This is a genomic window from Haemophilus pittmaniae (assembly GCF_900186995.1).
Taxonomy (GTDB): domain Bacteria; phylum Pseudomonadota; class Gammaproteobacteria; order Enterobacterales; family Pasteurellaceae; genus Haemophilus_D; species Haemophilus_D pittmaniae.
Window position 1 is genome coordinate 173015 of the sequence record NZ_LT906463.1, and the last position, 115343, is coordinate 288357.

A 115343-nucleotide genomic window follows, 5' to 3' on the forward strand; every position below is an offset into this window, starting at 1 on the left:
ACCAGTGAAACCTGCTGCTGTACCAGCTGCTTTTTTCGGTGCAAGTTCAAGAGCATGCAAGCCGATTAACATTACTGGACCGTAGATTAAGAAGCCGATTAAGGTCATTAAGATGAAGTCAGTTAATTGATATGGGTTTTCATACCAAGCTGCATAGTTTGCAAGTTCTGCTTCTGGTGTAGCTGGGTTCATCCAGTATGCTGCTACTGCTGCAGTAGTTAAGATCATGAAGATGAAACCAGTTAAACCACGTTTACCTTTGAATACATGGTCAGACACCCAACCGCAAAGTAAGGTACCTGGAACCGCTGCTAATTCATAAATAGTATATGCCCATGCGGTACCTTTGATGTTGAAGTGTTTTACTTCACTTAAGTAAACCGGAGACCATTTTAATACGCCGTAGCGGATTAAGTATACGAATACGTTAGCAATCGCGATGTACCATAACAATTTGTTTTTCAATACATAAGTTACGAAGATTTCTTTTGTGCTTAAATCGTTTTCGTAAGTTTTTTCGTTATAGTCATCTGGGTAGTCATTACGCCATTTTTCGATTGATGGTAAACCACAAGATTGTGGAGTATCACGCATCACGAAGTAAACTGGAATTGCACAGATCATTGCCGCAATACCCGGATAGTAGAGGGATTGTTGCCAAATGTCTTTTGCTTGTGCTTCGATACCATGAGTGCTGAAGAAGACCGCACTTGCTAATAGCACCATTGCACCCGGCATCATACCACCGATGTTGTGTGCGGTATTCCAGATAGATACGATAGTACCGCGTTCTGATTTAGACCACCAGTGTACCATTGTACGACCACATGGAGGCCAACCCATACCTTGGAACCAACCATTTAAGAAGATCATTACCCACATGATGGCAATGCCTGAAGTTGCCCATGGGAATAAACCCATTAGGGTCATACAAAGACCCGAAAGCAATAAACCAAATGGTAAGAATACGCGAGGGTTCGAACGGTCAGACATACCGGCCATTACGAACTTAGATAAGCCATAGGCAAGACCGGCCGCTGAGCCAATAACACCTAGTTCCGCTTTTGTGTATAAGCCGGCTTGAATTAAACCGGGTTGTGCCAAGTCAAAGTTTGCACGCACAAAATAGTAAGCGGCATAACCAAAGAAGATCCCTGCAAACACTTGCCAACGTAAGCGTCTATACGTGGAATCAATTTTTTCCGCTGGTAGTTCCGCGATGTGCGGAGCGGGTTTAAATGGTCCAAACATAATTTTTCTCCAACATAATTATTATGGTTTCTCCTTTATTTACAATGAAAGGAGCAGGCGAGCATCATAGAAGAAAACATGAAATAGGAAAGTGTCATTATTGAAATATGTGAGTTTGCTCACAAAATTTTTTTCACACTTTGAGCGAATACGAAAATTTTGTGACAGATATCACAATTCAATTTTCTTTTTCGCTCAAAATGTTGTTAATTTGACCATTTCTCAATAGAATGCCCCTGCTTTAATTGTATCTATTTTTTCTTTTCTTTGTGGAATGGGGTAACTATGAGTTTATCGCCTCAAATGTATAAAGATGTAGGAGATTTCTCACCTATATCAACGGATGTGATTATCATCGGCGGCGGCGCAACCGGTGCGGGAATAGCCCGTGACTGTGCACTCCGTGGGATCAATTGCATACTATTGGAACGTCGAGATATCGCAACTGGGGCCACCGGCCGTAACCACGGTTTATTGCATAGTGGTGCACGTTATGCGGTAAACGACCAAGAATCAGCAGAAGAATGTATTAAAGAAAACCAAATTCTGCGTAAGATTGCACGTCACTGTGTGGATGAAACAGAAGGCTTATTTATCACCCTTCCGGAAGATTCCCTCGATTATCAAAAAACCTTCATTGAGAGCTGTACCAAATCAGGTATTGAAGCTGTTCCAATCGAGCCTGAACTGGCCAAAATTATGGAACCCTCCGTCAACCCTCATTTAGTTGGCGCAGTAGTTGTACCGGATGGCTCAATTGACCCATTCCGCTTAACTGCGTCCAATATGATGGATGCTACCGAAAACGGTGCCAAAATGTTTACTTATTGCGAAGTAAAAAATTTAATTCGCGAAGGTGGCAAAGTGATCGGTGTGGATGTTTACGATCACAAAAATCGTGTAAACCGTAAATTCTTTGCGCCATTAGTCGTCAATGCCGGTGGTATCTGGGGACAAGGCATCGCAGAATATGCGGATCTCAAAATTAAAATGTTCCCGGCAAAAGGCGCATTACTTGTCATGGGACACCGAATTAACAAATTAGTAATCAATCGTTGCCGTAAACCAGCGGATGCGGACATTCTCGTACCGGGTGATACTATTTGCGTTATCGGTACAACCTCTAGCCGTATTCCTTACGATCAAATTGACAATATGGAAGTCACTCCGGAAGAAGTGGATATCTTATTCCGCGAAGGGGAAAAATTGGCGCCAAGCTTACGCCATACCCGCGTATTACGTGCGTATGCCGGTGTTCGTCCATTAGTTGCGACCGATGATGACCCATCCGGCCGTAATGTGAGTCGTGGTATAGTGTTGCTTGACCACGCAGAACGTGATGGTTTGGACGGTTTTATTACCATTACTGGCGGTAAATTAATGACTTATCGCCTAATGGCCGAATGGGCAACCGATCTTGTGTGTAAAAAACTCAACAAGACAGCCCGTTGTACCACTGCTGATCGCCCATTACCGGGATCCACTGAAAGCCGGGCTGAAACCAATCAAAAAATTATTTCCTTACCAAGTACCATCCGCTACTCCGCCGTTTATCGTCATGGTGCACGCGCAACCCGATTATTGGACAAAGATCGTTTAGATCGCTCCATGGTTTGCGAATGTGAGGCAGTCACTGCCGGAGAAGTACGCTATGCGGTAGATGAACTCAGTGTTAACAACCTAGTCGATTTACGCCGCCGCACTCGGGTTGGTATGGGAACCTGTCAAGCTGAGTTATGTGCATGTCGCGCAGCCGGATTAATGCACCGTTTTAATGTAGCAGACGCCCGTCAGGCTACGACCCAACTCAACTCATTTATGGAAGAACGTTGGCGCGGTATTGAGCCAATTGCTTGGGGAGACGCGATCCGCGAAGCGGAATTCACTTCTTGGATTTACGGTAGCCTATTAGGGCTAAATGATGTACCAGCATTAGCAAACGAAAAACAACAAGGGACGGATAGCAATGAATTTTGATGTAGTGATTATTGGCGGCGGATTAGCCGGCCTTACCTGCGGGATCGCTTTACAGCAAAGTGGCAAACGCTGTGCCATCATCAATAATGGTCAAGCCGCTATTGATTTCGCTTCCGGTTCTTTCGATTTATTAAGCCGTTTACCGGATGGGCATGCAGTATCCGATTTAGCTGATGGACTAGCTCAATTAGCGCAACAGCTCCCAAACCACCCTTACAGTATTCTTGGTGCATCAACTGTGTTAGCCAAAGCTGAAGAGTTTAGCCGTTTGAGCGAACAATTAAATTTAGATTTAGTCGGTTCAAACCAACAAAACCATTGGCGGGTTACTGCACTTGGTAGCTTACGTGGCGCCTGGTTATCGCCAAATAGTGTACCAACAACCAACCAAGATACGGCATTCCCTTACCATAAAATTACGGTATTAGGTATTGAGGGATATCACGATTTCCAACCGGAATTATTGGCCGCAAATTTGGTATTAAATTCACAATTTGCCCACTGCGAAATCACTTCCGATTTCTTGAAAATTCCGGAATTAGATCAATTACGCGCCAACTCCCGTGAGTTCCGTAGCGTAAATATCGCTCAGGTATTGGAATATAAATTAAATTTCGCCGACTTAGTTGAAGAAGTCAAAACTGCTGCTAAAGGGGCTGATGCTGTTTTCCTGCCGGCTTGTTTCGGTTTAGAAAACCAAGAGTTCATGAATTCCCTTTGCAAAGCTACCGGTTTGCCATTATTTGAATTGCCAACACTACCGCCTTCATTACTCGGTATGCGTCAACGTATTCAATTACGTCGTCAGTTTGAGCAATTAGGCGGACTAATGATGAATGGGGATAGCGCAGTTAAAGCCCACTTCTCAGGCAATCAGGTACGTGCCATCGAAACCCGCATCCATGAGAAAGAAGAAATCACCGCAGATGCTTTTGTCTTAGCCTCTGGTAGTTTCTTCAGTAAAGGTTTGGTTTCGGAATTCGATAAAATCTTTGAACCGGTATTCTACAGCGATATTCAAGGAGATCAGGGATTTAATCCAACCGATCGCTTTAGTTGGACAAATTCCCGTTTTTCAAATCCACAACCATATCAAAGCGCTGGCGTGATTATTAATGAACAATGTCAGGTACAAAAAGATGGTGAGTTCTTAAGCAACCTCTACGCCATTGGTAACGTCATCGGCGGATTTAATGCCTTAGAATTAGGTTGTGGTTCCGGCGTGGCCGTAGTCAGTGCGCTAACGGTAGCTGAGCAAATTAGGGGGTAACATGAATATTCAACAACTTATTGAAAATGCCAAACAATCCCTTAATGCACCACAGCATCACCACGCATTTGATGAAAGTTTTGAAAATTGCATTAAATGTACTGCTTGTACTGCAGTTTGTCCGGTATCTCGCAATAACCCGGCTTATCCAGGACCTAAACAATCAGGTCCGGATGGCGAACGTTTACGTTTAAAATCCGCAGAGTTGTATGACGAAGCCCTCAAATACTGTACCAACTGTAAACGTTGTGAAATTGCCTGCCCGTCTGATGTGAAAATCGGTGACATTATTGTGCGCGCAAGAAATAAACATATTCCACAGCAGCACAAAACAATGTCGCAAAAATTACGTGATGCGATTTTAAGTAATACCGATATTATGGGTTCTCTCAACACACCACTTGCACCGATTGTGAACACTATCACCGGGTTAAGCGCAACTAAATTCGTGTTGGAGAAAACCTTAAAAATCAGTCGCCATCGCACTTTGCCAAAATACTCTTTCGGTACATTCCGCAATTGGTATATGAAGAAAATGTTGGCAAGCCAACAAAAATTCGAACGCAAAGTGGCTTACTATCACGGCTGCTATGTGAACTATAACAACCCGCAATTAGGTAAAGAATTCATCCAGGTATTCAATGCCATGGATATCGGCGTAGTGTTATTGGAAAAAGAAAAATGCTGCGGCCTACCCTTAAGCGTAAACCAATTCCCAGAACGTGCGAAAAAAATCGCACAGTTCAACACCGATTACATCGGTAAAATGGTGGATGAAAACGGCTTGGATGTGATTAGTGAAGCCTCGAGTTGTGCCTTAAATTTACGTGATGAATATCATCATATTTTAGGCATCGACAACGCCAAGGTTCGCCCACATATTCATATGGTAACCCCATTTTTATATCAACTCTTTAAAGAGGGCAAAACCTTACCGCTTAAACCATTAAAATTGCGTGTAGCCTACCACACCGCTTGTCACGTGGAAAAAGCCGGTTGGGCGCCATACACCTTGGAAGTATTAAAACAAATTCCAGGATTGGAAGTAGTTATGTTACCGTCACAATGTTGTGGTATTGCCGGTACCTATGGCTTTAAAGCAGAAAACTACGAGGTTTCCCAATCCATCGGTAAAAACTTATTCGATAACATCAATGAAGGTGGATTCGATTATGTGATTTCCGAATGCCAAACCTGTAAATGGCAGATCGATATGTCCTCTAAGGTGACCTGTATTCACCCTCTCACACTCTTGTGCATGTCGATGAATCAATAAAACGCCCCTGCGAAAATAAAAGTTTTTGCAAAATTCAACCCTAAGTCATTGATTTTATTAGGGTTGAATAAAAAAAACAAAAAAGCGGACATTTTGTCCGCTTTTCTTTTCGCAATCGTAAATGGATTAAAGAATATGTTGATATTGTTCTAACATTTCTTTTGGCCATACACTTGATTGCACTTCACCAATGTGTTTTTTGTGAAGTAAAAGCATTGCCATACGAGATTGACCGATACCACCACCGATGGTGAGAGGTAATTTGCCGTTTAATAAATCTTGGTGCCAATCCATTTTTAAGCGATCTTCATCACCGGTTAAACCAACTTGTAAACGTAATGCGGATTCATCCACACGAATACCCATTGAAGAAAGCTCAAACGCTTTACCTAACTCAGCGTTCCACACCAAAATATCGCCGTTTAAGCCTTTGTAGCCGTTTTCAGATTCAGTTGTCCAGTCATCGTAGTCCGGTGCACGACCATCATGAGGTTTACCATCGGATAATTTGCCACCAATACCGATTAAGAATACGGCGCCATATTCTTTACAAATCGCGTTTTCACGCTCTTTGCTTGAAAGATCCGGGTAGCGTTTCACTAAATCTTCACTATGTACGAAAGTGATTTCTTTTGGCAAGCTTGATGGAATGTCAAAGCGAGCTTCTACCGCTAATTCAGTTAAGCGGATTGCACGATAAATGGAACGTACAGTTTCTTTTAAATAAGCAAAGTTACGACGACCTTCAGGAATCACTTTTTCCCAGTCCCATTGGTCCACATAAACAGAGTGAGTTTGATCCAATGAATCTTCATCCGGACGTAATGCTTTCATGTGAACAAATAAGCCTTCACCTTCTTTGAAGTGGAAACGAGCAAGAGTGTGACGTTTCCATTTTGCTAAGGAGTGAACCACTTCATAAACCGCATTTGGGATACATTTCACATTTACTTGAACAGCTTTCTCAATGCCTGATAAGTTATCTTGCATACCATTACCTACTTGGCTAAGAATCGGGCCTTGCACTTCGATGATGCCAAGTTGTTCAATCAGGTTTTGAGTAAAGGTGTTCTTCACAAAGCTAATTTCCTGTTGTTGCAAAATAAACGTCTTTTTCATTGTTTTATCCTTGTTTCTTCTAATAAGGGATTAAATTTCTTGAGCATTATTTAATGAAATCACAAATTTACCCAAGTATTTTATTTACTTTATTTTAAACATTGAATATCATTCATTTTAACCAGTATTTTTTAGACAAGATCTAACGGAGGCGATTTTATGCACAATATTGATGCACTGGATCAGCAAATTTTACGTGTTTTAACTAAAGATGCCCGCACACCTTATGCAGAAATGGCGAAAAGTTTCGGCGTGAGTCCCGGCACTATCCACGTACGGGTAGAAAAAATGCGCCAATCAGGCATTATTGAAGGTACAAAAGCCATTATTAATGAACGCAAACTCGGCTATGACGTGTGTTGTTTTATTGGCATCATCCTAAAAAGTGCTAAGGATTATGATAAAGTGATCAAACAGTTAGAGGCGTTTGATGAAGTGGTAGAAGCCTATTACACCACTGGCAACTATTCGATTTTTATTAAAGTGATGACCCATACCATCGCCGAATTGCACTCTGTATTAGCAACTAAAATCCAGCTTATTGACGAAATCCAATCAACGGAAACCTTAATTTCCATGCAAAATCCAATTTTGCGGGATATTAAGCCATAAAAAAACGCGGTCTGCTTTTTTGGGGTTTAGTCTAAAATCGATGCTAAGTCATTGATTTTATTAGACCTCTATTGCAAACCGCATTTTTACTTAGCAATTAGTCACATATCACTTTAACCGCAAGACCACCGGTGGAGGTTTCGCGATATTTCGCATTCATGTCTTTACCGGTTTCATACATGGTTTCAATGACCTTATCCAAGCTAACTCGTGGATTAGAAGTACGACGCAATGCCATACGGCTAGCGTTAATCGCCTTCACCGCCGCAATTGCATTACGCTCAATACAAGGCACCTGCACCTGCCCACCAACGGGATCGCAAGTCAATCCTAAATTGTGCTCCATGGCGATTTCTGCGGCATTACACACTTGCAATGGCGTACCACCTAAAATTTCCGCTAATCCGGCAGCGGCCATCGAGCAAGCCACCCCGACTTCGCCTTGACAACCAACTTCCGCACCGGAGATGGAAGCATTCATTTTGTACAAGGAACCAATAATTCCTGCCGTTAATAAATAACGTCCTACAATTTCCGCTGATAGTGGCGCAATAAATTTACCATAATAGGACAAGACGGCAGGAATAATGCCGCAAGCACCATTAGTCGGTGCGGTAACAACTCGTCCTCCGGCCGCATTCTCTTCATTCACCGCCAAGGCATACATGTTAACCCAATCAATGACTTGCATTGGATCGTTAGTCAGATTGCTATTGGCATTTAGTAAACGATAAAGGGTTGCTGCACGACGCGGTACCTTCAATGGCCCAGGTAAGATACCTTCTGTACGGACACCATGCTTAATACAGGCTTCCATGGTTTCCCACACTTTCGCTAAATGCTCTTCCACCGCGGGACGACCATGCAATGCCAACTCATTTTCCCACATAATAGTGGAAATCATTTTACCGGTGTCATTGCAATGCTTCAGAATATCTTCTGCCGTTTGATAAGGATAAGGCACCTCTTCCTGTGTTTCTTGCTGTTGATTGAAATGGGCTTCATCCACAATAAAGCCGCCACCAATTGAATAATAGGTTTGTTGGTAAAGCACTTGATGCGATTCATCTAATGCGGTAATGCGCATTCCATTCTCGTGTAGCGATAAGAAAGAACTGTGAAAGATCATATTGTTGTCAAAATCAAATTTGACCGTTTTTGCTCCTTTATCAATAGCTAAACGACCGCTCGTCCGTAATTCTTCAATAAACTTCGGAATGAGATCGATATCCACATCATGTGGTAAATACCCCGCCAATCCCATAATAATGGCGGTATCGGTGGCGTGGCCATGGCCGGTCATCGATAACGAACCATACACATCCACCACAATTTCTGCGGTTGTAGCAAAACAGCCCTGCGCATGCAGATCATCAATAAACTGCTTGCCCGCTTTCATCGGCCCAACCGTATGAGAGCTGGATGGACCGATGCCGATTTTAAACATATCGAAAACGCTTATCATAACTTTCCTATAATTTCATAATGCCTTTTAAAAAAGGTCAGAATAATAATCCATATAAGAGTGCAGAGATAGCAATTAATCCCATCACCACCACAAATATATTGCTAAAGCGTCCTTGATAACGAGCCATTGCCGGCACTTTGCGAATCGCATACATTGGCATGATGAACAAAATCATTGCAATGATTGGGCCACCAAGAGATTCGATCAAACCTAAAATGCTCGGATTAATGATTGCTACACCCCATAGCGTAATTAGGAAGAATACCGCAGCATAGATATTCAATTTTCTACGATTAACCTGTTTACCACTCAATTTAATGTATAAGCCTTCCAAACCTTCACGAGCCCCCAGGTAATGGCCAAAGAAGGAACTAGTAATTGCAAAGAATGCCACCGCAGGACCAAAGTAAGTGATTACCGGATTATCAAATTTATTCGCCAAGAACGATAAAATCGGAATATTTTGCTCTTTCGCAGCCATTAATTCTGCTGGAGTTAAAGTCAAAACACAGCTAAATACAAAGAGCATCACGAAAGCCAATAACATTGTCGATGCGCCTTTTTCGGTACGGCCAATATGATATTCTGTTTTTTCAAATTCCTGATATTCACGTTGCTGGGAAAGAGTAAAAGAAGAAATCGCCGGTGAATGGTTAAAGGAGAATACCAACACAGGGATCGTCAACCATAAGGTCACAAAAAAACCTTGTACTGTTGGCAATTCTTGTACGATTGCGAGATTCCAGTTTGGAATGAGGTAGATTGAAAGGCCCAATAAAATCAAGACTAATGGATAAACCAACCACTCGGTAATTTTTAACATCACGCGTTCATTGAATAACATTACTGAAATCAGTGCAGCAATTAAAACTAAAGACAATACGGCGCGATTCGGTTCCGCAAAGTGTAATTGGTTCACAATAAAGGAATTCACTGTATTGGTAATGCCATTACCATAAATCAGCAAAATTGGAAAAATCGCAAAGAAATAAAGTAATGTGATCAATTTCCCTGCTGTTTTACCAAAATGCTCTTCGACTACTTCGGTAATATCGCTACCTGGTTTTTTAGATGAAAGCACAAAATACGCCAAAGCACGGTGGGCAAAATAAGTCATAGGCCCAACGATCACGGCCATAAATACTAACGGCCAAAAGCCGCCCATTCCGGCGGTAATCGGTAAAAACAAGATGCCTGCGCCTACCGCGGTGCCAAACAAATTGATAACCCAGGCAAAATCAAATTTATTCCATCTTGCACGATACGAATGATGCATAAATCACCTCAGATAAAAGTTAAAAAATAAAAATCTTTCCTATGGAAGTAGCTTCCGTTTAAATGGATGCGCATCATAAGGAATCCTCGTTTGAGCACAATGCGCGATACATAGGAATGTGATCTATTTAACACTTTTGGGTGACTTAATTACCGAAAACAGTATCTAGATCAAATGATTCAAAAAAAGCCTCTGAAATTAAATAAATTCAAAAGCATCTGTGCAATTTTTGGCAAAAAAACAACTTTCAAATCATTATCAATAAAATCAATGAGTTACATTGTATTTTTGGGAGAACTTATGTTTTCTAAGGGGCGTTTGGTGGAACAATAAAAAACGAATTTATGAAACAAAAAAGGCATGCTAAATGCATGCCTCTATTTTGTAGTATCAACACTAATTACGCATTTTCAATCCCGAAGGAAATGACTTGGCTAATATCATTCAACCCCAATGCCAGCATAATCAGTCTATCCAGTCCCAAAGCTACGCCTGAGGTATTCGGAATACCGGCTTGTAAAGCAGCTAAAAAACGATGATCAATAGCACGGGTTGGCAAGCCATTTTTCTCACGTAACCGATTGTCCAATTCAAAACGGCGTTGTTGCTCGGCGGCATCCGTCAATTCGTGGAAACCATTCGCCAATTCCAGCCCCTGATAATAGAATTCAAAACGCTCAGCCACCCGGTAATCCTCCGGGCTGAGCTGGGCTAATGCCGCTTGCGAAGAAGGGAAATGATAAACCGCCACCGGTGCCTCACGCCCGATTTGCGGCTCAATCACGCTAGAAAATAGGAATTGCAATAAGGTATCGCGATCTTCATCGTCATCGGCAATAAATTGATGTTTGCGCGCGACTTCGATTAATTCGGCTCGGCTTGCAGAAAGCGGATCTAAGCCTAAATATTCTTGAAAAACAAATTGATAACTTAGGCTTTCAGCCGGTTTGCAATCTAAAATTTGTTGCAATAAGTCATCCACTTCATTAATCAAGCGATACATATCGAAATGCGGCCGATACCATTCCAACATCGTAAATTCAGGATTATGGCGAGAACCGGCTTCTTCGTTGCGGAACACTTTGCAAATTTGAAAAATCGGTCCACTCCCGGCAGCCAACAAGCGCTTCATATGATATTCAGGGCTGGTGGAAAGCCACAGCGTTTTTGATTTTGCATCGAAAGGAGCAATAAATTCGGTACTAAAAGTGGAAAGATGTAAGTCAGTAACACCAAACTCACTTAAGGTTGGTGTCTCAACTTCCAATAAACCGCGCTCACTAAAAAAACGACGGATTTCATTCAATATTTTGGCTCGAGCCAACAAGGTTTCGATGCTGGCGGAGGGCATCCATTGGGAGGATTTGGTCATCTTTAAGATTCTTTTCAATTTAGGTGTCGGCATTGTAAACGAGCATATTCGACAACTCAATCAATGAATTTGAAGAACCTAAAAATGAGAACCTTTTTCATTAAGTGTAACATTTTTTTAACTTTTTTGAGGTAGATCACAAAATGACAAGTTTCCTTTTGTAAAGCCTAAAAAAGGTTATTCAAGCCCACTCAAAAATGGCAGAATGGGCCGGTTCCCCCTATTCGGGGTATTTTTCTACTTTATATTGATTGGAGGATATCGTGCAAACGGTTAATGTCGATATTGCGATTGTTGGTGCCGGTGGTGGCGGATTACGTGCAGCCATTGCAGCCGCAGAAGCAAACCCAAACCTCAAGGTTGCTTTGGTTTCCAAAGTTTATCCAATGCGTAGCCATACGGTTGCAGCAGAAGGCGGTGCTGCCGCAGTTATTAAAGAAGAAGATTCTTACGATAAACACTTCCACGATACCGTTGCCGGTGGTGACTGGTTATGTGAACAAGACGTTGTGGAATATTTTGTTGAACATTCCCCGGTTGAAATGACCCAATTAGAACGTTGGGGTTGCCCTTGGAGTCGTAAAACAGATGGCGATGTTAACGTACGTCGTTTCGGTGGGATGAAAATCGAACGGACTTGGTTTGCTGCCGATAAAACCGGTTTCCACCTGTTACATACCCTTTTCCAAACATCTATTCAATATCCACAAATCATCCGTTTTGATGAGCATTTCGTGCTTGATATCTTAGTTGATGATGGCCATGCTCGCGGTATGGTTGCCATGAATATGATGGAAGGCACACTTGTGCAAATCAACGCAAATGCAGTCGTTATCGCAACCGGTGGTGGTTGTCGTGCATTTAAATTCAACACCAACGGTGGCATTGTAACCGGCGACGGTTTATCTATGGCTTATCGTCACGGTGTCCCACTGCGTGATATGGAATTTGTTCAATATCACCCTACCGGCTTACCGAACACCGGTATTTTAATGACCGAAGGTTGTCGTGGTGAAGGCGGTATTTTAGTGAATAAAGACGGCTACCGTTATCTACAAGATTACGGTTTGGGACCGGAAACCCCAATCGGTAAACCACAAAACAAATATATGGAATTAGGTCCTCGCGATAAAGTTTCACAAGCCTTCTGGCAAGAATGGAAAAAAGGTAACACATTAAAAACTGCTAAAGGTGTTGATGTGGTGCATTTGGATCTTCGCCACCTTGGTGAAAAATATCTGCATGAGCGTCTACCGTTTATTTGTGAATTGGCTAGCGCTTATGAAGGCGTTAATCCTGTGGAACAACCGATTCCAGTACGTCCAGTAGTACACTACACCATGGGCGGTATCGAAGTTGATTACAATAGTGAAACCCGCGTGAAAGGTTTATTTGCAGTAGGCGAATGTGCCTCTTCCGGTTTACATGGTGCAAATCGTTTAGGTTCCAACTCCTTAGCTGAATTAGTTGTGCTTGGCCGTGTAGCCGGTGAATATGCAGCGCAACGCGCAGTTGAAAACCACGCGGTAAATCAAGCGGCTGTTGATGCTCAGGCCAAAGATGTTGTTGCTCGCTTAGAGGCATTGCATAAACAAGAAGGCAATGAATCCTGGTCGGTCATCCGTGATGAAATGGGTACCGTAATGGAAGAAGGTTGTGGTATTTATCGTGACCAAGAAAGTATGCAAAAAGCAGTGGATAAAATCGCCGAATTAAAAGAACGTTATAAACGAATTCGAGTTGCCGATAACTCCAGCGTGTTTAATACCGATGTACTATATACCGTAGAACTTGGTTATATTCTTGACGTAGCCCAAGCAATTGCTAACTCCGCTATTGAACGTAAAGAGTCCCGTGGTGCCCATCAACGTCTGGATTACACAGAACGTGATGATGTGAATTACTTAAAACACACCTTGGCTTACTACAATGAAAACGGCTCACCGCGCATTGAATATAGCCCAGTGAAAATCACCAAATCCCAACCTGCAAAACGTGTTTATGGTGCAGAAGCAGAAGCTGCCGAAGCTGCTGCAAAAGCTAAGGAGAATGCAAATGGCTAATTCCCCGGTAATGAATGTTGAAATCTTGCGTTACAATCCTGAGGTTGATCAAGAGCCGCATCTTACGGCTTACCAAGTGCCTTATGACAATCAAACCTCATTATTGGATGCGTTAGGTTATATCAAAGATAAATTAGAGCCATCTCTCTCCTATCGTTGGTCATGCCGTATGGCAATCTGCGGTTCTTGTGGGATGATGGTAAACAATAAACCTAAATTGGCCTGTAAAACCTTTTTACGTGATTACAGTGGCTATATGCGTATTGAGCCGCTTGCTAATTTCCCAATTGAACGCGATTTAGTCGTTGATTTAAGCCACTTTATCGAAAGTTTAGAGGCAATTAAACCTTATATCATTGGCAACGAAGCTCCGGCATTAGATGGCAAACCTCACCCATCCAAAGAGTTACAAGTTAGCCGTACCAAACAAACTCCGGCACAACTTGAAAAATATCGTCAATTCTCGATGTGTATCAACTGTGGTTTATGCTATGCCGCTTGTCCACAATTTGGTCTAAATCCGGAATTTATCGGTCCGGCAGCCATCACAATGGCGCACCGTTATAATCTGGATAACCGCGATCATGGTAAACAATCACGGATGCCGATTCTTAACGGTAAAAATGGGGTTTGGTCTTGTACCTTTGTAGGTTATTGCTCTGAAGTTTGTCCTAAACACGTGGATCCAGCTGCAGCTATTAACCAAGGCAAAGTGGAAAGTGCCAAAGATTATGTCATCTCAATGCTCAAACCAAAAGGTTAAGGGGAAAGGATATGTCAGTAACTGTGAGTAAACGTAAAAAATACACACGCCCGGTCACCTCAACCTGGTGGAATAAATTGGATTTCTACAAAGCCTATATGCTTCGTGAAGCCACTTCTATTTTTGCTGTTTGGTTTTGCATCGTATTACTTTATGGCGTGTTGTGCCTCGCTAGTAATCCAATGCCGGGCATGGGCATTTTCGACTTCATCGGTTTCCTAAAAAATCCGATTGTAGTCTTCCTTAATATCATTACTTTAGTGGCAACCTTATACCACACCGTCACTTACTTCCTGATGACACCAAAAGTAATGAACATCATTGTAAAAAATGAACGTCTACCGCACTATGTAGTACGCAATCTACTTTGGGCGGTTACTGCCTTAGTCAGCGTTGTGGCGTTAGTATTGGCTTATATCTAGGGGGAAAGCATGGTTGATCAAAATCCAAAACGTTCCGGTGAACCACCGGTCTGGTTGATGTTCGGTGCCGGCGGTACGGTAAGTGCCATTTTCTTCCCGGTTGTCATTTTAATTATCGGTTTATTATTGCCTTTCGGTTTGGTCGATCCGGCCAACCTGGTCATTTTTGCCTATTCTTGGATTGGTAAAATCGTATTGTTAGTACTCACCATTTTCCCAATGTGGTGTGGCCTACACCGTATTCATCACGGTATGCACGATTTAAAAATCCATGTTCCGGCTGGCGGTTTTATTTTCTACGGTTTAGCGACGATTTATACCGTTTGGGTATTATTCGCAGTGTTAAGTCTATAAATCAGCTATGAATTAACCGATAAAAAACGCACCCTTGGGTGCGTTTTTTTACTTTGTTTAATCATTATTAAAAGTATCACATCGTGCAGGATCACCACTTTGTAACCCTTTTCTAAACCAGCTCAAACGTTGTGCCGAAGTACCATGCGTAAAACTATCCGGCACCACATAACCCTGGCTGCGTTTTTGCAAACGATCATCACCTACGGCTTCCGCTGCTTTAAAGGCTTTTTCCTCATCGCCTAGTTCAAATAATCCACTCTTCACCGCACTCCTTGCCCAAACACCGGCAAAGCAGTCTGCTTGTAATTCTAATTTAACTGAAAGCTGATTAGCCGTTTTGCTGTCAGATTTCTGCCGTAATCGATTTACCTGTGGCAAAATACCTAACAGATTCTGCACATGATGACCAACTTCGTGAGCAATCACATAAGCAAACGCCGAATCCCCCGCTGCGCCCAATTTATTTTTCATTTCCTGATAAAAAGACAAATCCAAATAAACCTGATTGTCATTCGGGCAATAAAATGGCCCCATTGCAGCCTGTCCGGTACCACAAGCTGTGGAAGTATAACCGCTATAAAGCACTAAGGTTGGATTGGCATAACGTTTACCCATTCTCTGAAAATACCCTTGCCAACTGTCCTCTGTGCTAGCCAACACAGTACGGGAAAGATCCTCTAAGTGAATTTCCTCGCTTGAGCTTTGTCTGCTTTCTGTGGGTTGATTTAAACCGCCAACATCCACTAAACCGGTTAAATCGACACCATAATAGGCTCCGACCAATACAATAATCAGTCCGATAATACCGCCTTTTCCGCCGCCAAAATTACCTCCGCTGCCACGTCGGTCATCAACATTATCACTCCGGCGATGTCCCTCTAAACGCATAATTACCTCGTAGTATTCAATTGAGGGGCGCATTCTATCAAAATCCGTTGGGATTTCCTCAAACAATTCAACACTCATTCCTAAAAAGAACTAACCCATTGATTTTAGTAGTGTTATAAACGCCTCTCCGATTTTAAAAGTTTTGCAAAAACAGCACATAAGTCATTGATTTTATTATAATTGATTTCAAATTCACAATTTTGCATTTTTTTCGTGCTGAATGTTGAACTATTTGCCGTTTTACCTGACCAAAAGTCGCCGTTGTCAAATGATAAAACGTCACGGCAGAAATTATTTTCAACCAACAAAAAGGAACAAATTATGGGTTTATTCGATTTTGTCAGCGATATCGGTAAAAAAGTATTTTCTAAAGAAGAAGATGCATCAAAAGCCGTCACCGACCACATCAATGCCGACAATCCAGGGATTGAAAATCTTAATGTGAGCGTACAAAACGGTACTGCAACCATTCATGGCGTAGCTTCGACTGCTGCTGCGTTAGAAAAAGCCGTTCTCATGGCTGGCAACATCCAAGGTATCAGCAATGTAACCATTAATGCCGATATCGGTAACGGGGAATCCTTGGCGGGTGACGATGCCTTTTATGTTATTCAAAAAGGTGACACCCTTTGGAAAATTGCCGAAACCCACTACGGTAATGGTGCCAAATATACTGCAATCGTAGATGCCAACAGAGAAGTTATCAAAGATGCGGATAAGATCTTCCCTGGTCAAAAAATCCGTTTACCAAAATCGCTTTAATCATTAACAAAATATGAAAGTGCAGCCTTAGAGCTGCACTTTTTTATGTGCGATATTGCCGATAAAATACCCAAAACCGACTGAATGTCGGGGATTTTTGCGGTTTCTATCGACTGTTCGATTTTCTTTCGCTATAATTCGGCGGTTTTTTATTTCTTAACAACGTGTTCGGTGTGGTTTTTACCGAGTGCAACATTAATTGAGGTTACAAATGTCATTAAATATTGAAACAACTCAAGGTTTAGAGCGTCGTGTGACGATCACCGTTCCGGCTGAAACCGTAGAAAAAGCGATCCGTGAAGAATTCAAACGCGCAGCTAAAAATGTGCGCGTAGACGGTTTCCGTAAAGGCCACGTTCCGGCTCACATTATTGAACAACGTTTTGGCGCATCTATCCGTCAAGATGTACTAAATGATCTATTACCTCGTCATTTCTTTGACGCGGTTATTGCAGAAAAAATCAACATTGCAGGTCGTCCGACTTTTGCAATCGAAACCTTTGAAGCTGGTAAAGATTTAGCTTTCACTGCAACTTTTGAAGTATATCCAGAAGTGGAATTAAAAGGTTTAGAAAACATTAAAGTTGAAAAACCAACCGTAGAAATCAACGAAACCGATGTCGACAATATGATCGATGTATTACGTAAACAACAAGCTACTTGGGCTGAAAGCAACGATGCAGCGAAAGCGGATTCCCGTGTAACTATCGATTTCGTCGGTTCTGTTGACGGTGAAGAATTCGATGGTGGCAAAGCTTCCGACTTCGTATTATTCATGGGCCAAGGTCGTATGATTCCAGGATTCGAAGATGGCATCGTTGGTCACAAAGCAGGCGAACAATTCGATATCAATGTGACTTTCCCAGCGGAATATCATGCTGAAAACTTAAAAGGTAAAGACGCGAAATTTGCGATCACCTTGAAAAAAGTAGAAGAAATGGAATTACCGGAACTTACCGATGAATTCGTTGCTAAATTTGGTCCTAACACCAAAACTGTTGCCGATTTACGTGCAGAAATCCGTAAAAACATGGAACGTGAATTAAAAAATGCATTGGTTTCCCGCGTTAAACAACAAGTGATCAATGGCTTAATCGAACAAAACCCTATTGATGTTCCAGCTTCAGCGATTGAAGAGGAAATCAATGTGTTACGTAACCAAGCTGCACAACGTTTTGGTGGTAATGCACAACAAGCAGCACAATTACCACGTGAATTATTTGAAGCTGATGCAAAACGTCGCGTGCAAGTCGGTTTATTGTTCTCTGAAGTGATCAAATCAAACGAATTAAAAGTTGATGATGAACGCGCGAAAGCAATGATTGCCGATATCGCATCAGCTTATGAACAACCGGCTGAAGTGATCGAATACTACAGCAAAAACGAAGAATTGATGAACAATATTCGTAATGTAGTGTTGGAAGAACAAGCCGTTGATGCAGTATTAGCAAAAGCGCAAGTTACTGAAAAACCATCTAGCTTCAATGAAATTATGAATCCACAAGCATAATTTTTTCACTTTACGCATAGAAATGCGGTTGATTTTTTAAAGTTTCGAAAACTGCAAAAAATCACCGCATTTTTGTTTTTAGCGTATTTCGGATAGAATATGCGCGTTTTTTTATACTGAATTTCGAGGAACAAATGAGTGTAATTCCTATGGTCGTCGAGCAAACCTCCCGCGGTGAGCGCTCTTACGATATTTATTCGCGTCTATTAAAAGAACGCGTTATCTTTTTAAGCGGCGAAGTTGAAGACCACATGGCCAACCTAATTGTGGCACAACTGCTTTTCTTAGAATCTGAAGATCCCGATAAAGATATTAATATCTACATCAATTCGCCTGGTGGCTCTGTTACAGCGGGAATGGCAATCTACGACACCATGCAATTTATCAAGCCCGATGTGCGAACATTGTGTATTGGTCAAGCTTGCTCAATGGGGGCATTTTTATTAGCCGGGGGGACTGCAGGCAAACGCGCGGCATTACCTAATGCCCGTGTGATGATTCACCAACCATTGGGTGGTTTCCGCGGACAAGCCTCGGATATTCAAATTCATGCACAAGAAATCTTAAAGATCAAGCAAACCTTAAATGATCGTTTAGCATTCCATACCGGGCAAAGCATCGAACGCATTGAAAAAGACACCGACCGAGATAATTTTATGTCGGCACAAGAAGCCAAAGATTACGGTCTCGTTGATGCTGTTTTGCTAAAACGTGAAGGATAAAATCATGACAACTGAAGATAAAGATAAAAACCTCCACTGCTCTTTTTGTGGCAAACCTAAAAATGAAGTGAATAAACTCATCGCTGGTACCGAAGGATATATTTGTAACGAATGTATCGATCTGTGCCATGGAATGCTGCTTAATGAATCAGATAGCGTTAGTAGCCCAGAAAAAGCAGCGGAAAATGAACCTTTACCAACCCCTCATCAGATCCGTCAACATCTAGATGATTATGTTATCGGTCAGGACTATGCCAAAAAGGTATTGTCCGTTGCGGTCTATAATCATTACAAAAGATTGCGTTCAAACCATCAAACCAATGATGTGGAATTAGGCAAAAGCAATATTTTACTTATTGGCCCTACCGGTAGTGGTAAAACCCTACTTGCCCAAACCTTGGCTCGTCGCCTGAACGTACCTTTTGCTATGGCTGATGCAACAACATTAACCGAGGCCGGCTACGTAGGCGAAGATGTAGAAAATGTCTTGCAAAAACTGCTGCAAAATAGTGAATACGACGTCAAGAAAGCTGAACAAGGTATTATTTACATTGATGAAATCGATAAGATCAGCCGCAAATCTGAAAGCGCCTCCATCACGCGAGATGTTTCTGGTGAAGGCGTACAACAAGCCTTGTTAAAACTGATCGAAGGGACTATTTCTAATATTCCGCCACAAGGAGGAAGAAAACACCCGCAGCAGGAAATGACTCAATTAGATACTTCCAAGATCCTATTTATTTGCGGCGGCGCGTTTGCCGGCTTGGATAAAATCATAGCCAAACGAAGCCAAAACCATACCGGTATCGGTTTTGATGCAAAAGTAGAAAAAGAGTCAGAAAAAGCCTCTCTTTCCGAACTATTCCGTCAAGTTGAACCGGGTGATTTAATGAAATTCGGTTTAATCCCCGAGTTTATCGGTCGTTTACCAATGATTGCACCGTTAAGCGAATTGGATGAAGCGGCATTAATCAGCATTCTTACCCAACCCAAAAACGCCTTGGTAAAACAATATCAAGCGTTATTCGGTTTAGAGAATGTGGAATTAGAATTTACCACAGATGCATTACAAGCCATTGCTGAAAAAGCATTGCAGCGAAAAACTGGGGCTCGAGGTCTACGTTCCATCGTTGAGGCGATTCTGTTGGATACAATGTACGATTTACCATCCATTGAAAATCTACGGAAAGTCATCGTCACTAAGGAAACGGTTACCGAGGATCAAAAACCGCTTTTAGAATATAAAAATTAACCTCTGTCGCGATTGTTTTACCGATTTTCCATAGGAAAAGCCAAAAGAAAATGATACAATCGCGGCTCTTTTACTATTGACTATTTTATTTAATAAACGGATTCCATCATGGCAACTGAAATTGTTGAGAAAAAGAAAAACGCTGCCGAACCTTCTTTTGAAGGAAAATCTAAAAAATTAAACATCTTCTTGTGGGTTTTGGTTGTTATCTTTTTTACAGCCGCCGCAGTCGGTAATATTTATTTCGAAAAACGTTTTTCATTACCGATTCGCGTAATCGGCGTTACTGTCGCAGTCCTTATCGCGTTAGGTTTAGCGGCGATCACTAATCAAGGAAACAAATTCCTTACTTTCTTTAAAGAAGCGAAAGTAGAAGCACGTAAAGTCGTTTGGCCTAATCGTCAAGAAGCCCGTCAAACTACCTTAATCGTGGTTGCGGTAACTGTAATTACCTCACTTTTCTTCTGGGCTATCGATTCAATTATCGTGTCCGTAATTAATTTTTTAACTGATTTGAGATTCTAATAATGACTGAAACAACCGTATCGAAAAAACGCTGGTATGTGTTACAGGCATTCTCCGGTTTTGAAGGCCGTGTTGCTGCTACTTTGCGTGAATACATCAAACAATACCAAATGGAAGATCAGTTTGGCGAAGTGTTAGTACCGACCGAAGAAGTAGTTGAGAATGTCGCAGGTAAACGTCGCAAAAGCGAACGTAAATTCTTCCCGGGTTATGTGTTAGTAGAAATGGAAATGAATGACGACACATGGCACTTGGTAAAAAGTATTCCACGCGTAATGGGCTTTATCGGTGGAACACCAGATAAACCGGCACCGATTTCTAAACGCGAAGCGGATATGATTTTAAATCGTTTAGAACAAACCTCCGATAAGCCACGCCATCGTAATGAATATCATCCTGGTGAGGAAATTCGCGTAACTGAAGGACCGTTTGCCGACTTCAATGGTACCGTGGAAGAAGTTGATTACGAAAAAGGCCGCTTAAAAGTATCCGTATCTATCTTTGGTCGAGCAACTCCAGTTGAATTGGAATTTAGCCAAGTAGAAAAACAAAACGGTTAATCCCATTATAGGAAAAAGAGGAGAAATCATTTTCTCCTCTTTTTTTTGTGCATATCATTAAAGAGTAATGATTAACCATCGTAAAACAACATAAACTGACTAAAAACGCTTGAAAAATGTGCGAGTTTTTTATAAAATCCGCGCTCTCAATGTGGGCCATTTATTGGCTCACATTTTTGTGTAGCACATCGTGCTTTTTATCATCGGGGAGCTAGTAATAGCGCTATCACCCACTTAGAGGAAACTTAAAAATGGCAAAAAAAGTCCAAGCATACGTTAAGTTGCAAGTTGCAGCTGGTATGGCTAACCCATCACCGCCAGTTGGTCCTGCATTAGGTCAACAAGGTGTGAACATCATGGAATTCTGTAAAGCATTCAACGCTCGTACTGAGAGCTTAGAGAAAGGTTTACCAATTCCAGTTGTTATCACTGTATATGCAGACCGTTCATTCACTTTCATCACTAAAACTCCACCGGCAGCTGTATTATTGAAAAAAGCCGCAGGTATCAAATCTGGTTCCGGTAAACCGAACAAAGATAAAGTGGGTAAAGTGACTTTAGATCAAATCCGTCAAATCGCTGAAACTAAAGCAGCAGATATGACTGGTGCGACTATCGAAACTAAAATGAAATCAATTGCTGGTACTGCTCGCTCTATGGGCTTAGTGGTGGAGGAATAATACGATGGCTAAATTGACTAAAAAAATGAAAGCAATCAAAGCTGGCGTAGATTCTACTAAAGCATACGAAATCAACGAAGCAATCGCGGTATTAAAACAATTCGCAACTGCTAAATTCGTTGAAAGTGTTGACGTTGCAGTAAACTTAGGTATCGATCCTCGTAAATCTGACCAAAACGTTCGTGGTGCAACTGTATTACCACACGGTACTGGTCGTGAAGTACGCGTAGCTGTGTTCACTCAAGGTGCTAACGCAGATGCTGCTAAAGAAGCTGGTGCTGATTTAGTAGGTATGGAAGATTTAGCAGAGCAAATCAAAAAAGGCGAAATGAACTTTGATGTTGTTATCGCTTCTCCTGATGCAATGCGTGTTGTTGGTCAATTAGGTCAAGTATTAGGCCCACGTGGTTTAATGCCAAACCCTAAAGTTGGTACCGTAACACCAAACGTTGCTGAAGCGGTGAAAAATGCTAAATCTGGTCAGATCCGTTATCGTAACGATAAAAACGGTATCATCCACACAACTATTGGTAAAGCGAACTTCTCTGAAGTTCAATTAAAAGAAAACCTTCAAGCATTATTGGCTGCTTTAAACAAAGCTAAACCAACCACTGCAAAAGGTATCTTTATCAAGAAAGTAAGCATCTCTACTACTATGGGTGCTGGTGTGGCTGTTGATCAAGCTTCACTTTAAGCTTAACTAAGTACAAAAAACCGCATTTTTCAATGCGGTTTTTTTATTTTTATAGCATTTATAATAAAATCAATGACTTAGCATTGATTTTTCCCAAAACTCTGAAAAACAAGATGGCGTTTTGCAGCCTATGCTTTCTTTTGACAATGTGGACATACAAAGCTATTGCGTTGCCCGATAATCAAACTTTCAATCACGTGACCACAAACTGGACAAGGTTTTCCTGCTTTACCGTAAATTTGCAACTCTTGTGCAAAGTATCCAGGACGCCCATCCGGTTGCAAAAAGTCTTTTAAGGTCGTGCCTCCTTGCTCAATAGCTCGGGTTAATTCAGCTTTAATGACCAAAACTAAGCGTTCACATTGTTTATGGGTAAGATTAGCGGCTAGTTTTTGCGGATGCAGGCGACAGTAAAATAAGCTTTCATTCGCATAAATATTGCCTACCCCAACAACCACGGCATTGTCCATTAAAAAGGATTTTACTGGAATTCGCCGCCCACGGGACTTTTTAAATAAATACTCCGCATTAAATTCATCGGCAAGTGGCTCCGGTCCAAGCTTAGCAAATAAATGAAAATTAGCTAAGTTATTCGTCCATAACCATGCACCGAAACGACGTGGATCGTTATAGCGCATCACTTTGCCATTATTCATTACAATATCTAAATGATCGTGCTTATCCGGTGGACTATCCTGCGACACAATACGCACAGAGCCCGACATGCCTAAATGACCGATGATATACCCCTGCTCCGTATGAATGACAAGATATTTAGCGCGCCGCGTCAGCGCTAAAATCTTCACATGCTTAAGTTGAGCCAATTCAGCTGACACTGGCCAGCGTAGATTCGCCTGACGAATCACTATATTTTCAATCGTAAAGCCTTTTAAGTAAGGACTGACTCCGCGTAGGGCCGTTTCAACTTCTGGAAGTTCTGGCATATTCGATATTCTTTGAAAAACCTAGATTAACTTTATTTCCTCAACAAATTAGCCACAGCGAGCAGAAGGAAATAAAAGATATAAAAAAACCCGAACAATGTCGGGCTTTTCAATTCTACAAAAATTATTTAATTTTTGCTTCTTTATAGATAACGTGTTTACGTACTACCGGATCAAATTTTTTGATTTCCATTTTTTCAGGCATGTTACGTTTATTTTTATCAGTTGTGTAGAAGTGACCGGTCTCTGCAGTAGAAACTAAACGGATTTTCTCACGAGCGCCTTTCGCTGCCATGTTTTAGCTCCTTAGATTTTTTCGCCACGAGCACGGATTTCAGCTAACACTGCATCAATGCCTTTTTTATCGATAATACGCATACCTTTCGCAGTTAAACGTAAGGTTACGAAACGGTTTTCACTTTCAACCCAGAAACGGTGAGTGTGAAGGTTTGGAAGAAAACGACGACGTGTCGCATTTAATGCGTGGGAGCGGTTATTACCCACTGCCGGACGCTTGCCTGTTACTTGACAGACTCTAGACATAATAATCTCCAATAAATAAATATAAGCTCGAGCTTACGGTTCGGATTGCAAGTTGTAAACTTGACGCCTCGTCAGGTCGCCAAATCCGACCCGCCAACTATATTAAAGGTCGCCGATTATACTGACTTTGTTTTAATTTCTCAAGTATAAACTTTTCTAAGCGGCAAAAAAATCACCAGCTAGATTAGGCCATTTTCTGCAAATGAAAAGCAACGATTTTTCCCTACAATAAAATGATCAAGTATCCGCATTTCCATTAATTCAGCGGCTTCTACTATCTTGCGAGTGATCATTTTGTCTGAATCGCTGGGTAAAATCTCCCCTGAAGGGTGATTATGTGCCAAAATCAAAGCAGATGAATTGCAGTATAGCGCCGCCTTAATAATCTCTCGGGGATAAACCGCCGCAGCATTTATCGTCCCAGAAAACAACTGATCTTTTTTTATCAACTTATGCTGATTATCCAGAAACAGTACTAAAAAAACCTCCCGCTCTTCACCACTCAATTCTGCCTGTAAAAATAATCTTACGGTTTCAGGATCTGTAAAAGTCGGCTGAAACATTAGATTTTCCAACAAATAACGCTTGGCCATCTCCATCACTGCATTAAGCTGAATAAATTGGGTTTTCCCTAATCCTTTTATCGCACAAAATTGTTTTTCATCTGCAGACAGCAGTCCCCGTAATGAACCAAATTCCTTGAGTACTAGTTCTGATAATTGTAAAACATTACAACCTTTTATTCCTGTTCGTAGAAATATCGCCAGTAATTCATGATCCGAAAGGCTTTTGGCTCCATGCAATGACAATTTTTCACGGGGCATCAACAATTCCATATGCTCTCTCCTTCTAATTCCATTGAAATATCTGAATATAACGATGCATTCTCCTCAAGTATTTTAGTTGTACATAAAAAGAGATCTGTTCTTACAATTAGGATCACAAAATCAATTTTTTATTCTTTATAAATTACAGTAGAATAGCGCGCATTGTTGATAACCACTAACAAACATCAAACGGTAATAACATGATTAATGGCAAGCATATTGTTGTCGGCATTACAGGCGGAATCGCTGCCTATAAAACAATTGAGCTAATTCGCCTATTGCGCAAAAGTGATAATGAAGTACGTGTTGTATTAACACCGGCTGCAGCTGAATTTGTGACGCCTTTAACACTCCAAGCCATCTCGGGCAATGCTGTGGCACAATCCCTACTCGATCCTCAAGCTGAATTGGCAATGGGACATATAGAACTGGCCAAATGGGCTGATGCCGTTGTCATAGCTCCTGCTAGCGCAGATTTTATGGCTCGCTTAACAGTGGGGATGGCTAATGACCTATTAAGCACTATATGCCTTGCTACCGACGCACCAATCTTGCTTGCGCCAGCGATGAACCAGCAAATGTATCGTCAAACAATTACTCAACAAAATGTGGCTACACTTGCCAAGCGTGGAATTCATTTTATTGGTCCCAATAACGGTTTTCAGGCCTGTGGCGATGTGGGGGCTGGAAGAATGTCTGAACCTGCAGAAATTTTTGAGGCAACTCAGTCACTCTTCGCAATAAAACAAGATTTAGCTAATTTAAGCATCGCTATCACAGCAGGTCCAACCCGTGAAGCTATCGATCCTGTTCGTTATATTTCTAACCACAGCTCAGGCAAAATGGGTTTTGCTATTGCCGAGGCTTTTGCCAAACGTGGGGCAAATGTTACCTTAATTGCTGGTCCCGTAAATCTTGCTACACCGAAGAATGTTCATCGTATTGATGTGACAACCGCTCATGAAATGTGGCAAGTCTCCCTTGAAAGAGCGGTCAAAAATCATATTTTTATTGGCTGTGCAGCTGTAGCAGATTATCGTGTAGCAGAAGTCGCAGATCAAAAAATTAAAAAAACTAATGATAACGATGAGCTTTCCCTTAAATTAGTGAAAAATCCAGACATTATCGCGAGTGTTGCATATTTAGAACAAAATAGGCCATTCGTGGTAGGCTTTGCTGCCGAAACACAAAATGTTGCAGGTTACGCTAAAGATAAACTACAACGTAAAAATTTAGACATGATTTGTGCTAATGATGTTTCTGGCGGGCAAGTGTTTGGGCAAGATCAAAATGCCTTACATGTTTTTTGGAAAACAGGTGAAAAAGCTTTGCCATTAACTGATAAAAATAAATTGGCAGAAATATTAGTGAGTGAAATTGTGGAGCATTACCACAAATAAAATACGCTAAATTCGGTTTTGCTTTCGTATAAAAATGACAAATTTCTTCAAAGGATAAAATTACAATGAAAAAAATTGATGTAAAAATTTTAGATAACCGTATTGGTAATGAATTTCCTTTACCAACTTACGCAACCGAAGGCTCTGCCGGTTTAGATTTACGTGCATTGCTTGAAGAAAGCACTGAGATTTTACCAGGTGAGACCAAACTCATTCCTACAGGGCTTTCAATTTACATCGCGGATCCGAATTTAGCTGCAGTCATTTTACCTCGTTCCGGTTTAGGTCATAAACACGGTATTGTATTAGGTAACTTAGTTGGATTAATTGACTCAGATTACCAAGGGCCATTAATGGTTTCTGTCTGGAATCGTGGTAGTGAACCATTCAAAATCGAAATAGGCGATCGTATTGCGCAACTAGTATTTGTTCCGGTAGTACAAGCTGCATTCAATATTGTGAATGAGTTTACTGAAACCGAACGCGGTGAAGGTGGTTTTGGCCATTCAGGTAAAAAATAAAATATGATAGAACAATTGTCTTTAGTTGAAGTTGATGAGATTGACGCGGAAGTCAAAACGCCGAAAATCGAAAAACGTACGGTAAAAGAGCGTCGTCAACAAGTTTTAACAGTACTTACGCATATGCTCCATTCAGAACGGGGGATGGAACGTATGACAACAGCCCGCCTTGCAGAAGCGGTCGGAGTCTCAGAAGCTGCGCTCTATCGGTATTTTCCAAGTAAAACCAAGATGTTTGAAGCTCTCATTGAAAACATCGAAGCTAACTTGTTTAGTCGAATCAATGCATCCATTCGTAATGAAACCAATACCATGAATCGTGTTCATGATATTTTGCAGATGATCCTTGACTTCGCCCGAAAAAATCCTGGTCTAACACGTATTCTCACCGGACATGCATTAATGTTTGAGGATGCTCAATTACAAGCCAGGGTAGCGCAATTTTTTGATCGTTTAGAAATGCAATTTGTGAATATTTTACAAATGCGTAAACTGCGTGAAGGACGAGGCTTCAATGTCGATGAACGAATTATTGCTGCGCATTTGGTTACCCTATGCGAAGGACAGTTTATGCGTTATGTCCGCACTAACTTCCGACTTACTGCTAATCAAGGATTTCAACAGCAATGGCGCTTTCTTGAACCCCTTTTTGTTTAATTGACTTTAATTAGTAAATATATGATTATTCCGTGGCAATCCCTACCAGAAGACACTCTAGAAAACATTGTTGAAAGTGTGATTTTACGTGAAGGTACAGATTATGGTTGTCACGAATTAACGTTCGAGCAAAAAAAACAAAATCTACTCAGCCAGATTCGCCAAGGAAAGGCCATAATCGAATGGTCGGAATTACACGAATCCATCGACATAAAAAATAAAATGGAATTTAAATAAACATTTATAAAGGAGCCAATATGTCAAATGAATTACTCACAAAAGGCCTAGAAGGTCAAATAAAACAGGATGAACACTCCATGCGCGATCCTGCACTAGATTGGTTCCTTACCCACTGCCATCTACATAAATATCCCGCAAAATCTACATTAATTCACGCCGGTGAAGAAGCTAATACCCTTTATTATTTAATTAAGGGCTCCGTAATGGTTTCTTCAAAAGATGAGGATGGTAAAGAGATGATCCTCACTTATTTGGGCTCAGGTCAATTTTTTGGTGAAGCAGGATTATTTGATGACAATGCCAAACGTTCCGCTTGGGTAAAAACCAAGACCCCTTGTGAGATCGCCGAAATCTCCTACAAAAAATATCGTCAATTAATTCAGGTAAATCCAGAAATATTAATGTTTTTAACGGCTCAATTATCCCATCGGCTACAAAATACTTCACGTCAAGTGAGCAATCTAGCATTTTTGGATGTTGCTGGTCGAATTGCACAAACCCTTATTAACTTGGCAAAACAACCAGATGCGATGACCCATCCTGACGGCATGCAAATCAAAATTACCCGTCAAGAGATTGGCCAGATGGTCGGTTGCTCACGTGAAACCGTAGGGCGCATCATTAAAATGCTAGAAGATCAAAATTTGATCTCGGCTCACGGTAAAACTATCGTTGTATACGGCACTCGCTAATTTCAAATACATATAAAAAACGCTTTGTAATTAAAGCGTTTTTTCGTTTCTAAGTATTAATTGCCAATATTTTATGCTAAATAAGAATAAAAATAGAGCGGTTATTTACTTATGCTAATTGACAAACTTTATAAATCCAATGATAATACAGGTCGCCTTCTAACGAGGTCTGTTAGAAGTCAGGATTGGTCTCCTGAAATATAAGTGGCTTTTAAGAAGATGTTGAGTCTTTTTAATTATATCGCAAACTGGTAAACCAGAGATGCAACTCTATGGTGAGCTAAGTGGAAATCCCGCAGGGATGCGATGCAGTAAGCCACTTGCTGTTAAGACCAATTCTGCTTAGTCTCACCACCCTCTTTTCATTTTCCCAATATTTTTGTCTTTCATAAAAACGCCCTTTGTATTTTTAGCGTTTTCCATAGAATATAAGATAACCCATTGATTTTACTACAATCATTTTAAAAACTGGAACAAAAGACATTAATAACTGAATTGTAAAAATAAAAAACCCCGCTCACGCGGGGTTATTCATTTTATTACGATTTTTTCTTCACCGGGCGTTGCCAGCCTTGAATATGCCGTTGTGGCACACGAGTAATCACTAATTCATCTTTTTCTACATTACGGGTAATCGTTGAGCCTGCACCAATTGTCGCCCCATCGGCTACACTCACTGGCGCAACCAACTGAGTATCAGAGCCCACAAAAACATCATTACCGATAATTGTTTTGAATTTATTGGCACCATCATAATTACAAGTGATCACACCTGCACCGATATTACAATTTGAACCAATTTCTGCATCGCCCACATAGGTTAAATGATTAACTTTAGAGCCCTTACCAACAACAGCTTTTTTAATTTCCACAAAGTTTCCTACATGGGTTTCAGCGGCTAATTCTGCGCCTGGGCGTAAACGTGAGAATGGTCCAATCGCTGCTTTTTCACCGACGGATGCCTCTTCCAATACGGAATAAGGTTTGATTTCCACATCATCCGCGATAGTCACATTCTTCAATACACAACCGGCACCGATCTTCACTCGTGAGCCCAAACGTACATTGCCTTCAATAATTACATTGACATCAATCTCAACATCTTTACCGTGCTCCAAAGAACCACGTAAATCAAAGCGTTCCGGATCAATTAAAGTTACACCGGCTAATAACAAACGTTCCGCCTGTTTACGTTGATAATAACGTTCTAACGCAGCTAATTGTAGACGATTATTAGCACCTTCTACTTCCATATACTCAGTTGCCTGTACCGCAGCAACCCGACAGCCATCCTGATTAGCCAAAGCAATTACATCAGTCAAATAAAATTCACCCTGAGCATTATTATTGCTGACACGGGATAACCATTTTTTCAAATTAGCACCATCCGCTACCAACACGCCGGTATTCACTTCTTGAATCTTGAGCTGTTCTGCATTGGCATCTTTTTGTTCCACGATAGCTACCACATTGCCATCTTTACGAATAATACGACCATAACCGGTTGGATTATCCAAATTAACCGTTAGTAAAGCGATACCATTATCCGGTTTAGCGGCAATTAATTGATTTAAGGTCGCTTGGCTAACTAGCGGCGCATCACCGTATAAAATAACGATATTTTCATCATCCTTAAAGAAAGGTGCCGCTTGTTGTACCGCATGTGCGGTACCTAATTGCTCGGCTTGGAACACCCAATTAACCGGCTCATCAGCCAAACGTTCGCGCATCAATTCGCCGCCATGGCCATAAATCAAATGCACCTGCTCCGCACCTAATTGCAATGCGGTATCAATCACATGTTTCACCATCGGTTTGCCGGCTACTTTGTGTAATACCTTCGGTAAATCGGAATACATACGGGTTCCTTTGCCCGCGGCTAAAATTACTGCGCTTAATGCTTTCTGAGTCATAAATTCATCCTTTTTGGAAAAAACGCCCGCCATTCTAGCCTAGAACCGCCGGAATAGTAAGTAATTTAGCTTTTCTCGCCGATCCCCAGCCCCATAAAGTTGGCAAAAATGGCTTTCTTTTATTTATATGAACGCTATCTTGTTTTCCGGAGTTTTTCAAAAAACACAATGTAACCAATTGATTTTATTAGAGGTTCATCAAAAACAAGATAAACATCAGATTTTGCCACAAAAAAAAGCCCGCTAAATAGCGGGCCTTATGGTTTAACACATTAAGCGTAGTACATTTCAAACTCAATTGGATGCGGAGTCATATTTAAACGCTCGACTTCTTTGCGTTTGATACCGATGAAAGCATCAATAAAGTCTTTAGCAAATACACCACCTTGGGTTAAGAATTCATAATCTTTTTCTAATGAATTCAACGCTTCCTCTAATGAACTTGCTACAGCAGGAATATCTTTTAATTCTTCCGGTGGCAAGTCGTAAAGGTTTTTATCCATTGCATCACCCGGATGAATTTTATTGATAACGCCATCAAGGCCGGCCATCAATAATGCTGCAAAAGCCAAGTATGGGTTTGCTGTTGGATCCGGGAAGCGTGCTTCAACACGAATGGCTTTCGGGCTAGTGACCGCTGGAATACGGATAGAAGCGGAACGGTTACTTGCCGAGTAAGCCAATAATACCGGGGCTTCAAAGCCTGGCACCAAACGTTTATAAGAGTTAGTACTTGGGTTGGTGAAGGCATTTAAAGCTTTCGCATGCTTAATAATACCACCGATGTAATAAAGTGCAGTTTCAGAAAGACCGGCATATTTATCACCTTGGAAAATGTTCTTACCGTCTTTGCTCAAGGACATATTACAGTGCATCCCTGAACCATTATCGCCAGTGATTGGTTTCGGCATAAAGCAGGCCGTTTTACCATGTTCAAGCGCCACATTTTGTACCACATATTTATAAATTTGGGTTTCATCGGCTTTTAGGGTCAATGTATTAAATTTAGTCGCAATTTCATTTTGACCCGCTGTCGCCACTTCATGGTGATGTGCTTCGATAACCAAACCCAGTTCTTCTAAAATCAAACACATTTCAGAACGAATATCATGGGCGCTATCAACCGGTGCCACGGCGCAATAACCGCCTTTGGTTAACGGACGATAAGCATTATTGCCGCCTTCATACACTTTATTAGTATTCCAGCTGGCTTCAACATCATCTACTTGATAACCATTGCCATTCATGGCGACATTGAAACGCACATCATCGAATAAGAAAAATTCCGGTTCTGGGCCAAAAAGCGCAGCATCAGCAATACCGGTTGAACGCATATAATTTTCAGCACGAATCGCAATTGAGCGAGGATCACGATCGTAGCTTTGCATCGTTGTCGGTTCATACACACTACAACGAATAGAGAGGGTTGGAATCTGGGCAAACGGGTCAACCACCGCAGTTTCAGCGATTGGCATTAATAACATATCGGCTTTATTAATGGTTTTCCAGCCTTCTACTGACGAACCATCGAACATTTTACCGTCTTCAAACATATCTTCATCCACTAAGCTCACCGGAATAGAAACACCGTGTTCCTTACCTTTAATATCAGTAAAGCGAAGTAGTGCGAACTTAATATCGTTCTCTTCGATTAGTTTAAATACGTTGGCGATTGCATTTGCGTTTGACATAAAAATTCCTCTATTGGGTTTTGTTATCAAGAAATAAGGCTGCATTATACTGTAATTACCCAGTATTTTCATTGGATTTATTTTAGTCAATCCGCCTATTTTGCATAGCCGAGAAATAAAAAAGCGTGTATACTTTCCGCCCTTTCGCGCCACCCCAGGCGCGTTCAAGTCTCAATGTTTTAACTCTCTTACTCGGCTGTGTGGAACATTGTTGCACGCACCTCGATATGCCGTGCGTGATTAACCGCTCACACGGCCCACAAACAAAGAACGCAATAATGAAAAACGAAATTGATATTAACAAATTGCGCAACATCGCAATTATCGCCCACGTTGACCACGGTAAAACAACCTTAGTTGACAAACTCCTTCAACAATCCGGTACTTTTGAAACAACTCGCGGTGATGCAGATGAACGCGTGATGGACTCAAACGATCTCGAAAAAGAACGTGGTATTACTATCCTTGCAAAAAATACTGCAATCAACTGGAATGATTATCGCATTAATATCGTCGACACTCCGGGACATGCGGACTTCGGTGGTGAAGTTGAACGTGTACTTTCTATGGTAGATTCGGTACTTTTAGTCGTTGATGCCTTTGACGGCCCTATGCCACAAACTCGTTTTGTAACCCAAAAAGCATTCGCACACGGTTTGAAACCAATTGTAGTGATCAACAAAGTTGACCGTCCGGGAGCGCGTCCGGATTGGGTTGTGGATCAAGTCTTCGATTTATTCGTGAATCTTGGAGCAACCGATGAACAATTAGATTTCCCAATTATCTACGCGTCCGCATTAAATGGTGTTGCCGGCCTGGAGCACGAAGAATTAGCAGAGGATATGACCCCGTTATTCGAGGCTATCGTGCAACATGTTGAACCGCCAAAAGTTGAATTGGATGCACCGTTCCAAATGCAAATATCCCAATTGGACTACAATAGCTATGTCGGTGTTATCGGTATTGGTCGAATCAAACGTGGCTGCCTAAAACCAAACCAACCGGTCACTATTATTAATAGTGAAGGAAATACTCGCCAAGGCCGTGTCGGTCAAGTATTAGGTCATCTCGGTTTACAACGTTATGAAGAAGATGTGGCTTACGCTGGCGACATCATTGCAATTACCGGCTTAGGTGAATTAAATATTTCCGATACTATTTGCGATATCAATGCTGTTGAAGCCTTACCTTCATTAAGCGTTGATGAACCAACCGTAACCATGTTCTTTTGTGTAAATACCTCACCATTTGCCGGCCAAGAAGGAAAATACGTTACTTCCCGTCAAATTCTTGAGCGTTTAAACAAAGAGTTGGTACATAACGTTGCACTACGTGTAGAAGAAACACCAAACCCGGATGAATTCCGTGTTTCTGGCCGTGGTGAATTACACCTTTCTGTATTAATTGAAAATATGCGTCGTGAAGGTTATGAACTTGCGGTTTCTCGCCCTAAAGTAATCTACCGTGAAATCAACGGCAAAAAACAAGAGCCTTACGAGCAAGTCACCATCGACGTAGAAGAACAGCACCAAGGTTCTGTCATGGAAGCATTAGGTATCCGTAAAGGTGAAGTGCGCGATATGATGCCGGATGGTAAAGGCCGTGTTCGTTTGGAATACATTATTCCAAGCCGTGGCTTAATTGGTTTCCGTGGTGAATTTATGACTATGACTTCCGGTACAGGTTTACTTTACTCCAGTTTCGATCACTACGATGACATTAAACCGGGTGAAATTGGTCAACGTAAAAATGGTGTGTTAATTTCTAATGCTACCGGTAAAGCTTTGGCTTATGCCCTATTTGGCTTGCAGGAACGTGGTAAATTGATGATCGATGCCAACGTAGAAGTTTATGAAGGTCAAATCATCGGTATTCACAGCCGTACAAACGACTTAACGGTAAACTGTTTACAAGGTAAAAAGCTCACCAATATGCGTGCATCCGGTAAAGACGATGCTATTGTATTAACTACACCGGTGAAATTCACACTTGAACAAGCTATCGAATTTATCGATGATGACGAGTTAGTAGAAGTCACCCCAGAATCGATTCGTATCCGTAAAAAACTCTTAACCGAAAACGATCGTAAACGTGCTAACCGTACAACAACCAGTACCAGCACTCACTAATTCTTAATAAAGAAAACATAAAAAAGGCGAACCAAGGTTCGCCTTTTTATTTGTATAAATTTAGGATTTCCAAATCGTGCGATTCAAACCTAAATCCTTCACAATATCCACAAAGCTCTTAACCCCGACGATATAATTCCTAATCGTTTCATCCTCTAACAGGGATCTTTGAGCATTAGGTTCAAAACTATCTATTTTTAAATTAATTGCCATACGCATCTCTTGACGTTGAAACACCAAAGAGATCGGACAATTAAACTTACGCTTCAATATACAAAGAGTTTCCATCAAAAGCGGTGATAATGCGTATCTAGCCATAATTTGATCATCAGAAAACACCTCAAAGTAGCGATTGAACTCGTTATTGTCCATAAGAGCCTTTTCTCCAGCTCTTCTAACACCGAAATCGTCTTTATCGCAAACATAAACATCATGGGTCAGCTCTTTTGGGAATGTTGCTTTAAGCAGAATACCGGAGAACTCTTTTAGCAACATCTGTTTAATTTTGATCTTGCTATGTTTCCCTATATTTCTGACATTCATATCCGCTATTTCCAACTTGATTCCATCAAGTTCACCGTAAATCAAATCCTCACTGCGCCAACTTTCACAACTCACATCATAGATATGATCAAAATCTAATTTGCTCAATCCGGAGGTTGGGGAATAAGATAAATTAAAATGCTGAACAATCGAATTAATTACATTTGATTTAAAGTGAGCAACAAAGGCATTCTTATTTTCCATCAACCGTTTTATTAGATAGGCCATCAGGCCGATAATAAAAATAGTGAAAAGATAGTGTCCTCCACCTAAAGCTCCAAGTAAGAAAATAAAAGCCACACATAAGCCAATAGCTAACCTTGTGGAAAATTTCAGGAGTGCAATTCGTTCTTTCTCTAAATTTTCCAACTGTGGAAAGCGAATTCCCTCAATTTCTTTCCCCTGCTGCATAACTGGCTCCATTATTTACCGCTAAACAATGTTTTCATATTCGGTGCTTCAGCTTCATTTTGCGGAATATCGAAGAAACTCGCCTGAGTAAAACCAAACTGTCTAGCAATCAAATTAGAAGGGAACATTTCAATTGCATTGTTATAAACCTCAACCGCACCATTATATGCCCGTCTAGCTGCAGAAATTTGTTCTTCCACATCGGTTAAAGCTTGCTGTACATGCAAAATATTTTGGTTCGATTTCAAATCCGGATAATTTTCCATACGAATGCGTAATCCACTCAACACGCTGGAAAGCTGATTGTTTAACGCAAATTTTTCCGCTGTAGAATTTGTGGCCTGGGCTTTTTCCCGTAAGCTAACGATGTTTTGTAGTAATTCTGCTTCATGGGTCATATAAGCCTTTGCTGTTGCCACTAAATTAGGTAATAAATCATAACGACGTTTCAATTGGGTATCGACCCCCGCCTCAATACTCTTCACCTGATTTCTTTTAGCAATCAAAGAGTTATAAGTTAAAACGACAAATCCAGCCACTCCAATGACAAGAATAATTAAAATGGTTGTAATGCTCATAACAGCCTCCATTGGTAAATTTGCGGCAAGTATAATAAAAATGCCTAAAATCACAGCCTTTTATCAATAAACTCTTGATCAGAGTCAAAAATTCTCGGGCTAATTAAAAAATAGAATGAAAATCACTTAGTAAAAATAGGCAAAAAAATACGGCGACCACATTGGCCGCCGTTATTGGGATTATTCGAAGGAATCTTTCAAACGTTCATCTGCTCGTTTAGATTCACCTTTATGCTGTAACTTATTGAGTTGCCGTTCTAATTTTTCTTCTACTTCATTGATAGCTTTATACATATCATCTGATGTGGCACTAGCCAGCAAATTACCTAACGGGGTACCGATTGATGCCTCCACCGTAAAGCCGTTAGGAACCTTATTCAATACGAAATGGGGGTTAATCAGTTGAGTGTGCCATTTCTCTAATTTTGCAAGTCTGCCTTCAACATGTTCACGAATTGCAGGGGTAATATCCATTTGTTTACTTGTGATATTGAGTGTCATAGCATTTACCTCATTTGCTTAAATGAAAGCCTTTCGGCTTTGGTTGATTTACTAGTAACATATCGACCCCGCCCCTATTTTTCAAGTAAAAAAGGCAAATAAAAAAACAAATATTAAAAAATATGATCTAGCTCGCATTTCAATATATCGGGCTATTTTCTTTCTGGCTAAAGCTGTTATCCTGTTAGGCTGTAAACGTAAGGGAGGCCTAAGCCTCCCTTATGTTTTTTAACACTCCAATCAAGATGGAATTTCATCCAAATCACGCTGATTATTTTTCAAACGCTCAAAGTAATCCTTGGTTTCCGAAATAATCACTTTACGTAACCCAATCAATGCCACTAGGTTAGGAAATGCCATCAAGCCATTGACTATATCGGCTAGAATCCAAATTACATCTAACGTTAAGAAAGAGCCTGTGCCGACTAAAATAATAAAGATCCAACGGTATAATCGAATACCACGAATACCAACCAAATAAACAAAACAACGCTCACCGTAATAGCACCAACCCAAAATAGTGGTAAATGCAAAAAATAATAATCCAATAGTCACTACAGTCGCACCAAAAGATGTCCCTAATCCCTGTGCGAAAGCATAGTTTGTCACACTAGCGCCAGCAAGTTCCGGATTACTCCAAGCACCTGTAATAACTAACACTAAGCCAGTCATCGTACAAACAATAATAGTGTCTAAGAATGTCCCGGTCATGGAAATCAAACCTTGACGTACTGGCTCTTTGGTTTGTGCTGCAGCCGCCGCAATGGGTGCACTACCTAAACCGGATTCATTGGAGAAAATCCCTCTCGCAACCCCCGATTGAATCGCTTTCATCACCGTAAAGCCAACTGCCCCGCCTAACGCTGCCTGTGGCTCAAAAGCACTATGAATAACCAGTTCGATGGCCGCCGGTAATTTGTCATAATTAATCGCCAAGATCACAATAGATACCGACACATAAAAAATCGCCATGAAAGGAACGATTAAGGATGATGCGGTAGCGATGCGTTTTACCCCGCCTAAAATAATCAGTGCAACCAGCAAAGTCACCACCGCTGCCGTAATAATGATCGGAATATTAAAGGTATCCTGCATAGCATGGGTAATCGCATTCACTTGAGGAAAGGTACCGATACCAAAGAAAGCCACCAACACGCCAAACACCGCAAATAATCTTGCCAACCATTTCAGCCCCAATCCGCGTTCAATGTAATACATCGGACCTCCGGCCATAAAGCCATTACGATCCCGCACGCGATATTTCACCGCCAACAAACATTCAGCATATTTGGTCGCCATCCCTAATAAAGCCACCAACCACATCCAAAAAATTGCGCCAGGGCCACCGGCTTGAACTGCGGTCGCCACCCCCACAATATTCCCCGTACCGATCGTAGCAGCAAGCGCAGTACACAATGCAGCAAAGGATGAGACATCGCCCTTGCCCTTATTAGCATCCCGTTGAAATAAATAGCGCAATGCCCGCGGCAAATAGCGAATTTGCAAAAAACCTAAACGTAAAGTGAGATAAAGTCCGGTTCCCACCAATAAAATCAATAATGGAGGGCCCCAAATAAAGCTATCGATAGCTGATAAAATTGTCGTAATTGACATTGTGATTCCTCGTCGTCTAAAAACAATAAACGCGACAAGGAGACGAAAAGTATCCGTGAAAAGAAATAAAAATACAGAATATCTTTTTGCCCCTGTCCTTTTGCCTGAGCGTTTGAGGTGAAACAATTATTTCACTTTTGCGCCTTCGGCGTCCGTGCGCATAAGCCACGGATCTCTCCAAGGGTTCGTCCGGTAACAGTCCTCGCCATTGCGCCTGAAAGATTTACCTCGTCGGCGTAGGGTCAATTCCCTACTCTCCAGCTACCTTCATCCGAACTCGCTTTAATAAAAAGCGCGCGCATTCTAACAAAATCACGCTAGCATCTCAATTAAGCCAATCACAACGCTCCCATGAAAACATAAGCTTTCGCAAAAACAACACCTAAGTCATTGATTTTATTATAGTTGTTTTAAAAAAGAAAAAACGGTTGTTTGGAAACTCCAAACAACCGTTTATAGCTATCGAATCAGATTATAAAATCTCTTTTGCGGTTGCCACCACATTATCCACGGTGAAACCAAAGAGTTTAAATAATTGATCCGCCGGTGCAGATTCACCGAAACCATGCATGCCCACTACGCGACCTTCAAAGCCAACGTATTTATACCAGAAGTCCGCAATACCCGCTTCAATCGCAACACGTTTGGTTACAGCTGCAGGTAATACGCTTTCACGGTACGCTGCATCTTGTTTATCGAAACGGTTAGTACTTGGCATAGAGACGACACGTACTTTTTTACCTTCAGCACTCAATACATCTGCTGCTTTCACTACTAATTCTACTTCAGAACCTGTCGCAATGAAGATTAACTCAGGTGTACCATCACAGTCTTTTAACACATAGGCACCACGTTTAACCATATCTAATTGTGCAGAAGTGCGGTCCATTTGGGCTAAGTTTTGACGGGTAAAGATCAACGCACTTGGACCATCTTGACGTTCAACCGCTTGTTGCCATGCGATAGCTGATTCCACTTGATCACATGGACGCCATGTTTCAAGATTTGGAATTAAGCGTAATGAGGTGGTTTGCTCAACTGGTTGGTGAGTTGGACCATCTTCGCCCAAACCGATAGAGTCATGGGTATACACGAATAAAGAGCGTTGTTTCATTAATGCCGCCATACGCACTGCATTGTGTGCATATTCGTAGAACATTAAGAAGGTTGCGCCGTAAGGAATGAAACCGCCGTGTAAAGCAATACCATTCATGATCGCAGACATACCGAACTCACGTACACCATAGTTGATATAGTTACCACCTACGTTTTCCTGTGCACGAATTGGTTTAGAACCGCTCCATAACGTTAAGTTAGAGCTTGCTAAGTCTGCAGAGCCACCTAAGAATTCAGGTAATACGTGGGCATATGCCTCAATTGCATTTTGTGATGCTTTACGGCTTGCAATGCTCGCAGGGTTGGCTTGTAATTTTTCGATGAAGGCTTTAGATTCCACTGCCCAATTTGCTGGTAATTCACCATTTACACGACGAGTAAATTCTGCTGCAAGTTCAGGATATGCTTTTGCATAAGCAGCAAATTTTTCTTCCCAAGATTTTTCTGCTGCTGCGCCTTTTTCTTTCGCAGACCATTCAGCATAGTACTCAGCCGGAATTTCAAATGGGCCATATTCCCAGCCTAGTGCTTTACGGGTTAATGCGATTTCTTCATCACCTAATGGTGCACCGTGACAATCGTGAGAGCCAGATTTATTTGGTGAACCAAAACCAATGATCGTTTTACAAATAATCAACGTTGGTTTTTCTTTTTCTGCTTGAGCAAGAATGGTTGCGGCACGAATTTGTTCAGCATCGTGACCATCTACATTGCGGATCACTTGCCAGCCGTAAGCTTCAAAACGGGCAGCTGTATCATCGCTAAACCAACCATCAACATGACCATCAATCGAAATGTTGTTGTCATCGTAGAATGCGATTAATTTACCTAAGCCTAATGTGCCGGCTAAAGAGCAAGCTTCGTGAGAAATCCCTTCCATTAAACAGCCATCACCTAAGAACACATAAGTGTGGTGATCGACGATTTCATGACCTTCACGGTTAAATTGACCCGCTAAGGTTTTCTCCGCAATCGCCATCCCCACTGCATTGGTGATACCTTGACCTAACGGACCAGTTGTGGTTTCAACACCTGGTGCATAACCATATTCTGGGTGGCCTGGGGTTTTAGAATGTAATTGACGGAATTGTTTTAAATCGTCGATGGAAAGATCATAGCCGGTTAAATGTAATAAGCTATAAATCAACATTGAACCATGGCCATTAGAAAGCACAAAACGGTCTCGGTCAGCCCATTTAGGGTTGTTTGGATTGTGTTTTAAGAAATCGCGCCATAAGACTTCTGCGATATCCGCCATCCCCATCGGGGCACCTGGGTGACCTGATTTTGCTTTCTGAACTGCATCCATTGATAGCGCACGAATTGCGTTGGCGAGTTGTCTACGAGTTGCCATTTTGTTCTCCTATAAAAAAATCTAACTCCATTCTACTCTATTTAGAGGTAGATTCGGTAATTAATCAAAGATATTTCAATTGCGTCGACGTCGGCTATGAAATCGTTGAGATGGTTTTTTATCCACTAGCACAGGCAATCTCTTCGCCTCCGAGCCCTTATTTCGATAGGCCCGCCGATAATGATAAATAAAATAATAGATAGAGCCACTCAATAAAGCGCCCAATAAGAAAACCAATAAAATTTCACCATATAATCGATGGAATACCCGATCGATTTGGTTTTGGGTCGTTTGCGCATATTGCGCATCAAAGGTCACCCGTAAAAAACCACGAACCCCACCATTTGCATAAATGGGTTCAACAATTTGTTGAGTCGGTATCTTTTGCTGACTAGGAGCCAAGCCTAGTTGTTCACGTAAATTGCCCGAATAGCGACTTTGCGCCAATTGTTTGCCATTATTATCATAAATGGTAGCATCCAAGATAAACTGCTGTTTCAACAAATCATCTAAACTTTCTGCTAGCTGTTCGCTATTACTGTTATTGATCAGCAACACCGACAAGAGATTTGCCTGCTGACGCACTAATACGTGCGACAAATTAGCAACCTGATTTACACTGGCTAATTGCGAGCCAATTTTAAACTGCTGCACACCAAACAAAATCACGGCCAATGCGGCAATAATAGCAGCCACAATCACCAATAGCATGGAGGACTTCGTCAGTTTTTCCTTTACCAATTGCACGTTTTTCCCTCTCCTTTTCCAATCTTGCTGGAAATTCGCTAGAATAGCGCGGCTTCTCAATTTACAGGATTTTCTATGCAAACACAAAAACCGACCAATCTCCTGAGCAAAAACACGGCCAAACCTATTGCTTTATTACCCGAACTAGCAGTTCCCCCGACAAACGATCCCTTTATCATTTACGGTACGACTCTCGATGAAACCAAATTACTCGCTTTCGCCCAGCAATGCGGACAAAATTTGCTATTGGTGGATAGCTGGCAGATTGGCGGAAATCAAGTAGCCCTACTAAAAGGCCAATGGCACCCCGAATTACTCTCAGTTGCCCATCAAGCAGGCTTGGATATTGCACCACTAAATTTTGGTGCAACCTTGCAAACACCGGGCTTATTAGTCATGGATATGGATTCGACAGCCATTCAAATCGAATGTATTGATGAAATCGCCAAACTGGCCGGCACCGGTGAACTAGTATCAGCGATCACTGAAAGTGCCATGCGTGGTGAGCTGGATTTTGAGCAAAGTTTGCGTCGTCGGGTTGGCACGCTCAAAGGAGCACCGGAAACTATCTTACAACAGGTGCGGGAAAAATTACCGCTTATGCCGGGCTTAGTCGAAACCATTCAAACCTTACAACAGCATGGTTGGAAAACAGCCATCGCCTCTGGCGGCTTCACCTACTTTGCCGATCATTTAAAAGAACGGCTTAAACTGGATTTTGCGGCATCGAATCAGTTCGAAATTATCGATGGTCTGCTCACCGGCAATGTGCAAGGTGCGGTAGTCGATGCCCAATATAAAGCCAACACCTTATTGCAACTGGCTGAACAATTTCATATTGAACGTTGTAATACCCTCGCCATTGGTGATGGCGCTAACGATTTAGCGATGATGCAGGTAGCCGGCGTAGGCGTTGCTTTCCATGCAAAACCCAAAGTGCAACAACAAGCCCAGATCGTGGTAAACTTTGCCGACTTAACCGCACTTTTATGTATTTTAAGTGCAAATGATCGAATTTCATCTAACTAGAAAATAGTTCGTCCATTATTATTTATTATGATGAGCTTAACCGCTCATCCCAAGCATGAGGAAAAAATTATGCCATCTTTTGACATTGTCTCCGAAATCACTATGCACGAAGTACGCAATGCCGTAGAAAATGCTAATCGCGTATTAAGCACACGCTATGATTTCCGAGGTGTAGAAGCGGTAATCGAATTAAATGAAAAAAGTGAAACGGTGAAAGTCACCACCGAATCCGATTTCCAATTGGAACAATTAATTGAGATCCTGATTGGCGCTTTTGTAAAGCGCGGCATTGAACATAGTTCATTGGATATTCCAACGGAAAGCGAACATCACGGCAAACTGTACACCAAAGAAATCAAATTAAAACAAGGTATTGAAGCCGACATGGCGAAGAAAATTAGCAAATTGGTGAAGGATTCAAAAATCAAAGTTCAAACTCAAATTCAAGGCGAGCAAGTACGTGTCACTGGTAAATCTCGCGACGACTTGCAGGCAGTGATTCAATTGGTAAAAAGCGCAGAATTGGGCCAGCCGTTCCAATTCAATAACTTCCGCGACTAAACACGCCTTCCCTATCCATAAAAAGCCCGCCATTGCGGGCTTTTTATTGCATACCTAATAAAATCAATGACTTAGAATAAGTTTTTAGAAAAACTCTGATTTTCAAGGGGGCGTTTAATCTGATCGATTGCAAAGAAGCGCTGAAAATGAGGAAGGCAAGAAATAAAAAACGACCGCAAATTGCAGTCGTTTAGAATTGGATGGCGGTGAGAGGGGGATTCGAACCCCCGATGCACTTTCGCACATACACGCTTTCCAGGCGTGCTCCTTCAACCACTCGGACATCTCACCGTGTTAAGGTGTGCGCACTATAAGGATTTCGATTACTAGAGTCAAGTTTTTTGCGCTAGAACATAAAAAATTCTCGGACTTTTGATTAGAATGTAGTCTTTTCTTTTCTACTTTGTAGGTTTTTTATGCAACTTAAGGCTCTTTTTTCGAAAAATGTGTTTCTTGCGGTAAAACCGTTTAGTGCATTAAAGGATGCGTTTCGGGCAGGCTATGGCAAACAACAATTGCTCAAAGATATTATCGCCGGCCTCACCGTTGGAATTATCGCAATCCCACTATCCATGGCTCTCGCTATTGCCTCCGGGGTGCCACCACAACATGGCCTATACACGGCAATCGTGGCCGGGATTGCCATTGCCTTATTAGGTGGCTCTCGTTTTAACATCTCCGGTCCAACTGCCGCCTTCGTGGTAATCCTCTATCCGATTACCCAACAATTTGGCATCAGCGGACTCTTTATGGCTACCCTGCTATCAGGGGTAATTTTGCTGTTAATGGCATTGTTCCGTTTAGGACGATTAATTGAATATATTCCGCTTCCCGTCACCCTTGGTTTTACTTGCGGGATCGGAATCACCATCGGTACGCTACAAATTAAGGATTTCTTGGGCTTAAGCATTGAACATATGCCAAGCCATTATATTGGCAAGGTTTCCGCCATCGTACAGGCGTTGCCGACCATCAACTTAGCCGATAGCGCCGTAGGCATACTCACGCTGATAGTTCTCACCCAATGGCATAAATTACGCTTAGCGATCCCCGGTCATCTACCGGCAGTTATTATCGGAACCCTCGCAGCATTGCTGTTAGGACATTTTGGTTTTTCCGTTGCTACTATTGGTTCGGCTTTCCAATACACACTCTCCGATGGCACCATCGGTAATGGTATTCCGAATGTCCTACCGGAATTTGTCTTACCTTGGAATATCCCAAATGCCCAAGGGGAAACCATTCACTGGACCTTTGACCGAATTCAGGCCTTATTGCCAGCCGCCTTTTCGATGGCGGTATTAGGTGCCATCGAGTCCCTGTTATGTGCCGTAGTATTGGATAACATGACCGATACCAAACATCACTCCAATAATGAATTATTGGCACAAGGGTTAGGTAATATTCTCTCGCCATTTTTAGGCGGTATTACGGCTACGGCAGCAATTGCCCGCTCCGCCGCCAATGTCAAATCCGGTGCATTTTCGCCAATTGCCAGTGTAGTGCATGCCTTACTGGTATTATTTGCCCTATTATTCTTTGCCAAAGCACTTTCCTATTTACCACTCTCCTCCATGGCGGCCCTGCTCTTAATGGTCGCTTGGAACATGGCAAACGTGGGGGAAATCATTCGCTTGGCTCGCCGCTCTTCACGTAATGAAATTGCGGTTCTCTTTACCTGTACCATACTTACGGTTATCTTCGATATGGTCATTGCCATTTCCGTTGGTGTGTTATTGGCTAGCTTATTATTTATTCGTTCCATTGCGGAAATGACTAAATCCATTGAGCAAAGCGTACCAGATGATCTGCAGGATGTGTTGGCTTATCGTATTAGTGGCCCGCTCTTCTTTGCCGCAGCAGATAAAGTTTTTGCCGAATTACACGATAAAACCGTACATACTGATCACGAAATCAGACATATTGTCTTACAGTGTGATGCAGTTACCGTTTTGGATACCGGGGGAATTCATGCCTTGACCCACTTCGTGCAACACATGCTGCCACATCAACAACTTTATTTATGTAATATGCAATTCCAGCCTTTACGTATGCTGGTGAAATCCAATAGTGTGAGTGCGCTGCAAAAAATAAACTATGCGACAGATTTAGCGGAAACCTTTGAGAAAATTCGCGAATTCGAACGTATCACTGAATAACATAAAATCAAAAAGTAAAATAGTAAAAGCGTGTTAGAATAAGCACGCTTTTTTTGACTCAAAAACAAGGAATTTCTATGCGTCCAAATAATCGGGCCAATCATCAACCCCGCGAAATTAAAATTACCCGTCACTACACCAAACATGCTGAAGGTTCCGTATTAGTCGAATTTGGTGAAACCAAAGTTTTATGTACTGCCTCCGTAGAAGAAAGCGTGCCACGTTTCTTAAAAGGCCAAAATCAAGGTTGGATTACCGCTGAATATGGCATGTTGCCACGTTCCACCCATAGCCGTATGCAACGTGAAGCCGCCAAAGGTAAACAAGGCGGAAGAACCATGGAAATCCAGCGACTGATCGCCCGCTCATTGCGTGCCATGGTTGATTTAACAGCCCTCGGTGAACGTTCTATCACCCTAGACTGTGATGTTATCCAAGCCGATGGGGGTACCCGTACCGCCTCCATCAGCGGCGCAGCTGTCGCATTAAGCGATGCAATTAACACACTCATCGCCAACGGTAGCTTAAAAGAAAACCCAATTAAGGGATTGGTTTCTGCGATTTCCGTCGGCATCGTTGATGGCGAAGCAGTATGCGATTTGGAGTATGTGGAAGATTCTGCAGCTGAAACCGATATGAACGTAGTAATGATGGAAGATGGCCGTTTTATTGAGGTGCAGGGTACCGCTGAAGGCGAACCATTTGCCCAAGAGGAATTACTACGCTTGTTGGAATTAGCTAAAGGCGGCTGCCAACAAATCTTTGCAGCCCAACACGCCGCATTAGCCGAATAAGGACACACAATGGAAAGTTATAAACACGACTTTATCGAATTTGCCCTCAGCCGCAATGTGCTGAAATTCGGTGAATTCATCTTAAAATCCGGCCGCAAAAGCCCCTATTTTTTCAACGCAGGATTATTTAACCAAGGTGAAGATCTCGCCAAGTTAGGCGAATTTTACGCGGCAGCCGCACAACAAAGCGGACTACAATTTGATGTAATTTTTGGTCCGGCCTATAAAGGCATCCCTATTGCGACAGCCTTTTCCATTGCACTATTTAATCAATTTGGTATCAATAAACCGGTGTGCTTTAACCGCAAAGAAGCCAAGGATCACGGTGAGGGGGGTAACCTTATCGGTAGTCCATTAAAAGGACGCGTGTTATTAGTTGATGATGTAATTACCGCAGGTACTGCGATTCGCGAATCTATGACCTTAATCGAGCAAAATCAGGCTGAACTGGCCGCAGTATTAATCGCCCTCAATCGTCAAGAAAAGGGCAAGGGGGAGTTATCTGCGATTCAAGAGGTCGAACGGGATTATCAATGCCATGTATTGTCTATCGTGGATTTAGATGATTTGTTGCAGTTCATTGAAAATGCCCCACAATATGCTGAACATTTAGCGGCAATGCGCGATTACCGAACAAAATATGGTGTGAATGCTTGATAAATTCCGATTTGTCACCATTTAAAACACTCTCGCTTGGCTAACGGGCATTACGCCCCACAGAGGAAATCAATGCATTTTATCGGAAAAATTTTAGGCGTCTTCATTGGTGCCAAATTCGGCGGTTTTTGGGGTGCCATTATCGGCCTGATTTTAGGTGCCATCGCCGATAAAAAACTGTATGAACTGGGTTCGGTCAATTCTAGTTTTTTCAAACGCAAAACCACCCGTCAGGATCTGTTTCGACAAACAACCTTCGCGGTATTGGGCCATTTGAGTAAATCTAAAGGACATGTTACCGAAGAGGATATTCAACTTGCCAACCAATTAATGGCACAAATGAAACTCGATGATGCTGCCCGCCAATTAGCTCAGGATGCGTTTTGTCGCGGTAAAGAAAGCAATTTTCCAATCCGCCAAGTAATCCGTGAATTTCGTATTGGTTGTGCCCAACGGGCCGATTTGTTACGAATGTTCCTGCATATTCAAGTACAAGCAGCATTTGCCGACTCCCAATTGCATGAAGGCGAAAAGGAAGTACTATTTGTGATCGCCGAAGAGCTTGGGCTTTCGCGTTTTCAGTTCGAACAAATGCTGGCTATGGAGATGGCAGCACGCCAATTTGCCCAAGGCGGTTTCTATCAACAATATCAGCAATATCAGCAACAAGGCGGCTATCAACAATATCAAGGACAATATCAACAAGGTGGTTATCAGCCCCATTCTGGGCCAAGCTTAGACGATGCTTACAAAGTCCTCGGGGTATCAGCAAATGACGACCAAACCGTCGTCAAACGTGCTTATCGTCGCCTGATGAACGAACATCATCCGGATAAGCTGGTAGCGAAAGGATTACCTCCAGAAATGATGGCAATGGCTAAAGAAAAAGCGCAACAAATTCAAGCCGCTTATGACTTAATTTGTAAAGCCAAGGGCTGGAAATAATCCATGCGGGTCATTCTTGCGCCAATGCAGGGCGTGCTCGATCCTTTCGTGCGCGCCCTTTTAACGTCCGTTAATCAATATGATTTGTGTATTAGCGAATTTGTCCGCGTCGTTGATCAACTACTGCCCGATAAGGTGTTTTATCGCCTTTGCCCTGAATTATACAATCAAGGCCACACACCAAGCGGCACCCCGGTACGAGTTCAATTATTGGGCCAGCATCCAGCCTGGTTAGCAGAAAATGCCCTGCGCGCAATTGCGCTAGGATCCCCTGGGATTGATCTGAATTGTGGTTGTCCATCCAAAACCGTAAATGGCAGTGATGGCGGAGCCGCCTTACTCAAACAACCGGAACTCATTTATCGCGCGACTAAAGCCTTACGCGAGGCCGTCCCAGCTGATTTACCGGTGAGTGTCAAAGTGCGCTTAGGTTGGGATTGCGCTTCACAGGCTTTAGAAATTGCCGATGCTGTTGCACAAGGAGGCGCGACAGAAATCGCAGTACATGGCCGCACCAAAACCGATGGTTATCGCGCTGAACGCATTAATTGGCAGAAAATAGGAGAGATCCGGCAACGGCTTCGCATTCCGGTAATTGCCAACGGCGAAATCTGGCATTGGGCTGATGGCCAACGTTGCCAAACCATTAGCGGTTGTGAGGATCTGATGGTGGGGCGCGGTGCGCTTAATATTCCCAATTTAAGCTATGTCTTAAAAGAAAATGCCAGCAAACTACCTTGGCCACAAGTACTACAATTACTCAAACGCTATGCCGCAGTGGAAAATCAATTTGATAGCGGCTTCTATCACATTGCCCGTTGCAAACAATGGTTACGTTATTTGCAAAACGAATACCCGGAAGCGACTGCCCTGTTTGAGCGTATCAAAACCTGCCAAAGCGCTGAACAGTTACGCTTGAAACTGGCAAGCGAATAACAAAAAAGACGGCCAAACCGTCTTTTTTCTATTTTTATCATCTTTATAATAAAATCAATGGCTTAGCATCAATTTTCCGAAAAACTCTGATTTTCAAAGGGGCGTTTAAGCAAAACGCTGTTTGGCTTCGGCAATCGCTTCAGCCACTCTCAATGGTGAGACACCGCCTTTCGCACAGCGTTTGTCCAAACAGGATTGAAGGGAAAGAATATCGTACACATCATCGGAAACCGTTTCGCTAAATTGACGGAATTCCGGAATGGTGAGTTCTTCCAATGCCTTACCTTTACTGATCGCGTATACCACGGTCTCCCCTACGATGTGGTGAGAATCGCGGAATGGTACACCTTTGGCCACCAGATAATCGGCCAATTCGGTCGCGTTGGAATAGCCTTTCAAGGCAGATTCACGGGTACGCTCAACGTTGACTTTTAATTCATCCAACACGAAAGTGGCCATATCAACACAATCCTGCCAGGTATCCAAAGCATCAAAAATACCTTCTTTATCTTCCTGCATATCTTTGTTGTAAGCCAATGGTAAACCTTTTAAGGTCATCAACATGCCGGTTAAAGCGCCCATCACTCGTCCGGCTTTACCACGAATCAATTCGCAAGCATCCGGATTTTTCTTTTGTGGCATTAAGGATGAACCGGAAGTGACGCGATCGGATAACTCCACAAAATTGGCTTCACCGCTGTTAAAAATAATCATATCTTCGGCAAAACGGGAGAGGTGCGCCATACTTAAAGAGGCAGCGGATAGTAGTTCAACAATATGATCGCGATCGGATACGCTATCCAAACTGTTGCGGGTGGCAAAAGCAAAGCCGAGGTCGGCAGCCAATTGTTCACGATCCACCGCATAGGCAGTACCGGCCAATGCTCCGCTACCCAAAGGACAAGTATTCATTCGTTTATAAGCATCACTCAAACGGGAATAATCACGATCCAACATTTCCACATAGGCCATGCACCAATGGGCAAAGGTAATCGGCTGTGCCCGTTGTAAATGGGTATAACCCGGCATCACCGCATCTTGGGTATTTTCTGCGGTTTGCACTAAATGGCGTTGCAAGTTACGGATAGAATCCTGCAACTCTTCCACCCGCTGCTTACACCACATTTTGATATCTAATGCGACTTGGTCGTTACGGCTACGACCGGTATGCAGTTTTTTACCTAAATTGCCGACCTTATCGATCAATTTACTTTCCACCCAACTGTGGATATCTTCGGCATCATCCTGCAAAATGGCCTGTGGATTGGAATGGACTTCGATCAACAATTCATTCAGCGCATGTTCCAGCTGTTCCTGTTCATCAACGCTTAACACGCCGACTTTCACCAAGGCTTTTGACCAGCCAATGGAACCTTCAATATCCTGTTCTGCTAAACGATAATCGAAGCGCAGAGAATCATTAAAATCTTTAAAACGTTTGTCCGCCGCCTGTGTAAAACGGCCTCCCCAAAGAGCCATAAATGTATCCTTAAAATCAATAAATGCGATTATTTAAACAAATATTCTGCATAAATATTCATTTAATGCAAGAGATTTTTTGCTGGCGGCTATTTTACCCGCATTTTTACAACAAAAACTAGACAGTCAAAAAATTTAGTGCTAATTTACGCGCCAATTTTCGGGCTCAGCCCGCCAGTCTCAGTACTCAAGTCTTTTTATATCCCAACAAATATTCATTTATTATGCATTTAACAGAACTTAAAAATACGCCTGTTTCCGATCTCGTGAAACTAGGTGAAGAACAAATGGGTCTTGAAAATTTAGCCCGTCTCCGCAAACAGGACATTGTTTTTGCTATTCTGAAACAACACGCGAAAAGCGGCGAAGATATTTTCGGTGGTGGCGTGTTGGAAATTTTACCGGACGGTTTCGGTTTTTTACGTTCCGCCGATAGCTCCTATTTGGCCGGTCCTGATGATATTTATGTTTCACCAAGCCAAATTCGTCGTTTCAACCTGCAAACCGGGGATAAGATCGAAGGTAAGATTCGCCCACCAAAAGAAGGTGAACGTTATTTTGCCCTATTGAAAGTCGACCAAGTCAATGATGACCGCCCTGAAGTCTCCCGCAGTAAAATCCTTTTTGAAAACCTCACTCCGCTACATGCCAACTCCCGTTTACGGATGGAACGCGGCAACGGCTCAACCGAAGATTTAACCGCCCGTATTTTGGACTTAGCCTCACCTATCGGTAAAGGCCAACGGGGTCTTATCGTGGCACCGCCGAAAGCCGGTAAAACCATGTTGCTACAAAATATTGCACAAAGCATTACTCACAACTACCCGGAATGCGAGCTGATCGTCCTATTGATCGACGAACGTCCGGAAGAAGTGACTGAAATGCAACGTTCGGTAAAAGGCGAAGTGATTGCTTCCACCTTTGATGAACCGGCAACCCGCCACGTACAAGTAGCCGAAATGGTAATCGAAAAAGCCAAACGTTCGGTAGAACACAAAAAAGATGTGGTGATTTTACTCGACTCCATCACCCGCTTAGCGCGCGCCTACAATACAGTAACCCCAGCTTCCGGAAAAATTCTTTCCGGTGGTGTGGATGCCAATGCTCTACACCGTCCAAAACGCTTCTTTGGTGCAGCGCGTAATGTGGAAGAAGGCGGCAGCCTCACCATCATCGCTACCGCATTGGTGGACACTGGCTCTAAAATGGATGAAGTAATTTTCGAAGAATTTAAGGGAACCGGTAATATGGAATTACATCTTTCCCGCAAAATTGCGGAAAAACGTGTCTTCCCGGCAATTGATTTCAATCGTTCCGGTACGCGTAAAGAAGATCTTCTCACCACCCCGGATGAATTACAAAAAATGTGGATCCTCCGCAAAATTCTTAATCCTATGGGTGAAGTGGAAGCCATGGAATTCCTTATCGACAAACTGGCCGTGGCCAAAACCAACGACGAGTTTTTCGAAATTATGAAACGTTCCTAAACATAAACGACTCTCAGCAACGCCGACAGAACCTCACTTTCTGCCGGCGTTTTTTATGAAGCCAGCCAGTAAATTCCATTTTTCTTACACCTCTAATAAAATCAATGACTTAGCCATCATTTTAAGAAAAACCTCTTAAATCGAGGGGGCGTTTTGATAGTAAAAATATAAATTCATTGGCTTTTTTGTGCTAAATCATAGACTCGGCAATTTTCGCAAGACAAGCTGCATAAATTGCTTTATCATAGCGCCGTTTTAGGTTCGCCTAACTAATTTTAATTAACTTTAAACAGAGGAAAACAAAATGGCAAAAATCGTAAAAGTCATTGGTCGTGAAATCATCGACTCTCGTGGTAACCCAACTGTAGAAGCTGAAGTTCATCTTGAAGGTGGCTTCGTTGGTCTTGCAGCTGCTCCATCAGGTGCATCTACCGGTTCTCGTGAAGCATTAGAATTACGTGACGGCGACAAATCCCGTTTCTTAGGTAAAGGTGTATTAAAAGCCGTTGCTGCAGTAAATGGCCCTATCGCTGATGCATTAGTCGGTAAAGAAGCTTCTAACCAAGCTGAAATCGACCAAATCATGATCGATTTAGACGGTACTGAAAACAAATCTAACTTCGGTGCAAACGCAATCTTAGCGGTATCTTTAGCGACAGCAAAAGCAGCTGCAGCATCTAAAGGTTTACCACTTTACGCTTACATCGCTGAACTTAACGGTACTCCAGGCGTTTACTCTATGCCATTACCAATGATGAACATCATCAACGGTGGTGAACACGCAGATAACAACGTTGATATCCAAGAATTCATGATTCAACCAGTTGGTGCGAAAACTTTACGTGAAGCACTTCGTATCGGTGCAGAAGTATTCCACAACCTTGCAAAAGTATTAAAAGCTAAAGGTATGAGCACAGCTGTAGGTGATGAAGGTGGTTTCGCGCCAAACTTAGCCTCTAACGCTGACGCTTTAGCATGTATCAAAGAAGCTGTAGAAAAAGCTGGTTATGTATTAGGTAAAGACGTCACCTTAGCAATGGACTGCGCATCATCTGAGTTCTACAACAAAGAATCCGGCAAATACGAAATGAAAGGCGAAGGCCGTTCATTCACTTCTCAAGAGTTCACTCACTATCTTGAAGAATTAACTAAACAATACCCAATCGTGTCTATCGAAGATGGTCAAGATGAATCTGACTGGGATGGTTTCGCATACCAAACTAAAGTGTTAGGCGATCGCGTTCAATTAGTGGGCGATGACTTATTCGTAACTAACACCAAAATCTTAAAAGAAGGTATCGAAAAAGGTATCGCAAACTCTATCTTAATCAAATTCAACCAAATCGGTTCTTTAACTGAAACTTTAGCGGCAATCAAAATGGCTAAAGATGCAGGTTACACCGCTGTGATCTCTCACCGTTCAGGTGAAACCGAAGATGCGACTATCGCTGATTTAGCGGTTGGTACAGCAGCAGGTCAAATCAAAACTGGTTCTATGAGCCGTTCTGACCGTATTGCGAAATACAACCAATTAATCCGTATCGAAGAAGCATTAGAACGTGCAGGCACACCGGCTCCGTTCTTAGGTTTAAAAGCGGTTAAAGGTCAAGCATAATTCTTGCTTAATTTAATGTAGAATAACACCGCACTTTGCAAAAAGTGCGGTGTTTTTTTAAGGAGTTTTTATGCAGACACAGTCGGACTCACTTCTCACCGAACCTTGGCTATCTTGGGCCATCGAAATTCAAAGCATTGCTCAAAATGGGCTAGCTTATTGCAAAAATATCTATGATATTGAACGCTACGAACGCTTACGCGATCTATCTGCCGAAATGCTCGCTTATAAAACGGCAATACCAAAAGAAACCGTCAAATCACTTTTCTGCAATGAGGCTGGTTATCAACCCCCTAAAATAGACTCGAGAGCGGCCATTTTTCAAGATGATAAAATTTTATTAGTACAAGAAAATGATGGACTTTGGTCACTGCCTGGCGGCTGGATAGATGTACTAGAAACCATTCACAGTAATACGATTAAAGAAGTACGTGAAGAAGCAGGGCTTGATGTTAAGCCTACTTTTATTATTGCTATTCACGAACAGCGTAAACGTAATTTACCACCTTTTGCACATCCTGTACTCAAAACTTTCGTCATGTGCGAACCATTAGGTGGCAAATTTCAACCAAATAGTGAAACCGTTCAATCTGCCTATTTTGCATTGAATGAACTGCCCCCAATGAATAAAGAAAAAAACACCCCTGCACAGATTGAACTTTGCTTTCAAGCACACCATAGTAGTCAATGGACTACACAATTTGATTAGGAAATACCATGTTACATTTAACCCTCGAAGACCAACTTTTTCTCGGTCAACCAAAGCAAGTCGGCACGCACTCCACTGTTCATGATTATCTGGCGGTAATGTTTGAAGATGACGGCGAAACCGGCTATTTTTATGCGTTAGATATGCGCCAAAATGCACAACCGATTGTCGATTGCTTACATGTGTATAATGTCGATAGTACGCGCAACCATCATGAGGCCCGCAAACTGGAAATCTGTTGGGATGAAAGTGGTTATTTAGCCTTATTGCTCATTAACGGCTATCCGCATGCAGTCTTTGATTTTGCTCACTTAATCGGTTACAACACTAATAAACAACCTATGCCGGAATTAATGAGCATGTGGACACACGAAGAAATCAATAATTCATTAGCCGAAAAATGGTTGGGTGTTCCCACCTTATAGGATTCACGTATGAAATTTTATCGCGCGCTTAGCCCTTTTAAAGTCATTAGCTTTGATTTGGATGATACCCTGTACGACAACCGCGATACGATTCGTAACGCAGAAAATCACTTCTTGGATTGCTTACGGAAACAGGCGCTGCTACCGGATTTCTCCAATGAAAATTGGTATGCCCGCAAACAACAGTTTGCCGAAAAACATCCCCTCATTGCAGAAGATGTCTTGGCCTGGCGTGAGCAAACCCTGCAGCAATGGCTGAGCGAGTACAATATCATGCAAGCCGATGTCATTATCTCCGGCCTAATGGCAGAGTTTATTGAATGGCGCCATAAAATTGATGTACCAATGCAAACCTTTCGGGTGTTAGATGTATTGCAACAACGTTATCCCTTAAGCATTATCAGTAACGGCAATGTCATCGCCAAAAGATTAGGGCTCAACCACTTCCAATTAAGCCTGCGAGGTGGCGAGCAAGGGCGCGCGAAACCTCACCGGGAGCTATTTCAGCAAACCGCCGATTACTTCGGCGTAAAACCCCACGAAATTTTACATGTAGGTGATAACCTGTTGACCGATGTGCAAGGGGCTATTGCCGCCGATGCACAAGCGGTATGGATCAACTTGTCGGGCAAAGGGATACAAGCCTTTCCTGAAGCGCGCTTATTACCAACATTAGAAATCAATAACTTAACCGAATTATTACAACTTTAATCCTATGTTTAAAAAGAAAAATCAAATCTTAGTCAGTCTTTCTATCGTCGCTCTGCTTGGTGGCTGTTCGGAAGAGGAAGTACAACGCGATGTTTATAATAGTCTGGAAGACTGCCTAGCTGACTGGAAAGAACCTGAACTGTGCGAACAACAACCGGATCGCGCGACCGATAGCGGTGCTACCTCAAACAACTCTTTAGCTGGTAATTTAAATACCCGCGGCAATACTACCGAGCAAACAGCCAATACCGCGCAGCTATCGAATGATAGCGCTACCAACGGTGAAGAGAATCACAGTAGCGCACAAAATAATGAAGGCAATGGTAGCTTAGGCGCGGCTGTCGCCGGTGCAGCTGCGGGTTATATGATCGCCCGTGCAATGGGCGGCTTTATGGGCCCCGGCTACCATCCCGGTAACCGCGGTGTAACGACCCAGAGTGGCCAAGTAATTCAACCACAAAGCAACCGTTCTGTTGGCAAGCCGGTATTAGTTAAAGGGAATGCCGGTACGGCTAACAGTAAACCGATTACACGTGGCGGCTTTAAAAGTCCAAATAGCAATAATCGCAGTTGGGGGGGTTAAGCATGAAACGACTCAAGCATTTCCCAACTCGTCCAAATATGGAACAACAATTACGTGATGTCGGTTTCGATTATTTTGATCTGCCCTCTTCCGATGGCTCCCATTATTGGTCGGATAATGTGGCCTATGAATTCCGTTTGGAAGAAATCGATCGCATTGAAGATGCCGCCAATGAATTGCATGGCATGTGCATGGACTTCGTCACCGATGAAATCAAGCAGGGCGATTATGCCTACTACCATTTTAACGATTTACAATGCCAACTGATCGAACAATCTTGGCGCAATGGCGAGCTATCGCTATATGGCCGTTTTGACTTTGGCTACAACGGCAATGAGCTCAAATTATTCGAATACAACGCCGACACCCCAACGTCATTACTAGAATCCGCAGTGGTGCAATGGCAATGGTTGGAGCAAATTGAAGGTCTACAACATCGAGACCAATTCAATTGGATCCACGAAGAACTATTAACCCGCTTGCAAATGTTACGCTCACAAAGCGAAGGCAATGATTTCCATTTTTGCGGCATGAACGAAGCCGGCCGTGAAGACTGGGGCAACTTGGATTATTTGGCTGATGTGGCCTATAGCGCGGGTTGGCGCATTCATCAATTAGCCGTGGAAGACATCGGTTATGACAGCGAAAGCAAACAGTTCATGGATCTCAACGATCAGCCAATTAACATGTTGTTTAAGCTCTATCCCTTAGAATGGATGACCCGCACCGATTTTGCACCGCATATCCCCGATAGCCAATGCCATTTCTTTGAGCCTGCTTGGAAATTACTATTAAGTAATAAAGCCTTGTTGGCCAAACTCTGGCAACGCCATCCGAATCATCCGTTGCTTCTACCGGCCTATTTCAATCGTGCGGATATTAGTGATCGACAAAATATTTGGGTCAAAAAGCCATTGCTCGGGCGGGAAGGCGCCAATATTTCCTATTATGAGAAAGGTAACGGCTTAGAATTTGCCGCTAAAGGCAGCGAGCATTCTGCCTTTTACGACAATGCCGGCTATATCTACCAACAGAAATTCGAACTACCAAATTTTGATGGCATGTATCCGGTCTTGGGCGTGTGGATGGTGGGCAACATTGCCTGCGGTATGGGAATTCGTGAGGACTTCACCGCTGTCACCGGTAATGACAGCCACTTCGTTCCCCATTATTTTATTCCTTAAAAAAAAGACAAAGGGGGCAAACGCCCCCTTTAAATCCAAAGTTTTTGCCAAAACAACATGTAAGTTATTGATTTTATTAGGATTGATTTAAAAATCTATCTTTCCCCTAATTCCACCACAACACCAACATTACGCGCTTGAGCCACGGCCTGTGGTTTACTCAAACGTAAACGCAGCCAAGGAATCGAAAATTGCGTCCGCAATTGCTCAGCCACCTCGTAAGCCACTCGCTCAATTAACAAAAAAGGCTTAGATTGCACATAGGCTGTAATAAACTCACTCACTTCTGCATAATTTAAACAATATTGTACATCGTCAGTCAGTGCCGCTTGACGACAATCCCAGGCCATTTCCAGATCAAATACCAGCTTTTGTTTAATTTTTTGTTCCCAGTCATATACGCCAATTTGTGCAAATACCGTTAAACCTTCAATAAATACCGTATCCATAAAGCAATTCCTTAAAATTTGGGTAGGCGTATGCTACCAAGTTTGGGTAGAATAACGAACACCTTTTTGCCGATGGAGTCGCCAATGAGCTTATTCGCCCTTTGTTATATGATTTTTGCCTATTTACTAGGCTCTATTTCCAGTGCCATTTTAATCTGCAAAGCGGCTGGTTTGCCCGATCCGCGCGAGAATGGTTCACACAATCCGGGGGCAACCAATGTGCTGCGTATCGGCGGTCATTGGGCCGCGCTGGCGGTATTACTATTCGATATTCTCAAGGGCATGTTGCCGGTATGGCTCGGTTATTATTTAGGGCTAACCCAGTTTGAATTAGGAATGGTGGCATTAGGTGCCTGCTTGGGACATATTTTCCCGATTTATTTTCGTTTCAAAGGTGGCAAGGGCGTAGCTACTGCATTTGGGGCGATAGCGCCAATCGGTTGGTCGGTCGCCAGCACTATGTTTGGTACCTGGCTGTTGGTCTTCTTGTTAAGTGGTTACTCTTCACTCAGTGCGGTAATTACTGCGCTGCTGGTGCCGTTTTATGTTTGGTGGTTTAAACCCGAATTTACGTTTCCCGTTGCGTTAGTCTGTTGTTTGTTGATCTATCGTCACCATGAAAATATTCAACGACTCTGGCGCGGTCAAGAAGATAAAATGTGGTCAAAATTTAAGAAAAAATAGATTTTTAAATCAATCCTAATAAAATCAATAACTTACATATTGTTTTAGCAAAAACGTTTAATTTTAAAGGGGCGTTTGGCGGTTGCCGAAAAACTTCCCGTATTGAAGCCATAAAAAAAGTGCGGTCCTATGAGAGCGCACTTTTTATTTATCTGGCTATGCGTAACTTACAGCAAACTCATTGCTAAATGCTTCGCGCCTTTGAAATCAACTTTGCCGCTTCCTAGCATCGGGATTTCGTCCACCAAGAAGACTTGGCTCGGGAGCATAATCGGCGGTACATTCAGTCCTTTAATGCGCTCATTAATTTCCTCCAAGGAAAGCGCAGACTTGATTAAAAGTACAATGCTCTCGCCTTTCTTGTCATCGCTTACTGCCACCGCAACGAACTGATTTTCCTCATCAAATACTTGTGAAAGTTTTTCTTCCACGCTACCAAGGCTGATCATTTCACCGCCCACTTTAGCAAATCGGGAATAGCGATCCACAATGGTAATAAAGCCGTTATGATCGATATGCCCTTTATCACCGGTTTTGTAGTAACGTACCCCGTCAAGTTCTACAATCACATCAGCCGTTTTCTCTGGATCATTCAGATAACCTTTCATTACCTGTCCGCCACCAATTAAGATCAAACCATCTTCACCCACCGGTAATTCCTGCAAGCTTTCCGGATCTACAATTTTAATAATGGTACCAGGCAATGGTAGGCCAACTGTACCCTGTTGATTAAAGGTAAATTCTTTTAGGGTTTCCGGATCGAGCAAGTTAGGCATATTCACACTGGCCACCGGCGCCGTTTCGGTCGCACCATAACCTTCGTAAATTTCCACTCCAAATTTCAGCTTGAAGGCTTCTTTTACATCCGCTTTCAATTTTTCGGCACCAGCAATCACCATACGCACGCTTTGCAACATCAATGGATGGAATTTTTTATTGCGCACATACAATCTAAAGAACGTTGAAGTACCAAATAAAATGCTCACATTATGACGCGCACACATTTTTCCTACGGTTGCACCATCGGTCGGATCCGCCACACTCACCATTTTAATCCCTTCACATAATGGCAATAGGGTTGTTACCGTTAAGCCGAAGGAATGGAAAATTGGTAAGGAATTCAAAATTACATCATCTTTGTGGAAATTTAATAATTCACCGATCTGTTTAATGTTTGTCAGTAAGTTTTTATGGCTTAATTCAATACCTTTCGGGTCACCTTCACTACCACTACTAAATAAGATAGTCGCGGTATCTTCCAAACGTACCTCTGCGAAATAACAGAATTTGAGCCACCATTGCGGAGCAAAAAATGCTGTTAAGAATGCACGTACTTTTTGCGATTGGCTAATAGACTTACCTAGTTTTTCCATAAACAACGCTTTATCTGCAACCACTTGGCTAAAATCAAAGCCCTTCGCATTTAATTTCTCTAAGAATTTTTCAGAGGTTATGACTTGTGAAATATTGGCTTTTTTCAAGGCTTTTGCCATTACTTCAGGACTTAATGTGTAATTTAAATTCACTGGCACTTTGCCCATTACCATCAAGGTCATATTGATGATCGCACCGATGGCTGAGCTTGGTAACAATACGCCAACGTTTTTTTCATTACCTAAAACTGCTTTCAAGGTTTTCGTAAACATCAATACCGCTGCAATAAATTTCAGGTTATTCAGTTTAGTACCTTGAGCATCCACCACTGCTTCTTTGAATAAATTCGATTTTGCTGAGTTCAACCAATGATGCATCAGCGGTTTACGTTTACTCATGACTTTTTCCCATACGGAGAAAGAAAGTTCAAGTACTTTTTGTTTCATTGCCGAAGCATCAATAAAGCTATGAATCGGTTTACCAAATGCCACTAAAATTTCCCGTTTACCTTGGCGTTTGGTTAAATTTTTATAGAAAGAATCTGCACGGGAGAAACTGCTGCCCCATAATCCACGCAAATAGAAAGGAACCGTCGTTACATTCTCTAAGTCTTTTAGTACATGCTCAAAACCTTTTTGAAATTCATTGATTTGGCCGTTATAGCTAATATGACCTTCTGGGAATAAAGCAACCACTTCACCTCGAGCTAAATATTCGCGAATGGTTTCGATAGATTCACGACTTGAGCCTCCACCAATTGGGATCACTTTGAAAATACGGAAGAACCAAGTGAGATACCATTTGTTGTAAATCGGACGATACATGACAAATTTAATAGCTCGCGGGCTAGCTGCCTGTAATACTAGCCAGTCAATCCAACTAATATGATTGCCCAGTAATAAAACACCACCACTTTGCGGAAGATTCTTTAACCCATCCACATGAAAACGATAATTCGCTTTTAGAGCAAAGAGTAAGAATAAACGGGTAAATAAATGCGGCAGTTTCCACATGGCATACAAACTCGCAGCAAAACACACTGCGGAAATCGCTAAGAACAAACCGTAAATTGAAACACTGAGCTGCACAAACAAAATGCTTAGTAATAAAAAGGCAACCATAAACACATTTTGTACAAAGTTATTACCGGCCATGATTTTGCCGCTAATTTTTTCTGGTGCGAAATATTGGATGGTCGCGTTCAAGGGTACGATAAATAATCCACCTGAAAAACCAAAAGCAAAGGAACAAAATACTAATATCCAATCACTTTGTGCTACGGTTAAGAAAAATAATGAAGCACAGATCCCCAATGCACCAATAGGAACAATGCCTAACTCAATATGTAAACGAGAGGCACGTCCGGCAAGATATGATCCCACAACCAATCCTACACCGCTCACGGCTAAAATTGCTTGAATCACAATCGCATTATCGGCATTAAACATCGCTTTATAATACGCAGGAAAGGCCGCTAAAACGATTTGTGATACGCCCCAAAACAAACTTAGACCAATAACACTCAACCAAATATTTTGATCAGCTTTTAAAGTACGCACATTGTCTTTTAAATATCCTAAAGAAAGGTATTTTTTCATTTCAAAATACGCGTCAGTATCTTCAGTTTGTTGCGCAAAGAACGGAATCTTAAATGCAAAATAAGCCTCTAAAGAACTCAATATGACTAATGCAACACCAATAACCCAAACACTTTGTAATACCTCATTAGGATCATTAGATGCCACATAATGCGCTTCAAAAAAGAAAGAAAAAGTGAAAGAACTAAACAGTATTGCCACGATTGTGAGGGCTTGAATTACACCGTTTGCCATGCCGATATTTTCGGTACCGACAATCGATTTAATAATGCTATATTTAGCCGGCGAATAAACAGCACTTTGTGCTGCTAAGATCAGAGTTAGCACAAAGGAAACGGCGAACATCCCCGCCATATAACTCAGTAAAATCCCAAAACTAATAGCTACTGCAGCCAAACTGCTATAACGAATGACATTGGTTCGGGAAAATTTATCGTTAATAAATGCCGAAGGTGAAAATAAGAAAATAAATGGTAATAAAATCATCGCATTAATTAATGCCGTCAAAACCACCAAGCTTTCTCCGGAAAAACTTTTCAGTAATACATTCTGAATGGTAATTTTATGCGCCAAATCAACACTGGCATTAATAAAAGCAATAGCTAAATAAGGCACAAAGCCGGCATGTTTTAAGAGTTTCATTTAGCACTCTCCGCTTGATAAAGATTAAAAGTTTGCATATTCAAAATATAAGGTTTAAGCACCAACAATAAATCAAATAAATGTTTTAATTTTTCATCCTTTTGTTCGCTGTTGGCTAATGCGGCTAAGGTTACGTTCACTTCCTGTGTTGCTAATATTTTCGCTGCATTTAAATAGGCTTTCACTACAGTCATTTCGGCCGCATCACAACGCGCCAAAATAGTCAAAATATCCCGTTCTTTTGCAGTAAAAACACCTTCGCGCGGATTCAATAATCCTTCGGCCACCATTTCATCTAGCTGTTTGTTTGAAAGGTTAAATTCCGCACATAATTGCTCGACTGAAAATACTTCATTTTCGGCTCCCATAATTATGCCCAATAAGCCAATAAGGCTTTCATAAGGGCTATTCCAATCAAAGTGTGGATGAGCAAAAAGAGTTTTAATTTGTGAAATCGTCGCATTGAAATTACTTTGTAGGTATTTGATAAAACCGAGTAATTTCACACAATGTTCATCATACAAATGAAAATTCGGCTTATCTTTAACCGGCTCCGGTAATAAACCTTCTTTCACGTAATACAACACCGTGGACTTTGGCGTATGACTAAGTTTGACCAAATCGTTCATTTTTAACATAAGGTTTTCCCTCTAGATTAATTTGTGGTGCATTTTAGCCAATAAAACAAAAAAAGCAAATAGTGAAACTTTACACTTTATAAATAATTGCAAAAAAAGTAACAATATAAATTAGGGTATTTATAGAATTGAGATACAAAAAAACCCGCAAATGCGGGTTTTTTTAGAAATCTGGAATAATTAGAAAATTACTGAATTTTTTAATTTCTTCAATGCATTAGCTTCGAGCTGACGCACACGTTCAGCAGAAATATTATATTTTGCAGCCAAATCATGCAGAGTAGCCTTGTTCTCATCATCTAACCAACGGGCTTCAATAATATCCCGGCTACGCTCATCTAAATTCGCTAATGCTGTTGTCAATTGTTCGGTTGCTTGATTTTCAAAGTTCTCACTTTCCAACTCTGCAGCAAAATTAGAACTTTTATCCTCCAAATAAAGAGAAGGCGCATAGCTTTCTTCTTCACTATCCGTTGGTAAATCAAAACCGACATCGGCACCGGTCATACGGGATTCCATTTCAATGACATCTTCTTTGGATACGCCTAATTCATTCGCAACCATATCCACTTCGTTTTCATTGAACCACCCCAAACGTTGTTTGGTTTTACGCAAATTAAAGAATAGCTTACGTTGCGCTTTAGTTGTCGCAACTTTTACGATCCGCCAGTTACGCAAAACGTACTCGTGAATCTCAGCCTTGATCCAATGCACGGCAAAAGAAACCAAACGGACACCGACTTCCGGATTAAAACGTTTCACCGCTTTCATTAAACCGATATTGCCTTCCTGAATTAAATCAGCCTGTGGCAGACCATAACCTGAATAACCGCGGGCAACATGAATCACAAAGCGCAAGTGAGACAAGATCAATGCTTTTGCCGCGTCCAAATCGCCTTGATAATATAAACGTTCGGAGAGCTCTTTTTCCTCTTCGGCGGTTAGCATTGGATACTCATTCGCCGCGCGAATGTAACCTTCTAAATTGCCTTGCGGAACCAACATCATCTGTGCTTCTTTGTTCATCTTTATCCTTAATCTTATCGATACGGCTCTAAATAAGAGCGCTGTTATAACATAATCGGCGCTAATTCGCTAACACCGACAACATTAACGATACTATAGACAGGTTTTACCAATTAAAAGTTCAATTGTTTGATATAAATCTTTATCTTATTTTAATCTTCTTAAGCGATATTGCAAGTTTTGCGCAATCACCTTCAATAACAAATCAATATTTGGGTGCTTGCCTGGGTTAGCTTTCGCATCGACAGTATGTTCAGCAAACCAGATTAATCCTTGTTCGGCACTTTGTCTATCCAACTTTTCAGCAAATTGTTCAGCCAACGCATTGTATACCCGTAAAGAGCCTAATTTCCCCTCAACCGCTGGAATTTGATGAATAACTTTGTCCGAATCAAGTACCTCAATCCCTCGTAACCCTTTAATTGTTGGCAACATTGAGAGAATTTCATTAAATGTCATATGATTTCCTTACATTATTTCAATTATTCATCGGCATAACCGCTAGGTGGAAGCAATCGCCCATCCAAATAAGCCCTATCCTGTTCCATATGCAATCGTCCGCTCACAAACCATTGTACAACCAAAGGATAAATATGTAATTCCTGCTCTTTAACCCGAGCTTCTACATCCACCACCTCATCATCCGCAAAAATTGGTACTCTCGCCTGCAAGATAACCGCCCCACTATCCAATTCTGGCGTCACGAAATGTACAGTTGTACCATGCTCGGAATCCCCTGCCTGCATGGCTTGTTGATAAGTATTTAAGCCCTTATATTTAGGCAACAATGAAGGATGAATATTAAGAATACGACCGGCAAATCGCTCAACGAACGGCTGGCTTAAAATTTTCATATACCCCGCCAACACAATTAAATCTGCGCCAATTTCCGCGATAAAATCCCCAATAGCTTTATCCATGGCTTGATTATCGGAATAATTTGAGCGCTCAAATAATGCCGTTGGAATATCCGCCTCTCGCGCCCGAATTAAACCATAAGCATCAGCTCTATTACTAATGACCGCGGCAATTTTCCCATCAATCGCGCCGCGCTGGCAGGCATCAATTAACGCCTGCAAATTAGCCCCCTGTCCGGAGAGCAAAACTACAATTTTCTTCATAATGCGAGTCCACCACTTATTACAGCGACTGCATCCACTTCTCCCGTTTGGCCAATAAAGCGCACTTCGGGTTCTAAAGCTACCGCAAATTTATCCCATACAGCGGCGCGAACATAAGCGGCTAAGGCTGCTACATCAGCACCCGTGGCATTGCCTAAGTTTACTAACACCAAAGCCTGTTGGCGATGAACTGCGGCACCTCCGATTTGATGGCCTTTAAGTCCACATTGATCAATTAACCATCCAGCTGCTAGTTTTACCCGTCCATCGGCTTGTGGAAAATTCGGAACATTTGGTGATAATTGCGCAATTGCCGCAAATTGCTCTGCGGAAACTAACGGATTCTTAAAGAAACTGCCAGCATTTCCCAATTCGTCAGGATTTGGCAGTTTAGCCCGACGAATACTGCAAACTTCGTCAAACACAGCCAAGGCAGTAACTTGTTGTGGATCACATTCTTTTAACGAGCCATATTGCAACACAGGCTGCCAATTTTTAGCTAATTTCAAACCCACTGCAATAATCGCATATCCATGCGCATAATCCCGTTTGAAAATGCTATCGCGGTAACCGAAATGGCACTCCTCTTTGGTTAAGCGAAATTGTCTGCCCGATGCCAACTCCAATACATCAACGTAATCGCACACATCCTTAAATTCTACGCCATACGCACCAATATTCTGAATTGGTGCCGAACCGGCGACACCGGGAATTAATGCCAAATTCTCTAAACCATAAATATCCTGTTGCAAACTCCATTGCACCAATTGATGCCAATTTTCTCCGGCCGCAACATGTAAATAATGAAAATCAGCATCTGCGCGTTGTTCAATACCTTTTAACGCATTAATGATTACTACACCTTGAAAATCCTGCAAAAACAGCATATTGCTGCCCTGCCCTAATAAAAGCACCGGTAAATTTTGTGCTTTTGCCTCAAGCCAGGCTTCGCGTAACATAGCAACACTATCGGCCGACACAATTTTTTGCGCCGAAACCGGCAAATGAAAAGTATGAAAAGGTTGTAAATTTTGCATCGTTAAAATCCCTAAAATAATGTCGGTGGCAGCGTGATCTTGACACAGGTTCCACCACCTTGAGGGCGAAAAATGGATAATTGGGCATTTAGCTGATGGCTACGCTCCTGCATGATATTCAAACCATAGTGACCTTCCGGCTCATCCAAACTTGGAATACCAACACCATCATCCTGCACCAAGATTTCATATTCACCATCCTGGTTAATGTGTGCAATCACAGTAATCTTCGTTCCCTGTGAGTGTTTAATCGCATTCAACGTCGCTTCCCGAACAATCTGCAATAAATGCACTAATTGCTGCGGATTTAAGCTACGTGACGGTAAATTGCATTCTACGCTCATTTGTAGCTGGGTCTGTGGCCGTAAGGAATCAATTACTTGCTCCAAGGCGACCTGCAAATTAGCCTCCTGCACGGTGAGACGGAATGTTGCTAACAACTCTCTTAGTTGAGAATAACCGTCTGATAATGCCTGCTCAAATTCATTGATAATGGCTTGGCTTTTTGCCTTCGCCTCAACACCATCCTTATTTAGATTAACCTTTAATAACACCAACTGAATTTGTAAGAAAGATAACACCTGGGCTAAGGAGTCATGCAGTTCCCGGGCAATAATCGAACGTTCTTCCATCAATAGAAGTTGTTCCTGTTGGCGTTGATTTTTATGGAAATATAGGGCGCGTGACATCATTTGCGCAACATTCTGCATCATGCGCGGATCCGGACAAGGAAAACCGGCCTGCCAAGAAAGTACTGCCAAATTTTCATTTTCTACGGTTAACTCTTCTACTTGTAGGCTCTGATTTGGCTGTTTCTCACCGAAACTGATTTCCCAATGCTCGGCTCCGAGAATTTCAAGTTCGATGTAGCGTAAATGCTCGCTTACCCGGATATGATTCAGTACTTGGCTAAGAATTTTATCGGTAATGTTATTCGTGGTAAGTAATTGTGAGCTTTGATAAAGCGTGGATAACGAACGGTTATTTTGGCGCAATTTTTGCGTCTGCTCGTTTACCGCATCTTCCAAACGCAAATAACGCTTACCTAATTCCGAAGACATTTGGGTGAATACTTTAGCCAAAATACCCAATTCATTATTGCTCTCAGTATCCAACGGAATATGGCTAAACTGCCGCATCTGCACCTGCATACTCGCTTTAGTCAGCAACTCTAAGGGTTTTACCACCTCGCGTTGCATGTACCAAATCACATAAGACACCATCAATACAATCAATAGCATCGATAACACCGAAGCCCATAACGCAATATTCCACTTCAATTCAGCAAAATGTTGCAATTCCATCACGAAATCATCAACATCCTGCACATAATCCCCCAGCTCTTCGCTATAAGCCGTTTGTTTTCCCATTTCCGCATAATCGGCCATGATATTCCAACGGGCACGCACCCGCCGATAAGTATCTTTCACTTCAATCGGTACAAAAAAGCTTTCAGGAATAGAGGTGAGAACCGGTGAATTGAGGCTTTTCTCATAATGTTGCAAATTTCGCTGCACGCTAGAGGGATCTTTTTCCATTTCATACAGCAAACGGTAACTTTGCATCCGCAAAGAACCGGAAATATTGATAGACTCCGCATCATTCTTATTACTTGCCATCGTCAACAGACTCAATGAGCTGATAATGCCGACAAAAATAATGATCACAAAAAGATATTTGGCAATGCGGGTAGTAACGGAACGTTTGGTATGCACGGTAGCTTTCTCGATGGTAAAAGTGGCGCTAGTGTAGCATAAAAAACACCCGGCCTTTGAAAACGCCCCCTTGAAAACCGACGTTTTTGCCAAAATAAGACATAAGTCATTGATTTTATTGATGTTGAATAAAAAAGCGCTCCGAAGAGCGCTTTTGGACAGAGAACTATTATTCCACGGTTACCGATTTGGCTAGATTTCGTGGTTGGTCCACATCGGTACCTTTGATTAAGGCCACATAGTAGGAAAGCAATTGTAACGGCACAATATAGAAAATCGGTGCAGTAATTTCATTTACTTTCGGCATAGTGATAACTTTCATGCCTTCTGAGGATGTGAAACCTGCATCCTTATCGGCAAACACATAAAGCTGGCCGCCACGCGCGCGCACTTCCTCAATATTGGATTTTACTTTTTCCAACAATTCGTTTGTCGGTGCCACCACGATCACCGGCATATCAGCATCGATTAATGCCAATGGCCCGTGTTTTAATTCACCCGCTGCATAGGCCTCCGCGTGAATATAGGAAATTTCTTTTAATTTCAACGAAGCTTCCATCGCAATCGGGTAGTACTCGCCACGACCGAGGAAAAGCGCATTATGTTTTTCAGCAAAATCTTCTGCCAAAATTTCAATTTGTTTATCGAAGGATAAAGCTTTTTCAATTTCTGTCGGTAAAGATTGCATCGCTTTCACGATTTCAACTTCTCTTTCTTCAGAAATATGACCTTTCACACGACCAATTGCTACCACCAACATTAATAAAGAAATTAATTGGGTTGTGAACGCTTTGGTGGAAGCGACACCGATTTCCACCCCTGCGCGAGTCATAAAGGCAAGATCGGATTCACGCACCAAAGAAGAACCCGCCACATTACAGATGGTCATCGCAGCCATATAGCCTTTTTCCTTAGCCAAACGAAGCGCAGCCAAGGTATCCGCTGTTTCCCCCGATTGAGAAAGGGTAATTAATAGGCTATTTGGTTGAGTCACAAATTTGCGATAACGGAATTCAGATGCAATTTCAACATTACAGCTAATGCCGGCCAAAGCTTCAAACCAATAACGTGCAACCATACCGGAGTTATAGGAGGTTCCGCAGGCAACGATTTGAATATGCTCCACTTTTTCTAAAATATCGCGAGCTCCATTACCGATAGATTCAACAATCACATTGTTGTGGCTCACACGGCCTTCCATGGTGTTAATTAACGCGGTCGGCTGTTCAAAAATTTCTTTTTGCATGAAGTGGCGATATTTGCCTTTTTCAGCGGCATCATTTTCTAAGTTGGACTCATGCACACCACGATCTACTTTATTACCATCAACATCATAAATATCTACGGTACGACGGGTTATTTCTGCGATATCACCTTCTTCCAAGAAAATAAAGCGACGGGTAACGCTTAATAGCGCTAATTGGTCGGAAGCCAAGAAGTTTTCACCAATCCCCAAACCAATAACTAACGGGCTACCGGAACGCGCGGCCACTAAATGTTCCGGATGTTCGCAATCCATTACCACCATACCGTAAGCACCGGTTAATTGCTTCACGACTTTTTTCACTGCATCTAATAAAGAATCAGTGCTACGCATTTCCCAATTAACCAAATGTGCAATTACTTCGGTATCGGTTTGTGATAAGAATTCATACCCACGGGATTTCAATAAGGCGCGCAATTCTTCATAGTTTTCAATGATGCCGTTGTGTACCACTGCAAACTGACCGGAAACGTGCGGATGAGCATTCGCTTCCGAAGGTTCACCATGGGTCGCCCAACGGGTATGAGCAATCCCGGTTCCGCCGATTAACGGACGCTCAACTACAGCATCATCCAATGCACGAACTTTACCGACACAACGGACACGTTGTAATTCATGCTCTGCATTGACTACAGCCACACCGGCGGAGTCATAACCGCGATATTCCAAACGGTGTAATCCTTGAATTAAGATTTCTGCCACATCACGTTGCGCTACTGCGCCAACAATACCACACATAGTTTTTCCTTTTTATTGACTAAATTCATCTTGCCCATTGGGCTCATTAAGCAATTTCCGCACAAATGACTTGCACGCCTTTGGCTTCAATTGCCTGTTTTTGTTCTGCTGACAGCTCATTATCGGTAATTAATACATCAATTTGCTGCCACGCCAATTCTAAATTCGGCATTTTGCGACCGATCTTTTGTGACTCCACCATCACAATCACTTCACGGGAAACTTCTGCCATCACTCGACTTAAACCGATCAGTTCGTTAAAAGTGGTCGTTCCGCGTTCCAAATCAATGCCATCCGCGCCGATAAATAACTGGTCAAAATCATATGAACGCAATACTGATTCGGCCACTTGTCCTTGGAAGGACTCGGAACGGGTATCCCAAGTGCCACCGGTCATTAATAGGGTTGGCTCATTTTCTAAAGCGCCCAATTCCGTTGCGACTGTCAGGGAGTTTGTCATAACCACCAGTCCCTGCTTACGATTCAACTGCTTGATTAGCGCTTGGGTCGTACTACCACTATCGATAATGATCCGATTGTGATCGCGAATACGTTCAGCTGCGGCCCGTGCTATGACTAACTTTCGTTGCAAAAGTTCACTATCCTGCGCATCATCTAACATATCCTGCGGCATCAAAACTGCGCCACCATACTTCCGCAATAAAAAACCACTATTCTCCAACGCGCTTAAATCCTTGCGAATGGTCACTTCCGATGTATCAAACATACGGGTAAGATGCTCAACCGTCACCTCGCCTTGCGCCATCAAATACTGCATAATGGCATGCCGACGCTGTTGGGTATTACGATGCTGAATGTTTCGTTTCATAATATATTTACCCACCTAAATTTCGGTGCGGAATAATATAGAGTTCACTTTTTCCTGTAAAGCAAATCTTTAGCAATTGATGAAAACACGATTATTTGCTATTTACCATTCACTTCAATCCTATTCTTCAAGTAATAAAAAACGGCCAAAATGGCCGTTTTCATGTGTTCTTCGAAGCAATTATCTTGTCAAAACATTCTCTAGCGAGTGATCCAATTGTTGAATACGGGTTTTCAACACATCTTCGATTTGACTGTTCTTACTTTTTTCCTGAGTGAGTTCAAAACTTAAATTTAAAGCCACAATGGGAAGAACCCGATCCAACTGAATCAGACCGGTACGCTCCTTCATTTCGGAAACCTGCGCGTCCAAGGTGCGCGCGGCCTGACGTAAAATGTCTTCCTGTTCTTCAGGCACATTAAGACGCAATGCCTGCCCCAGTACAATAACTTCAACCAGTTTTAATGCCATTTTTCCTTCCCATCTTGAAAATAAAAAACGGCGCTATTATGCCATAAGCCATGTCCATCGTCATAACTTTCCCGCGAAATCACGCTGAAATTAAGCTATAATGCGCGCATTTTTGACTCTTCGCCAAAGGAGCCCCTTATGTCTCAAATCGCCGCCAACCCACTTGTTCTGGTGGACGGTTCATCTTATTTATATCGTGCTTTTCATGCATTTCCGCCACTCACCAATTCAGCCGGCGAACCAACCGGTGCTATGTACGGTGTGCTAAATATGCTCAAAAGCCTGATTTCACAAGTGCAACCGAGCCATATTGCGGTGGTTTTTGATGCGAAAGGTAAAACCTTCCGTGATGAAATGTTTGAACAATATAAATCCCATCGTCCACCGATGCCGGATGATCTACGCAAACAAATTCAGCCGTTACACGATATTATCCGTGCCCTTGGCATTCCTCTCTTAGTCATTGAAGGTGTGGAAGCCGATGATGTCATTGGTACCTTAGCGGTAGCCGCTTCCAAAGCCAATCAAAAAGTCTTGATTAGCACCGGCGATAAAGATATGGCCCAGCTAGTGGATGACAACATTATGTTGATCAACACCATGAATAACACCTTATTAGATCGCGATGCCGTGATTGAAAAATACGGTATTCCACCGGAAATCATCATTGATTACTTAGCGCTAATGGGCGATACCGCCGATAATATTCCAGGCGTAGCGGGTGTGGGGGAAAAAACGGCTCTCGGTCTCTTACAGGGTATCGGCAGCATGGCAGAAATTTATGCCAACTTAGACAAAGTGGCTGAATTGCCAATTCGTGGGGCAAAAAAATTAGGTGATAAATTATTGGCTGAAAAAGAAATGGCCGACTTATCCTATCGTCTTGCCACAATCAAAACCGATGTCGCCCTCGATATTACTCCAGAGCAACTCACTCTTGGCGCAAGCAATAACGATCAACTCACTGAATATTTCGGCCGTTATGAATTCAAACGTTGGCTCAATGAAGTGATGAATGGCGCAGATTCCATCACCAATAATAACGAACAACCAACCAAGATTAATCACTATCAAGCCACGCCTGCGCTTGCTCAAAATAATGACGATGAAGTATTGCCAGCAATTCAAATTGATCGTAGCCGTTATGAAACCTTGCTCACTGAAGCAGATTTAAATCGTTGGGTGGAAAAACTCAAGCAAGCCAAACTTTTTGCCTTAGATACAGAAACCGATAATTTAGATTATATGGCCGCCAACTTGGTGGGCATTTCCTTTGCGTTAGAAAACGGTGAAGCAGCTTATTTACCGCTACAATTAGATTATTTAGGCGCACCAAAAACTCTCGAAAAAACAACCGCACTTGCTCTATTAAAACCGATTTTAGAAAATCCTGCTATTCAAAAAGTCGGTCAAAACTTCAAATACGATCTCACCATCTTTGCCCGTAATGGCATTGATGTGCAAGGTGTGGCTTTCGATACCATGCTCGAATCCTATGTGCTCAATAGTACCGGTCGTCATAATATGGACGATCTGGCGAAACGTTATTTAGGGCATCAAACCATTAGTTTTGAAGAGATTGCAGGCAAAGGTAAAAATCAGCTGACCTTTAACCAAATTCAGTTGGAACAAGCCACCGAGTATGCAGCGGAAGATGCCGATGTAACGATGAAGCTGCAACAAGTGCTATGGGAAAAACTCTCGAAAGAACCCACTCTTGAAAAACTCTTTAAAGAAATGGAATTGCCGTTGTTAGGCGTACTTTCCCGTATGGAACGTCGTGGTGTTTTAATTGATAGCGATGCGCTATTCCTGCAATCCAACGAAATCGCTAACCGTTTAAGTGAATTAGAAGAACAAGCCTATGTCTTGGCAGGACAGCCATTTAATTTGGCCTCAACCAAACAATTACAGGAAATTTTGTTTGATAAATTAGGTTTACCTATCATTCAAAAAACTCCAAAAGGCGCGCCATCCACCAACGAGGAAGTATTGGAGGAACTGGCATTTAGTCATGAACTACCGAAAGTGTTGGTAGAACATCGTGGTCTCAGCAAACTAAAATCCACCTACACCGACAAATTACCGCAAATGGTGAATCCGCAAACCGGACGAGTGCATACTTCCTACCATCAAGCGGTGACAGCCACCGGTCGTCTTTCATCAAGCGATCCGAATCTGCAAAACATTCCGATTCGTAATGAAGAAGGCCGGCGTATTCGTCAAGCTTTTATCGCCCGCGAAGGCTTTACTGTTGTGGCAGCTGACTATTCGCAAATCGAGCTACGCATTATGGCGCACCTATCACAGGATCAGGGCTTAATTAACGCCTTTACCCAAGGCAAAGATATTCACCGCTCTACCGCAGCAGAAATCTTTGGTGTCGCACTAGATGAAGTGACGTCCGAACAACGTCGTAATGCCAAAGCGATTAACTTCGGTTTAATTTATGGTATGTCAGCCTTTGGATTATCGCGTCAACTCGGTATTGGCCGTGCCGATGCCCAGAGCTATATGGATTTGTATTTCAAACGCTATCCAGGCGTGCAAACTTTTATGCACGATATTCGTGAAAAAGCTAAAGCCCAAGGCTATGTGGAAACCCTATTCGGCCGTCGTTTATATCTGCCGGATATTAACTCCTCTAACGGTATGCGCCGTAAAGCTGCCGAACGTGTCGCGATCAATGCACCAATGCAAGGCACCGCCGCAGACATTATCAAACGTGCCATGATTCAATTGGATCAAAAACTACAAAACGATCCCGACATTGCGATGATTATGCAGGTGCACGATGAATTGGTGTTTGAAGTGCGGTCAGAAAAAGTCGCGTTTTATAGCGAACTCATCAAAACACAAATGGAAAGTGCGGCTGATTTAGTGGTGCCATTGATTGTAGATGTGGGGCAAGGCACTAACTGGGATGAGGCTCACTAACAAATTTAGTCATGAATAAAGTTATTAGAAGTCACCTATTTACGGCTGAATGCGCTTGGGGAGCCCTTGATATTACCAATATGAATGGCATTTCCGTGCGTCTGCACTGGACAGATAAACCTTACAAATGGCATATCAATGACGGTGAAGAAGTCTTTGCTGTCATGGATGGTAAGGTGGAAATGCGCTACAAAGAAGAGGGCATAGAGAAAGCCGTATTGCTCCATGCGGGTGATATTTTTTATGCGGGTATCGGTACCGAACATGTTGCTCACCCACAAGGCGAAGCGCGCATATTAGTCATAGAGAAAGAAGACAGTATTTAATAAATTAAAAGAATTTTATGAATCAAGAAAGACTCAACGAAATCGAAAAACCATTACTTCACCTTGTGGAACGCGATGTGGTTCCTGCACTTGGCTGTACTGAACCTATCTCTTTGGCGCTTGCAGCAGCAACCGCAGCTAAATATTTAGGTAAAACACCGGAACGTATTGAAGCTAAAGTATCACCAAACTTAATGAAAAATGGATTGGGTGTTGCAGTACCTGGAACCGGCATGGTGGGCTTACCTATTGCCGCAGCGATTGGTGCTTTAGGCGGTGACCCTGAGGGTGAATTGGAAGTGTTAAAACACATCACGCCAGAACAAGTTTCCCAAGCCAAAGCGATGCTTGATAAAAAGCTCGTTAATGTCGATATTCATCAAACCGATCATATTCTATATTCGGAAGCCGTGTTGTTTGCGGATAATGACTGGGTGAAAGTAGCCATTCAAGATCAACACACAAATATCATTTTGATTGAAAAAAATGGCGAAGTTGTTTTTGAGAAAGAACAGAATGAATGTGCGGATTGCGACCCTTATGATATTTTCAAACAGGTGAGTACACGTGAAATCTTTGAATTTTCTTGTGAAGTTGAGCTCGATAAAATCCGCTTTATCGGACAAGCAGCCGATCTAAACCGTGCGCTATCTGACGAAGGATTACGTGAAAATTACGGCTTACACATTGGCAGAACATTACGCAAACAAGTTGGCAGCGGTTTAATGTCAGACGATTTGCTCAGTAAAATTATGATTGAAACCACTGCAGCCTCCGATGCGCGTATGGGCGGGGCTACATTGCCGGCAATGAGTAATTCAGGTTCAGGTAACCAAGGTATTACCGCCACTATGCCCGTGGTTGTGGTCGCCGATTATTTAAATGTGAGTGAAGAAAAACGTCTCCGTGCCCTTTTCTTATCACACTTAATGGCCATTTATATCCACAGTAAATTACCCAAACTGTCTGCCCTTTGTGCGGTAACAACCGCCTCTATGGGAAGCTGTGCGGGTATCGCTTATTTACTTACGGGAAAATTCGAAACAGTAAGCATGGGGATTTGCAGCATGATTGGCGATATCAGTGGCATTATCTGTGACGGTGCATCCAATAGCTGCGCGATGAAAGTGTCCACCAGCGTGGCTTCCGGCTATAAATCAGTACTCATGGCTATGGATGAAACCCACGTTACGGGTAATGAAGGTATCGTTGAGCATGATCTCGATCGCACTATCGATAATCTATGTTCGATTGCCTCTAAGAGTATGCACCATATCGATCGCCAAGTGATTGAAATTATGGTGAGTAAACCCTGTCCTTAAGATAAAAATCACCGGTTTTAAAAGTGCGCTTAGAAAATCCTCCAATAGCTAGTCCTGGGCGCGCTTTTAGATTCTCCAGCGAATGCATGTATATGTTCTTACCGCCCATTAAGAATATCGCCATCGCCCTTTCATCTCCTCATCATCTTTTATTTGCCAAATAATCTGTTTTTTTAAACGAATACTAATAAAATCAATAACTTACATACAGTTTCAGCAAAAACTCTGAGAATCAAGGGGGCGTTTTGCTGGTTGGACGATTACAATTCGTAAATAACCCACATAAAAAACGGTCAAACCACTCAAGGCTTGACCGTTTTAAAGACATTTCTAATTAAATCAATCAGTTAAGTTTCTTTTTAAGAAAAACTTCATCTTTCGACAGGGCGATTTAAATTAACCCCACCGGTACTTTCACCACCAATTTTTTAATCGCATGGGATTGTCCATTAACCAAACAGCATGGTTTATGTGGTTCATAAGGAAAAAATACTGCAAACATGCGTGGCGTTAAGGTCACTACGCTTTTATTCTCAATATCCGGCGTTAATTGGTAATCATCCTCTTCGCGGTAAGCATCATAACGGCTTAAGTCCGGAAAGGTCGCTCCAACCTCAATGTTTTCCAAACCTTCGATTAATACTTGCACATCACAATATTCATGATGTAGTTCCGCCTGTTTGGAATCGGCTGCAACACTTTCCAATTCCATAACGTTCATATAGATTTTGTCGGTAATTTCATGTCGACCAACGGTTAACGCGGCCAAATCTAAACCGTTTAAATAATCACATACATCGGCAATTACACGTGGCAAGCCGATTTTATGATGGGGGTTAGTTAAAGCTCCAATGATCATAGTTTGCTCCTTGCAAAATGAGGTTTACACGGACGTTATAATAACAATCGTCCGCCGTTAAATAAAGTTACCTATTAATTCAAAAGTCTGTATAATGGGCGAGCTTTAATTTCTGCCTTTCGCGTGCGGCTATCAAAAGCAATTTCGCGCCCTCACGAGATTATTTTTGCTAGTCGCAATTGGGAAAATAAAGCTACGCGGCGGGATATCCCGCTCAATTTATTTTTAGAAAAGGAAAACATTGTGAATCCAATTGTTAAACAGTTTAAATACGGTCAACACACCGTGACACTAGAAACCGGCGCGATTGCCCGTCAGGCGACGGCAGCCGTAATGGCAAGTATGGATGACACCACCGTTTTTGTAACGGTTGTCGCCAAAAAAGAAGTAAAAGAAGGTCAGGATTTCTTCCCATTGACCGTTGATTATCAAGAACGCACTTACGCAGCCGGTAAAATCCCAGGCGGTTTCTTTAAACGTGAAGGCCGCCCTTCTGAAGGCGAAACCTTAATCGCCCGTTTAATCGACCGTCCAATTCGTCCGTTATTCCCGGAAGGTTTTTTAAACGAAATTCAAATTATCGCCACTGTAGTTTCCGTCAATCCACAAATTAGTCCGGATTTAGTTGCAATGATCGGTGCTTCTGCAGCACTTTCTCTTTCTGGCGTGCCATTTAACGGCCCGATTGGTGTTGCCCGCGTTGGTTTCATCAACGATCAATTCGTTTTAAACCCAACCATGGCGGAACAAAAACAAAGCCGCTTGGATTTAGTGGTTGCAGGTACCGACAAAGCCGTATTAATGGTTGAATCCGAAGCCGATGTATTAAGTGAAGAGCAAATGCTTTCCGCAGTAGTATTCGGTCATCAACAACAACAAGTTGTGGTTGAAGCCATTAAAGAATTTGCCCGTGAAGCAGGTAAACCTCGTTGGGATTGGACTGCTCCAGCAGTTGATACTGACTTAATCAATAAAGTGAAAGCGATTGCCGAAGCCCGTCTTGGCGATGCTTACCGTATTACCGAAAAACAATCCCGCTACGAACAAATTGATGCTATCAAAGCAGATGTCATCGCACAAATCACTGCAGAAAATGAAGAAGTCAGCGAAGGTAAAATCGTTGATATCTTTACCGCGTTAGAAAGCCAAATTGTACGTGGCCGCATTATTGCCGGTGAACCGCGTATTGACGGTCGTACCGTGGATACCGTGCGCGCTTTAGATATTTGTACCGGCGTATTACCACGCACCCATGGTTCCGCTATCTTCACCCGCGGTGAAACTCAAGCCCTTGCCGTGGCTACTTTAGGTACAGAACGTGATGCACAAATTTTGGATGAATTGACCGGTGAACGCCAAGATCACTTCTTGTTCCACTATAACTTCCCTCCGTACTCTGTAGGTGAAACCGGTCGTATCGGTTCGCCAAAACGTCGTGAAATCGGCCACGGTCGTCTGGCTAAACGCGGTGTTGCTGCTGTAATGCCAACCTTGGCTGAGTTCCCTTATGTGGTACGTGTTGTTTCTGAAATCACCGAATCCAATGGTTCCTCTTCTATGGCTTCTGTTTGTGGTGCTTCCCTCGCATTAATGGATGCTGGTGTGCCTATCAAAGCAGCGGTTGCAGGTATTGCAATGGGCTTAGTGAAAGAAGGCGATAAATTCGTTGTACTTTCTGACATCTTAGGTGATGAAGACCACTTAGGTGATATGGACTTTAAAGTAGCTGGTACCCGTGAAGGTGTGACTGCACTACAAATGGATATTAAGATCGAAGGTATTACGCCGGAAATCATGCAAATCGCGTTAAAACAAGCGAAAGGTGCTCGCATGCATATTCTTGGCGTGATGGAACAAGCGATTCCGGCACCGCGTGCTGAAATCTCTGATTTTGCACCACGTATCCACACCATGAAAATCGATCCGAAGAAAATCAAAGATGTAATTGGTAAAGGTGGTGCTACTATTCGTGCACTTACCGAAGAAACCGGAACATCTATCGATATCGATGATGACGGTACAGTAAAAATCGCAGCTGTGGATAACAACGCAGCTAAAGCGGTAATGGCACGTATCGATGAAATCACCGCTGAAGTAGAAGCTGGTGCCATCTATAAAGGTAAAGTCACTCGCTTAGCCGATTTCGGTGCATTCGTGGCTATTATTGGTAACAAAGAAGGCTTAGTTCATATTTCACAAATTGCCGAAGAGCGCGTTGAGAAAGTCAGCGACTATTTGCAAGTCGGCCAAGAAGTGGATGTAAAAGTGGTTGAAATCGACCGTCAAGGCCGCATTCGTTTAACCATGAAAGAACTTGCACCAAAACAAACCGCCGAAGAAGTTGTTGAAACCGACAACGACACTACCGCGGAATAAACGTAATGAGGGCTGCATTTCAGCCCTTACGTATTTGACTTAAGGCCCTAATGCTCGACTTACGATTCTTTCGTTTCCTTTCCTTATTTGCTGCAATGCTATGGCTTGTCGGCTGTGTGCAGTCGCGCGACCAGTTTATTGCACCAAATAAGGTCATCTTGGCTGAACAAACACCCAATAGCCATTTTGAACAGGAAGTCATGATCTCAAGAATCGGCCAAGTATTGTTAGTGGGGAAATTAAGTCAGGCGGAACGGGCCGAATTGCACTTTGAGCGGGGCGTACTTTATGATGCCCTAGGCTTATGGGGCTTAGCCCGTTACGACTTCACCCAGGCTCTTGCACTGCAACCTAAAATGGTTGCCGTATATAATTATCTAGGGCTATATCTGTTGCTTGAACAGGATTATGACGGTGCATTGGAAGCATTCAATGCCGTGTTGGATCTTGACCCAAGTTATGCCTATTCCCACCTTAATCGTGGTTTAAATTTTTACTATGTGCAACGCTACAATCTTGCTCAAGAAGACTTGATGGCGTTTCACCAAGCTGATCCAACAGATCCCTATCGTGTGTTATGGCTCTATTTGAACGAACAAAAATTAAAACCGCAGCAAGCCTATGCCAACCTAGTTGAACGGGCCAAAGGGCTTTCTAAGGAGTTTTGGGGAACTAATATCGTTCAATATTATTTGGGAAATATTTCTATTGCCGAATTGCAGGAAAGAGCGCAAAAATTTGCTGAAAACCCGCAACAATTCGCCGAAATATTAACCGAAACCTACTTTTATCTAGCAAAACAAAAACTCAATTCGGGCGAGACGGATGATGCATCCGCCCTCTTTAGACTCGCCGTTGCAAATCAGGTGTATAACTTTGTTGAGTATCGTTTTGCCGTGTTCGAGCTGATGAAATTAAATCCGCTAATGAACGATGATGAAACGAAAAATGCGATGCTGCGCAGCAAATCTAGCGATTTCTAATCAGCTATCACCAAAGTAACCTGAAAGCCGATTGAGCTTTCCTTTTATTCGAGTACTTTAATGACAGAACAAATGACCTTTAATGAATTAGGCCTACCTGAATTCATTCTTAATGCCGTTTCCGACCTTGGTTTTGAAACCCCTTCTCCAATTCAACAAGTTTGTATTCCGCACCTGCTAGCAGGACGCGATGTTTTGGGTATGGCACAAACCGGTAGTGGTAAAACCGCCGCCTTTGCCCTCCCTATTTTGGCTCAAATCGATAGCCATCAAAAACACCCGCAAATGTTGGTGATGGCGCCAACTCGTGAATTAGCCATTCAGGTTGCTGATGCCTGTGAACAATTTATGAAATATGCCCAGGGTATTAATATCGTGACCCTTTATGGTGGCCAACGCTATGACATTCAACTACGTGCACTCCGTCAAGGTGCTCAAGTGGTTGTCGGCACACCGGGACGAATTTTGGATCACCTACGTCGTGGTACTTTAGATTTAAGCGGCTTAAAAGCTATCGTATTAGATGAAGCCGATGAAATGTTACGTATGGGCTTCATTGATGATGTAGAAACCGTGATGGCAGAATTACCGGAAAATCATCAAACAGCGCTGTTCTCTGCCACAATGCCGGAACCGATTCGTCGTATTACGAAACGCTTTATGCAGGATCCACAAGAAGTCAAAATCAAGGTTAATCAGGACAATGCACCGGATATCGAACAAAATTGTTGGTATGTCCGTGGCTTCCGTAAAAATGAAGCCTTATTGCGTTTCTTAGAAGTAGAAGATTTTGATGCAGCAATCCTCTTTACCCGCACAAAATCCGGCACAATGGATGTTACCGAATTACTCACCCGTAACGGATTCCGAGCAGCGGCATTAAACGGCGATATGACACAACAAACCCGTGAGCAAACCCTCGATCGTCTACGCAACGGTAGTTTGGATATCGTCGTGGCTACCGATGTCGCCGCACGCGGTATTGATATCGAACGCATTAGCTTGGTAGTAAACTACGACATCCCATTGGATGCCGAAAGCTATGTGCACCGTATTGGTCGTACCGGCCGTGCAGGTCGTTCAGGTCGTGCGTTACTCTTTGTCGAGCCTCGTGAACGCCGCTTACTGCGCAATATCGAACATTTAATGAAAAAACCGATCAATGAAGTCGAATTGCCAAATCACGAGATTTTACAAACTTCCCGTCGTAAAAAATTTGTTGCGCAAATCACCAAACAATTGGAACACCATGATTTGGAGCAATACCGTAGCTTATTGGAAGATTTGTTCACCGCTGATCAGGATCAAGAAGACATCGCTGCTGCAATGCTAATGCTCTTACAAGGTAAACAAAAACTGATTCTGCCGCCGGATCCTCCGATGGAAAAACGTAGCCGTCGTGAACGTGATGAGCGTCGTGAAAATCCACGTTCAGCGGAACGTCGTGGTGAACGCAAAGGTTATGGTAATCCACAACCGATGGATATGTATCGTATTGAAGTGGGCCGCGGTGATGGCGTGGAAGTGCGTCATATTGTGGGAGCAATTGCCAATGAAGCTGATATCAACAGTCGCTACATCGGTCATATTAAACTTTATGATAACTACTCCACCGTTGAATTACCGCAAGGCATGCCAAAAGAATTATTACAACAATTAGGCAAAACCCGCGTGCTTAATCGTCCAATGCAAATGAGTCTGATCGGCGAAGCTAAATCCGACAATGGCCGTGGGGATGATTTTGGCGGTAAACGCCGCGAACGTCGCAATGATCGTTTCCAAGAACGGAATCAGGATAACTTCCGTGAACGCAAACGCTTTGATAAAGGCTCTCGCAGCTTTAATGACAAGCCTCGTCGCGACCGTCGTTCATAACCACCACATAAGCCCTAAGTCTTCGCTTAGGGCTTATTCATTTGTCACTACACAAAAATCCCGTTACAATCGCCGCCATTGTAAACATCTGGATATCAGTATTGAAAGGTCTCTTTTTACGTATTATTGCGGCTCTAGCATTATTGCTTTGGGCCATTGATATGGTATTTCCCTGGCAACAAATTGCCCGCGCAGGAGAAAATCCCTATGCGACAATCCGTGAGCGCGGCAGCTTAATCGTTGGAACAATCAATAACCCAATTTATTACTTTATTGGTAACGATGGAGAAGCCGGCTTGGAATATGAACTGGCTAAAAATTTTGCTGACTATCTGGGCGTCCGCTTAGAAATCAAAACCTTAGAAAACAATGATGCGCTCTTCAAAGCCTTAGAAAACCACGACATTGATATTGCCGCCGCCAACCTATTGTTCCATGGCAAGCGCGCTGAACAATTTCAAGTCGGCCCCACCTATACTTCTGCTTCTTGGCAATTGGTTTACCGCAAGGGAAATAATCGTCCCAACAGTCTAAATCAATTGCAAAATCCGGTTGAAATCGCCGCAGGCTCGGACTTAGTTGAACTATTAAATGAAGCAAAAGCACGCAATCCCAAATTACAATGGCAAGTTACTACCAACGCCACTCAAGAAGAGCTATTAATTCAGGTAGCTGAAGGAAAAATTCCTTATACCATCGCCAATAGCATTGATGTGGCCGCCGCGCAACAAATTCGTCCGGAACTAGCCGTTGCCTTCGACTTAAGTGACGAAACCGGCGTGCATTGGTATCTCGCCAATAATACTTATAATGAACTACAAGCCGGCTTATTGGATTTTATGGATGAGGCCTTAGAAACCGGCTTAATTGACCGCATTGAAGAAAAATATTTCCGTCACCTTTCCCAATTTGACTATGTCGATACTAAATCCTATTTAGACGCAGTGGAAAAAGTCCTTCCACAATACCAACCGTTATTTGAAAAGTATCAAGGCGAGTTAGATTGGCGACTATTGGCGGCCGTGGCCTATCAAGAATCTCACTGGGATCCCGCCGCCACTTCGCCAACCGGTGTGCGTGGTATGATGATGCTAACCAAGGATACCGCTGATCGAATGAAAATTAGCAATCGTACCGACCCTGAACAAAGTATCAAGGCCGGTTCTGAATATCTTCACTGGTTGCTCGGCCAAATGCCCGATACCATCAACAAAGAAGAACGCATTTGGTATGCCTTGGCTGCTTATAATATGGGATTAGGTCACATTCTAGATGCCCGCCGCCTTACCAAGAATTTAGGCGGTAATCCGGATAATTGGCTAGATGTGAAAAATAATCTGCCGTTACTGTCGGAAAAACGCCATTACAGCAATCTCAAATACGGCTATGCTCGCGGTTACGAAGCCCATCAATATGTGGAAAATATCCGCCGTTACATGAATAGCATCGTCAACTACCACCGTGTTCAAGAAAATCAGAACGAAGCGACACAATAACGCACTTTTCAATAAATAAAAAATGGGCTACATTGTCGCGTGCCCATTTAAAACCCTCAGGGGGAACTCATGCTAAAACGTAAAACATTTTTAAAGAAAAACAAAAACCTTAATACCACCACAGCCCGTAATCGTCGTCTACATCATCTAAAACGCCACAAAAAACGTACCTTCCAGCGTCATGCCTTACAGTTTGTGGTGCAGGACATTTGTTGTTAGAGAACTTTTAAATCAACCACAATAAAATCAATAACTTAGCATCAATTTTAGCAAAAACTCTAAAAATCAGCCCCGCGTTTTAATCTGCATCCTAAAGGCTATTCATAACATTCCATGCATTAGGATGCAGATTTTCTTCTTTCGAAACGGCCCCCAAAGAATAAAAAATTTGAGCCCTGCATCACACAGGGCTCAATATTTAACTAATGTTTTTTGCGGTTTAATAACCCAATTCAGTTTGCTTTTATTTACCGATAATTTCTTTTAAATCAACTTTGCGGTTTTCATAACGCGAACGTGTACAAGCATCGGCGGTTGCAATCGCTGCACGAGCCGCCTCACCGGTGAGCAATTTTTCAAACTCAGCGGTTGGTTTCATGCCATGGAGAATATCGTTTAAATAACGCATTTCTTTTTTCATAATGGAGCTCAACCACATCGGTGTTCGTTTACCCGGTTTGCCATATTGGATAGCGCCGTCCATTTCGGTGCTGTTATAAATACGGGTGCGATCATCATCCTCTTCTTGGCTTTCATGAACTAAGAAATAGGAGTCTTTGCCATCCACTCTAAGCGTGCCTTTGGTGTTGTACATATCGATTTTAATCGCCCCTTTTTCCCCTTGAATTAGCACATAATGTTCGCCCCAACGGAACGCCGAGCCCCATTCTAAAACGGCAAAACGATCATCATCGAACTCCATATTCACAAAAATCATATCGTCTTCATCACCGAATTTTTCACCTTTGTGAGCCACGTTAGCCGCGGTCATGGTTACGGTTTTTGGCATGCCTCCCATGATGAACTGCACACAGTCTAATTCGTGAATGTGGTGATATAGATGGCCACCGGATTTTTCGCGAATTTTTTTCCATGAAATAGTCGGTTGCTCTTCTTCCCAACCATTACGCGCCGTATGACAATAAAGCACTTTACCAATTACGCCTTGATTGATTAATTCTTTGGCATGGTGAACACCATTAAAGAAATTCATTACATGACCAGCCATAAAAGTCACACCATTTTCTTCACAGGCTCGTACCATGTCATCGCAATCCTGGTAACTTAAAGCAATTGGTTTTTCACAGAAAACATGTTTTTTATTTTTGGCGGCTAGGATCACCGGTTCCTTATGCAAATAGTTTGGTGTAGCCACAATAACGCAATCCACATTTGCCGAAGTGACTAATTCCTCTAAGGATTTTGCTGCCACACAATGCAATTCCTGAGCAATGGTTTCTCCATTTTCAGGATCAAACACCATGGTAATCTGTGCATCATCACATTCATTCATGAAACGGGCTAATTCTGCACCAAAATAGCCAACGCCAACAACTCCATATCGCATCATAATAAACTCCCTATTTTTTCACTGAGATTTGTTTTTCCGTTACCATTGATTGCTTAGCTGCTTCCGCAACCTCAATAGCTTCAGTTAAACATAGACTTAATGGGCTGATTTTTCCTTGCGTTAAGTGATCCACAACGCTTTGCGCTTCAATTTCGGCCGCACGGCTTAACCAAAGTTGGCAAGGTGCATGGGTGACATTATATTGCTGAGTGCCTTTAGCACTTTCCCGTAAAGATAAGTCAGCCTCAAATTCATCAAATAAATCAACGTGTTCCGTTGTTCCATCAAGATAATTAAAGGTGACACTGGAGGTAAAGAAATTCACTTCAATGACGCCTCTTTCACCATGAATTTGGATCCCCCATTGATGTAATCGATAAGCGGTACCCATTTCAAGCGAACCTAACACACCATTTTCAAAGCGAAATAGCAACTGCAATACATCACGGCTATCAGGCGTATCCTGATGAGCTCGATTAGCTGCTTGGGCAAAAACCGCCTCAATATCGCCTACCAACCAACACAATAAATCAAGCTCATGGATCAGGTGAAAAAGCTCCCCACCGGTGAGATTCGCATCCAGTTTCCACCATTCTTTATTCGGCAAATTTTCAATCCAGCGCTGACGCATTGCACGAACCACGGTAATATTGCCTAACTTGCCTTGCTCCAACACTTTTTTGACCTTTAAAATCCCCGGCAAGGTACGCTCTACATGGCCAACAAAAATATGCTTAGCTTTCTCTTCAGCCAGACGGCGTAAATGCTGGCTATGGGAAAAACTCAGAGTAAACGGTGTTTCAATAAACACATGACAGCCCGCATTAAGTGCCAAAATAGCCGGTGAATAATGGGCATAATTCGGAGTGGCAATTACCACTAAATCCGGCTTAGTTTCTGCCAACATTTCTTCAACACTAAAAAAAGCCCGACTGTCGTATTGCTCTGCCAATTTTTGTGCCAGAGAAGGATTAATATCCATCACGCCGATTAAATTTGCCTGTGCATTATGAAAAGCCGAAGCCAATTGAGCACCAAAAAAACCGCAGCCAATTAGGCCTATGTTTAATCCATTAATTTGCATCATGCCCTCCTTGTTGTAAGCGTTGGCGAATACTTTGAAAATACTGCAGGATAGCCCGTTGCATGCGCACCAAATCATGATTTTCAACCGCATCAACCAATTCCCGATGCTGCATCGCCGATTTTTCAGCTGAGATCAGCGGCGGCGGTAAACCTTTTTCCACCTGCTGATAAATTTGCCAAAATGCATCTAAATACTGAATAAGTAACGGATTATTTAAGGGTTCGTAGAGCTTTAAATGAATCTGGTATTCATCTTTAGGAGAAAACTTTTGCTCACGAGCATTTTTTTCCATATTTGCCGCGGATTTTTGCAACATCGCAATTTGTTCCCGACTAATTTTTCCCAACACCATGGGGGCAAAACCGTATTCCAAAATTTCCCGAATATCTAAAATATTAATCAATTGATTATGGTCATTATGTAAATTCAGTTGAGTATGAAAGGTTAATCCACGAATCATTGGCACCAGAGAGGATTCGCTTACAAAGGTACCAACGCCATGACGGATATCCAAAATATGCAATGCTTCCAAGGATTTAATCGCTTCTCGCAAGCTGGAACGGCTCACCCCAAGTTGCTCAATCAACTCATTTTCTGTCGGCATCAAATCACCCGATTTTAGGTTTTGCTTAATAATGAGCGACTTAATCTTATCCTGTAAAACGAGGCTTGCTTCTTTTTTACTTGTTTTCTTCATCTCTATTTTCATTTTTAAATCTATTTTCTGAATTTGTGATCCAGCTCTCATTCACTATAATTGACATAAGACATCATACGTCTTATCTTTATTTACGCAAGCAGAAATTAGCAATGATTTTAAATTCTGTGACCTGGACCACAAAATTCTCAAATACAAGGAAGGAGGTTGTTATGGCAACATCGTTACCATGGTATAAAGAAGTCAGCCCTACGCAAAAGAAAGCGTTATTTGCGGCTTGGTTAGGGTATGTTTTTGATGGCTTCGATTACATGCTGATCACTTATGTGCTATTGGATATTCAAAAAGAATTCGCCATGAGCACAACGGAAACATCCACATTATTGCTTGCGGCCTTCGTGGCACGCCCATTGGGCGGAGCGATTTTCGGTAGCTTTGCCGATAAATACGGTCGCCGTTTAGCCATGATTGTTTCCATCATTACGTATTCCGTCGGTACATTCCTGTGCGGATTATCCACCAGTTACATTTGGCTATTTATCTTCCGTATGATCATTGGTATGGGAATGGCGGGGGAATATGCTTGTTCTTCCTCTTATGCCATTGAGAGCTGGCCAAAACATTTGCGAACCAAAGCCAGTGCCTTTCTGGTGAGTGGCTTCTCCATTGGTAATATTCTCGCCTCCCAACTGATTCCTTGGATCGCCCAAACTTATGGTTGGCGTACCGCCTTTTTTATTGGTTTGGTACCTGTCGCATTAGTACTCTACGTCCGTCGTCATGCCCCTGAAAGTGAAGAATGGGCACAAGCGAAAGCGGCCGGTAAAGTAAATAAAGTACCGCTTACCGATCTCTTTACCAAAAAACAATTGCCTATCACCCTGATTATTTTCTTAGTTTGTTATTCCATTTTCTCCGTAAACTGGCCGGTAGTCGGTTTACTACCGCTTTACCTCAAAGAAAATGGTTATGCTGAAAATGTGAAATCACTGATGTTCTGGGCTGGTTTCGGTATTCTCATCGGAACCCTTGTCGCAGGCTTCATTGGAGATAAATTGGGTGAGAAGAAAACCTTTGTATACAGCTTACTGTTATCGCTTTTCTTCCTCTTCCCAGTATTCTATTTGCCAGAAAATAATGTGCTTGCCCTTGGCGCCCTACTCTTCTTCTTACTCGCAACCAACCTAGGTATCGCCGGTTTAGTACCAAAATATATGGCAACTTTCTTCCCTGCTGAAATGCGGAGTACCGGTATTGGTTTCATCTATAATTTTGCTGCCATTGGTGGCGGTATATCACCGGTGATCGCTGCAGCAATTAGTGAAAAAGTAGGACTTGGTTCATCCTTGGTGTATGTAACCTTATTCTGGACTATCGTATTGGTTGCTCTTGTCGGGTTCAAAGTACCGGAATACATTCAAGCAAGAGTGCAAAAATAAACAGCAGCATCTAACAATATTCACCATTCGATGGTTTATAAGTCAATCACAATAAAATCAATAACTTAGCATTGATTTTGGCAAAAACTCTAAAAATCAGCCCCGCGTTTTGCGGGGCTATTTTATTGAAGTGCTTTTAACTATTGGTTGATTTGCTCGCTATTAAGACGGCCGGGTTATCTTTTGTTCGTTGCTATCATATTTTTCTATTTCCCTTATATGGATTGTTGGAAAAACTGATACTGCAAATATCTATAACCACAGTTCATACACAACGATCAGCTGTGAAATACAGGTCATAAACTGATAATTTCTGTGGCGAGTTCGTTAATAAACCCATGATGATGGGATGAAATCAACATTGGTAAGGAAAGTTCACGCAAGAGTAAGGTTAGTTTTTCCGTATTTTTGCGATCTAATCCATTGGTTGGTTCATCTAATAATAGAATTTTCGGCTGCATCGCTAATACACCGGCCAGCGCAGTAAAATTTTTCTCACCACCGGATAAGGTATGTACCATGCGATCTTTTAAGTGTGTGATGCCGAGTCGTTCCAATTGTTGCTGCGCAATATGATATGCCTGTTCTCTCGGAATATTTTGGTTTAATGGCCCAAATGCCACATCATCCAACACTGTCGGGCCAAAAAGTTGATCATCGGCATTTTGAAAACAAATACCAATAGTGCCACGAAAAGGTGTGAAGTCTTTTTCATCACGACACACTTGCCCAAAGAGTTGAATTTCACCTCGACTGATAGGCACAAACCCTAGCAACGCGAGTAGTAAAGTTGTTTTTCCAGAACCAATTTCCCCCTGTACAAACAGGCGTTTTTGTCCCTCTAAGGTAAAACTCAAATCCTGAATAATGGCTCGCCCATTACGTTCTATACAAAGATTATTTACCGCTAACATTTTATTTTTCTCTCTTTTTACCAAACTGAAAGCCACGACATTTTAAAGCCATTTGCGCCGTTTCAGCCTTCAATAGGGCATGAATTAATAATAAAGCGACACTTTGAGCCGTCACATATAGAGTTCGGCGATTCAGTCCTGGACGAAATCCACGCGCCCGCATAGCAATATCCATTTTTTGGCGCAATTCACCTAGCAACGCAATGTAGCGTACGGTGAGTACAAAAAGCTGAATTAATTTTTCCGGTAAAGGCAGTTTGCCAATCGCTTGAACCAACACTGCATCGTTGATATTCCACAAAAAAAGCCATAGGGAAATCAGTAATAAATGAGTACGTAAGCTCAACTTTTCTGCTAATTCTATGCCCTGTAAATTGAGTTCAATGCCATTTTCGCCGACTTTCCAAGTTAATGTTGCCCACATCAAAGCAATAAAAACGACTAAGGTAAACCAACGTTTCAGATAAGGTCCAAAAGCTCTTTGGCTAAATAGAAGTGAAATAAGAAAGGCTGCAAATGCAAATAAATTAAGGGGGATAAGCCAAGTGAAATCGCTTAGCCCACTGATGATTAGCCCCCAAATAAACAGATAAATCAACCGAAAGTGCGGTTGAAGTAAACGATGAATTGCCATTAAGAGAAATTCTCGGTGCGATTCAGTACGGCTGGGTACATCTTACAAAGCGAGGTAATGACACCAACACTAATAATGCTATCCAAAATAAATACCGGCACGTGAGAAACCAGTAAAAGCCAAACGAGATCCAGATAGCTTTTACCACCGTCCAACATCAGCACAAAAGAGGCTAATGCGCCGGCTCCCCCCACACCAATCACGCCAGCACCAATACCGACTAATAAGCGATCTTTTAAGGTCATTTGTGGCTGCAAACGGGAACGGAAAAGATAATGGACGATCACCGCTGGGGCTGCCATTACGCAAAGATTCACACCTAATACCGCAAATCCACCAAAGGAGAAGAAGATAACTTGCAACAACAGTGCAATAAGAAACGCCGGGAAAACCGCCCAACCAAGAAATAAACCGGCCATGCCATTTAAAATTAAATGCACGCTACCAATTCCTACGGGCACATGAATAGTTCCTGCCACAAAAAATGCTGCGGCAAACAGCGCTGTAAGCGGCAAATTTTCCGATTCTAAACGACGCAATCCTACCGCTATGCCAGCAATTGCAAGCGCCGCGCCGGATAATAAAACAGGCGTATGTAACACGCCCTCAGATAAATGCATTAAATCCGTCCTTGTTTAATTTTACGCGCATTACGCAAAGCAAGAAGCCCGGCAATACCAACGATATAACCGATTCCACCTAAAATATCATGCAAATAAATCTTATCTTTTAGATGCGCAATATCTTCACGTAGCAGCATCAAATCTGTCCCACTCTGATTGGATACTGAGGTATGGGCTGCCACTATCGAAGCGCGATGTCCTTCATCACCTTCTACCACCACCTTTAAGGTGGTGTTCGGCACATCAGCAACCGACAAGCTAAATGAACCTTGACGATCGGTTTTGCCGCTTAAAATCGGTTCTGAAACACCGGAGCGGAACACCTCTAAATATGTTTCAGCCGCCGGTGTCATATCGGAATAATAGGATTTGCCGGAGAGTGTTTGCCCATCATATTGGGCAAACACATAGAGCGCGTGGGCATGAGCATTTGGGAAATAACAAGCCGCTAAAAGCGCGGTAAAAAAAGCAAATATTTTCATCCCAAATCCATTTATTGCGCATCAAAGGTCAGCATATATTCCACAGAACGACGATCATAATCAGCGTTATTCGTCACATTTTCATGAAATTCAGCCCACACTTTGTTAAAGCCTTTAGTTGGCGTAAATTGCGCGATACCTTTTTCATCGGTGAGATTAAATGGAGCATCTTCACTCACCCCTACTTTAATCCCTTGTACCGGTTTTCCATTATGTAGCACAAGAATAGAAAGTGGTTTATTGGCTTGCGCTTTTTCTTGAGGGATCAATTCGTAAGCCTGTTGATGGGATTTAAAAGATTCATCATCCCATTTCAAAATCGCTTTACCAAATTTAACCGGATTCGTACTAAATTCAGCGGTAGGTTCTTCACGTTTAGTTTTTTCTACATATTTACCGCTCGGTAATTTTGACCACACCCCATTATCAAAATGCACGAATACTAAATCCGATTTAGGCGTGATATATGCTTCGCCATTTTTAAATTGATAATCTAGTGAGGCTAATTTACCTTGTGAATTTAAGACTTGGATAGACTTAATTTTGGATTGAGGATAGGTTTCGGTTTGTTCATGACCAAATTTCACCACATACTCTCCTTGTGATGAAGCCGGTTCAAGCCAAACATTATGCGCATTAGCGAAAGACATTGCGAAAAGGGCAGTAAGTCCTACAGCGATTTTTTTTAATTCCATTTTGGATTCTCCTTGTTTGTTAAAAAAATCTGGGCTCATGATAAAATATAAAGTAACTTTAGAGTCAAGACCTTTTTGAGAAAATTAATGAAAATAAAAAACTAAAACCGTAAAAACATACATATACATAATGAAGTTTAATTTCCAACACAACGCGCTGTGGTGATAGACTAAACTCACCGTCCTCAATAGTGAGGTAAAACGCCCAGCAAGAGGATAAAATCTCAATGAAACCACTTTAGGCTACCGAATAATCGTCTTCTCTTATTTATTCCCATTATCTCGGATTTATCTTAGTCGTCATATTAATCGGTTAGCCCTTCGGAAAATATTATGATTTCACCCAGTAATACCCTTAAAGCCATTCTTTGCATGATCCTTGCCTATATCAGCATTGCTTTGATGGGGATTTTTGTAAAATTGGCTTCCGATAGTTTACCTTCTAGCGAAATTCTCTTTGCCCGTTTTTTAATTGGCACATTATTTCTATTGCCATTTCTGGCCAAAACAAGAGATTTCCGGGTAGATCTCAAACAATGGCATTTTCTTGTTTTACGTAATCTGGCCGGGATTTGCAGTATGTTATTGATGTTTTATTCATTAAAAAATCTACCGGTATCCATCGCCATTTTATTAATGAATACCTCAGCCCTCTTCGTGCCGCTACTACTGTTGTTTCTGAAAGAGAAAACACCGTTAAATATGTTAACCTGCTGTGTGTTAGGTTTTATTGGTGTAGCAATCATTTTATTAACCAACCTAAACGGCACGATTGCTATCTCGGCCATTTTTATCGGTCTTGCCGGAGCAATGTTGGCTGCCATGGCATTCATTAGTCTACAGGAGCTGAATAAACACAACTCACCACAAAATATAGTGTTCTATTTTCACCTGCTCGGTTCCTTACTCTTACCGCTATTCTTTTTTCCTCAATGGCAATTCCCCGATACCCATGCTTTTGTTTTGATGCTATTAGTCGGTGGCTTCGGACTGATTTTCCAACTTTTGCTTACCCGCGCCTTTAAATACGCACCGGCTAACGTCGTGACGCCTTTTGCCTTTACCGGTGTTATTTTTTCCGGGTTATGCGATTGGCTATTTTGGGATAACGCACCAAATGGCAATTTCTGGCTAGGTACCTTAGTCATTATCATTGCCGTTAGTAGCCTGGCTAAAATACGCAGTCGAAAACATTAAAGAAAACTATTCTCAATTATCCTCTTTTCGTTATAATGCTTGCGCTTTTTATATCAGGAGAATTTTATGAAACACTTTATCAAAACTGTTATCGGCTGTATTACCCTTGCATTTGCTCTACAAACCCAAGCGGTTACTGTAAAAGATGCGAAAGGTGAATTTACCCTTGATAAAACCCCAAGCCGTGTTGTGGCATTGGAATATTCTTTTGTGGATGCGTTAGCCCAAGTCGGCGTAAGCCCTGTGGGTGTGGCTGACGATAACAAAGTCGATCGTATTTTGCCGCAAGTACGCGAAAAAATTGCCGCATGGCAATCCGTTGGTACACGTTCTCAACCTAGCCTTGAAGTGATCGCTTCCCTCAAACCCGATTTAATTATTGCCGATCCTTCCCGTCACACAGCGGTGTTTGAAGAATTGAAAAAAATTGCGCCAACGGTGATGTTTGATTCGCGTCATGAGAGCTATCAAGAAAATCTTGAAACCGCGCAAAAAATTGGTGATTTAGTGGGTAAAAGCGCCGAAATGAAAGCGAAAATCAATGAACATAATAATTACATTGCCAACATTGCGAAAAATCTAGGTGTACAAGGCAAAAAAGCCTCATTTGGTACTTCTCGAGAAGATAAATTTAATATCCAAAATGACAATGGCTATGTGGGAAGTTTCTTAACGACATTAGGTTTTGCGCCAACTAAACTCAATAGCGATCAAGCTTTCGTGGAAATCAACCTTGAACAATTAGTAATGGAAAAACCGGAATACTTGTTCATCGCCCATTATCGTGATGAAAGTATTGCCCGCAAATGGGAAGCCGAGCCACTTTGGAAAGCCATTCCTGCCGTAAAAGCAAACCATGTTTACAGCGTTGACGCCGACATGTGGGCGCGTGGTCGCGGCTTAGAAGCGAGCAAAATTATGGCGAAACAAATTGAAGGTTTTGTGAAACAAAAATAATGATGAAGTCCACTTTCCGTTGGGGACTTCCCCTTATCATTCTGGCTTTCCTATTATGGGGAAGCCTGTTTTTGTATTATCCCATCGAAATTCGACCGCTTGCAGCGTTACAAGCATTCCTCCCCGATGGCGATGAAATTGCCAAAATTACAGTAACAGATTTACGTCTACCGCGCGCATTAGTTGGCATGATTTTAGGTGCTAATCTTGCGGTGGCGGGGGCGTTGTTACAAACCATTACGCGCAATCCGCTTGCTTCGCCTACGCTACTCAGCGTGAACTCAGGAGCCAGTCTTGCGATGGTAACTACTAGTGCGTTTAGCCCCTTGATTCTTTCTGGTTATAGCATTGCCTTAGTTGCCAGTATCGGTGGTGGTATAAGTTGGTTTGTTGTGATGCTGATCAGCAATGGTTGGAAAGACAACAGTGGGGATCGTAGCCGAGTGATTTTAGCGGGGATTGCCGTATCACTACTGTGTGCAGCGCTCACGAAATTAGTGCTCATTATCGCTGAAGATCACGCCTTCGGTATTATGAGTTGGCTAGCGGGCGGCATTGCACATGCCCGTTGGAATGAATTATTAACGTTATTTCCGTTCTTTATTTTGACTGCACTTTTCTGCCTGTTTTTTGCCAGCCGTTTAAATTTACTCAATTTAAGCGATGAATCCGCTCGTTCGCTAGGCATCAATCTTTTCCGCTTACGTTGGTACGCTAACATCATGGCATTATTGATTGTGGGTTCAAGCGTAAGTGTTGCTGGTCCCGTGGCCTTTATTGGCTTACTCGTGCCCCACCTTGCCCGCTATTGGATTGGTTATGACTTGCGAAAATCGCTCCCTATGGCGATGTTACTCGGTGCAATTTTAATGCTCGCTGCAGATACCATTGCCCGCGCGGTCAACTTTCCTAGCGAAGTGCCTGCCGGTGCGGTACTTGCCTTAATCGGTGCACCAGTCTTTGTATTATTTGCCAGAGGAAGACACTAATGCGAGCTTCTCATGTATCTTTTCGCGCTATCGGCTTTTATGTCGGCACGCTTAGTCTGATGGTACTACTCTTTGGATTGAGTATTCGCCTTGGCACTTACACGCTTTCCTTTGAGGAAATTTGGGCGGCCTTTCAGCCTGACGATAAAAACTATTTTACCTTGATGGAATATCGCTTACCCCGTGCAGTGTTAGCGATTTTATTAGGTGGTGCCTTAGCGATTTCTGGTGTGTTAGTGCAAAGTGTGGTGCGCAATCCACTTGCCTCTCCCGACATTTTAGGGATTAACAATGCGGCTGGGTTAGTTGCTGTTTCGGTATTGATGTTCTTGCCAAACTTAGCATTTTACTGGATGCCTATTTTTGCCTTTTTAGGTGGTGTGCTCTCTTTTGTCATTTTATGGATCGTGTGCGGTTTTAACTTCCGCCCTATCAAAATGGCAATCATTGGGGTCGCACTATCCGCATTGTGGGCAGCCATCAGTCATTATCTGATGCTCACTAATCCGGTCGAGATCAATACGGCGATGTTATGGCTCACAGGAAGCCTGTGGGGGCGTAGCTGGTCTTATTTAAATGTGGTATTGCCATGGTTAGTGGTATTGCTACCCTTGCCATTTATTTTCTGTCGTGATCTCGACACCCTTGGTTTAGGTGAAAACAAAGCCTCTACCTTGGGTGTGTCCGTGAATAAAGTGCAAATCAGCGTTTTAGTGCTAGCGGTCGCCCTTTCCACTACAGCCGTGGCAATTTGTGGTCCGATTGCCTTTTTAGGCTTAGTTGCTCCACATCTTGCTCGTCGTTTAGTCGGCGGCAGACATCGCACCCTATTACCGGCAGCCTTGATTATTGGCGCCCTCTTATTACAACTTTCGGATATTTTGGCGCGGGTGATTGACCCACCAACGGAACTGCCGGCAGGTATTCTGACCGCGATTATCGGTGCGCCATATTTCTTCTACTTATTGATGAGAACTAAATAATGAGCATTGAAATCAATAATTTATCTTTAGGTTATCAAGATAAACTCGTGGTTAAAAATCTGTCGCTAAAATTCCCGAAAAATAAAGTGATTGCATTAATCGGCCCAAATGGTTGCTGTAAGTCCACCACATTAAAAGCGGTGGCTCGCTTGCTTAAGCCAAAGCAAGGCTCAATCACCCATAAAGGCAAGGACATTTGGCAAAAAAGCCCTAAAGAATATGCCCAAGAATTGGCTTTTCTTCCGCAGCAACACTTGGTACCTGAAGGCATTAAAGTACGAGAATTGATCGCTTACGGGCGTTCGCCTTACTTAAATCTATGGGGTAAACTCAGTCAAAAAGATGAAGAATTGGTCACTTGGGCAATGGCACAAACGCAAACTGCCGAACTCGCCGAACAGTTGGTTTCTGATTTATCCGGTGGTCAGCAACAACGGGTATTTTTAGCCATGACTCTTGCGCAAGATGCTGAATTAGTGCTACTCGATGAGCCCACCACTTATCTGGATTTAAACCGCCAAGCAGAACTGATGGGCATGATGCGACAAATGCAACAAAACGGTAAAACCGTAATTACAGTGTTGCATGATCTCAACCAAGCCTGCCGTTATTGCGATCACTTAATCGTCATGAAAAAAGGTGCTGTGATGGCACAAGGCACACCTGATGAAGTGATGACCGAAGAGTTGCTGAAGGATGTGTTTGATTTGGATGTGGAAATTCATCGCGATCCGATAGCCGATAGTCCGATGTTTATTATAAAATAGGCTCGTTTTGTTTTTCAAACACCTCTAATAAAATCAATAACTTAGCCTTATTTTTAGCAAAAAGATTGATTTTCATGGGGGCGTTTGACGGAGTTTTGAGGAGTAATTTTGAATCCGTGGATGATTTTAGCGCTATCGATTGGCTTAGAGGTTGTCGCCACCAATTTATTAAAGATCAGCGATGGTTTCAGCAAACCGCTACCGACAATTAGCGCCTTGGTTTTATATGCGGCATCATTTTATGGGGTATCCTTGGTGTTCCGTAGCTTATCGGTGGGCTTGGTGTATGCCGTATGGTCGGGTGTGGGGATAGTGCTTACGGCAATCGTCGCCTATTTCATCTTCGACCAAAGAATTGACACCGCCGGTCTGCTAGGCATTGCCTTGATCATTGCCGGCATTTTGGTGATCAATCTTTTTTCTAAAATGTCAGCATAAAAAAACGGCATCTTCAGATGCCGTTATAGTTAATGAGCTTTTTTATGCGCCTTGTTCTTCGTCTTGTGCCCTTTCACATTGTTGTTGGCCTTTAAGCGTCCACCAGCTTTACGAAAACCCTGCAACCACTGCGCTTGAAAGCGTGAGCCAACAATGCCCTGACTACGACAAAATTGCACACGTTGCGCCAACAGGGTTTGATAATAGGCGGCATAGGTTCTTGCCACCCGATAACCGTCCAAATACCAATCGTCCAAATCACCGCAATCCGCTGTATTCAAACGTTTTTCCCGACCATTAATATTAAAGGGCTGGCGACCACCGCTATAACTTGGCCCATCACCGAAGATAATGCTGACACCTTCGCCCTGCACCGGCCCACTTAAAATGGCGCATAATGCCGCCAAGCATACTAATTTTTTCAATTTCGTATCCTATAACACGATCATTTCGTCACGATGCATTGCCACCGAGCCATATTCATAGCCCAAAAGCGCTTCGATTTCATGGGATTGTTTGCCCTTAATCAAGCCTAACGCATCACTGTTGTAACGTGGCATTCCTAAGGCTAATGGTGTGCCCTCACGATCTAAAATACGCACAACTTCGCCGCGAGAAAAACGCCCTTCTAACGCTAAAATACCGGCCGGTAAAAGGGATTTATGCTGCACCAAAATAGCATTTTTTGCACCATCATCCACGGTTAAGGTACCCACACAAGGTGCAGCAAATAACCATTGTTTACGGCTTTCCAAACGATCCGCCTGATGGGCGATAAATTTCGTACCAATCGGTTTTTGGTAAGCTAAATCAACGATCACATTGGCACGGTTGCCCGGTGCGATAATGGTTTCAATCCCCGAACGGGTCGCGACATCGGCTGCTGCAACTTTGGTCGCCATACCACCGGTACCTTGCGTAGTACCGCTACCGCCGGCAATCTGACGAATTTCTGGCGTAATTTGCGCCACTTCGGCGATTAGTTGAGCATGCGGATTTTTGCGCGGATCCGAATCAAACAAGCCTTGCTGATCGGTTAATAAATACAGTTGATCCGATTGCACCAAAATCGCTACCAACGCGGATAAATTGTCGTTATCACCAACTTTTATTTCTGCCGTCGCCACCGCATCATTTTCATTGATCACCGGAATAATTCGATTATCTAGCAACGCATGCAAAGTATCACGGGCATTTAAAAAACGTTCGCGGTCTTCAATATCGGCACGGGTTAATAGCAATTGGCCAATATGAATATCGTAAATTGCAAACAATCTTTCCCAAGCTTGAATCAACTGACTTTGTCCCACCGCAGCTAATAACTGCTTGGAAGCAATGGTCGGCGGCAATGTAGGATGATTAAGATAATGCCGGCCGGCAGCGATCGCACCTGAAGTGACAATCACCACGCGGAAGCCTTCCTGATGCAAACGGGCAATTTGCCGTACGATTTCCATCATATGTGGCGAATTCAACTTTGGTGTACCTTGAGTGAGCGTACTGGTGCCGAATTTAACAACGATCGTTTTGTTCATTTCAATAAACCTGTGGCGAAAAAAGAGCGCATAAATTAGCACCAAAAGGGGCAAAAATCACGCAAAAAAGTGAATGATGAAAAAGACTTGCGGGAAAGAGGCTTTTTCGCCAAGATAAGCGGAATTTTTTATAAGGAGTCCTTATGCAGCTTAGTCTGATTGTTGCCGCAACCCGCAATTGGGTGATCGGTAAAGAAAACCAAATGCCTTGGCATTTGCCTGCCGATTTAGCTTGGTTTCGCCAAAACACCAGCGGTAAGCCCGTGATTATGGGACGTAAAACCTTTGCAAGCATTGGTCGCCCATTACCAAAACGCACCAATATCGTGCTATCCCGTAGCCCTTTCGAACATCCTGGCGTCATTTGGCATAGCAGCTTGGAGAACGCCTTAGCAGAGTTGAGCGAATCCCCTGAAGTGATGCTTATCGGTGGTGGTGAGTTGTTTAAACAATATTTAGCGCAGGCAGATAAACTCTATTTCACACAAATTCAGGCTGAAATCGACGGCGATACTTTTTTTCCGGAAATCCATTGGGCAGATTGGGATATCACCTTCGAACAATATCGTCCGGCCGATGAAAATAACGCCTACGACTGTCGCTTTATGATTTGTGAACGGAAGGGTAAACCGCAGGTATAAGAATAGGGCGGAAAACGCCCTAGTGAAAATTGGAATTTTGCCTAAAAAAGCATGTAAGTTATTGATTTTATTAGAAATGAATTCAAAATCTGTCTATTCGAATTGCAACCTAAATGAGATATTGGAATAACCAACAGAATTAAATGGCACGCCCTAAAGGATTCGAACCTTTGACCCACGCCTTAGAAGGGCGTTGCTCTATCCAGCTGAGCTAAGGGCGCATAAACATGGATATTCGGGTGAGAAAAAAAGAAGTGGTCGGCGAGATAGGATTTGAACCTACGACCCACTGGTCCCAAACCAGTTGCGCTACCAAGCTGCGCTACTCGCCGACGAATGCGCGCTATTATAGAGGCCTTTGACTATTCGTCAACGGTTTTTTCGCAAATCCCATTTAATTGGTTATTTTTGCACCCACCGCACAAAGCTTTAAAAAATCCCTTCGCTCAGCTAAAATAACCGCCACTTCCTTATTCTTCACTTCAGGAGTTTCCATGTCTGCGCAACTTATTTCCGGCACCCAACTAGCCAAATCCATCAAGGCTGAATTAGCACAAAAAATTACCGACTTAGCTGAAAAGCAATGCCGAATTCCCTGCCTTGCGGTGATTTTGGTCGGCGAAAACCCAGCCTCTCAGGTCTATGTTGGCGCCAAGCGCAAGGCTTGTGAAGAAATTGGCATGCTGTCACAATCCTATGAATTGCCCGATAGCACAAGCCAAGGGGAACTCTTAGGATTGATCGATAAATTAAATGCGGATCCAACAGTTGATGGCATTCTGGTACAACTACCGCTACCACCGCACTTGGATTCCACCCAAGTGATTGAGCGCATTGAGCCAACAAAAGATGTGGATGGTTTTCACCCTTACAATGTTGGCCGACTTTGCCAACGCATTCCGACACTACGCGCCTGCACGCCTTACGGAGTGATGAAGTTACTGGAAACTACCGGTATTGATTTGCACGGCAAGCATGCGGTCATCGTTGGTGCCTCCAATATTGTCGGACGACCTATGGCCTTAGAGTTATTATTGGCCGGTTCAACCGTAACGGTAACCCACCGTTTCACCGAAGATTTAGAGAGCCATATTCGCCGCGCCGATATTCTAGTGGTCGCGGTCGGCAAACCACGTTTTATTCCGGGTGATTGGATTAAACCAGGTGCAACGGTAATCGATGTGGGGATTAGTCGGGTCGATGGCAAATTACTAGGTGATGTGGAATTTGAAACAGCCGCCGAAAAAGCCGCTTATATCACGCCGGTACCGGGTGGCGTGGGGCCAATGACCATCGCTATTCTGATGCAAAATACTCTTGCAGCTTACGAGCATCACCAAGCCTAACGTGATAAATAACAAAAAACCCGAAAGCCAATGCTTTCGGGTTTATTTTTGTTCTGGCAATGATTAGTGCAATTTTAAACGCGGTTTCAAATAATGATTAATTTTATCCACCAGAATAATTAAACCGATTTTGATGCAACCATGTAAGGCATGCTGATGCATCCGATATAAGGAAACATATGCAAATTGTGCCAAACGGCCCTGCACCGTCAGTGGATTTTTGGCAAATTTATTAGTTAAACTGCCTAACGCAGTAAAACTTGAGAGCGACACCAAAGTACCTTTGTCATTATATTTAAAGGCTTTTAACGGTTTATTGGTAAAAATCGCCTCGATATTTTTAGCACAGGCCTTTGCCATTTGATGGGCTGCCTGCGCACGCGGCGGTACCGGTTTGCCATTCGGTTGAATTAAGGCCGTACAGTCACCAATTGCAAAAATGCTGTCATCATTGCTTGTTTGTAAGGTATCTTTAATTACCAATTGATTGATGCGGTTAATTTCCAAACCATCAAATTGTTGCGTCACTTTTGATGTGCGCACACCTGCCGCCCAAACGATAAGATCCGCTTTAATTTCCTCACCTTCTTTAGTGAGTAAGGTATTTGGTTGAGCTTCCGTAATCATCGTATTCAAACGCACATCTGCTCCCATTTCCTGCAATTCGGATAATACCGCCGCCGATAAATCCTCCGGTAAGGCCGGTAATAAACGCGGTCCGGCTTCCACCAAAGTCACCTGGAGACAAGAATTGTCAATTTTGCCGTAGCCGTAGGAAGATAAATCCTCAGCGGCGTGATAAAGCTCAGCAGTCAATTCCACACCGGTTGCACCACCGCCTACAATCGCAATATTTACTTTATGCTCGTCCACTAGCTTTTGCTTAAATTCCGCTTCACCAATATCGTCTAGGGCACGGTTTTCGGAGAATTTTAAAAATAGCTCCAACATTTTTTCCTGAAAACGCAGCGCTTGATCTGCGCTATCTAAGAAAATGCAATTATCTGCCACGCCTTTGGTATTGAAATCGTTGGATTTGCTGCCAATTGCCAATACCAAATAATCATATGGAATACGACGAGCGATCACCAACATATCGCCTTCACTGCCATATACCGGTGCCAATTCGACATATTTTTGTTCGCGGTTAATGCGGGTAATTGAGCCCTGTTCGAAACTGAAATGGTGATTTTTACCATGTGCACGGTAGCTTAAAGAATCCACCCCATCATCTAATACGCCGGTGGCAATCTCATGTAGGAGAGGTTTCCAAAGATGAGTGGCATTGCGATCCACCAATGTGACCTTCGCCTTTTCGCCTTTACCTAGCTTATCGCCAAGAAAGGTTGCTAACTCGATGCCGCCGGCACCACCACCGACGATAACGATGTTTTTCATAAAGTGCTCCTAAATAGCTAAATGTTAAAAATGTTAAAAATGTTAAAAAATTGTAATGCGCGCAATGATAGCATAAGCCTGTAAAAAGGGTTAGCGTTGATTGGTAAAACCGTTAAAAATACCCCAAAAGAGGTTTTTAAAAACATATCTAATAAAATCAATGGGTTATATGCTATTTTGACAAAAACTTTTATTTTGAAGGGGGCGTTTAACGCTTAGATTTGATGGGCGCGTTGATAAAGGGGTTCGAGGGCTCGAATGGTGTCCACAATAAAAGCTACCGGATCCGCATCGGCCAACGCCGGCTTTTCCAGCGTACGACCGATACACCAATAATCTTGGGCATCGCGTAATTCAGGCAACGCAGGGGAAAAATTACTCAAGCTTGGAAAGTCGCCATATTCATCGGCATCACCACGCCATACTGCAAAATCTCCAAAACGCTTGAAATCCAACTCATCCCACCATTGGTTGTATTGATTCAGATTAATTTGCGAACGATCGGCGCGATAACAATGCCAATCCAAGCATACCCGCAAGCGACGGCGATTTAGCAATACCGAAAAAATAGCGGCGGAATGTTGGTTGTATTCGTATTTGAAATAGGCAAAAAAATGGGCCCGCACTTGCCAGCCATTAGTCCAGCTTTCAATATGTGGTTTTGCAAAAGGGACACCAAGCAACTGGGATACTGCCAAATTAATGGCTTTCCAGCGTTCCCAATGGGATTTGTAATCGGCTTTGATACGTGGAATATCAGCAGGGCAATATTTTTTCAATTGGGCAAATTGATAAAAAGGAATTTCAAAGAGCTCACAAGCGCTGGCATTCAACATCAAGGAATTCATGTTCGGCCTCAACGATAGTCCTTCACCGCGGCCTGCGTGAAGTATTGTTTATCCTGCCAACGCAACATGGTCAGCCGATTGCCCCACACACAGCCGGTATCTAGAGCGTAAATACCCTGCGGCGTTGGCTCATCGACTAGACTCGCCCAGTGACCAAAGATAATCGGAATTTGTCGATAAAGCGGATTATCTAAATTAAACCAAGGAGTTAATTCGCTCGGAGCATCTTTTACAGGGGATTTACAAGCAAAATCCAAACGATGATCGCGATAGCAAAAACGCATACGGGTAAATGCATTAATAATATAACGTAGGCGATCTAACCCTTGTAAATCGGGAGACCAACGATCCGGCTGCTCAGAATACATATTTTCAATCAGATAATGAAAATCACCTTGACGTAAAATTTGCTCAACTTCAGCAGCACAGGATTTTGCGGTCTGCAAATCCCAATCTGGAGAAATACCTGCATGGGTCATTAAACAATTTAATTCTTGATCATGTACAAGCAATGGCTGATGGCGTAACCAGTCAATCAGTTCATCAAAATCCGCAGCATTAAAAATCGCATCAACACGATCACGTTGCTTCACTTTCTTAATGCCAAGCGCCGTGGAAATTAAATGCAAATCATGATTTCCTAACACCGTTTGCGCCGCATCGCCAAGAGACTTCACCAAGCGCAAGCATTCTAGGGATTTATCACCGCGTGCCACTAGATCTCCGACCAAATAGAGTTTGTCTTGGGCCGGTTCGAAATTCACCCGTTCCAATAAAAGCTGTAATTCATCGTAACAGCCTTGTAAATCACCAACAAAATAAGTTGCCATTTTCGTCAATCTAACTCCAATTTAAGTCAGCTAAGAACAAGTTTTATAGCCGGCTGATTAAAATATATGGTAAATCAATTTATATCGTATTTCCTTGATTAACCTTTTAATTTTTGTTTTGAAATCAATCTCATCAAATTTAGCTTTAAAGTTAGGATAATTATTACAAATTTGTTTAAACAACGAATAACCTAGATTAGCTTTTAAATGGGTGCTTTTTATAGACCAAAACTTATCCGGTCCAGGATAATGATAGATCACAGCAGGGAATTGAATATCACGTTTTTTCAGATATTTTATATAACCACATTCAGCCGGAGTAAAATTAAACCTTGAGTTTATAAACTTAACATCATCTTTAAAAATACCATTCAAAATATCTTGGTCTTGATATTCTATAATATCTTTATACTTAGCCAACCATTCTAAACTCACTTCTAATACATTTAACTCTCGCCATCTTTGCATGTTAATAAGAAGTACTCCAGCATTAAAATAGCTATACTCTGCCAGTCCTATTTTAGGTTTATAATCGACCTGGTCAATTTCTATAAAGTAATCCTTACAAGCTGCAAGTGAATAATTTTCTATATCCGTATTCCATAATTCATCTAACGGGCCATTAGTTAATGTATCAACATCAATATAAATTAACTTGTCCACATTAGGGATATATTTCGTTATATTTAATCTGGCATAGGTCGCAGGAGAAATATAACTTATTGTAAGAGGAAAATCAGAAAATGAATCTTTATCTACTTTTATAAAACGTACATTCATTCCATTTTTAGAAATGATATCCTCTATAATTTTTCGATTATCATCTTCTATCCCAAAATCTAAAATATAAAAATAAATTTTAAAATAAGAATTATTTTTTAATATACTTAATATACTAATTGCTAGATATGGCGCATAATTATTATCCGATGAAAAAGCGATATTCATATTACTTCCCTTTAGCGGCATCTATTATTTCCCTTACCACGGTTATCAAAATCAAATTTATTATTTATTTCTACTGAATTAGGCAAATATTGGACACTAGCATCATCCAAATGGTAAAGATCTTTTGCCTTTTATCCAGAAATATCCTAGTGAAATAAATTTTCACTCGGTTTTATTTATAATTAAACCAACTTTTATTTTCTCATTATTAATCCTTAGGTTATTTATTAATATATACTGGGAAATTTATATATCAGCTGATTCAAAAGGAATATTTTCATCATTTGCTGGTGGATTATCCGCCAACCAATTAGCTAAACGGGCATAATCAGCAATTGAAAGATTTTCGGCTCGGGCATTGAGATCAATACCAAGCGCAGTGAGATTGTCCGCAGAGAATAAGGTTGCTAGGGCGTTACGTAAGGTCTTACGGCGTTGGTTAAATGCCTGTGAGCAAACTCGATTGAGCCAGTAAAGATCTTTTACCGGATGAGGTAATTGTTGATGAGGCACTAAGCGTACAACTGCTGAATCTACTTTGGGAGCCGGTTTAAAGGCACTTGGAGGCACCTCTAACACAGGCATTACCTGACAAAAATATTGCGCCATGATAGTGAGACGTCCGTAGGCTTTGCTATTTGGTGCCGCACATAAACGTTTCACCACTTCCTTCTGCAACATAAAGTGCATATCTTGAATCACATCATGATACTTAAATAAGTGGAACATCAATGGGGTAGAAATGTTATAAGGCAAATTGCCAAATACACGCAATTTTTGGCCTTTTTCGGCTAGTTGTTCTTTTATGTAAAGCTCACCAAAATCAAACTGCATAGCATCGGTTTCAATCACCGTGATTTTATGGTGTAAAAATGGATGATGACGTAAACGTTCGGCAAGATCCCGGTCCAACTCCACTACCGTAAGATGATTCACTAATTCACCAACCGGTTCGGTTAATGCCCCTAGACCTGGGCCGATTTCTACTAAGAATTGGTCCGCTTGCGGATAAATCGCGGAAACAATATTTTGAATCACCGAATTATCGTGAAGAAAGTTTTGTCCAAAACGCTTCCGCGCCGTATGACCTAAGTGTTTTTTGGAGCTCATAAATATGCCTAATAGTAATAAAGTGAGGGCTATTATAGAGCCTATATCTGCTTTGTAAATCGCCGACAGGTCTTGAAATTGCGCGATTTTATTGGGATTTTCCGAGCAAGATTGATTTTAACCTTTCACCAGCCTACAAAAACGGCTATAATCCGCGCGTTTTTTATTAACCCGCCCAATTGTTAAGGGCTGAATATCGATTTTTTTAGAGGATCAAATGGCAAAAGAAGATTGCATTGAAATGCAAGGCACAATTTTAGAAACCCTACCAAATACTATGTTCCGTGTGGAATTAGAAAACGGTCATGTCGTGATCGCACACATTTCAGGAAAAATGCGTAAAAACTACATTCGTATTTTAACCGGCGACAAAGTAACCGTTGAAATGACGCCTTATGACTTAAGCAAAGGGCGCATCGTATTCCGTAGCCGCTAATCCATCATTTCCTGTAAAAGCCGATTCTTATCGGCTTTTTCTTTTGAACGAATATTTGTTCTACCATGAAAATATTCCTTCATTGCTTGCTTATTCCTTGCACAGTCAAAATTTTTCTGTATAATCCGCAACCCTTGGCCACATTCCATTTTAGTTCCTTGCCTTTGCAGATCCGTGGCCAATCTACGTCAAAGGCTGATTAACCCGTAAGGAGCAGTAATGCGTCACTACGAAATCGTGTTTATGGTTCATCCGGACCAAAGCGAGCAAGTACAAGGGATGATTGAACGTTATACCGGTTCTGTTACAGAAGCCGGCGGTAAAATTCATCGCCTAGAAGATTGGGGTCGCCGTCAATTAGCTTACCCAATCAACAAATTACACAAAGCACACTACGTGCTTATGAATGTAGAAGCGCCTCAACAAGTCATCGACGAGCTAGAAACGACTTTCCGTTATAACGATGCTGTATTACGCAGTCTTGTTATCCACACTAAGCACGCCGTAACCGAAGCGTCCCCAATGGCTAAAGCTAAAGATGATCGTAAAGCTGTAGCTGAAGTTGAAACCAACGATTTTGAGGATGCTGAAGAGTAATTCCACTATTGATAATCGCTTTTCCATAATTGGCAAAGTTTGCAAAATTCCGCAACGGAGTAAAAGCCCTAACGGTATTGAACATTGCCGATTCTACTTGGAACATCGTTCCCAGCAGATTGAAAGCGGGTTACCGCGCCAAGCCTGGTTGAATATACCGGTGCAAATTAGTGGTAATCAATTAATAGAAAAAACTCAAAGCATTACGGTCGGTTGTGAATTATTAGTAGTGGGTTTTATTACCTCACATAAAACCGCCAGTGGTTTAAATCAACTAGTATTACACGCCGAGCAAATCGAATTTATAGATTAGGAGACTAGCCAAATGGCACGTTATTTCCGTCGTCGTAAGTTCTGCCGTTTCACTGCGGAAAATGTTGTTGAAATCGATTACAAAGATATCGCTACATTAAAGAACTACATTTCAGAAAGCGGCAAGATTGTACCTAGCCGTATTACTGGTACTCGTGCGAAGTACCAACGCCAATTAGCCCGCGCAATCAAACGCGCTCGTTATTTAGCGTTATTACCTTACTCTGATTCTCATCATAACTAAGAAGGAGAAGGTCAATGCAAGTAATTCTTTTAGACAAAATTGTTCACCTTGGTAATGTTGGTGATCAAGTAAATGTTAAATCTGGTTTTGCCCGTAACTTCTTAATCCCACAAGGTAAAGCGGTTATGGCAACTAAAGCAAACATCGAGCATTTTGAAGCTCGTCGTGCTGAGTTAGAAGCTGCTGCAGCTGCAAGCCTTGCTGCTGCTCAAGCTCGTGCTGCACAAGTGACTGCTTTAGGTTCTGTAACTATCACATCTAAAGCTGGTGATGAAGGTCGTTTATTCGGCGCAATCACTACCCGTGATGTAGCAGAAGCAGTAACAGCTGCCGGTGTTGAGATTGCGAAAAGCGAAGTGCGTTTACCAAACGGTCCAATCCGTACTCTTGGTGACCATGATGTGCGTTTCCAACTTCATGGCGAAGTATTCGCAACATTAGATGTAATCGTTGTTGCAGAATAATTATCAAAGCTTTGATAAAAGAAAACCCGACATTATGTCGGGTTTTTTGTTAGGCTAAATTGTCTATTTGTTTAATAAGCCAAATCGAGGCTTCTTTCATATCAAAATTTTCAGTGTGATTATTATCGCCTGGCTCTCTGCTTTTAATTACTTTGCAAGGAATTTCAGGCTCACATTTTGGGGACCAAATCGCTAAATTACGTACATTATCCGCATAAAAAGCCAATAATGGTCTTCTACAGGCACAAGCAATATGGACGGTACCACCATCCACACTAAGCACAAAATCTGCCTTATTAATCAAGCCAATATACTCTGCTAACGATACTTTCGGTAAAAGACGAATATCCGGCATATTTTTATAATTATTTTTTTCAGCATCACTAATCGATACTAACAGATCGCATCTTTCTTTTAGGTTCTCTGGTAGATTATCCAAAAACGCAGCAATTTCTTTTGCCGGTATTCTACGAGTACTGCCTTCGGGGGCTATCAGAATTTTTATTTTATTCTTCTGCCATAAATGGGAAACTTCTGGCAAATTGGTTAATAGTTTTGGATAACAGCTCTCTTCCCTATTCAAATATTGTCCTAACAAGGAATCCATCAAATAATCCGTCACATGAGTTTTATCTGTAATATCAGCATGATGGTTATAATTGTTGATCGAATGAATGGAATAATATTTTTTCTCTCTTTTATAAAAGGTAAAAATAAACTTAGGAGATAATATTTTCTCAAGCAACAAACTTCTTGTGGTATAACTTGGCATAAAATCTAGGTATAGATCCCAGCGCTTACGCTGCTTAAAATAAGTTATAGCTTTATCTTCAAAAAAAACATCAACTAACCCTGATAGTTCATAAATCAGACGGCTACGCGAAGAGACAAAAATACCAATCTTTATATTCGGATTTGCTGCTTTTAGTTGTTTTATATGAGCTGAATGAGCAATTGAATCACCTATCGCATCACCGATAGGCTTAATTAATACCGATTGAATTTCAGCAAAATTAATTGAGCTAATCTTTGCTCTAGAACCAACAAGCTTAACAATGGCTTTCTTTAATAATGACATAATTATGCTCTATCACTAACTTCCAACCATTCCGGCTGAATATCATGGGCGGAAATCTCATTTACCGTTTGCTTGAAATATAAAATGTGGCTCCGAGGTGTATTAGGATGCCATTGCTGTAAATTTTTGGGGTTATTTTCCTGATAAAAGGCAACAATATTTTTCCCTAATCCTGCAGCGATATGAATGATAGAAGTATCCGGCGAAATCACCGTATCGCAATATTTAATTAAAGCAATACTATCGAAAATGGTTTTACTTGAAGAATACACGAAAACCTGCGGAAAGCGTTCTGCAATAGACTGTAAGGATTTGGATACAGCAGGAAAACTTAATAAAATAAATTTTTTCTGTGGAAATTTTTGGGTCATCACAGATAAAAATTTAGCGATACTATCCTCACTAAACTTTCTGGAATTTGCAGCACCAAAAAAGTTAATGGCAATAGCATGTTGCAAATGATGGTCTGCAATAAAACCACTAACATTTTGTTCTGAAAAATCATTCAACGGAACAAGATAGTCTGAATTCACAGACTCTACACCGCATAGTTCAATCGCTTTACGATAAATTTCTGAAAAATGTAAATTATCCTCAACAACATTTAAATCAAAAATTTTATAACGGGATTTTTGATAGCCAATATTTACTTTCGCGTGAATTAAACGGGTTAACAATAAATCTCGATTGCGCAATAGCACAGGTAAATTGATCAAATAATCATAATGTTGATGTGATAATTGACGCCCTATCTTTACGTAACTACATACTTTACGACGATTTACTGTATAAAAATTATCGATGAATTCATTATCCTGAAATAATTGTAAATTACCGTAAGAACAAACAACATCTAATCTAGCTTTTGGATATTGTTTGCGTAATTCACGAAAAATAAAACTACTTACAATATAGTCGCCAATTTTACCGTCTTGCTGTAAAACAATTATTTTTGGGGCATCAGTCACCTGAAATGATTGCCCATTAGAATGATCTAAACAGAGCTTCCCCAAGAAGAGTCTGATTTTTTGCAGAATTTTTTTCATAACAAGAAGATATTGATACTTTAGAGATAAAAATAACCCCCGCAAAAGCGAGGGTTGTATTCAAAATCAAATTATTTTGAACTTGGAATTTTGAAACGGCTGTTGAAGCGTTCAACACGACCGCCGGTATCTACAACACGTTGTTTACCGGTGTAGAACGGGTGGCAATTACCGCACACATCAAGATTGATGTCTTTACCTAAGGTAGAACGAGTTTTGATTACATTACCGCAAGAACAAGTTGCTGTAATTTCTTTATATTCAGGATGAATACCTTGTTTCATAGAAAACCTCAAAATGAAGCCACGCCGCTATAAGAACTTTCTCCTTACACCGCGTGAGTTAATAATACGTCGCTCAAGCGACACCAAAGGGCGCAAATTATACTAAAAAATGAGAATTGATCAAGCGTCCGGATTTAATGATAGAATGCCTTTCGTTATTTTTATTGCCTCAAATAATTGCCTTTTAATATCTCATGCAAGCCCAATCTTCTTCTGATGCACCATTTGCAAAAGCGGTTTTATGCTGGTTCGACAAATTCGGCCGAAAACACCTTCCTTGGCAACAGAACAAAACCCTTTATGCTGTTTGGCTATCTGAAGTCATGTTACAGCAAACCCAGGTGGCTACGGTTATCCCTTATTTTGAGCGTTTTATTACCCGTTTTCCTAACATCAATGCATTAGCCAATGCCGATGAGGATGAGGTATTGCATTTTTGGACCGGATTAGGTTACTACGCACGCGCCCGCAATCTACACAAAGCAGCGCAAACCATTCGCGACCAATATCAAGGACAATTCCCCGATACATTTGAGCAGGTTTGGGCACTCAGCGGTATTGGTCGATCTACCGCCGGAGCTATTTTATCCTCCGTCCTTAATCACCCCTACCCGATTCTGGATGGAAATGTAAAACGGGTGCTTAGTCGCTATTTCGCACTTGCCGGTTGGCCGGGGGAAAAAAAAGTAGAAGATGAACTCTGGCAATTAAGCGCACAAGTCACGCCAAGGGAACGCGTCGCCGATTTTAATCAGGCCATGATGGATCTCGGTGCATTGGTTTGTACCCGCAGTAAACCTAAATGTACGTTGTGCCCATTACATCAAGCATGCCAAGCTAATCAACAACAACGTTGGGCAGATTTTCCGGGGAAAAAACCGAGCAAAACCCTCCCGCAGAAACAAGGATATTTCTTGATTTTGCAGGAGCAAGGCCGGGTTTGGTTAGAAAAAAGGCCATCCTCCGGTATTTGGGGCGGGCTTTATTGCTTCCCACAGTTTGCCGATAAAGAGGAACTTTTGCAGTATTTAAACAGTCAGGGGATCACTCATTATCAAGAATGGCCTAGCTTTCGTCATACCTTTAGCCACTTTCATCTGGATATTCACCCGATCTACGCTCAATATAATCCGCCAATCTTGGAGAATAACCTCGGTGATTGGCGCCAAGTGAAGGAAACCGGCAAAGAATATCAATCAACCCTATCAAGCGAAGGCAAATATTGGTATGATCCGCGCACTTCAAATGCTATCGGGCTAGCTACGCCCATGAAGAATCTATTAACCCAATTTGTAAGGAATTATTATGGCTAGAACCGTTTTTTGCGAATATTTGAAAAAAGAAGCTGACGGGCTTGATTTTCAACTCTATCCCGGCGAACTTGGCCAACGTATTTTTAATTCAATTAGCAAACAAGCATGGAGCGAATGGATCAAAAAACAAACCATGTTAGTGAACGAAAAGAAACTCAACATGATGAATGCCGATCACCGCAAATTATTAGAACAGGAAATGATCAACTTCCTCTTTGAAGGAAAAGAGATCCACATTGACGGTTATACTCCACCGGAAAAATAATTACCCATGATGAAAAAATATTTCGTACTTGCACTAATCCCTTTTTTATTCGCCTGTGGCAGTTCCAACACTCATCATCGCCGCGGTATTAATTTTGATGAAGTGTTTGCCAAAGATACTCAAGGTTTAGATATCCTGACCGGCCAATTCTCCCATAATATCGACCGTATTTGGGGAGTAAATGAGCTATTGGTGGCAACCCGTAAAGACTACGTCAAATACAACGACAACTACTATACCCGTAGCCACGTTAGCTTTGACGAAGGTTCAATCATTGTAGAAACGCAAAAAGATCTCAATCGTTTACACAATGCTATCGTCCATACCCTATTAATGGGCTCTGACCCGAAAGGTATCGACCTCTTTGCTTCCGGAGATGTACCAATAAGCTCGCGTCCGTTCCTCTTGGGGCAGGTTGTGGATAACAACGGCCAACAAATCTCTAATGAGATGATTGCTTCCAATTACGCAACTTGGCTTATCCAAAACAAGTTACAAACCCGTCGCCTGCAAAATGGCAACGTGGTGCAATTTGTCGTCATTGCAATGATCGCCAACCACGTTGAAGTACGTGCTCAAAAATATATACCATTGATTCGTAAAGCAGCTCAGCGCTACGGTATCGACGAAAGTCTGATCCTCGGTATCATGCAAACCGAATCCAGTTTCAACCCATACGCGATTAGTTATGCCAACGCCGTCGGTTTGATGCAGGTAGTACCAAGTACTGCAGGGCGTGATGTCTTTGCGATGAAAGGCCTTAGTGGTCAACCGACCCAACGTTATCTCTACGATCCAGCAAATAATATCGATGCAGGTGTCGCTTATCTATGGTTATTACAAAACAAATACTTGGATGGCATTACCGATCCGGCGTCCAAACGTTTTGCTATGATTTCCGCCTATAACAGTGGTGCCGGCGCAGTGTTAAGAGTCTTTGATGAAGATAAAGACGAAGCGATTTACCAAATTAACCGGATGTATCCGGAACAGGTTTACCGTATCTTGACCACCGCCCACCCATCCTCTCAGGCACGAAATTATCTACTTAAAGTAGATAATGCGCAGAAAAAATTCCGCGTTCGTCGCTAATCCTCAAAGCCCGCCTATGCGGGCTTTTTTCTTGCATAGGCAACCGACATAGCAATGTGACAACAAACGCCCTTCCATTTGCAAAGTTTTTTCAAAAACAACATATAACCCATTGATTTTATTACAAATGAAATAAAAACAAGGAAAAATGTGACATTTTCAGTAAAAAACAACCCAATTGTCTTCGTTCATTCTCGAGGATGTTCAAAAAACGGCATATCTTTGGTGTTTTTCTAGTCATCTTGCTTGTAAAGTATGCAAACTCGCGTTTTTTTTAGATTTTTTTAATTTTATTGTTGACTCAGCATCTAAAAAATCGTTTAATACGCCCCGTTGTCCGGCATCGCTGACAACGCCTTGCCTCGATAGCTCAGTCGGTAGAGCAGGGGATTGAAAATCCCCGTGTCGGTGGTTCGATTCCGCCTCGAGGCACCATCTATTCCTCCTTAGTTCAGTCGGTAGAACGGTGGACTGTTAATCCATATGTCGCAGGTTCGAGTCCCGCAGGAGGAGCCAAATTCAAAAAGCCGCTAAAGCAATTTAGCGGCTTTTTACTTTTTCAGTTTCCGTAAATGATGATATTAACGCAACCGTAATTCACTGCGGTTGCCACCTTCTAAATGGTATTCAAATACTCCCGGGACATATCATCACTCAAATGCTATAACGCTATTTTATGTAACGTTTTTATCTAAAAATCCTACGGATGAATATTGAAAGCGCCTAATGAAAAGCGTAATCTACGCACTTTATGTAAGGTTATTAATTTAGGTTATTTTTATATGTGTCAATTACTCGGAATGAATTGCAATACGCCAACGGATATTGTCTTTTCCTTTGAAGGCTTCCGCCGCCGTGCAGGACTCACCGATAGCCATTGTGATGGTTTCGGAATTGCCTTTTTTGAAGGAAAAGGCGTGCGTATTTTCCGTGACAATCATCCGGCTAGTCACTCACCGATTGCCGACTGCGTAAAACAATACAATATTAAGTCTCTTAACGTCATTGCTCATATTCGTAAGGCCACTCAAGGTAAGGTCACGATTGAAAATACCCATCCGTTTATTCGTGAAATTTGGGGAGAGAACTGGGTTTTCGCCCATAATGGTAACCTGAAGGATTTACCGGATATGTCGGACAGCTTCTGCCAGCCTATCGGTAACACCGATTCAGAAACAGCATTTTGCTACATGGCAGAATATTTGAAAAATCGCTTCAAACGCAAACCATCGGAAATTGAGATCTTTAATGCCATTCAAGAGGTTACCAAAGAACTCGCCCAGCATGGCACTTTTAACTTCATTCTATCCAACGGTGAATGGATGATCGCGCACTGCTCGACCCATTTGCATTATGTGATGCGTAAAGCACCTTTCGGTAAAGCGCATCGTATCGATGATGATGGTGTCATTGATTTCAGCCACTACGCGAAAGATGGCGACAAAGTTAATATTATTACCACCTTCCCTCTCACCAAAGATGAACCCTGGATCAAAATGGAGCATGGCGGTTTTGTGTTTTTCAAAGATGGAGACAAAATTGCCGAAGTGCTTGGTACACCGAAGGAAATTGCCGATGATGGTACTTTAGGTGACTGCGGCATTCCAACCATACAAGCAGCCTAGTTCTTAACATAATAAAAAACACCTTTACCAATATGGCAAAGGTGTTTTTTTATCCCTGATAACCGCTCTTTAGCTGTTGCCAATCGGCCTCAGTAAAGTGAATTCCCATACGGCCAACCTCTTTAAGAAAGGAGCGATGCAAACGCTCAAGATTATTGGATTTCCAATGTTCTCCCGGCTGCAAGCCACATTTATCAAAATCCAGTAACCAATATTGCTTTTCGCCTTTTTCTTGTACAAAAATATTATGAGCATTGAGATCCGTATGACAAACCTGCAAATCATGCATTTGCCGAATCAATCCACCAATTCTCTGCCATTCCGTTCCGTTCAAGTTATTGCGGACTAAATAGCCACACAAATCCTCTCCATCTTGCAACTTTTCTAACAAAATATCTGCCTGATAACAAATCCCTAACCGACCTATTGTCACTCTGGCGGCGATTGGTTTCGGCACAGCAAGTCCCGCTGCATGTAATTGGTGTAATAATCTAAATTCGGCAAAACTGCGGGTTTGCGCAAGCGCGCCCAAACGGTAGCGATCCCGATTAAATTTGCCCCAAAGCCCACCGCGATAATAATGGCGCAATGCGCAATCACAACCGAAATAATCTTGCGCCGAGACAAAATAGGTTGTTCCACGGCCTTTTGCCGCCCCTAAAACCCGACCTTGTTGTTGCCAAAAAGAGGGTTCAAAAAAAGATGATTTCGGCTCAAACGAACAATCCTGGTTAAAAATAAAATATTGATTGCCTTGTTGAAATTCCTGCATAGCCATCACTGAGAGAATAGAAAATGCGGCCATTCTACTTTAAAATATCAGCAATTCAAATGTCAGGAGGCCCTATGCCGCTTTTTACTCAGCCCCCAAAATCCCTCTGTATTCTGCGCCTATCCGCCATCGGTGATGTGACTCATGCACTTGCCGTTGTCCAACATATTCAACATTATTGGCCAACCACCAAAATTACCTGGATTGTCGGTAAAACAGAAATGGCGCTACTTAACGGATTGGAAGGTATTGAGTTAGTGCCCTATGATAAAAAAAGCGGATGGCACGGTATTTGGGGACTATGGAAATATTTGAAAAATAATAAATTCGATGCTCTGCTCAATATGCAAACGGCTCTGCGGGCATCTCTACTTTCCCTGGGCATTCGCGCAACATATAAAATCGGTTTTGGCAACAAACGGTCACGCGAAGGTCAATGGTTGTTTGTAAATCGACGTATTGAAGATCCAATTTCGCCTCATGTGTTGGACGGTTTTATGGCATTTGCCGAGTATCTCGGTATTCCGCCTGCGACACCACAATGGCAAATTCCACTAACTGATGCAGAGCGTCAATATGCTATGCAATTTATCGATCCTAAGCGTAAAAATCTGCTAATTGCGCCCTGCTCCAGTAAATCGGAAAAAGACTGGCTAATTGACCGTTATGCCGAAGTGGCTAACATCGCCCATCAGCACAACATCAATGTTATTTTTTGTGCATCACCATCAGAACGCGAACAAATGATGGTGAATCAGATTGTGCAAAAATGTGATTTTCAGCCAGTCAATGCAGCGGCAAAAACCAACTTAAAGCAACTGACTGCACTAATCGGTTTGGTCGATTTAGTCATTGCCCCGGATTCCGGTCCGGCCCATCTGGCTACCACCCAAAATACCCCAGTAATCGGGTTATACGCCTATCACAACCCACGACGTACCGCGCCTTATCATAATCTGGCTAATGTGGTTTCGGTGTATGATGAAAATTTATTACGGGAAACCGGTAAAACCGCCGCCGAATTGCCCTGGGCTACGAAACTGAAAGGCAAAGAATTGATGTCGCAAATTCAAGTTGCCGATGTGGTCGCTCAAATGCAAGCCCTAAAGCTTTTTTGAGCGGCTATAACTTAGTTGGATTGTAGGTTATAATGCGTTCGTTTTAAGACTGATACTGTCAGTCGCACTGATTTAGGCAACACTCCGTTGCCTTTTATTTTTTGAGGAAGCACTATGTTCGATAAAATTTTCTCATGGTTTGAATGCCGTCTCAATCCCTATCCGGAAGAGATGCCAAAGACACCGGAAAAAGGTTTATTTCGTTTTATTTGGTCCAGTATTGAGGGTATGAAGGGCTGGATTTTCTTACTTGCCCTACTCACCATCGGTACCGGTGTCATGGAAGCAGTATTATTCCAATTTATGGGATTATTGGTCGATTGGCTTGGTGCTT

Annotated in this window: 116 protein-coding genes, 5 tRNA genes and 1 riboswitch (2 of these 122 running past the window's edge); of the genes, 67 read left to right on the top strand and 54 right to left on the bottom strand. The window is 42.2% G+C overall.

Features of this window, described 5'->3' with window-relative positions; all coding sequences use genetic code 11:
- Positions 1-1251 carry the 5' portion of a glycerol-3-phosphate transporter gene (gene glpT, locus CKV74_RS00805; RefSeq protein WP_007241762.1) on the bottom strand. It extends 192 nt beyond the left edge of the window, so only the first 1251 of its 1443 coding nucleotides appear in the window; its start codon is at positions 1249-1251; the stop codon falls past the left edge of the window.
- Positions 1252-1536: 285 nt separating this feature from the next.
- Here glpT and glpA point away from each other — a divergent pair, with 285 nt between their 5' ends.
- The 3 genes from glpA to glpC are packed head-to-tail and all read left to right on the top strand — an operon-like array spanning position 1537 to position 5774.
- The gene (gene glpA / locus CKV74_RS00810; RefSeq protein ID WP_095176618.1) at positions 1537-3228 is read left to right on the top strand and encodes an anaerobic glycerol-3-phosphate dehydrogenase subunit A; all 1692 of its coding nucleotides are present in this window, start codon (positions 1537-1539) and stop codon (positions 3226-3228) included.
- Positions 3218-4498, top strand: coding sequence for a glycerol-3-phosphate dehydrogenase subunit GlpB (gene glpB / locus CKV74_RS00815; protein WP_007241496.1), 1281 nt, complete (start codon positions 3218-3220; stop codon positions 4496-4498). The genes glpA and glpB overlap by 11 nt, the downstream gene beginning before the upstream one ends.
- A 1-nt stretch (position 4499) precedes the next feature.
- On the top strand, positions 4500-5774 hold the full coding sequence (gene glpC, locus CKV74_RS00820) for an anaerobic glycerol-3-phosphate dehydrogenase subunit GlpC (RefSeq protein WP_007241592.1): 1275 nt from the start codon (positions 4500-4502) through the stop codon (positions 5772-5774).
- 126 nt (positions 5775-5900) lie between these two features.
- Here the strand turns inward: glpC and asnA are convergent, their stop codons facing one another.
- On the bottom strand, positions 5901-6893 hold the full coding sequence (gene asnA / locus CKV74_RS00825; protein ID WP_007241860.1) for an aspartate--ammonia ligase: 993 nt from the start codon (positions 6891-6893) through the stop codon (positions 5901-5903).
- A 159-nt stretch (positions 6894-7052) separates the two neighbouring features.
- Between asnA and asnC the strand changes: the two genes are divergently transcribed.
- Positions 7053-7505 (top strand): transcriptional regulator AsnC, encoded by a 453-nt coding sequence (asnC, locus tag CKV74_RS00830; RefSeq protein ID WP_095176619.1) that lies wholly within the window; start codon positions 7053-7055, stop codon positions 7503-7505.
- Positions 7506-7602: 97 nt separating this feature from the next.
- Here the strand turns inward: asnC and CKV74_RS00835 are convergent, their stop codons facing one another.
- The 3 genes from CKV74_RS00835 to epmA all read right to left on the bottom strand — a co-directional run bounded on the left by CKV74_RS00835 (position 7603) and on the right by epmA (position 11621).
- The gene (locus CKV74_RS00835) at positions 7603-8970 is read right to left on the bottom strand and encodes an L-serine ammonia-lyase (RefSeq protein WP_007241775.1); all 1368 of its coding nucleotides are present in this window, start codon (positions 8968-8970) and stop codon (positions 7603-7605) included.
- 37 nt (positions 8971-9007) lie between these two features.
- Entirely contained in the window at positions 9008-10249 is a 1242-nt protein-coding gene (locus CKV74_RS00840; RefSeq protein ID WP_095176620.1) for an HAAAP family serine/threonine permease, read from the bottom strand.
- A gap of 400 nt (positions 10250-10649) precedes the next feature.
- Positions 10650-11621, bottom strand: a complete 972-nt coding sequence (gene epmA, locus CKV74_RS00845; RefSeq protein ID WP_095176621.1) for an elongation factor P--(R)-beta-lysine ligase — start codon at positions 11619-11621, stop codon at positions 10650-10652.
- A 263-nt stretch (positions 11622-11884) separates the two neighbouring features.
- Here epmA and frdA point away from each other — a divergent pair, with 263 nt between their 5' ends.
- From frdA to frdD, 4 genes are read left to right on the top strand one after another with little or no spacing between them, the layout of a single operon-like run.
- Positions 11885-13684, top strand: a complete 1800-nt coding sequence (gene frdA / locus CKV74_RS00850; RefSeq protein WP_039847729.1) for a fumarate reductase (quinol) flavoprotein subunit — start codon at positions 11885-11887, stop codon at positions 13682-13684.
- Complete coding sequence (locus tag CKV74_RS00855; protein ID WP_007241553.1) at positions 13677-14447, top strand: succinate dehydrogenase/fumarate reductase iron-sulfur subunit; 771 nt, start codon at positions 13677-13679, stop codon at positions 14445-14447. Before frdA ends, CKV74_RS00855 begins: the two co-directional genes overlap by 8 nt.
- 11 nt (positions 14448-14458) lie before the next feature.
- Entirely contained in the window at positions 14459-14869 is a 411-nt protein-coding gene (gene frdC, locus CKV74_RS00860) for a fumarate reductase subunit FrdC (protein ID WP_095176622.1), read from the top strand.
- 9 nt (positions 14870-14878) lie between these two features.
- Positions 14879-15223: a fumarate reductase subunit FrdD gene (frdD, locus tag CKV74_RS00865; protein WP_007241722.1), complete on the top strand. Its 345-nt coding sequence runs from the start codon at positions 14879-14881 to the stop codon at positions 15221-15223.
- A 57-nt stretch (positions 15224-15280) separates the two neighbouring features.
- Here frdD and ypfJ read toward each other — a convergent pair whose 3' ends face one another.
- Positions 15281-16114, bottom strand: coding sequence for a KPN_02809 family neutral zinc metallopeptidase (gene ypfJ, locus CKV74_RS00870; RefSeq protein ID WP_039847750.1), 834 nt, complete (start codon positions 16112-16114; stop codon positions 15281-15283).
- Positions 16115-16435: 321 nt separating this feature from the next.
- Here ypfJ and lysM point away from each other — a divergent pair, with 321 nt between their 5' ends.
- The 8 genes from lysM (at position 16436) to rplA (ending at position 22819) form a co-directional block, all read left to right on the top strand.
- Complete coding sequence (gene lysM, locus CKV74_RS00875; RefSeq protein ID WP_007241589.1) at positions 16436-16876, top strand: peptidoglycan-binding protein LysM; 441 nt, start codon at positions 16436-16438, stop codon at positions 16874-16876.
- Between the two features lie 211 nt (positions 16877-17087).
- Complete coding sequence (tig, locus tag CKV74_RS00880; RefSeq protein WP_007241819.1) at positions 17088-18386, top strand: trigger factor; 1299 nt, start codon at positions 17088-17090, stop codon at positions 18384-18386.
- Positions 18387-18520: 134 nt separating this feature from the next.
- Complete coding sequence (gene clpP, locus CKV74_RS00885; protein WP_007241571.1) at positions 18521-19108, top strand: ATP-dependent Clp endopeptidase proteolytic subunit ClpP; 588 nt, start codon at positions 18521-18523, stop codon at positions 19106-19108.
- A gap of 4 nt (positions 19109-19112) precedes the next feature.
- Entirely contained in the window at positions 19113-20360 is a 1248-nt protein-coding gene (gene clpX, locus CKV74_RS00890) for an ATP-dependent protease ATP-binding subunit ClpX (protein WP_007241758.1), read from the top strand.
- Positions 20361-20468: 108 nt separating this feature from the next.
- Complete coding sequence (gene secE, locus CKV74_RS00895) at positions 20469-20885, top strand: preprotein translocase subunit SecE (protein ID WP_007241519.1); 417 nt, start codon at positions 20469-20471, stop codon at positions 20883-20885.
- Positions 20886-20887: 2 nt separating this feature from the next.
- Positions 20888-21445, top strand: coding sequence for a transcription termination/antitermination protein NusG (gene nusG, locus CKV74_RS00900; protein ID WP_164703776.1), 558 nt, complete (start codon positions 20888-20890; stop codon positions 21443-21445).
- A gap of 251 nt (positions 21446-21696) precedes the next feature.
- Complete coding sequence (gene rplK / locus CKV74_RS00905) at positions 21697-22125, top strand: 50S ribosomal protein L11 (protein WP_007241834.1); 429 nt, start codon at positions 21697-21699, stop codon at positions 22123-22125.
- A 4-nt stretch (positions 22126-22129) separates the two neighbouring features.
- Complete coding sequence (gene rplA, locus CKV74_RS00910; RefSeq protein WP_005649467.1) at positions 22130-22819, top strand: 50S ribosomal protein L1; 690 nt, start codon at positions 22130-22132, stop codon at positions 22817-22819.
- A gap of 128 nt (positions 22820-22947) precedes the next feature.
- On the opposite strand, the gene mutM is transcribed toward rplA, so the two are convergent.
- From mutM to radC, 4 genes are all read right to left on the bottom strand, one after another.
- Complete coding sequence (mutM, locus tag CKV74_RS00915) at positions 22948-23763, bottom strand: bifunctional DNA-formamidopyrimidine glycosylase/DNA-(apurinic or apyrimidinic site) lyase (RefSeq protein WP_007241710.1); 816 nt, start codon at positions 23761-23763, stop codon at positions 22948-22950.
- A 124-nt stretch (positions 23764-23887) separates the two neighbouring features.
- Entirely contained in the window at positions 23888-24058 is a 171-nt protein-coding gene (gene rpmG, locus CKV74_RS00920) for a 50S ribosomal protein L33 (RefSeq protein ID WP_005613503.1), read from the bottom strand.
- A gap of 11 nt (positions 24059-24069) precedes the next feature.
- Positions 24070-24306, bottom strand: a complete 237-nt coding sequence (gene rpmB, locus CKV74_RS00925) for a 50S ribosomal protein L28 (protein WP_005599762.1) — start codon at positions 24304-24306, stop codon at positions 24070-24072.
- A 179-nt stretch (positions 24307-24485) separates the two neighbouring features.
- Positions 24486-25142 (bottom strand): RadC family protein, encoded by a 657-nt coding sequence (gene radC, locus CKV74_RS00930; protein ID WP_007241743.1) that lies wholly within the window; start codon positions 25140-25142, stop codon positions 24486-24488.
- Positions 25143-25333: 191 nt separating this feature from the next.
- Between radC and coaBC the strand changes: the two genes are divergently transcribed.
- The 5 genes from coaBC to crp all read left to right on the top strand — a co-directional run bounded on the left by coaBC (position 25334) and on the right by crp (position 28643).
- On the top strand, positions 25334-26533 hold the full coding sequence (gene coaBC, locus CKV74_RS00935; RefSeq protein WP_095176624.1) for a bifunctional phosphopantothenoylcysteine decarboxylase/phosphopantothenate--cysteine ligase CoaBC: 1200 nt from the start codon (positions 25334-25336) through the stop codon (positions 26531-26533).
- A 65-nt stretch (positions 26534-26598) separates the two neighbouring features.
- The gene (gene dut, locus CKV74_RS00940) at positions 26599-27054 is read left to right on the top strand and encodes a dUTP diphosphatase (protein ID WP_095176625.1); all 456 of its coding nucleotides are present in this window, start codon (positions 26599-26601) and stop codon (positions 27052-27054) included.
- A 3-nt stretch (positions 27055-27057) separates the two neighbouring features.
- Positions 27058-27711 (top strand): nucleoid occlusion factor SlmA, encoded by a 654-nt coding sequence (gene slmA, locus CKV74_RS00945; RefSeq protein WP_007241741.1) that lies wholly within the window; start codon positions 27058-27060, stop codon positions 27709-27711.
- A 21-nt stretch (positions 27712-27732) separates the two neighbouring features.
- Entirely contained in the window at positions 27733-27948 is a 216-nt protein-coding gene (locus tag CKV74_RS00950; protein WP_095177125.1) for a YheU family protein, read from the top strand.
- A gap of 80 nt (positions 27949-28028) precedes the next feature.
- Positions 28029-28643: a cAMP-activated global transcriptional regulator CRP gene (gene crp / locus CKV74_RS00955; RefSeq protein WP_373970128.1), complete on the top strand. Its 615-nt coding sequence runs from the start codon at positions 28029-28031 to the stop codon at positions 28641-28643.
- Positions 28644-29182: 539 nt separating this feature from the next.
- On the opposite strand, the gene glmU is transcribed toward crp, so the two are convergent.
- Both glmU and glnA read right to left on the bottom strand, forming a co-directional pair.
- Positions 29183-30556 (bottom strand): bifunctional UDP-N-acetylglucosamine diphosphorylase/glucosamine-1-phosphate N-acetyltransferase GlmU, encoded by a 1374-nt coding sequence (gene glmU, locus CKV74_RS00960; RefSeq protein WP_039847748.1) that lies wholly within the window; start codon positions 30554-30556, stop codon positions 29183-29185.
- A 272-nt stretch (positions 30557-30828) separates the two neighbouring features.
- The gene (gene glnA, locus CKV74_RS00965; protein WP_007241699.1) at positions 30829-32247 is read right to left on the bottom strand and encodes a glutamate--ammonia ligase; all 1419 of its coding nucleotides are present in this window, start codon (positions 32245-32247) and stop codon (positions 30829-30831) included.
- Positions 32248-32525: 278 nt separating this feature from the next.
- On the opposite strand from glnA, the gene typA reads away from it, so the two are divergent.
- A complete protein-coding gene (typA, locus tag CKV74_RS00970) occupies positions 32526-34376 on the top strand; it encodes a translational GTPase TypA (RefSeq protein ID WP_095176626.1) in 1851 nt (616 codons plus the stop codon).
- Positions 34377-34436: 60 nt separating this feature from the next.
- On the opposite strand, the gene CKV74_RS00975 is transcribed toward typA, so the two are convergent.
- From CKV74_RS00975 to CKV74_RS01000, 6 genes are all read right to left on the bottom strand, one after another.
- Complete coding sequence (locus CKV74_RS00975) at positions 34437-35330, bottom strand: DUF3137 domain-containing protein (protein ID WP_007241612.1); 894 nt, start codon at positions 35328-35330, stop codon at positions 34437-34439.
- Between the two features lie 11 nt (positions 35331-35341).
- On the bottom strand, positions 35342-35908 hold the full coding sequence (locus CKV74_RS00980; RefSeq protein ID WP_007241601.1) for a LemA family protein: 567 nt from the start codon (positions 35906-35908) through the stop codon (positions 35342-35344).
- Positions 35909-36088: 180 nt separating this feature from the next.
- The gene (gene hpf / locus CKV74_RS00985; protein ID WP_007241531.1) at positions 36089-36409 is read right to left on the bottom strand and encodes a ribosome hibernation-promoting factor, HPF/YfiA family; all 321 of its coding nucleotides are present in this window, start codon (positions 36407-36409) and stop codon (positions 36089-36091) included.
- A 240-nt stretch (positions 36410-36649) separates the two neighbouring features.
- Positions 36650-38023: an alanine/glycine:cation symporter family protein gene (locus CKV74_RS00990; protein ID WP_007241798.1), complete on the bottom strand. Its 1374-nt coding sequence runs from the start codon at positions 38021-38023 to the stop codon at positions 36650-36652.
- Between the two features lie 82 nt (positions 38024-38105).
- Positions 38106-38214, bottom strand: a riboswitch (glycine riboswitch).
- 281 nt (positions 38215-38495) lie between these two features.
- Positions 38496-40493 (bottom strand): transketolase, encoded by a 1998-nt coding sequence (tkt, locus tag CKV74_RS00995; protein WP_095176627.1) that lies wholly within the window; start codon positions 40491-40493, stop codon positions 38496-38498.
- 75 nt (positions 40494-40568) lie between these two features.
- The gene (locus CKV74_RS01000; RefSeq protein WP_007241739.1) at positions 40569-41240 is read right to left on the bottom strand and encodes a YtjB family periplasmic protein; all 672 of its coding nucleotides are present in this window, start codon (positions 41238-41240) and stop codon (positions 40569-40571) included.
- Between the two features lie 75 nt (positions 41241-41315).
- On the opposite strand from CKV74_RS01000, the gene serB reads away from it, so the two are divergent.
- Both serB and CKV74_RS01010 read left to right on the top strand, forming a co-directional pair.
- Positions 41316-42269: a phosphoserine phosphatase gene (gene serB, locus CKV74_RS01005; RefSeq protein WP_007241789.1), complete on the top strand. Its 954-nt coding sequence runs from the start codon at positions 41316-41318 to the stop codon at positions 42267-42269.
- 69 nt (positions 42270-42338) lie between these two features.
- Entirely contained in the window at positions 42339-42830 is a 492-nt protein-coding gene (locus CKV74_RS01010; RefSeq protein ID WP_007241518.1) for a YajQ family cyclic di-GMP-binding protein, read from the top strand.
- A gap of 201 nt (positions 42831-43031) precedes the next feature.
- Here CKV74_RS01010 and CKV74_RS01015 read toward each other — a convergent pair.
- A tRNA-Ser gene (locus CKV74_RS01015) sits at positions 43032-43121 on the bottom strand.
- Positions 43122-43246: 125 nt separating this feature from the next.
- Here CKV74_RS01015 and dauA point away from each other — a divergent pair.
- From dauA to dusC, 5 genes are all read left to right on the top strand, one after another.
- Positions 43247-44989 (top strand): C4-dicarboxylic acid transporter DauA, encoded by a 1743-nt coding sequence (gene dauA / locus CKV74_RS01020; RefSeq protein ID WP_095176628.1) that lies wholly within the window; start codon positions 43247-43249, stop codon positions 44987-44989.
- A gap of 77 nt (positions 44990-45066) precedes the next feature.
- Positions 45067-45783: a ribonuclease PH gene (gene rph / locus CKV74_RS01025; protein ID WP_007241793.1), complete on the top strand. Its 717-nt coding sequence runs from the start codon at positions 45067-45069 to the stop codon at positions 45781-45783.
- Between the two features lie 9 nt (positions 45784-45792).
- Complete coding sequence (pyrE, locus tag CKV74_RS01030; RefSeq protein ID WP_007241705.1) at positions 45793-46440, top strand: orotate phosphoribosyltransferase; 648 nt, start codon at positions 45793-45795, stop codon at positions 46438-46440.
- 72 nt (positions 46441-46512) lie between these two features.
- The gene (gene djlA / locus CKV74_RS01035; protein WP_095176629.1) at positions 46513-47385 is read left to right on the top strand and encodes a co-chaperone DjlA; all 873 of its coding nucleotides are present in this window, start codon (positions 46513-46515) and stop codon (positions 47383-47385) included.
- 3 nt (positions 47386-47388) lie between these two features.
- The gene (gene dusC, locus CKV74_RS01040; protein ID WP_007241654.1) at positions 47389-48321 is read left to right on the top strand and encodes a tRNA dihydrouridine(16) synthase DusC; all 933 of its coding nucleotides are present in this window, start codon (positions 47389-47391) and stop codon (positions 48319-48321) included.
- 105 nt (positions 48322-48426) lie between these two features.
- Here dusC and argH read toward each other — a convergent pair whose 3' ends face one another.
- Positions 48427-49800 (bottom strand): argininosuccinate lyase, encoded by a 1374-nt coding sequence (gene argH, locus CKV74_RS01045; RefSeq protein ID WP_007241778.1) that lies wholly within the window; start codon positions 49798-49800, stop codon positions 48427-48429.
- A 224-nt stretch (positions 49801-50024) separates the two neighbouring features.
- On the opposite strand from argH, the gene rho reads away from it, so the two are divergent.
- From rho to CKV74_RS01080, 7 genes are all read left to right on the top strand, one after another.
- Positions 50025-51287, top strand: a complete 1263-nt coding sequence (gene rho / locus CKV74_RS01050) for a transcription termination factor Rho (protein WP_039847727.1) — start codon at positions 50025-50027, stop codon at positions 51285-51287.
- A 304-nt stretch (positions 51288-51591) separates the two neighbouring features.
- Positions 51592-52902: a phosphopyruvate hydratase gene (eno, locus tag CKV74_RS01055; protein WP_007241616.1), complete on the top strand. Its 1311-nt coding sequence runs from the start codon at positions 51592-51594 to the stop codon at positions 52900-52902.
- A 70-nt stretch (positions 52903-52972) separates the two neighbouring features.
- Positions 52973-53611 (top strand): NUDIX hydrolase N-terminal domain-containing protein, encoded by a 639-nt coding sequence (locus tag CKV74_RS01060; RefSeq protein WP_095176630.1) that lies wholly within the window; start codon positions 52973-52975, stop codon positions 53609-53611.
- An 8-nt stretch (positions 53612-53619) separates the two neighbouring features.
- Entirely contained in the window at positions 53620-54036 is a 417-nt protein-coding gene (locus CKV74_RS01065; RefSeq protein ID WP_039847726.1) for a DUF2251 domain-containing protein, read from the top strand.
- A 9-nt stretch (positions 54037-54045) separates the two neighbouring features.
- Positions 54046-54747 carry an HAD-IA family hydrolase gene (locus CKV74_RS01070; RefSeq protein ID WP_007241669.1) on the top strand — a complete coding sequence of 234 codons (702 nt, stop codon included), beginning with the start codon at positions 54046-54048 and terminating at the stop codon, positions 54745-54747.
- Between the two features lie 4 nt (positions 54748-54751).
- Positions 54752-55330, top strand: a complete 579-nt coding sequence (locus CKV74_RS01075; protein WP_095176631.1) for a hypothetical protein — start codon at positions 54752-54754, stop codon at positions 55328-55330.
- A 2-nt stretch (positions 55331-55332) separates the two neighbouring features.
- Positions 55333-56514: a glutathionylspermidine synthase family protein gene (locus CKV74_RS01080; protein ID WP_007241842.1), complete on the top strand. Its 1182-nt coding sequence runs from the start codon at positions 55333-55335 to the stop codon at positions 56512-56514.
- Positions 56515-56609: 95 nt separating this feature from the next.
- Here the strand turns inward: CKV74_RS01080 and folB are convergent, their stop codons facing one another.
- Complete coding sequence (gene folB / locus CKV74_RS01085; protein ID WP_007241780.1) at positions 56610-56963, bottom strand: dihydroneopterin aldolase; 354 nt, start codon at positions 56961-56963, stop codon at positions 56610-56612.
- An 84-nt stretch (positions 56964-57047) separates the two neighbouring features.
- Between folB and plsY the strand changes: the two genes are divergently transcribed.
- Positions 57048-57647, top strand: coding sequence for a glycerol-3-phosphate 1-O-acyltransferase PlsY (gene plsY / locus CKV74_RS01090; protein ID WP_007241666.1), 600 nt, complete (start codon positions 57048-57050; stop codon positions 57645-57647).
- Positions 57648-57814: 167 nt separating this feature from the next.
- Here plsY and CKV74_RS01095 read toward each other — a convergent pair whose 3' ends face one another.
- The 10 genes from CKV74_RS01095 to CKV74_RS01140 form a co-directional block, all read right to left on the bottom strand.
- Positions 57815-61261, bottom strand: a complete 3447-nt coding sequence (locus CKV74_RS01095) for an acyl-[ACP]--phospholipid O-acyltransferase (RefSeq protein ID WP_007241615.1) — start codon at positions 61259-61261, stop codon at positions 57815-57817.
- On the bottom strand, positions 61258-61899 hold the full coding sequence (locus CKV74_RS01100) for a MerR family transcriptional regulator (RefSeq protein WP_007241673.1): 642 nt from the start codon (positions 61897-61899) through the stop codon (positions 61258-61260). The genes CKV74_RS01095 and CKV74_RS01100 overlap by 4 nt, the downstream gene beginning before the upstream one ends.
- Before the next feature lie 180 nt (positions 61900-62079).
- Entirely contained in the window at positions 62080-62925 is an 846-nt protein-coding gene (gene rpoH / locus CKV74_RS01105; protein ID WP_007241757.1) for an RNA polymerase sigma factor RpoH, read from the bottom strand.
- A 147-nt stretch (positions 62926-63072) separates the two neighbouring features.
- Positions 63073-63384: a DUF2322 family protein gene (locus CKV74_RS01110; RefSeq protein WP_007241805.1), complete on the bottom strand. Its 312-nt coding sequence runs from the start codon at positions 63382-63384 to the stop codon at positions 63073-63075.
- A 23-nt stretch (positions 63385-63407) separates the two neighbouring features.
- The gene (gene purN, locus CKV74_RS01115) at positions 63408-64046 is read right to left on the bottom strand and encodes a phosphoribosylglycinamide formyltransferase (protein ID WP_007241671.1); all 639 of its coding nucleotides are present in this window, start codon (positions 64044-64046) and stop codon (positions 63408-63410) included.
- A complete protein-coding gene (gene murB, locus CKV74_RS01120) occupies positions 64043-65083 on the bottom strand; it encodes a UDP-N-acetylmuramate dehydrogenase (RefSeq protein WP_007241642.1) in 1041 nt (346 codons plus the stop codon). The genes purN and murB overlap by 4 nt, the downstream gene beginning before the upstream one ends.
- A gap of 11 nt (positions 65084-65094) precedes the next feature.
- Entirely contained in the window at positions 65095-66798 is a 1704-nt protein-coding gene (gene narQ, locus CKV74_RS01125) for a nitrate/nitrite two-component system sensor histidine kinase NarQ (RefSeq protein ID WP_007241584.1), read from the bottom strand.
- A 169-nt stretch (positions 66799-66967) separates the two neighbouring features.
- Positions 66968-68800: a glutamine--fructose-6-phosphate transaminase (isomerizing) gene (glmS, locus tag CKV74_RS01130; protein WP_039847724.1), complete on the bottom strand. Its 1833-nt coding sequence runs from the start codon at positions 68798-68800 to the stop codon at positions 66968-66970.
- 46 nt (positions 68801-68846) lie between these two features.
- A complete protein-coding gene (locus CKV74_RS01135) occupies positions 68847-69629 on the bottom strand; it encodes a DeoR/GlpR family DNA-binding transcription regulator (protein ID WP_007241788.1) in 783 nt (260 codons plus the stop codon).
- Between the two features lie 180 nt (positions 69630-69809).
- Positions 69810-70100 (bottom strand): cell division protein ZapA, encoded by a 291-nt coding sequence (locus CKV74_RS01140; RefSeq protein WP_095176632.1) that lies wholly within the window; start codon positions 70098-70100, stop codon positions 69810-69812.
- A gap of 138 nt (positions 70101-70238) precedes the next feature.
- Here CKV74_RS01140 and polA point away from each other — a divergent pair, with 138 nt between their 5' ends.
- Genes polA through CKV74_RS01155 form a run of 3 tightly spaced genes read left to right on the top strand, consistent with a single transcriptional unit; the run spans position 70239 to position 74685 of the window.
- On the top strand, positions 70239-73037 hold the full coding sequence (polA, locus tag CKV74_RS01145) for a DNA polymerase I (protein ID WP_095176633.1): 2799 nt from the start codon (positions 70239-70241) through the stop codon (positions 73035-73037).
- Between the two features lie 11 nt (positions 73038-73048).
- Complete coding sequence (locus CKV74_RS01150) at positions 73049-73363, top strand: cupin domain-containing protein (protein ID WP_007241777.1); 315 nt, start codon at positions 73049-73051, stop codon at positions 73361-73363.
- 17 nt (positions 73364-73380) lie between these two features.
- Positions 73381-74685, top strand: coding sequence for an L-cysteine desulfidase family protein (locus tag CKV74_RS01155; protein ID WP_007241659.1), 1305 nt, complete (start codon positions 73381-73383; stop codon positions 74683-74685).
- Between the two features lie 391 nt (positions 74686-75076).
- On the opposite strand, the gene nanQ is transcribed toward CKV74_RS01155, so the two are convergent.
- Positions 75077-75544 (bottom strand): N-acetylneuraminate anomerase, encoded by a 468-nt coding sequence (gene nanQ / locus CKV74_RS01160; RefSeq protein ID WP_095176634.1) that lies wholly within the window; start codon positions 75542-75544, stop codon positions 75077-75079.
- A gap of 243 nt (positions 75545-75787) precedes the next feature.
- Between nanQ and pnp the strand changes: the two genes are divergently transcribed.
- The 5 genes from pnp (at position 75788) to CKV74_RS10435 (ending at position 82493) form a co-directional block, all read left to right on the top strand.
- Positions 75788-77920: a polyribonucleotide nucleotidyltransferase gene (pnp, locus tag CKV74_RS01165; protein WP_007241856.1), complete on the top strand. Its 2133-nt coding sequence runs from the start codon at positions 75788-75790 to the stop codon at positions 77918-77920.
- Between the two features lie 50 nt (positions 77921-77970).
- Positions 77971-78903 (top strand): lipoprotein NlpI, encoded by a 933-nt coding sequence (gene nlpI / locus CKV74_RS01170; protein WP_095176635.1) that lies wholly within the window; start codon positions 77971-77973, stop codon positions 78901-78903.
- 60 nt (positions 78904-78963) lie between these two features.
- On the top strand, positions 78964-80778 hold the full coding sequence (locus CKV74_RS01175) for a DEAD/DEAH box helicase (RefSeq protein ID WP_007241678.1): 1815 nt from the start codon (positions 78964-78966) through the stop codon (positions 80776-80778).
- A gap of 101 nt (positions 80779-80879) precedes the next feature.
- Positions 80880-82274 carry a membrane-bound lytic murein transglycosylase MltF gene (mltF, locus tag CKV74_RS01180; RefSeq protein ID WP_007241597.1) on the top strand — a complete coding sequence of 465 codons (1395 nt, stop codon included), beginning with the start codon at positions 80880-80882 and terminating at the stop codon, positions 82272-82274.
- 69 nt (positions 82275-82343) lie between these two features.
- Entirely contained in the window at positions 82344-82493 is a 150-nt protein-coding gene (locus CKV74_RS10435) for a hypothetical protein (RefSeq protein WP_007241828.1), read from the top strand.
- Between the two features lie 244 nt (positions 82494-82737).
- On the opposite strand, the gene CKV74_RS01185 is transcribed toward CKV74_RS10435, so the two are convergent.
- From CKV74_RS01185 to CKV74_RS01195, 3 genes are read right to left on the bottom strand one after another with little or no spacing between them, the layout of a single operon-like run.
- Entirely contained in the window at positions 82738-83844 is a 1107-nt protein-coding gene (locus CKV74_RS01185) for a Gfo/Idh/MocA family protein (RefSeq protein WP_007241740.1), read from the bottom strand.
- Between the two features lie 10 nt (positions 83845-83854).
- Positions 83855-84928, bottom strand: a complete 1074-nt coding sequence (locus CKV74_RS01190; RefSeq protein ID WP_007241796.1) for a Gfo/Idh/MocA family protein — start codon at positions 84926-84928, stop codon at positions 83855-83857.
- Positions 84918-85628: a FadR/GntR family transcriptional regulator gene (locus tag CKV74_RS01195; RefSeq protein WP_007241497.1), complete on the bottom strand. Its 711-nt coding sequence runs from the start codon at positions 85626-85628 to the stop codon at positions 84918-84920. Before CKV74_RS01195 ends, CKV74_RS01190 begins: the two co-directional genes overlap by 11 nt.
- 173 nt (positions 85629-85801) lie before the next feature.
- Here CKV74_RS01195 and CKV74_RS01200 point away from each other — a divergent pair, with 173 nt between their 5' ends.
- On the top strand, positions 85802-87028 hold the full coding sequence (locus CKV74_RS01200; protein ID WP_007241632.1) for an MFS transporter: 1227 nt from the start codon (positions 85802-85804) through the stop codon (positions 87026-87028).
- Positions 87029-87324: 296 nt separating this feature from the next.
- Here the strand turns inward: CKV74_RS01200 and CKV74_RS01205 are convergent, their stop codons facing one another.
- Genes CKV74_RS01205 through CKV74_RS01225 form a run of 5 tightly spaced genes read right to left on the bottom strand, consistent with a single transcriptional unit; the run spans position 87325 to position 90376 of the window.
- Positions 87325-87942, bottom strand: a complete 618-nt coding sequence (locus CKV74_RS01205; RefSeq protein ID WP_007241688.1) for an energy-coupling factor ABC transporter ATP-binding protein — start codon at positions 87940-87942, stop codon at positions 87325-87327.
- A gap of 1 nt (position 87943) precedes the next feature.
- Positions 87944-88576, bottom strand: coding sequence for an energy-coupling factor transporter transmembrane component T family protein (locus CKV74_RS01210; protein ID WP_095176636.1), 633 nt, complete (start codon positions 88574-88576; stop codon positions 87944-87946).
- Complete coding sequence (gene cbiM / locus CKV74_RS01215; protein WP_007241715.1) at positions 88576-89196, bottom strand: cobalt transporter CbiM; 621 nt, start codon at positions 89194-89196, stop codon at positions 88576-88578. Before cbiM ends, CKV74_RS01210 begins: the two co-directional genes overlap by 1 nt.
- Positions 89196-89681 (bottom strand): HI_1622 family ECF transport-associated protein, encoded by a 486-nt coding sequence (locus CKV74_RS01220; protein WP_007241606.1) that lies wholly within the window; start codon positions 89679-89681, stop codon positions 89196-89198. The genes cbiM and CKV74_RS01220 overlap by 1 nt, the downstream gene beginning before the upstream one ends.
- Positions 89682-89692: 11 nt before the next feature.
- Entirely contained in the window at positions 89693-90376 is a 684-nt protein-coding gene (locus CKV74_RS01225; RefSeq protein WP_095176637.1) for a DUF4198 domain-containing protein, read from the bottom strand.
- 333 nt (positions 90377-90709) lie between these two features.
- Between CKV74_RS01225 and CKV74_RS01230 the strand changes: the two genes are divergently transcribed.
- The 6 genes from CKV74_RS01230 to CKV74_RS01255 all read left to right on the top strand — a co-directional run bounded on the left by CKV74_RS01230 (position 90710) and on the right by CKV74_RS01255 (position 95707).
- Positions 90710-91573 carry a DMT family transporter gene (locus CKV74_RS01230; protein ID WP_007241812.1) on the top strand — a complete coding sequence of 288 codons (864 nt, stop codon included), beginning with the start codon at positions 90710-90712 and terminating at the stop codon, positions 91571-91573.
- A gap of 66 nt (positions 91574-91639) precedes the next feature.
- Positions 91640-92530: a Fe(3+) dicitrate ABC transporter substrate-binding protein gene (locus CKV74_RS01235; protein WP_007241644.1), complete on the top strand. Its 891-nt coding sequence runs from the start codon at positions 91640-91642 to the stop codon at positions 92528-92530.
- Positions 92530-93519, top strand: coding sequence for an iron-dicitrate ABC transporter permease FecC (gene fecC / locus CKV74_RS01240; RefSeq protein ID WP_039847722.1), 990 nt, complete (start codon positions 92530-92532; stop codon positions 93517-93519). Before CKV74_RS01235 ends, fecC begins: the two co-directional genes overlap by 1 nt.
- Positions 93519-94502 (top strand): Fe(3+) dicitrate ABC transporter permease subunit FecD, encoded by a 984-nt coding sequence (gene fecD / locus CKV74_RS01245; protein ID WP_007241733.1) that lies wholly within the window; start codon positions 93519-93521, stop codon positions 94500-94502. The genes fecC and fecD overlap by 1 nt, the downstream gene beginning before the upstream one ends.
- Complete coding sequence (gene fecE / locus CKV74_RS01250; RefSeq protein ID WP_007241656.1) at positions 94502-95269, top strand: Fe(3+) dicitrate ABC transporter ATP-binding protein FecE; 768 nt, start codon at positions 94502-94504, stop codon at positions 95267-95269. The genes fecD and fecE overlap by 1 nt, the downstream gene beginning before the upstream one ends.
- Positions 95270-95377: 108 nt before the next feature.
- Positions 95378-95707 carry a DMT family transporter gene (locus CKV74_RS01255; RefSeq protein WP_007241527.1) on the top strand — a complete coding sequence of 110 codons (330 nt, stop codon included), beginning with the start codon at positions 95378-95380 and terminating at the stop codon, positions 95705-95707.
- A 29-nt stretch (positions 95708-95736) separates the two neighbouring features.
- Here the strand turns inward: CKV74_RS01255 and CKV74_RS01260 are convergent, their stop codons facing one another.
- Together CKV74_RS01260 and proB are read right to left on the bottom strand one after the other, a co-directional pair.
- Positions 95737-96132, bottom strand: coding sequence for a hypothetical protein (locus CKV74_RS01260; RefSeq protein ID WP_007241803.1), 396 nt, complete (start codon positions 96130-96132; stop codon positions 95737-95739).
- Between the two features lie 9 nt (positions 96133-96141).
- Positions 96142-97242, bottom strand: a complete 1101-nt coding sequence (proB, locus tag CKV74_RS01265) for a glutamate 5-kinase (protein ID WP_039847721.1) — start codon at positions 97240-97242, stop codon at positions 96142-96144.
- Positions 97243-97385: 143 nt separating this feature from the next.
- On the opposite strand from proB, the gene folA reads away from it, so the two are divergent.
- Entirely contained in the window at positions 97386-97883 is a 498-nt protein-coding gene (gene folA, locus CKV74_RS01270) for a type 3 dihydrofolate reductase (protein WP_007241837.1), read from the top strand.
- A gap of 144 nt (positions 97884-98027) precedes the next feature.
- Here folA and CKV74_RS01275 read toward each other — a convergent pair.
- Positions 98028-98104 (bottom strand) — tRNA-Arg (locus tag CKV74_RS01275).
- Between the two features lie 34 nt (positions 98105-98138).
- Positions 98139-98215, bottom strand: a tRNA-Pro gene (locus CKV74_RS01280).
- Between the two features lie 162 nt (positions 98216-98377).
- On the opposite strand from CKV74_RS01280, the gene folD reads away from it, so the two are divergent.
- Positions 98378-99229: a bifunctional methylenetetrahydrofolate dehydrogenase/methenyltetrahydrofolate cyclohydrolase FolD gene (gene folD, locus CKV74_RS01285; RefSeq protein WP_007241753.1), complete on the top strand. Its 852-nt coding sequence runs from the start codon at positions 98378-98380 to the stop codon at positions 99227-99229.
- 63 nt (positions 99230-99292) lie between these two features.
- Here folD and CKV74_RS01290 read toward each other — a convergent pair whose 3' ends face one another.
- The 5 genes from CKV74_RS01290 to rsmA form a co-directional block, all read right to left on the bottom strand.
- Positions 99293-100627: an NAD(P)/FAD-dependent oxidoreductase gene (locus tag CKV74_RS01290; RefSeq protein ID WP_007241664.1), complete on the bottom strand. Its 1335-nt coding sequence runs from the start codon at positions 100625-100627 to the stop codon at positions 99293-99295.
- Between the two features lie 215 nt (positions 100628-100842).
- Positions 100843-101475 (bottom strand): HI_0552 family protein, encoded by a 633-nt coding sequence (locus CKV74_RS01295; RefSeq protein ID WP_007241573.1) that lies wholly within the window; start codon positions 101473-101475, stop codon positions 100843-100845.
- Between the two features lie 8 nt (positions 101476-101483).
- A complete protein-coding gene (apaH, locus tag CKV74_RS01300) occupies positions 101484-102305 on the bottom strand; it encodes a bis(5'-nucleosyl)-tetraphosphatase (symmetrical) ApaH (RefSeq protein ID WP_039847745.1) in 822 nt (273 codons plus the stop codon).
- Between the two features lie 57 nt (positions 102306-102362).
- Positions 102363-103253, bottom strand: coding sequence for a glycosyltransferase family 8 protein (locus CKV74_RS01305; protein WP_039847744.1), 891 nt, complete (start codon positions 103251-103253; stop codon positions 102363-102365).
- 246 nt (positions 103254-103499) lie between these two features.
- Complete coding sequence (gene rsmA / locus CKV74_RS01310) at positions 103500-104363, bottom strand: 16S rRNA (adenine(1518)-N(6)/adenine(1519)-N(6))-dimethyltransferase RsmA (RefSeq protein WP_007241567.1); 864 nt, start codon at positions 104361-104363, stop codon at positions 103500-103502.
- 217 nt (positions 104364-104580) lie between these two features.
- On the opposite strand from rsmA, the gene infA reads away from it, so the two are divergent.
- Positions 104581-104799 (top strand): translation initiation factor IF-1, encoded by a 219-nt coding sequence (gene infA, locus CKV74_RS01315; protein WP_007241725.1) that lies wholly within the window; start codon positions 104581-104583, stop codon positions 104797-104799.
- Here the strand turns inward: infA and CKV74_RS10440 are convergent.
- A complete protein-coding gene (locus CKV74_RS10440) occupies positions 104796-104948 on the bottom strand; it encodes a hypothetical protein (protein WP_007241844.1) in 153 nt (50 codons plus the stop codon). The genes infA and CKV74_RS10440 overlap by 4 nt on opposite strands.
- A gap of 70 nt (positions 104949-105018) precedes the next feature.
- Here CKV74_RS10440 and rpsF point away from each other — a divergent pair, with 70 nt between their 5' ends.
- The 4 genes from rpsF to rplI are packed head-to-tail and all read left to right on the top strand — an operon-like array spanning position 105019 to position 106416.
- A complete protein-coding gene (gene rpsF / locus CKV74_RS01320; protein ID WP_007241618.1) occupies positions 105019-105396 on the top strand; it encodes a 30S ribosomal protein S6 in 378 nt (125 codons plus the stop codon).
- Positions 105383-105709, top strand: a complete 327-nt coding sequence (priB, locus tag CKV74_RS01325) for a primosomal replication protein N (RefSeq protein ID WP_039847720.1) — start codon at positions 105383-105385, stop codon at positions 105707-105709. The genes rpsF and priB overlap by 14 nt, the downstream gene beginning before the upstream one ends.
- Positions 105710-105721: 12 nt before the next feature.
- Entirely contained in the window at positions 105722-105952 is a 231-nt protein-coding gene (gene rpsR / locus CKV74_RS01330) for a 30S ribosomal protein S18 (RefSeq protein WP_005696867.1), read from the top strand.
- A 14-nt stretch (positions 105953-105966) separates the two neighbouring features.
- Entirely contained in the window at positions 105967-106416 is a 450-nt protein-coding gene (rplI, locus tag CKV74_RS01335) for a 50S ribosomal protein L9 (protein ID WP_007241843.1), read from the top strand.
- Positions 106417-106465: 49 nt separating this feature from the next.
- On the opposite strand, the gene CKV74_RS01340 is transcribed toward rplI, so the two are convergent.
- The 3 genes from CKV74_RS01340 to rpmE all read right to left on the bottom strand — a co-directional run bounded on the left by CKV74_RS01340 (position 106466) and on the right by rpmE (position 108824).
- Positions 106466-107494 carry a glycosyltransferase family 9 protein gene (locus CKV74_RS01340; RefSeq protein ID WP_095176638.1) on the bottom strand — a complete coding sequence of 343 codons (1029 nt, stop codon included), beginning with the start codon at positions 107492-107494 and terminating at the stop codon, positions 106466-106468.
- Positions 107495-107496: 2 nt separating this feature from the next.
- Complete coding sequence (locus CKV74_RS01345) at positions 107497-108540, bottom strand: glycosyltransferase family 9 protein (protein ID WP_095176639.1); 1044 nt, start codon at positions 108538-108540, stop codon at positions 107497-107499.
- A 71-nt stretch (positions 108541-108611) separates the two neighbouring features.
- Positions 108612-108824: a 50S ribosomal protein L31 gene (gene rpmE / locus CKV74_RS01350; RefSeq protein WP_005655540.1), complete on the bottom strand. Its 213-nt coding sequence runs from the start codon at positions 108822-108824 to the stop codon at positions 108612-108614.
- Between the two features lie 194 nt (positions 108825-109018).
- Between rpmE and mutY the strand changes: the two genes are divergently transcribed.
- The 6 genes from mutY to CKV74_RS01380 all read left to right on the top strand — a co-directional run bounded on the left by mutY (position 109019) and on the right by CKV74_RS01380 (position 113119).
- Complete coding sequence (gene mutY, locus CKV74_RS01355; RefSeq protein ID WP_095176640.1) at positions 109019-110137, top strand: A/G-specific adenine glycosylase; 1119 nt, start codon at positions 109019-109021, stop codon at positions 110135-110137.
- Positions 110130-110402, top strand: a complete 273-nt coding sequence (locus CKV74_RS01360) for an oxidative damage protection protein (RefSeq protein ID WP_007241598.1) — start codon at positions 110130-110132, stop codon at positions 110400-110402. The genes mutY and CKV74_RS01360 overlap by 8 nt, the downstream gene beginning before the upstream one ends.
- A 9-nt stretch (positions 110403-110411) precedes the next feature.
- Positions 110412-111494 (top strand): membrane-bound lytic murein transglycosylase MltC, encoded by a 1083-nt coding sequence (gene mltC, locus CKV74_RS01365; protein ID WP_039847743.1) that lies wholly within the window; start codon positions 110412-110414, stop codon positions 111492-111494.
- 359 nt (positions 111495-111853) lie between these two features.
- Positions 111854-111929 (top strand) — tRNA-Phe (locus CKV74_RS01370).
- 5 nt (positions 111930-111934) lie between these two features.
- Positions 111935-112010: transfer RNA gene (locus CKV74_RS01375), tRNA-Asn, on the top strand.
- 266 nt (positions 112011-112276) lie between these two features.
- A complete protein-coding gene (locus CKV74_RS01380) occupies positions 112277-113119 on the top strand; it encodes a class II glutamine amidotransferase (protein ID WP_039847742.1) in 843 nt (280 codons plus the stop codon).
- Between the two features lie 49 nt (positions 113120-113168).
- On the opposite strand, the gene CKV74_RS01385 is transcribed toward CKV74_RS01380, so the two are convergent.
- Complete coding sequence (locus CKV74_RS01385) at positions 113169-113891, bottom strand: 3-deoxy-D-manno-octulosonic acid kinase (protein WP_095177126.1); 723 nt, start codon at positions 113889-113891, stop codon at positions 113169-113171.
- A 74-nt stretch (positions 113892-113965) separates the two neighbouring features.
- On the opposite strand from CKV74_RS01385, the gene CKV74_RS01390 reads away from it, so the two are divergent.
- Positions 113966-115009, top strand: coding sequence for a glycosyltransferase family 9 protein (locus CKV74_RS01390; protein WP_095176641.1), 1044 nt, complete (start codon positions 113966-113968; stop codon positions 115007-115009).
- A gap of 114 nt (positions 115010-115123) precedes the next feature.
- Positions 115124-115343, top strand: the 5' portion of a protein-coding gene (locus CKV74_RS01395) for an ABC transporter ATP-binding protein (protein WP_095176642.1). Its footprint extends 1622 nt past the window's final position; only the first 220 of its 1842 coding nucleotides appear in the window; its start codon is at positions 115124-115126; its stop codon lies beyond the right edge, outside the window.

Bases quoted from the DNA above. Each gene is read 5' to 3' on its own strand.
- glpA (WP_095176618.1), top strand. From the start codon at position 1,537: ATGAGTTTATCGCCTCAAATGTATAAAGATGTAGGAGATTTCTCACCT.
- glpB (WP_007241496.1), top strand. From the start codon at position 3,218: ATGAATTTTGATGTAGTGATTATTGGCGGCGGATTAGCCGGCCTTACC.
- glpC (WP_007241592.1), top strand. From the start codon at position 4,500: ATGAATATTCAACAACTTATTGAAAATGCCAAACAATCCCTTAATGCA.
- asnA (WP_007241860.1), bottom strand. From the start codon at position 6,893: ATGAAAAAGACGTTTATTTTGCAACAACAGGAAATTAGCTTTGTGAAG.
- asnC (WP_095176619.1), top strand. From the start codon at position 7,053: ATGCACAATATTGATGCACTGGATCAGCAAATTTTACGTGTTTTAACT.
- CKV74_RS00835 (WP_007241775.1), bottom strand. From the start codon at position 8,970: ATGATAAGCGTTTTCGATATGTTTAAAATCGGCATCGGTCCATCCAGC.
- CKV74_RS00840 (WP_095176620.1), bottom strand. From the start codon at position 10,249: ATGCATCATTCGTATCGTGCAAGATGGAATAAATTTGATTTTGCCTGG.
- epmA (WP_095176621.1), bottom strand. From the start codon at position 11,621: ATGACCAAATCCTCCCAATGGATGCCCTCCGCCAGCATCGAAACCTTG.
- CKV74_RS00855 (WP_007241553.1), top strand. From the start codon at position 13,677: ATGGCTAATTCCCCGGTAATGAATGTTGAAATCTTGCGTTACAATCCT.
- frdC (WP_095176622.1), top strand. From the start codon at position 14,459: ATGTCAGTAACTGTGAGTAAACGTAAAAAATACACACGCCCGGTCACC.
- frdD (WP_007241722.1), top strand. From the start codon at position 14,879: ATGGTTGATCAAAATCCAAAACGTTCCGGTGAACCACCGGTCTGGTTG.
- ypfJ (WP_039847750.1), bottom strand. From the start codon at position 16,114: ATGCGTTTAGAGGGACATCGCCGGAGTGATAATGTTGATGACCGACGT.
- lysM (WP_007241589.1), top strand. From the start codon at position 16,436: ATGGGTTTATTCGATTTTGTCAGCGATATCGGTAAAAAAGTATTTTCT.
- tig (WP_007241819.1), top strand. From the start codon at position 17,088: ATGTCATTAAATATTGAAACAACTCAAGGTTTAGAGCGTCGTGTGACG.
- clpP (WP_007241571.1), top strand. From the start codon at position 18,521: ATGAGTGTAATTCCTATGGTCGTCGAGCAAACCTCCCGCGGTGAGCGC.
- clpX (WP_007241758.1), top strand. From the start codon at position 19,113: ATGACAACTGAAGATAAAGATAAAAACCTCCACTGCTCTTTTTGTGGC.
- secE (WP_007241519.1), top strand. From the start codon at position 20,469: ATGGCAACTGAAATTGTTGAGAAAAAGAAAAACGCTGCCGAACCTTCT.
- nusG (WP_164703776.1), top strand. From the start codon at position 20,888: ATGACTGAAACAACCGTATCGAAAAAACGCTGGTATGTGTTACAGGCA.
- rplK (WP_007241834.1), top strand. From the start codon at position 21,697: ATGGCAAAAAAAGTCCAAGCATACGTTAAGTTGCAAGTTGCAGCTGGT.
- rplA (WP_005649467.1), top strand. From the start codon at position 22,130: ATGGCTAAATTGACTAAAAAAATGAAAGCAATCAAAGCTGGCGTAGAT.
- mutM (WP_007241710.1), bottom strand. From the start codon at position 23,763: ATGCCAGAACTTCCAGAAGTTGAAACGGCCCTACGCGGAGTCAGTCCT.
- rpmG (WP_005613503.1), bottom strand. From the start codon at position 24,058: ATGGCAGCGAAAGGCGCTCGTGAGAAAATCCGTTTAGTTTCTACTGCA.
- rpmB (WP_005599762.1), bottom strand. From the start codon at position 24,306: ATGTCTAGAGTCTGTCAAGTAACAGGCAAGCGTCCGGCAGTGGGTAAT.
- radC (WP_007241743.1), bottom strand. From the start codon at position 25,142: ATGGAATTGTTGATGCCCCGTGAAAAATTGTCATTGCATGGAGCCAAA.
- coaBC (WP_095176624.1), top strand. From the start codon at position 25,334: ATGATTAATGGCAAGCATATTGTTGTCGGCATTACAGGCGGAATCGCT.
- dut (WP_095176625.1), top strand. From the start codon at position 26,599: ATGAAAAAAATTGATGTAAAAATTTTAGATAACCGTATTGGTAATGAA.
- slmA (WP_007241741.1), top strand. From the start codon at position 27,058: ATGATAGAACAATTGTCTTTAGTTGAAGTTGATGAGATTGACGCGGAA.
- CKV74_RS00950 (WP_095177125.1), top strand. From the start codon at position 27,733: ATGATTATTCCGTGGCAATCCCTACCAGAAGACACTCTAGAAAACATT.
- crp (WP_373970128.1), top strand. From the start codon at position 28,029: ATGCGCGATCCTGCACTAGATTGGTTCCTTACCCACTGCCATCTACAT.
- glmU (WP_039847748.1), bottom strand. From the start codon at position 30,556: ATGACTCAGAAAGCATTAAGCGCAGTAATTTTAGCCGCGGGCAAAGGA.
- glnA (WP_007241699.1), bottom strand. From the start codon at position 32,247: ATGTCAAACGCAAATGCAATCGCCAACGTATTTAAACTAATCGAAGAG.
- typA (WP_095176626.1), top strand. From the start codon at position 32,526: ATGAAAAACGAAATTGATATTAACAAATTGCGCAACATCGCAATTATC.
- CKV74_RS00975 (WP_007241612.1), bottom strand. From the start codon at position 35,330: ATGCAGCAGGGGAAAGAAATTGAGGGAATTCGCTTTCCACAGTTGGAA.
- CKV74_RS00980 (WP_007241601.1), bottom strand. From the start codon at position 35,908: ATGAGCATTACAACCATTTTAATTATTCTTGTCATTGGAGTGGCTGGA.
- hpf (WP_007241531.1), bottom strand. From the start codon at position 36,409: ATGACACTCAATATCACAAGTAAACAAATGGATATTACCCCTGCAATT.
- CKV74_RS00990 (WP_007241798.1), bottom strand. From the start codon at position 38,023: ATGTCAATTACGACAATTTTATCAGCTATCGATAGCTTTATTTGGGGC.
- tkt (WP_095176627.1), bottom strand. From the start codon at position 40,493: ATGGCAACTCGTAGACAACTCGCCAACGCAATTCGTGCGCTATCAATG.
- serB (WP_007241789.1), top strand. From the start codon at position 41,316: ATGCAAACACAAAAACCGACCAATCTCCTGAGCAAAAACACGGCCAAA.
- CKV74_RS01010 (WP_007241518.1), top strand. From the start codon at position 42,339: ATGCCATCTTTTGACATTGTCTCCGAAATCACTATGCACGAAGTACGC.
- dauA (WP_095176628.1), top strand. From the start codon at position 43,247: ATGCAACTTAAGGCTCTTTTTTCGAAAAATGTGTTTCTTGCGGTAAAA.
- rph (WP_007241793.1), top strand. From the start codon at position 45,067: ATGCGTCCAAATAATCGGGCCAATCATCAACCCCGCGAAATTAAAATT.
- pyrE (WP_007241705.1), top strand. From the start codon at position 45,793: ATGGAAAGTTATAAACACGACTTTATCGAATTTGCCCTCAGCCGCAAT.
- djlA (WP_095176629.1), top strand. From the start codon at position 46,513: ATGCATTTTATCGGAAAAATTTTAGGCGTCTTCATTGGTGCCAAATTC.
- dusC (WP_007241654.1), top strand. From the start codon at position 47,389: ATGCGGGTCATTCTTGCGCCAATGCAGGGCGTGCTCGATCCTTTCGTG.
- argH (WP_007241778.1), bottom strand. From the start codon at position 49,800: ATGGCTCTTTGGGGAGGCCGTTTTACACAGGCGGCGGACAAACGTTTT.
- rho (WP_039847727.1), top strand. From the start codon at position 50,025: ATGCATTTAACAGAACTTAAAAATACGCCTGTTTCCGATCTCGTGAAA.
- eno (WP_007241616.1), top strand. From the start codon at position 51,592: ATGGCAAAAATCGTAAAAGTCATTGGTCGTGAAATCATCGACTCTCGT.
- CKV74_RS01060 (WP_095176630.1), top strand. From the start codon at position 52,973: ATGCAGACACAGTCGGACTCACTTCTCACCGAACCTTGGCTATCTTGG.
- CKV74_RS01065 (WP_039847726.1), top strand. From the start codon at position 53,620: ATGTTACATTTAACCCTCGAAGACCAACTTTTTCTCGGTCAACCAAAG.
- CKV74_RS01070 (WP_007241669.1), top strand. From the start codon at position 54,046: ATGAAATTTTATCGCGCGCTTAGCCCTTTTAAAGTCATTAGCTTTGAT.
- CKV74_RS01075 (WP_095176631.1), top strand. From the start codon at position 54,752: ATGTTTAAAAAGAAAAATCAAATCTTAGTCAGTCTTTCTATCGTCGCT.
- CKV74_RS01080 (WP_007241842.1), top strand. From the start codon at position 55,333: ATGAAACGACTCAAGCATTTCCCAACTCGTCCAAATATGGAACAACAA.
- folB (WP_007241780.1), bottom strand. From the start codon at position 56,963: ATGGATACGGTATTTATTGAAGGTTTAACGGTATTTGCACAAATTGGC.
- plsY (WP_007241666.1), top strand. From the start codon at position 57,048: ATGAGCTTATTCGCCCTTTGTTATATGATTTTTGCCTATTTACTAGGC.
- CKV74_RS01095 (WP_007241615.1), bottom strand. From the start codon at position 61,261: ATGAAACTCTTAAAACATGCCGGCTTTGTGCCTTATTTAGCTATTGCT.
- CKV74_RS01100 (WP_007241673.1), bottom strand. From the start codon at position 61,899: ATGTTAAAAATGAACGATTTGGTCAAACTTAGTCATACGCCAAAGTCC.
- rpoH (WP_007241757.1), bottom strand. From the start codon at position 62,925: ATGAACAAAGAAGCACAGATGATGTTGGTTCCGCAAGGCAATTTAGAA.
- CKV74_RS01110 (WP_007241805.1), bottom strand. From the start codon at position 63,384: ATGACATTTAATGAAATTCTCTCAATGTTGCCAACAATTAAAGGGTTA.
- purN (WP_007241671.1), bottom strand. From the start codon at position 64,046: ATGAAGAAAATTGTAGTTTTGCTCTCCGGACAGGGGGCTAATTTGCAG.
- murB (WP_007241642.1), bottom strand. From the start codon at position 65,083: ATGCAAAATTTACAACCTTTTCATACTTTTCATTTGCCGGTTTCGGCG.
- glmS (WP_039847724.1), bottom strand. From the start codon at position 68,800: ATGTGTGGTATTGTTGGCGCAGTAGCGCAACGTGATGTGGCAGAAATC.
- CKV74_RS01135 (WP_007241788.1), bottom strand. From the start codon at position 69,629: ATGAAACGAAACATTCAGCATCGTAATACCCAACAGCGTCGGCATGCC.
- CKV74_RS01140 (WP_095176632.1), bottom strand. From the start codon at position 70,100: ATGGCATTAAAACTGGTTGAAGTTATTGTACTGGGGCAGGCATTGCGT.
- polA (WP_095176633.1), top strand. From the start codon at position 70,239: ATGTCTCAAATCGCCGCCAACCCACTTGTTCTGGTGGACGGTTCATCT.
- CKV74_RS01150 (WP_007241777.1), top strand. From the start codon at position 73,049: ATGAATAAAGTTATTAGAAGTCACCTATTTACGGCTGAATGCGCTTGG.
- CKV74_RS01155 (WP_007241659.1), top strand. From the start codon at position 73,381: ATGAATCAAGAAAGACTCAACGAAATCGAAAAACCATTACTTCACCTT.
- nanQ (WP_095176634.1), bottom strand. From the start codon at position 75,544: ATGATCATTGGAGCTTTAACTAACCCCCATCATAAAATCGGCTTGCCA.
- nlpI (WP_095176635.1), top strand. From the start codon at position 77,971: ATGCTCGACTTACGATTCTTTCGTTTCCTTTCCTTATTTGCTGCAATG.
- CKV74_RS01175 (WP_007241678.1), top strand. From the start codon at position 78,964: ATGACAGAACAAATGACCTTTAATGAATTAGGCCTACCTGAATTCATT.
- CKV74_RS10435 (WP_007241828.1), top strand. From the start codon at position 82,344: ATGCTAAAACGTAAAACATTTTTAAAGAAAAACAAAAACCTTAATACC.
- CKV74_RS01185 (WP_007241740.1), bottom strand. From the start codon at position 83,844: ATGATGCGATATGGAGTTGTTGGCGTTGGCTATTTTGGTGCAGAATTA.
- CKV74_RS01190 (WP_007241796.1), bottom strand. From the start codon at position 84,928: ATGCAAATTAATGGATTAAACATAGGCCTAATTGGCTGCGGTTTTTTT.
- CKV74_RS01195 (WP_007241497.1), bottom strand. From the start codon at position 85,628: ATGAAGAAAACAAGTAAAAAAGAAGCAAGCCTCGTTTTACAGGATAAG.
- CKV74_RS01200 (WP_007241632.1), top strand. From the start codon at position 85,802: ATGGCAACATCGTTACCATGGTATAAAGAAGTCAGCCCTACGCAAAAG.
- CKV74_RS01205 (WP_007241688.1), bottom strand. From the start codon at position 87,942: ATGTTAGCGGTAAATAATCTTTGTATAGAACGTAATGGGCGAGCCATT.
- CKV74_RS01210 (WP_095176636.1), bottom strand. From the start codon at position 88,576: ATGGCAATTCATCGTTTACTTCAACCGCACTTTCGGTTGATTTATCTG.
- cbiM (WP_007241715.1), bottom strand. From the start codon at position 89,196: ATGCATTTATCTGAGGGCGTGTTACATACGCCTGTTTTATTATCCGGC.
- CKV74_RS01220 (WP_007241606.1), bottom strand. From the start codon at position 89,681: ATGAAAATATTTGCTTTTTTTACCGCGCTTTTAGCGGCTTGTTATTTC.
- CKV74_RS01225 (WP_095176637.1), bottom strand. From the start codon at position 90,376: ATGGAATTAAAAAAAATCGCTGTAGGACTTACTGCCCTTTTCGCAATG.
- CKV74_RS01230 (WP_007241812.1), top strand. From the start codon at position 90,710: ATGATTTCACCCAGTAATACCCTTAAAGCCATTCTTTGCATGATCCTT.
- CKV74_RS01235 (WP_007241644.1), top strand. From the start codon at position 91,640: ATGAAACACTTTATCAAAACTGTTATCGGCTGTATTACCCTTGCATTT.
- fecC (WP_039847722.1), top strand. From the start codon at position 92,530: ATGATGAAGTCCACTTTCCGTTGGGGACTTCCCCTTATCATTCTGGCT.
- fecD (WP_007241733.1), top strand. From the start codon at position 93,519: ATGCGAGCTTCTCATGTATCTTTTCGCGCTATCGGCTTTTATGTCGGC.
- fecE (WP_007241656.1), top strand. From the start codon at position 94,502: ATGAGCATTGAAATCAATAATTTATCTTTAGGTTATCAAGATAAACTC.
- proB (WP_039847721.1), bottom strand. From the start codon at position 97,242: ATGAACAAAACGATCGTTGTTAAATTCGGCACCAGTACGCTCACTCAA.
- folA (WP_007241837.1), top strand. From the start codon at position 97,386: ATGCAGCTTAGTCTGATTGTTGCCGCAACCCGCAATTGGGTGATCGGT.
- folD (WP_007241753.1), top strand. From the start codon at position 98,378: ATGTCTGCGCAACTTATTTCCGGCACCCAACTAGCCAAATCCATCAAG.
- CKV74_RS01290 (WP_007241664.1), bottom strand. From the start codon at position 100,627: ATGAAAAACATCGTTATCGTCGGTGGTGGTGCCGGCGGCATCGAGTTA.
- CKV74_RS01295 (WP_007241573.1), bottom strand. From the start codon at position 101,475: ATGAATTCCTTGATGTTGAATGCCAGCGCTTGTGAGCTCTTTGAAATT.
- apaH (WP_039847745.1), bottom strand. From the start codon at position 102,305: ATGGCAACTTATTTTGTTGGTGATTTACAAGGCTGTTACGATGAATTA.
- CKV74_RS01305 (WP_039847744.1), bottom strand. From the start codon at position 103,253: ATGAATATCGCTTTTTCATCGGATAATAATTATGCGCCATATCTAGCA.
- rsmA (WP_007241567.1), bottom strand. From the start codon at position 104,363: ATGAGCTCCAAAAAACACTTAGGTCATACGGCGCGGAAGCGTTTTGGA.
- infA (WP_007241725.1), top strand. From the start codon at position 104,581: ATGGCAAAAGAAGATTGCATTGAAATGCAAGGCACAATTTTAGAAACC.
- CKV74_RS10440 (WP_007241844.1), bottom strand. From the start codon at position 104,948: ATGGAATGTGGCCAAGGGTTGCGGATTATACAGAAAAATTTTGACTGT.
- rpsF (WP_007241618.1), top strand. From the start codon at position 105,019: ATGCGTCACTACGAAATCGTGTTTATGGTTCATCCGGACCAAAGCGAG.
- priB (WP_039847720.1), top strand. From the start codon at position 105,383: ATGCTGAAGAGTAATTCCACTATTGATAATCGCTTTTCCATAATTGGC.
- rpsR (WP_005696867.1), top strand. From the start codon at position 105,722: ATGGCACGTTATTTCCGTCGTCGTAAGTTCTGCCGTTTCACTGCGGAA.
- rplI (WP_007241843.1), top strand. From the start codon at position 105,967: ATGCAAGTAATTCTTTTAGACAAAATTGTTCACCTTGGTAATGTTGGT.
- CKV74_RS01340 (WP_095176638.1), bottom strand. From the start codon at position 107,494: ATGTCATTATTAAAGAAAGCCATTGTTAAGCTTGTTGGTTCTAGAGCA.
- CKV74_RS01345 (WP_095176639.1), bottom strand. From the start codon at position 108,540: ATGAAAAAAATTCTGCAAAAAATCAGACTCTTCTTGGGGAAGCTCTGT.
- rpmE (WP_005655540.1), bottom strand. From the start codon at position 108,824: ATGAAACAAGGTATTCATCCTGAATATAAAGAAATTACAGCAACTTGT.
- mutY (WP_095176640.1), top strand. From the start codon at position 109,019: ATGCAAGCCCAATCTTCTTCTGATGCACCATTTGCAAAAGCGGTTTTA.
- CKV74_RS01360 (WP_007241598.1), top strand. From the start codon at position 110,130: ATGGCTAGAACCGTTTTTTGCGAATATTTGAAAAAAGAAGCTGACGGG.
- mltC (WP_039847743.1), top strand. From the start codon at position 110,412: ATGAAAAAATATTTCGTACTTGCACTAATCCCTTTTTTATTCGCCTGT.
- CKV74_RS01380 (WP_039847742.1), top strand. From the start codon at position 112,277: ATGTGTCAATTACTCGGAATGAATTGCAATACGCCAACGGATATTGTC.
- CKV74_RS01385 (WP_095177126.1), bottom strand. From the start codon at position 113,891: ATGCAGGAATTTCAACAAGGCAATCAATATTTTATTTTTAACCAGGAT.
- CKV74_RS01390 (WP_095176641.1), top strand. From the start codon at position 113,966: ATGCCGCTTTTTACTCAGCCCCCAAAATCCCTCTGTATTCTGCGCCTA.